This window comes from Bacillus sp. YC2 (genome assembly GCF_019891195.1).
Classification (GTDB): Bacteria; Bacillota; Bacilli; order Bacillales; family Bacillaceae; genus Bacillus.
This window is the reverse complement of the sequence record NZ_JAHXDO010000001.1, coordinates 287,352-402,694: the sequence shown is the minus strand read 5'-3', so window position 1 is coordinate 402,694 and position 115,343 is coordinate 287,352. Positions and strand designations below refer to the sequence as shown.

The window sequence follows — 115,343 nt, the reverse complement described above, 5'->3', positions numbered from 1 at the left end:
CTTCAGCAGACACGCCCGGCACTGGAGAAAGAGGTTTATTTTGCCTTTGATACCCGAAAAACGAATCTCTATTTTCAAAATGCGGTCATGATGGAAAACGAGGTCATTAAAATTTTTGACGATCCGACCCACCGCTACCGAACGTACTCGGTTCTGCTGCCGGAGCGGCTGCTGCAAAAAGGCGGACAGACACCGAGGGTCGCGATCCGTTCAGGGTCAAAGGTGTCCCCTTATGACACGGGGGAAAATCGCGATGATTTTCTGGTGAAAAATGCCCGCCTTGTGCTTTCCGACGGAACCGTCATCAGAGACGGGGAGCAAGCTCCGGGAAAGCAGCTGTTTATCGGAGATAATCAGCGCGCGAATCACAGCATTTCTTTCCGATTCAGCCTTCCGGATCATTTGTTCACATCCCGTCTTTTGGAGTGGAATACGGCGAAGCTTTCTGAAGGCTATCACCATATTTTTGTCAGCGACGGTGAGGAACAGGTCAGTATGTCCGTGCGCGTTGATAACACGGGGCCTGAGATTGATCCCGGAATCACCGAAGGCCAAAAGGTGAAAGGAAATCTGGTGCTGCAAGCGAAAATCCGTGATACATGGAGTAAGGTTGAAGAGGTAAAAGCGTTTTTGGACGGAGAAAGCATTTCACTCCCGTACCATACGTCCTCTGCGGAGCTTGAGCCTGGAAAGCACACTCTTAAAATCAGCGCGGCTGACCTGGCCGGAAACGAGACGACGGCCGTCCGCACCTTCACCACCGTACGGGAGCAGCCGAACCAGCCTGAGCTGATCGGTCAGAAAGTAAGCGGCCATAAAGCAAAACTGTCCGTTCGTGTAAAAGATCCGACGAAGGACGCGATGGATTTATCTTTTTATCGGGGCTTCCGTTATACTGCGCGGAACCCGGGCAGCGTAAAAGTGTATAAACACGCCTCGGTGACTGAGCCGCCGAAAGGGATAAAGGAAAATGAAACGCCTTTTACCTTGCCGGAAATGAATCAGATCTCGGCAAATGACGGAAAGACAGTAACAACCGAAAATATGGAGCGCTTCCCTTATCACCGGTTTGAAGTAACGGTTGATCCGTCTGTTGATGAAACGGATCAGGCTGAAGCGGTTTGGAAAGGAAGTTCTTTGCCCGGCAGAAAGGTAACCATGTATATATGGAATTACCGGACAAGCTGCTGGCAGGAGGCTGACAGTTTTCTCGCTAAAAATAAAAAAACGTTTACCTTAAAGGCTTCCGTTTCGGCAGCTGATTTTGTGAAGCATTCTAAAATGAATGTCATCGTGCAGGACGAGATCCCGGCAAAGGGCGATTATACGTTTGTCTGGATGTCGGACACGCAGTATTATGCGAAAAGCCATCCGCATATTTTTGATAAGATGACCGAGTGGATGAAAGAAAATAAGGAAAAGCACAATATTAAATATGTATTTCACACGGGTGATATTGTCGATGATTCAACGGATATGAAACAGTGGAAAAACGCCGATCATTCGATGCGCATTCTCGATAAAGCGGGGATTCCTTACGGGGTGCTTGCCGGTAATCATGATGTCGGCCATAAGGACGGCACATACCGGACATTCGGGGATTACTTCGGCAGCCAACGTTTTGATCAGAAACTGCATTACGGCGGATCATATAAAAATAACCGCGGCCATTATGATTTAGTGTCAAGCAGCGGGAATGACTTTATTATGATTTATATGGGCTGGGGTATTACCGGCCAAGATATTGACTGGATCAACAAGGTGCTCAAGCAGTATCCTGACCGCACGGCGATTTTATGCTTTCATGAATATTTGCTTGTGAGCGGGAACAGAAGCCCGATCGGAGAGACGATTTACAAAAAAGTCGTCAAGCCGAACCGCAATGTGATGATGGTATTAAGCGGCCACTACCATAATGCAATGAGAAAAACAGACGCGCTTGATGATGACGGGGACGGAAAAGCGGACCGCCTCGTGCATCAAATCCTGACTGATTATCAGGACGGCCCGGAAGGCGGACAAGGCTACATGCGGCTGATGCAATTTGACCAGGCCTCCAATCAAGTGCATATGTTCTCCTACTCGCCGTATACAGATGACATCAATTACTATGATGCAGACCTGTTCGGCGATAAAGATGACTTCTCAGCCGGAATGGATTTAGAACCGAAAATGAAAAAGGTAGCGACCGATTACTTTGAATGCAATATCTATACGAATGAGCTGCTCGGTCATAAAAAGCACGTAAAAAGCGGAAAAACGGCACATTGGGTCTGGAACGATCTTCAGGCAGATTCCGTTTATTATTGGTATACCGTCGTGAAGGACCCGTTCAATGGCAAAACAAAATCGCCGATCTGGATGTTAAAAACGGGGAACCCGCCTTATCACCCTTCTCCAGATCAGCTTGATTTCAGGCATGTCTCCAATCCATAATGGATTGGAGATTTTTTTATTTGAGTCTGTCCATATAATGCACAAATGTGTAGCGATCGCCTCTGTATGCCGATTTGACATGCTCAAAGGCCGTGCCGTCCTGCAGGTAGGTGGTGCGCTTAATATAAAGGACGGGTGCGCCGGGCTGAATGCCGAGAAGCTCTGCTTCCTCCTGTGAGGCTGTTCCCGGTTCAAGCTCCTGCTTTGCGCGTGAAATCGGCATTTGATTGTATTCCTCGATGTGCTCATACATGGATGACCGGAAATGGGAGGCATCCAGCTTACCTGCCATGTCAAACGGGATATACGAAGCCTCGAGCGCCATCGGAATATCATTGGCCAGCCGGACGCGGATGATTTTATGAAGCATTGACGGATATCCGCATCCTAAAATAGAAGCCAATTCTTCAGTAGCCGGAATCAGCTGATATTCTGCCAATCTGCTTCCCGGCTTCATTCCGCGGCTTCTCATGTCCTCCGTAAAGCTTGTCAGACCTTGCAGCGGCTGCTCCATTTTCAGTTTGCTGACGAAAGTTCCCCGGCCTTTTTGTCTGTATAAAAACCCTTCGTTTACCAAGTTGGAAAGAGCCTGCCGCACCGTCATTCTGCTGATGCCGAACTGCTCCGCGTATTCGCGCTCCGATGGAAGCGGCGCGTCCGCTTTCAGCTCGCCGTTTTTGATTTGTGTCTTTAATTGCTCCATAATCTGAAAATAAATCGGAATCGGGGATTGTTTATCAATATGCATAGGTTAAAATCCTTTCAAGCGTCAGCCCGCAGCCTCTTCATCGATCAAGACCGTGACATCCGGGTGTAAATGCAGGGCCGAGGCGGGGAATGATTCGCTGATGTTCCCGTCCAGCAGCTGTTTTACCGCTTGAGCCTTGCTTTTCCCGGATGCCATGATCAATAGCCGCTTGCCGGACAAAATTGTTTCAATGCCCATTGTAACGGCTTTTTTCGGGACTTGATCGATTGATGGGAAGTATCGCGCATTTGCCTGCCTTGTCTCTTCGTCCAGTTCAACGACGTGCGTCCGGGATTGAAATGGCGTGCCCGGTTCATTGAAGCCGATATGGCCGTTATGCCCGATGCCCAGCAGTTGAATATCCGCGCCGCCGAGCGATTCCGCCAATCGGTCATAGCGTTCGCATTCAGCCTCAAGGTCGTTTGCCCGTCCGTCGGGAAGAAAATGGCGGTCCTTACGGCTGTCGATATGTGCAAATAAATGTGTATTCATATAATAATGATAGCTGTTTTTATCCTCAGGAGAAAGTCCCGCGTATTCATCAAGATTGATGGTGCTGACATTTTGAAATGACAGGCCTTCCGTTCGGTGCATCCGCACCAGCTCTTTATATACGCCTTCCGGTGTGCCGCCAGTCGCAAGGCCGAGGACGGCATCAGGTTTTTGCTTCATTGTTTCAGCGATGATAGCTGCGGCTTTTTGGCTTAGTTCTTCATAATTTCTGCATTTGATCACATTCATGACCAGTCAACCTCCTTTGAGATGTATGCGGCGTTTCCGCGGCAAATGGCTGCCAATACGCTGCACTGTCCGTCAGTCAGAATAATATCCGCGTCTTTTCCTTCCGCAATGCTTCCTTTGCGGTCATAGATGCCGAGCCGGCGCGCGGCATTCGCTGACGTCATATTAGCTATATCCAGCCAAGAACAATCTGTAAACCTGCGCATGAGCGCTGCGCCTTCATTCATTTTCAGGATGGAGCCTGCCAGCGTTCCGTCAGAAAGAAGGGCTGTGTTCCCGCGGACCGACACCTTCTGTCCTCCGAATTCATACACTCCGTCCTGAAGCCCTTTTGCCCGCATAGAGTCGGTTATCATGATCAGCTTTTGGCTGCCTTTCGCCAAATAAGCAAGCTTTACGGCTAAGGGATGTGAATGAATACCGTCAGTAATCAGCTCGGCCGTAATGTTCTCACAGGCAAGAGCCGTACCGATGCCCCCCGGCTCGCGATGATGGAAAGAACTCATGGCATTGTAAAGATGGGTCATATGCAGCGCGCCGGCCTCTGCCGCTTCTGTTAAAAGCTCGGAGCCTGCGTTTGTATGCCCCATTGACGGGATAATCGCTTGCCCTTTTAAATAACGGATCAAGCTGAAATCCTCGTCCTCTTCCGGTGCAAGCGTTACAATTTTGATCAGCCCTCCCGCCAGCTGCTCCCATTTTTGAAAAAGGTCCTGATCTGCGGGGGTGATCCACTGCTTTGGCTGTGCCCCGGCCTTTTTTGGCGAGACAAACGGGCCTTCTAAGTGAATGCCGAGCAGCTCTGCGCCTTTATCCGCTTGTGCGGAGGAAGATGTCCATTCTTTTGCGTTAACAAGCGCTTTTTCAATGCTTTCATGATGCTGTGTGATCGTTGTTGCTAAAAAAGATGTCGTTCCTTCTTCAGGCAGACGGGAAGACAAAGTGTCAAGAGCCGAAAAATCGGCATCCATCGTATCTGCGCCATAGCCGCCGTGGATATGAATATCAATCATACCGGGAAGCACATAAGAGTCTTTTGGCGCCTGCCACTCTTTATCGAACGTTTCTTGCGGCTTCTTGTCACCCGCATACGAAATAACCCCGTTTTTCATTCCGAGGAATCCGTTTTGGATGATTCCATTTTCTGTTACAATGCGGGCACCGCTGATTAAAATGCTTTCAGCCACTACAAACACGCCTTTCTGGATGATTTGTTATGTTTATTTTACTCCTTTTCAGACTAGTTATCTAGACCAGTTATGCCTAATTGTATAAATCTGTTTTGGTTCAGTCTCTAAAGTGATAAAATATAACTGTTCAAAGCTCGGAACATCCCAGAACAGGAGGAACATATCTTGGCAAAGGTTCGGACCAAAGACGTAATGGAGCAGTTCAATTTAGAATTGATCAGCGGAGAAGAAGGGGTTAACCGCCCGATTACGATGAGTGATTTATCACGGCCCGGTATTGAAATCGCCGGTTATTTTACATATTACCCGAGGGAACGGGTGCAGCTTCTGGGGAAAACAGAACTGTCATTTTTTGAACAGCTTCCTGACGAAGATAAGAAACAAAGAATGAAATCGCTTTGCACCGATGTCACACCTGCTATCATTCTTTCCAGAGATATGCCGATTCCGCCGGAGCTTATTGAAGCGTCCGAACAAAACGGTGTGCCGGTGCTCAGATCACCTTTAAAAACAACCAGATTGTCAAGCAGACTGACAAACTTTCTTGAAAGCCGTCTTGCGCCGACGACGGCCATTCACGGCGTGCTCGTGGACATATACGGCGTAGGCGTACTCATTACGGGTAAAAGCGGCGTCGGAAAAAGTGAAACCGCGCTGGAGCTTGTCAAACGCGGACACCGTCTTGTCGCAGATGACTGCGTCGAAATCCGTCAGGAGGATCAGGATACGCTTGTCGGCAATGCGCCTGATCTGATTGAGCATCTGCTCGAAATCAGGGGGCTCGGCATTATCAATGTCATGACGCTGTTTGGCGCCGGAGCCGTCAGAAGCAATAAACGAATTACAATCGTCATGGATCTGGAGCTATGGGAGCAAGGGAAACAATACGATCGTCTCGGACTTGAAGAAGAAAAAATAAAAATCATTGATACAGAAATTACAAAGCTTACAATCCCTGTCCGTCCCGGACGAAATCTCGCTGTCATTATCGAAGTTGCGGCGATGAACTTCAGATTAAAACGGATGGGCTTAAATGCTGCCGAGCAATTTACGCATAAGCTGGCGGATGTCATTGAAGACGGCGAACAAGACGAATAGGAGTTGGCAATACAATGAATGAAGCAATAACACCAATCAATCCGATTGCCTTACAGCTGGGACCCCTTTCCGTTCATTGGTACGGGATCATTATCGGCGCGGGCGCTCTGTTAGGGCTGTGGCTGGCGATGAGAGAGAGTGAAAAGCGCGGGCTGAAAAAAGACATTTTTATTGACCTTGTTCTTTTTGCCATTCCCATCGCCATCATTTGCGCACGGGTGTATTATGTTCTTTTTGAGTGGAGCTATTATTCAGAACACCCGGGAGAAATCATAAAAACCTGGAAGGGCGGCATCGCGATCCACGGCGGTTTAATCGGTGCGATTGCGACGGGAATCGTCTTTTCGAAAGTGAGAGGCATCTCTTTCTGGAAGCTTGCGGATATTGCCGCGCCGAGTATTTTACTCGGGCAGGCCATCGGGCGCTGGGGGAACTTTATCAACCAGGAAGCTCACGGGGGGCCTGTCAGCCGGGCATTTTTAGAAAGCCTTCATTTGCCTGATTTCATCGTGAACCAGATGTATATAAACGGGCAATATTATCATCCGACTTTCTTGTACGAATCAGTGTGGAGTTTTATCGGCGTCATTCTTCTCCTGCTGCTCCGGCGCGCGAATCTGCGCAGGGGCAACCTGTTTTTGACCTATATCATCTGGTATTCCATCGGCAGATTCTTTATTGAGCATATGCGGACGGACAGCCTGATGCTGACGAGCAACCTTCGCATCGCTCAAGTGATTTCAATTGTGTTAATTGTTCTTGCTATCATTTTGATGATTTTCAGACGAGTCAAGGGTTATGCCGATAAGCGGTATGCGGACACAGACTGACGTCTGGAAACCGGAAAGGACGTATGATGACTGATAAACGTGTAACCACCATTTTATTTGATCTTGACGGCACGCTGATTAATACGAATGAGCTGATTATCGCTTCATATCTCCATACGCTTGACCATTATTGCCCGGGACGGTATCAGCGGGAGGACGTGCTTCCGTTTATCGGCCCGCCTCTGTACGAAACTTTTTCAGGTATAAACGCCGAAAAATGCGATGAAATGATCAGCATGTACAGGGCATTTAACCATGAAATGCATGATGCGCTCGTGACAGAATATGAAACAGTTTATGAAACGCTTGATGAATTGAAAAAGGCGGGATATAAGCTTGGTATTGTCACCACGAAGCTAAGGGATACCGTAAATATGGGCCTTGCGCTGACGGGAATCGGACCGTTTTTTGAAACGGTCGTCACGCTTGATGATGTCAAAAACCCGAAGCCTGATCCGGAGCCTGTGCGTCTCGCGCTCCGGCAGCTCGGAAGCGAACCTTCTGAAGCCATGATGGTAGGCGACAACTATCACGACGTATTGGCGGGAAAAAACGCCGGCACGCAAACCGCAGGTGTCGCATGGACGATCAAAGGCGCAAAAGAGCTTGCCAAGCACGAACCGGATTACATGCTCGAGAAAATGAGTGATTTATTACAAATCACCGGAGTGAAGTGATCCGTGAGAAAAACAGACCGTCATCCGGTTTCAGGTGCGAATTCACTGTGGCATGTTTACAAAACGGTTCCTTTTTTTAAGGTGATGAAAAATTTCATCGTGATTCAAATCGCGAGGTATACGCCTTTTTTAGGCATAAAAAATTGGCTGTACCGCACTTTTTTGAACATGGACATCGGGAAACAGACATCCTTCGCACTGATGGTGATGCCTGATATCATGTTTCCTGAAAAGATTACTGTCGGAAAAAACAGCATTATCGGCTACAACACGACGATTTTGGCCCATGAATATTTAATTCATGAGTACCGGATCGGCCATGTGAAAATCGGTGACGAGGTGATGATCGGGGCGAATACAACCATTCTCCCCGGCGTGACAATCGGTAATCGGGCCGTTGTTTCCGCCGGTACGCTTGTGCATAAAGATGTGCCGGCAGGGGCATTTGTCGGCGGCAACCCGATGAAGCTGATTTATACCGGCAAAGAAATGAAGGAACGAATGGGAAAACCCGCTGATTAAAGAGTCAGCGGGTTTTTTTGTTATTTCTTTATCACGATGGCTTGGCTGCCCATTTGCTTCCAGGCTTTTTCAAAGCTGGTCCGGTCCGTTTTTCGGTTTTGATAGCCGTAAGGGTCATTGACATACACGTAATTTTGATCATATCCGGTAACGGCTACGCTGTGCATGCTGTATGTAATACTGACCTTTCCGTTTGGCGTATTCCAAGTCTGCATATTATCAACCGGCTTAAAGGCAGTGGTGATAATCACCCAGACCGGCCGCCCTTTTTCAAGCTGGCGGTACACGGAGGAAATATCTTTTCCGGTAAGATCATAAACCCGGTTTCCTGCGTATTTCTTGGCAAGCTTATATATCGGTTCATGGTAGACTCCCAGGCCGGGGCCGTTTGCCATGTCTCCGACAAATCCATCATTCGGATTTCCCTTCAGCCCGCTGCTGTATGTCAGCGGCACTGTATCGATTTTGTCCGCCAGCGTATTTTTTGATGCATCATATCCCGCATAGTTCAGCACCATGGCAAGGCTTGTCACTTCACAGCCATTGTACAGTTTTGGCGCGTCCATTTGTCTGTATAACACAACATTCATCGGTGCCGCGCTCCCTTTCAATGGCGTTTTCTCATCAGAGTCCGGGTCGGACTGATGAAAAAATGGCAGATGAATGTCGTTTGTGTATATGTTGAATCCCAGATAGGCAAGAACGGCTATCAGGATCAGCACACATAATGTTCCGAGCGTCTTCATTATACTCTCCCTTGTTCTTGATGCAGCTGTTATTTGTATTATAGCATTTCTGTTCTTACAAATTAGAGCGATCCAATAGGTTTACAGATTTGTTCATGATTTATTCATGGTTATGGAAAAGAATAGGCGGACAATTGACGTTGCATTTCATTCTTTTATCTGCTAACATATTATCATATTAGCGAACTAAAGGATTCGGAATTTTCCTTCAGTACAAAGCGGGGGTGCAACAGGCAATGTTTATGTTCGAAAAACCGCACGGCATGAGAGATACGCTGCCCGGTTTATATGAAGCAAAGAAGAAGGTCCGTTTCGCGTTAACGGATTTGATTGATAAATGGGGTTATCAATTTATGGAGACTCCGACACTTGAGTTCTATGAGACGGTGGGTGTCCAGTCCGCAATCGAAGAGCAGCAGCTGTTCAAGCTTCTGGATCAGGACGGAAAAACATTGGTGCTGCGTCCCGACATGACCGGGCCGATTGCGAGGGTGGCGGCGTCAAAGCTGCACAAACACGATCATCCGCTCAGGGCCGGATATGCGGCAAACGTGTTTCGCGCCCAAGAGCGTGAAGGCGGCCGTCCGGCTGAATTCGAACAGGTCGGCGCAGAGCTGATCGGTGATGGTTCAACAAGCGCGGACGCCGAGGTCATTGCGCTGGCGGCCGGCGCTCTGAAAAACGCCGGCCTGCAGCAATTTAAAATCGCTATCGGCCATGCCGGGCTTGCGGATGAACTGTTTGTGGAGGTGCTCGGCAATACAGAACGGGCGGATGTCCTGCGGCGCTTTCTATATGAAAAAAACTACGTGGGCTACAAAGAGCACGTCAAATCGCTCCCGCTTTCTTCAATCGATAAAAGCCGGCTGATCGGGCTTCTCGAATTGCGGGGCGGAAAAGAGATTTGCGCCAAAGCGGAAGATGTCATCGGGACTTCCGGCAAAAGCGTAATTCAGGAGCTGAAAGATTTATGGGACATTCTTGAAGATTACGGCTGTACTGAAAACGTCCGCCTCGATCTGAGCATGGTGAGCCATATGAGTTATTACACAGGTATTTTATTCGAAGTGTACGCGGCAAACGTCGGGTTTGTCATCGGGAGCGGGGGCCGTTATAACAACCTGCTCGGCCATTTCGGCAATCCGGCCCCAGCCACAGGTTTCGGCCTTCGGGTTGACAGGCTGATTGAAGCGCTCGGCATTAAAGGCAAAACAAGCGAAGCGGACGCCGTTATTTTCAGCAAGGAACAGCGGGTGCAAGCCATTTTATTCGCTGAGGGAGAAAGGGCGAAAGGCAGAAAAGTCGTCTTGCAGGACTTATCAGGAATTGAAAATATTGATCATATGACAAAATCATTCGCAAACGTCACATACTTTATCGGTGCCAGAAAGGAAGAGCAAAATGGGTAAGGTACTCACAATGGCAATGCCAAAGGGACGGATATTTGAAGAAGCGGCGAGTCTTTTGCGCCAGGCCGGATACAAGCTGCCGGAGGAGTTCGAAGAATCGAGAAAGCTGATCATCGACGTTCCCGAGGAAAATCTCCGTTTTATTTTAGCAAAGCCGATGGACGTCACAACATATGTCGAGCATGGTGTCGCTGATGCCGGTATTGCGGGGAAGGATGTCATGCTTGAAGAAGAACGCGATGTGTATGAGGTGCTCGATCTAAAAATCAGCAAATGCCATCTCGCCGTTGCCGGACTGCCTGACGCTGATTGGAACGGCGTTGCCCCGAGGATTGCGACGAAGTATCCGAATGTTGCGTCAAGTTATTTCAGAGAGCAGGGCGAGCAGGTGGAAATCATCAAACTGAACGGTTCAATCGAATTGGCGCCGTTAATCGGGCTTGCTGACAGAATCGTTGACATTGTGTCAACAGGCCGGACGCTAAAGGAAAACGGACTCGTCGAATCAGAACATATATGTGAGATTACATCCCGTTTTATCGTGAACCCGGTCAGCTATCGAATGAAAGATGAAGTAATTGATGAAATGGCGGCCCGATTGGCGCGGGTTGTGGAAGGAGAAACGGCAAAATGAAAATAACAGCCATTACAAGCAGCGACCGGTTTTCTCTGAAGCGTTCCATCGACAGCGGAACGGAAGAACAGCGGAAAACCGTCAGAGCCATCATTGAAGACGTCAGGCAAAACGGTGACAAAGCCGTCTCCGCCTTCACAGCAAAATTTGACGGCATTGATCTGGCTCAGACTGCCGTCAGCGAAGAAGAAATTGCTGAAGCGTACCGTCTCCTTGATGATCAGCTGCTGCAAGTGATCAGACAGGCGATCGCAAACATTACAGAATATCACGAACGGCAGCTGCAATCCTCTTGGTTCTACCATCGTAAGGACGGCACGATGCTCGGGCAGAAAATAACGGCGCTCGATTCCGCGGGCGTGTATGTGCCTGGCGGGACGGCCGCTTATCCGTCGTCTGTTTTAATGAATGTCATTCCCGCGCAAACGGCGGGAGTGGAACGGATTGTACTCGTCAGTCCTCCGGGAAAGGACGGACGGCTTTCGCCGGGCGTGCTTGCGGCGGCATCCGAGCTCGGCATCCGGGAGATCTACAAAGCAGGCGGCGCTCAGGCCATTGCCGCCCTTGCATATGGCACGGAAACGATAAAACCGGTTGATAAGATCACAGGGCCGGGAAATATATTTGTGGCGCTGGCAAAACGCGAAGTATTCGGTGATGTGGATATCGACATGATTGCCGGGCCGAGTGAGATTGTCGTGCTGGCCGATGATTCGGCCATACCGCAGGAAGTCGCTGCTGACCTGCTTTCACAGGCCGAGCATGACATGCTCAGTTCAAGCGTACTTGTCACAGATTCCCAGACACTTGCCGAAGCCGTGTCCGAGGAGGTCGGCAAACAGCTTCAAACCCTTCCGCGAAAAGCGATTGCGGAAGCATCTATAACAAATTACGGACAGATTTATGTCGCGGAAACGATGAAAGATGCGATTGATACGGTTAACGCGCTCGCACCTGAGCATTTAGAAATCATCACCCGTTCGCCTGAAGCCTTGCTTGGCAGCATCAAACACGCGGGGGCGATTTTCTTAGGCCGCTACAGCGCTGAACCGGTCGGCGATTATTTTGCAGGGCCGAACCACGTGCTCCCGACAAATGGAACGGCACGGTTTTCGAGTCCGCTGAATGTAACTGATTTTCAAAAGAAATCAAGCATCATTTCCTACAGCCAAACCGCTTTTGAAACACACGCGGACAGCATTGCCGCCTTTGCGAGGCTGGAAGGACTTGAAGCACACGCAAGATCCATCGAGGCAAGAAACGGAGGAATAAAAGATGAGAAAAGCGGAACGGGCCAGAAAAACAAATGAGACGGATATTCAGCTGGCTTTCGGAATAGACGGAGAAGGAAAAGCGGACATCAGCACGGACGTGCCGTTTATGACACATATGCTTGATTTGTTTACAAAGCACGGGCAATTCGATTTATCCGTCAATGCAAAAGGCGATACGGAGATTGATGATCATCATACGACTGAGGATATCGGCATTTGCTTGGGGCAGGCTCTCCTTGAAGCACTCGGTGATAAAAAAGGCATCAAACGCTACGGCTCGGCGTTTGTGCCGATGGATGAGGCGCTCGCCCAGGTTGTCGTCGATTTGAGCAACAGGCCGCACTTAGAGATGCGCGCTGAGTTTCCGGCGGCCAAGGTCGGCACATTTGATACCGAGCTTGTCCATGAGTTTTTATGGAAACTTGCGCTGGAAGCACGAATGAATCTGCATGTCATCGTTCATTACGGAACGAATACCCACCACATGATAGAAGCCGTGTTTAAGGCGCTTGGAAGGGCGCTTGATGAAGCGTCGGCCATTGATCCCCGCGTCAAAGGGATACCATCTACGAAAGGGATGCTGTAAATGATCGGTGTGATAGATTACGGAATGGGCAATTTATACAGCGTATCAAAGGCACTGGAACGCGTGGGCGCTCCCTATATGGTATCTGACCGGCCGGAAGAGCTGCAAAAGGCAGATGCCTTCATTCTCCCCGGCGTCGGATCATTCAGCGACGCGATGGACAATTTACGCAGCTCGACGCTTGATCAATTCATTCACCGCATTACAGATGAAGGCAAGCTGCTTCTCGGCATCTGCCTCGGCATGCAGCTCATTTTTGAAGAAAGCGAGGAAAACGGATCTGCAAAAGGACTGGGTTTGTTAACCGGGAAAGCCGTCAAACTGAAAGACCGGGATGCAGAAGGAAACAGGCTGAAGGTGCCGCATATGGGCTGGAACCGCCTGACGTTTCACAATAAGTCTCCGCTGCTTTCGGAAGTTGAGGAAGGATACGCTTACTTCGTTCATTCCTATTATATAGACGGGATGGAAGACAGCGCGCTTTTGGCAAGCGCCGATTACGGCGTCCGTGTTCCCGCGGTCGTCGGCAAACATCATGTTTTCGGAGCGCAGTTCCACCCAGAAAAAAGCAGCACCGTCGGAATGGCAATCTTAACCCGATTTACAAAAATGGCAGAGGAACAGAAGGTGAAGAAATGAGCGCTTTTACATTATATCCGGCAATAGATATGAGAAACGGCAAATGCGTCCGCCTTATCCAAGGTGATTATGATAAGGAAACAATTTACGGAGACTCGCCGTTAGACATGGCAGCATTGTTTGTACAAGAAGGAGCCGAATGGATTCATCTCGTTGACCTCGACGGGGCGAAAGAAGGGCAGAAAGTGAATGACCGCCATGTGCTCAACATCGCGCAGCAGCTTAATGTGAAAGTCGAAGTCGGCGGCGGCATACGCTCCGAGGCAGATGTGTACGGCTACTTATCTCAAGGCGTTGATCGTGTCATTCTCGGCAGTTCAGCCGTCTCTAACCCGTCGTTTGTGAAAAACATGCTGAAACAATACGGAGAGAAAATCGCGATCGGCCTTGATGCGAGAAACGGCTTTGTCTCAACGGAAGGCTGGCTTGAGACCTCTGCGGTAAAGGCAGAAGAGCTTGGCCGTGAATTGGCGAATGAAGGAGCTGAAACCTTCATCTTTACTGATATTGCAACCGACGGAATGCTCTCCGGACCGAACATCGAAAGCACCGTTCGGCTGGCGAAGGAGACGGGCAAAACAGTCATCGCCTCCGGCGGAGTAAGCTCGGTCGCTGATCTCAAGGCGCTCGCCCGCTTCAAGGAAGACGGCGTATCAGGAGCGATTATCGGAAAAGCGCTGTATACGAGACAGTTTACATTGGCGGAAGCGCTCAGCGGGGTGAAGAGCACATGATAACGAAACGGGTGATTCCGTGTCTTGACGTCAAAGAGGGCCGCGTTGTCAAAGGCATTCAATTTCTCGGGCTGAAAGATGCAGGCGATCCTGTCGAACTGGCTGAGGCATATGACAGGGAGGGTGCTGACGAGCTCGTCTTTCTCGATATTTCCGCTTCGCATGAAGGACGGAAGACGATGACAGACGTCGTTGAACAAGTGGCGGCAAAGCTGGCTATTCCGTTTACGGTCGGCGGCGGTATCAATCAATTGAGCGATATGAAAAGAATTCTTCGCGCCGGCGCGGATAAGGTGTCGGTCAATACTGCGGCCGTCTTCCGTCCCGAGCTGATTACGGAAGGAGCGGAATTCTTCGGCTCGCAATGCATCGTGCTGGCGATTGACGCCAAATACGACAAGGATTGTGACTCCTTCAAGGTTTACACACACGGCGGCAGAAAGAAAACCGATTGGGAGGTTACAGCCTGGGCAAAAGAAGCCGTCAAACGCGGAGCCGGCGAAATCCTTTTGACAAGTATGGATTCAGACGGGGAGAAAACAGGCTTTAACCATACGCTTACAAAGCTCGTGTCAAGAGCCGTACCCGTGCCGGTGATCGCTTCAGGCGGCGCAGGCAGCGCCCGCCACATGCTTGAAGCCTTTACAAAGGGGGAAGCGGATGCCGCGCTTGCGGCATCAATATTCCATTACAAAGAAACATCGATTAAAGAAGTGAAAGACTATATGAAGAAACACGGGGTGAATGTAAGATGAAGCGGGCAGATGAACTGAGGTTTAACGAGGACGGGCTGATCCCCGCCATTGTACAGGATGCGGCAAGCAAGGAAGTTCTGACGCTGGCTTATATGAACCGGGAATCCTATGAAAAAACGCTGGAAACGAACGAAACATGGTTTTACAGCCGTTCACGTCAGGAGCTATGGCATAAAGGGGGCACATCGGGGAATACCCAAGCCGTCAAAGGCATTCGTTACGATTGCGACCAAGATGCGCTGATCTTGCTTGTGGAGCCGTCCGGGCCCGCTTGCCATACAGGCAGCTACAGCTGTTTTTCACCGGAAAAAGCGGAAGGGACGGATCGCTTCAGTATTTTAAATGAGCTGGAAAGTGTGATCGCCAAACGGCAGGCAGAGATGCCGGAAGGAGCCTATACGACGTACCTATTCCGAGAAGGCGTCGATAAAATCCTCAAAAAAGTGGGTGAAGAAGCCGCTGAAGTAATCATTGCCGCGAAAAACCGCGACCATGAAGAATTAAAATGGGAATCAGCCGATTTATTGTATCATTTGCTCGTTCTGTTACGCGAGCAGGCACTTCCGCTTGATGATGTGCTTGAGGTGCTCAAAAAACGCCATTCTGAGTCTGACTGAAGAAACCTCACGGGGATGATCCGTGAGGTTTCTTATATTTTAATGAAATATTCCTAATATTGCAATCTAGCGGAAGTGAATTTGGTAATATTGACTAGTAGAAGCAGAACGAATATTTTTCGTGTATAATCAGACCGGTTTTTATAAAAAATGTTCGTTTTGTTCATATTCCGTTCATGCTCAGCCGTTATAGTATAGACAGTGATATAGGAGGAAAACATATGCCGAATAAACAACCAAAACCAAAAGGGAAATTCAGTTCATTTTTTTCGTTAGTCAAAAAAACAAAACCATCATACGGAATGCTGGCCTTTGCCTTGTCCCTCAGTATCGTGACGACGCTCGTCAGCCTGCTGATTCCATTATTGACAAAGCAGCTCGTTGACGGCTTTTCCATGTCTTCATTGTCAGGCGGACAAATCGGTCTGATCATAGCCGTATTTGTCGTTCAGGCAGCTTTAAGCGCATACGCGACATACGCGCTTAATTACAGCGGCCAGAAAATCATCTCGGGGCTGCGTGATCTATTATGGAAGAAATTAATTAAACTGCCCGTCTCTTATTTTGATAAAAATGCCTCAGGGGAAACGATCAGCCGCGTCACTAATGACACGATGGTTGTGAAAGAGCTGATTACAAATAATATCAGCGGGTTTATCACCGGAGTGATTTCTGTTATCGGATCACTTACGATTTTATTTATTATGAACTGGAAGCTGACATTGCTTGTCGTGGTCGTCGTGCCGCTGGCTGCTTTCATTTTAGTGCCGATCGGCCGGAAAATGTTTAAGATTTCACGGGAAACGCAAGATGAAACAGCAAAATTCACGGGATTATTGAACCACATTCTTCCGGAAATCAGACTTGTCAAAGCATCTAACGCCGAAGACGCCGAATACAGCCGCGGAAAAGAAGGCATTACGGCGCTGTTCAAGCTCGGTCTGCGTGAAGCGAAGATGCAGTCGCTCGTCGGTCCGCTCATTACGCTTGTGTTAATGGCCGCGCTGGTCGCTGTCATCGGCTACGGCGGAATGCAGGTATCGTCAGGCGAACTGAGCGCAGGCGCACTCGTCGCATTTATTTTGTATTTGTTCCAAATCATTATGCCGATGGGCCAGATCACTTCATTTTTTACACAGCTGCAAAAATCCGTCGGCGCAACGGAGCGTATGATTGAAATTCTTGCTGAAAAAGAAGAAGACATCCAATCGGGAAAAGACATTCAAAACGCTGATCAGCCGATTAAGCTGGAACAAGTATCATTCGGCTATAAGCAGGATCAAATCATCTTAAAAAACATTACGGCCACGATTGAAGCCGGCAAGGTCACTGCGATTGTCGGGCCGAGCGGCGGCGGAAAAACAACATTATTTAAGCTGCTTGAACGCTTCTACAATCCGACAGCCGGCACGATTAAGCTCGGAGATGAACCGATTGACGGCTATTCGCTTGAATCATGGCGGGAACACATCGGCTACGTGTCTCAGGAAAGCCCGTTAATGTCCGGCACGATCCGCGAAAACATTTGCTATGGATTAAAACGCGATGTGACCGATGAAGAACTCAGAAAAGCGGCCGATATGGCATATGCCCTTCAGTTTATTGAAGATTTACCGAAGCAATTTGACACCGAAGTCGGAGAACGGGGCATAATGCTGTCAGGCGGACAGCGCCAGCGTATCGCCATTGCCAGAGCGCTTTTGCGCAATCCGAGCATTCTCATGCTTGATGAAGCGACATCAAGCCTTGACAGCCAGTCCGAGAAATGGGTGCAGCAGGCGCTTGAGGTCTTGATGAAGGGACGCACAACCATCGTGATTGCCCACCGTTTATCCACGGTTGTCGATGCGGATCAGCTTCTGTTTGTTGAGCAGGGAGAAATTACAGGGCGGGGAACACACCACGAACTGATGGCTGCCCACTCTCTGTACCGCGATTTTGCTGAGCAGCAGCTTAAGCTGAACGCCGATTTAGAAAACAAAGCTGTGTAGAGGAGTGATTTTGATGGCTGTCATAATGGTTGCGGATGATGACCGCCATATCCGTGAGCTTGTCCGTCTCATGATGCAGCAAAGTGGTTTTGACGTCATAGAGGCGGAAGACGGCGAAGCGGCGGTTCAATTGATAGAATCAACACACACGGATCTCATTATATTGGATGTGATGATGCCGAAAATGGACGGCTTTGAAGTCAGTGAAGCTGTCCGGAGCTTTACGGATATTCCGATTTTAATGCTGACTGCAAAAGGCGAAACCTTGGACAAAGTCCAAGGTTTTACTGCCGGGGCGGACGATTATCTCGTTAAACCGTTTGAGCCGCTTGAGCTTGAAGCAAGGGTTAAGGCCTTGCTGAAGCGCTATCGGATCACTGCGGAAAAGCTGCTTACAATCGGCACGGTGGCATTAGATAAACAATCACGCACCGTAACACAGAGCGGCGGGACGGGAATGACTCTCCCCCGGCGTGAATTCGAGCTGTTGTTTAAGCTTGCAGAGTATCCGAATAAGACGTTTTCAAGAGAGCAATTAATAGAAGATATTTGGGGTTTTGATTACGAAGGCGACGAGCGCACGGTTGATGTCCATATTAAAAGGCTGAGAGAACGGTTTCCGGAAAGTGACTACCCGTTTGCCATTCATACGGTGCGGGGGCTCGGATATCGGTTTGTGGTGACAGAATGAAACGGGTCATCAGAACCTCAGGGAAAATCATCATCCTTTTAGCGTTTACCGCTTTCTTATGGCTGATCGCCCACCTGATCATTCAGGGATGCGGGCTGCTGTGGCCGTTTTTATTAACGCCGTATGCAGAACAGATCATCACGCTCTGGCTCGTTTTCGGATTGCTGATCTTATCGATGGTTGCCTTCTCAAGATCAGCGCGTGAAAGACATCATGCGATTTGGGATTCGTTAACCGCCATAATAAAGCAAATGTCGAGCGGCAACTTCACTGAAGCTGCCGCCCGGAAGATGGAGAAAATTGAAAGGGACCACCCGGTAACGAAGCTTGCGGATGAACTGACAACCCTCGCCCTTGAATTGAATGAAATGGAAAAGCTGAAACAAGAGTTTATTTCTAACGTCTCTCATGAAATCCAGACCCCGCTTACTTCTTTAAAAGGCTATGCCCACTTGTTAAAAAAACCGGACTTATCCTATGAGGAGCGGGGACGCTACTTACACATCATTGAAACAGAAACGGAACGATTATCAAAAATCAGTGAAAATCTGCTGAAGCTCACTGCGCTGGAACGCCAAAAGGAACCCATTCAAAAAAAGCCGTTCCGCATTGACAAACAGCTGCGGCGTGTCGTGCTGACCTGCGAGCCGGAGTGGTCTGCCAAACAGATTGAGTTTCTCATTGATTTAAAAGAGTCGTTTGTTTATGGAGATGAAGCGCTGCTCAGCCAAGTGTGGATGAATCTCATTCATAATGCGGTGAAATTTACCGGTGAAGGCGGCCGCATCTCAATTAACATTACAGACATGCCGGAAGCAACGGCTGTAGAAATCGCCGACAACGGAATCGGAATGGAGCCTGAACAGGCGGAGCGGGTGTTTGAACGTTTTTACAAAGCGGACAAAGCGAGAAATGCCGGAGGAAGCGGACTCGGCCTGTCCATCGCCCATAAACTGGTTGAGCTTCACGGAGGTACGATAGAGGTAGAAAGCAAGCCCGGTGAAGGAACCCGCTTTCGGGTGATGCTTCCTGCTGAGCCTCGTGAAAAAAACATCTAAAATCTGGTCGATCCAGCCAGTAAAAAAGGCAGTGAATCCTATCTTTTGAACTATTGAGGCAATGCCGTTTTATGGTATACTACTGACGGTAATACGTATAAAACGGAGGGTATTTGTGGGAAAACACACTTCTGAACATAAAAAACACGCACAAATTGTCCAGCTGCTTCAAGATGGACAATATTTTTTTCATAAAGGCTTAAAAGCATATAAAGAGCGGAACTTAAAACGGGCAAGCAAGCTCATCCAGCGCGCCGTCAGCCTGGAGCCGAACGATTCTGAAATGCTCTCGCGGCTGGCTGTCATCTATTCAGAGATGGGCCACTACCAGCAATCAAACGAGCTGTTTGACTTCATTTTGGTGAACCTGAAGGAAGAAATGCCGGAGTGCCACTATTTTAAAGCAAATAATTATGCGCATTTGGGGCTCTTTCAGGAAGCGTACAAGGAAGCGGCTGCTTATTCCAACGCAGAGCCGAACGGAGAATTCAGCGAAGAGATTGAAGATCTGATGGAACTGCTTGATTTCGGAGAAGGCGGAGAAAACGAGTCATTGTATGATCAGGATGACCTGCTTGTCAAACAAGACCGGGCTAAAGCGCTTCTTGAAGGCGGGCGGCTTGATGAGGCGGTTGTCATGCTCGAGGAGATTACAGCCGATTATCCTGAACTTTGGTCCGCTTACAATAATTTAGCGCTCGCTTATTTTTACTCAGGCAATGTCTCAAAGGCGAAACAGACAGTATATGAAGTGCTTGAAAAAAACGAAGGCAACCTTCACGCCTTATGCAACCTCCTTGTTTTCTGCTATTACGAGCGGGAGGATGAGAAAGTCGGTGAATTAAGCGGCAGGCTCGCCAACGTATATCCGATCTTATTCGAACAGCGCTATAAACTGGGGGCCACCCTGGCGCTTGTCGGCAGGCACGACCTCGGCTACAAATGGCTCCGTTCTCTGTATAAAAGCGGGTTTGAAGGCGATGACACGTTTTATTACTGGCTTGCCGGTTCGGCGTATTGGACAGGCCGCCGGGCGTTCGCTGAAACCATCTGGAAAAAGCTGAAGGACGAGTTTCCGGAATCAGACCGGCCGGCGCCTTGGGCGGAACGGCAGGAGCCGCTGCCTGTATCTCTTGAACAGCGGCTTGCCGCGTATTATATCAGCAGCGCCAAAGGAGAGACTGACCAGCTTGAAAAGGTGCTGACGTCTAAACGGATCACATCCCCGTTCGAACAAGATTTCGTCCGCCTGCTTCTTGCAGGAGAAAAAGACGCAACCCGCGTCTCTCCCGATGCCCTGTTCACATATCGTACGGTCAAGCTTTTGGAGAAGGCGGAAGGAGCCAGCTTAAAGACAGACGTCATGAGCTGCTGGGTCTTCCACGTCATCCAGCACATCCGCGCCGCAGCTGCGGTAAAAAATGAACGGGCTTGGGCCGCCGCCATTGCATACGTCTGGAAAGAAGCTAACGGCGAAAAGACGACGAAAAAAGAAACAGCCGCCGGTTACGGAGTATCACCGGCGACCTTGACGAAATATATTAAACTAATCGATGACATATTAGAATAGGAAAAAAACCGATTCTTTCTATATAAAGAATCGGTTCTTTTTTTGGCTGAAAAGCAAAATTCATGTAACATCCGGCTCCATGCTAAGAAGATCGGAACTGAATATCGCAAAACAGAACTTTACAGATATAAAAGGTGATTTTTATACGTATTCCGACCTTTTATGCTTAAAACGAAGACCATTATTGCAGTTAATTTTGCAAAATATGAAACTTGACATCACATTGAAACATAACTGTAATAAAAATTGTCGAAACATGATGGTATAATGAGTCTCGTACATAAGAGATTAGTTTTTTTTACATATGTTGTGAAATGTATGCCAGTTAAACAGATTCAGAGATTTATACCATAAATATCATCAGCCTCACTGTGTGTGGGGAAGCGTAACTTTGATGTTCATAATAGAAATTCCAAATGAGAACAGGTTTAAAGTAAAAGGGAGGAAAGAAAAAGTGAAAAAGAGTTTATTAACACTTGGTTTGGCTTCCGTCATCGGGACAAGCAGTTTTTTGATCCCGTTTACAAAAACTGCATCGGCGGAAACATTAGACAGCAAAAAAGCGAAAATTGAAAGCAAGCAATCTGACGTGGCTTCAAGCATTGAAAAGAAGGAAAAGGAATTGTCCGACCTTCAGAACAAGCAGGCGAAGATTGAAAAAGAACTGAAAGACATTAACGCGAAGGCGTTGGATACAAGTAATAAAATTGAAGATAAAAAAGCAGAAAACGATAAAACGAAAAAACAAATCGCTGATTTGAAAAAAGAAATCAAAGAAACAGAAGCACGCATTGAAAAGCGCAATGAAATCCTGAAAAAACGCGTTCGTTCTTTACAGGAAAACGGCGGTTCTCAAGGATACATAGATGTTCTTTTAGGAGCAACAAGCTTCGGAGACTTCATTTCCCGTGCGACTGCGGTATCTTCTATCGTTGACGCAGATAAAGACCTGATCAAACAGCAGGAACAGGATAAAGCGAAATTAGAAGATTCAGAAGCGGAACTTAACGTGAAGCTGAAAAAGGTTCAAGACGATTTAGCGAAGCTTGAATCAATGCAAAAAGACTTGAACAAACAGCTCGATCAAAAGGACAAGCTTTTTGACGAAGCGAAAAACAGCCAGAATAAAGCGGCTTCCGCTATTTCTGAACTGAAAAAAGAAGCGTCACAGCTTGCAAATGAAAAAGCAAACACTGAAAAAGAGCAGGCGCGCATTAAACGAGAGCAAGCGGCAGCAGCTGCATTGATCAAAAAACAAGAAGAAGCGAAAAAAGCTTCTGAAGACCAAAACCAAACAGATGACAGCCAGCCTGCAGCGACAGCAAAAACTGTCCAAAAAGCAGCTTCAGCTGATACATCAAGCTCATCTGACAGCTCAAGCACGCCAAAAAGCACATCCGGCGGCTCGTCTCATAACAGCGGCGGTTCAGATGACTCTGACGGCGGATCCGTTATTTCTAATTCAGGCGGCATTGAAGGTGCAATCAGCGTAGGATCAAGCCTTGTCGGACAATCTCCGTACAAATTCGGCGGCGGACGCACTCAGTCTGATATTAATAACCGTATTTTTGACTGCTCATCATTTGTACGCTGGGCTTTCGCTAACGCAGGAGTTAACCTTGGACCTGCCAGCGGAACAAACACTGATACATTAATCGGAAGAGGAAAAGCAGTCAGCGCGTCTGATATGAAACGCGGCGACTTAGTATTCTTCAATACGTATAAAACAAACGGCCACGTCGGCATTTACTTAGGTAACGGAACGTTCCTGAATGACAATACATCCCATGGTGTATCTGTTGATTCTATGAGCAATCCTTACTGGAAAAAAGCATTCAACGGCAACGTAAGACGTGTCGTACAATAATTGATACAAACAAGGGCCTTCTATCCCGGAAGGCTCTTTCTTTATTTGTATACCCGATTAAGGCTTGCCTAATCATGGTTTTTAGAAAATATGAGCAAAAAATTAGCGAATTGCCCTAAGATTTTATAGGATATGGGTAAGGAATACGATTGATGGGGATTCTTATCATATAGGTTACGCCCCATTTCGAAAAGGAGTGAATCATGGTGTCTGAAGAAAAGATTTATGATGTGATCATTATCGGCGCGGGTCCCGCGGGGATGACGGCAGCCGTATACACATCACGAGCGAATTTATCCACATTAATGATCGAAAGAGGAATTCCGGGCGGCCAAATGGCCAACACAGAGGATGTTGAAAACTATCCGGGTTTTGAAAGCATTCTCGGCCCTGAACTTTCTAATAAAATGTTTGAGCACGCAAAAAAATTCGGTGCGGAATATGCGTACGGCGACATTAAAGAAATCGTTGACGGAAAAGAGTACAAAACGGTTAAAGCCGGTTCAAAAGAATATAAAGCCCGCGCCATCGTCATTTCTGCCGGTGCGGAATACAAAAAGATCGGCGTTCCCGGTGAAAAAGAACTGGGCGGCCGCGGCGTATCGTACTGTGCGGTATGTGACGGCGCTTTCTTTAAAGGCAAAGAGCTTGTCGTTGTCGGCGGCGGAGACTCCGCGGTTGAAGAAGGCGTCTATTTAACACGATTCGCTTCAAAGGTCACAATTGTCCACAGACGTGACAAACTGCGCGCGCAAAGCATTCTTCAGGCACGTGCCTTTGATAACGACAAAGTGGACTTCAAATGGAATAAAACCGTAAAAGAAATTCATGAGGAAAACGGAAAAGTCGGCAAGCTCACTCTTGTGGATACAGTCAGCGGAGAAGAGGAAGAATTCAAAGCAGACGGCGTCTTTATCTACGTCGGCATGCTTCCGCTTTCTAAACCGTTTGAAAATCTGGGCATTACAAATGAAGAAGGCTACATCGAAACAAATGACCGAATGGAAACAAAAGTGCCCGGTATTTTCGCTGCCGGAGACATCCGTGAAAAATCGCTTCGTCAAATCGTAACAGCCACCGGCGACGGCAGTGTTGCCGCGCAGAGCGTTCAGCATTATGTAGAAGAGCTTCAAGAGACGCTGAAAACCGTCAAATAATCGGCTGTAATGTTTGGTTTTCTAATCGTTACTGGGTTTTAATTCCTCTGTAACACGGGTGAAATACTGATGTTTTAAGATAAAACTAGTAATTGACCCCCTTTTTATATGAACACACTTTGGCACGGATCTTTCAGTATCCGTGCCCTTTTTTTGCGAAATTTTGTTTTCTGTCAAATAAAAGAAAAGGTTGTCGGTGTCTCTGCATTGTGAGAGGCATGCCGAAACGGTATAATGAAGAGACGATGATTTGTTGAGAAAGTTAGGTGACGTACTTGTGCAAAGAGTGACAAATTGTGTGCTTCAGACTGATGATCAAGTTCTCCTTCTCCAAAAGCCGAGACGCGGCTGGTGGGTCGCGCCCGGCGGGAAAATGGAGAGCGGCGAATCAGTCAGAGATTCCGTCATCAGAGAGTATAGAGAAGAGACGGGTATTTATATATTGAATCCGCAGTTAAAAGGCGTGTTCACCTTTATTATGAAGGAACAGGAACAAATCGTGTCAGAGTGGATGATGTTTACATTTGTCGCAGATTCCTACACAGGCCGAAATGTCTCTGAATCTGAAGAAGGCATTTTGCAGTGGCACGATGTAAAAGATATCCACAGCCTTCCGATGGCTCCCGGAGACGGGCATATCCTTGATTTTATGATCAAGGGGCAAGGGCTTTTACACGGTACCTTTACGTATACGCCGGATTTTAAGCTGCTCAGCTATCGTTTAGATCCGCAGCATATTAAATAAATGAAAGACCTCAGGGGGGAGAAAGATGAGTGTGAATGAAAATCATGATATTCAGCTCGTCATTATAACGGGAATGTCTGGAGCGGGGAAAACCGTCGCAATTCAAAGCTTTGAGGACCTCGGCTATTTTTGCGTCGATAACCTGCCGCCTTCCTTGCTGCCGAAATTTTTGGAGCTGATGAAAGAATCAAGTTCAAAAATGAGCAAGGTCGCACTTGTCATGGATTTGCGAGGCCGCGAATTTTTTGACAGGCTGATTGAGGCGCTGGATGAAATGGCAGAAAGCCCGTGGATTACACCGCGCATTCTCTTTTTAGATGCAAAGGATTCAATCCTTGTGACGAGATACAAAGAAACGAGACGTTCCCATCCGCTGGCCGCCACAGGGCTGCCTCTTGAAGGAATCGCCCTTGAGCGCCAGCTGTTAGATGAGCTGAAAGGACGTTCCCAGCTGATCTATGACACGTCAGACATGAAGCCCCGCGATTTGCGTGAAAAAATCGTCGCGCACTTTGCTACGAATCAGGGGGAAACCTTTACCGTTAATGTCATGTCATTCGGTTTTAAATACGGGCTGCCGATTGATGCCGACCTTGTGTTTGATGTAAGGTTTCTGCCGAATCCGTTTTACATTGAAAGCATGCGTCCGCTCACGGGGAAAGATGAAGAAGTTTCATCGTATGTCATGAAGTGGAATGAAACACAGAAGTTTATTGAAAAGCTTGTTGATTTGCTCGGGTTTATGCTTCCGTCTTATAAACGGGAAGGAAAAAGCCAGCTCGTCATCGCGATCGGATGTACGGGAGGCCAGCACCGTTCCGTCACACTCGCTGAGTATTTGGCTGACTATTTTAAAAAGGATTTTTATACTCATGTCACTCACCGGGACATTGAAAAGAGAAGCAGGAAATAAAATGAATAAAAAACCGAAAATCGCAATCTTTGGCGGCGGAACGGGACTGTCCGTGCTGCTTCGCGGATTAAAGCATAAGCCCGTTGATATTACGGCGATTGTCACGGTCGCTGACGACGGCGGAAGTTCGGGGCGTCTGAGGGACGAACTGCAAATTCCGCCGCCGGGTGACATCCGCAACGTATTAGCCGCCTTATCAGATGTAGAGCCGCTCGTTGAAAATCTGTTTCAGCATCGCTTCAATAAAGGAGGCGACTTAACCGGCCACTCACTGGGCAATTTAATTTTGGCAGCGATGACAAATATAACCGGTGATTTCTTTCACGCTGTCACCGAAATGAGCAAGGTGCTGAACGTCCGCGGCAGGGTGCTGCCCGCTGCCAACACCAGTGTCGTTCTTCATGCTGAAATGGAGGACGGGCAGGTCGTCTCGGGAGAATCAACGATCCCTTCTTACGGCCAGCGCATTAAACGGGTGTTTTTGACCCCGGAAAAAATTGATCCGCTGCCGGAAACGATCGAAGTGATCCGTCAAGCCGATCTAATAATTATCGGTCCGGGAAGCCTGTACACAAGCATCCTTCCCAACCTGCTCGTGCCGAAAATCGGCGAGGAAGTCGTCAAGGCCAGTGCCAAAAAGGTCTATATCTGCAACGTTATGACACAGCCAGGCGAAACGCTCAATTACAGCGCGGCTGATCATGTCAAAGCGCTGAATGACCATATGGAACAGCCGTTTATTGATACGATTTTAATCAACAATGAGGACATTCCTGACGAAATAAAGAGTAAGTATGCGAAGGAACTGGCACGCCCGGTCGATTTTAATGTCGAGAAACTGAAAGCCATGGGGCTTGAGGTGATCAGGGATCAAATCATAACGTATAAAAATGGCGTAATCCGTCACGATACACATAAAGCGGCTTCTCTTCTCGTGGATTTATTAAGAGACTAGAAGCCTTGAAATGAGGTGGCTCATATGTCATTTGCATCAGAAACAAAAAAAGAACTGACGAATCTGGAAGTGAAGGGCTGCTGTGCCAAGGCGGAGCTGTCTTCACTGATTCGGATGAACGGTTCACTATCATTTTCAAACCGCCATCTCGTGCTTGACGTTCAAACCGAAAATGCGGCGATTGCCCGCCGCATTTATACATTGCTGAAGAAACAATATGATGTATCGGTCGAACTGTTAGTCAGAAAGAAAATGCGGCTGAAAAAGAATAATGTCTATATTGTACGCTTTTCTGAAAACGCAAAGCTGATCTTAGAGGAATTAAAAATACTCGGAGAGAACTTTGTATTTGAACGGAATATTTCTGAAGAATTGGTTGCAAAACGATGCTGCAAGCGCTCTTATATGAGAGGGGCGTTTTTGGCCGGAGGTTCTGTCAATAATCCGGAAACCTCGTCGTACCACTTGGAAATCTTTTCGCTCTACAAGGAACATAACGATTCATTATGCGAGCTGCTGAATGAGTTTCAGCTAAACAGCAAAACGCTTGAGCGCAAAAAAGGCTATATTACTTACTTAAAAGAGGCGGAAAAAATCACTGAATTTCTGAATGTCATCGGCGCCCACAATTCGCTTCTGCGTTTTGAAGATGTGCGGATTGTCAGAGATATGAGAAACTCAGTGAATCGGCTCGTTAATTGTGAAACAGCTAACTTAAACAAAACCATCGGGGCTTCACTCAGACAAGTGGAGAATATTAAATACATTGATGAACGAATCGGGCTTGAGGCGCTGCCCGACAAGCTGCGTGAAATTGCGCAGCTGCGGATTGATTACCAAGAAGTCACGCTGAAAGAACTAGGGGAAATGGTAACAAGCGGGAAAATCAGCAAATCCGGCATCAATCACAGGCTGAGAAAGCTCGATGAAATCGCAGAACAGCTGCGGACAGGGCAAAGCATCACTTTGAAATAACCGTACAGAAAAGGGGAGATCTTATGGTTCAAGAGAAAGTGGAAGTGCGATTAAAGACGGGATTGCAGGCGCGTCCTGCTGCATTATTTGTACAAGAAGCAAATCGTTATGTGTCAGATGTGTTTCTTGAGAAGAACGGAAAGAAAGTAAATGCCAAAAGCATTATGGGATTAATGAGCCTGGCGGTCAGCACGGGGGCGGAAGTCACCTTGATCGCAGACGGCGAAGATGAAAAGGAAGCGCTTGAAAAGCTGACGGCTTACGTTCAGGAAGAAGTGTAAGCGCTCTGTGAGGAGGCCGGGACTATGAATGAGTTCCTGAAAGACTGTTTTCAAACGATAGGCTGGGAAAAGGAATCACTCGATTTTGACGACCTTCCCGATTTTTTAGAGGCGCTTGCGTACCGGTTTCCATTTGAAAATCGCTCAGTTTTAAAAAGAAAAGAGTATGACGTCACGAAAGAAGGGCTTTGGCGGCATATGGTCAAGGAGCTTTATGGCGGCTTGTGTTATGACCTGAACGGCTTGCTTTATTTCATCCTGAAAGAAGCCGGATTTGACGTCAAATTGATTCGCGGGACGGTCTGGAATAACGGCTGGGCGCTGCCCGACACGCATGCGGCTGTCTTGCTTTCTGCCGGAGGGGATCAATTCATCGCCGATACAGGCTTTGGCCTCAATCTCGCCATGCAGCCCGTTCCGCTGTCCGGCGCCGAGACGGTATCTGCCGCCGGAGCGTTTCGTGTGAGAAAAGAACAAACGGAACTCGGGACACATCTGCTTGAAATCAACAAAGGAGATGGCTGGCAGACCGGTTACGCATTTTCTCTTGAAGAAATCGGCGAAGAGGATCTGGGGGTCATGAAACAGATCATCTGCGAGCATGACCAATCCCCGTTCAACAAAAGCCCGCTCGCTTCTAAGCGGACGCCGGAGGGGCACTTGGTTTTATCTGACCGTCATTTTACGGTCTGCAAAAAAGGCGAAACGAGCAAAGAAGAAATTAAGCCTCATGACTTTGACCGAAAGCTTGATGAATTCTTTTGTCATTCATAAAAAAACGGTTTCCCTCGGGGAAGCCGTTTTTTTTCGTTATCTGATTCTTGTAAAGGTCTGATAATGGTCTGTTGTTTTGTAAATCAGCCAGTCGCTTGAGTAAAGAATCCGGTCTGAATTTCTGAAGCCTGATGTATAGTTAATGTCTGCTTCACGCCATGTTCGTCCGCTTTTGGCCGGGAGCTTGCCTTCCCTGTTTGTAAATATATCTCCGCCGATGCTTTTCCCCGGGGCGACGTCAGCCAAATTGCCTTTCGATGCCACCCAGCCGAGGGCCTGGGCTTCTGCCTTCGTAATGTAATTATCAGGAAGCTTGTGATAGGTCTGAAGATAATCTGCCACTCCGTCAAAGGTGTTTATAACCTGCGCTTGAGCTTGCGTGTGTGCCGTGTGGGCAGATGTTTCCGTCTTGGCAGCCGTTGAAAACAGCATACCAGCCGCGGAGAAAAGCAGAAGCAAACAAACGGAAATCCACGATAATCGTTTTTTCAATGTAATCCCTCCCGTTTTTAAAAAATATGAAGCTAATTCCTTTTAATTGTATCAGCAATAGAAGAAAGGAATAGACGAAATTTGAAAATAGTCCTTTTCGGCTAGTGAGGAAATAGGCCCCGGCTTAGGCAAACCGGGGCTGGAGTTTTATTGAAATTCCTTTGTCAGGTTTTTCGGTGTTCTTCCGTATACGGCATCAATCATGTTTTGCGCGGCTTGCTTGAACATATTAAGACGGATTTTAGCCGTTGCTGAGCCGATATGCGGAAGCAATGTAACGTTATCAAGCTGTAAAAGCGGATTGTCTTCAGCTGCCGGTTCTTCTTCGAATACATCTAGACCGGCTCCTTTTATCCAGCCTTCCTGCAAAGCGCGGATGAGCGCTTTTTCATCGACCGTCTTTCCCCGGGAAATATTGACGAAAAATGCCGTATCCTTCATCAGTTTAAATTCCCGTTCTCCCATCATATGATAGGTTTCGTCAGTAAGCGGCGTAATCAGCAGCACAAAATCTGACGTTTTAAGCAGCGTATCTAAATCCGCATATGTAACGCCGAGCTGCTGTTCAGCTTCTTGTTTTCTGTGGCGGTTATAGTACAGCACGTCCATATCGAAGCCGAATTTCGCGCGTTTTGCAGCCTGTTCGCCAATCCTGCCCATACCGATAATGCCCAGTGTCTGATGGTGAACATCCATTCCGAAAAGAGATTCTTCTTCAACGGTGCCCCATTTGCCGGCGCGGACGAAGCGGTCTAATTCGGCAACCCGTCTGGCGGATGAAAGAATTAATGAAAAAGCCAAATCAGCAACGGTATCATCAAGGGTGTACGGAGTATGCGTGCCGACGACACCCCTTTTCTTCATTTCTTCTGTATCAAAGTTGTCATAACCGACTGAATTATTGCTGACGACCTTGAGATTCGGCGCGTGATCCAATAAATCACTGTCAATGGTTGTCCCGGATGTCAGCAGGCCTTCAGCATCCTTCATTTTTTCGTATAGCTCTTCTTTTGTAATGGTATCCTCTTTCCAAATATCATAGCGGCAATGTTCGCCTATCATTTGTTCGACTTCGGGCGGTATCGGTTTTGCGATGAATACATATGGTTTCAACGGCTTCTCCTCCTTTGTCTTTATCTATTTTATTATATAGGACAAGCTGGAAAGTGAGAAATGTTCCTGCGGTTTTAATAAATTTCTGGTTCTTTTGAACTTAAAATGATCGAGAAAGATGTTTAAATGCTTTTTTTCTCCATTCAATATCAAGATTCACCTATATTTCCTCCTTGAAATTGAGTTTTCCGCTGTTTTTCGGAGCTTTATAGGATGGTGTAAATATAAATTTTATTATTTTTGAAAGATATAAATAAACATAATCTGAATTTACAGTCAATTTATCGTGTCTTTTTTTGAAAGCCTTTTCGCCGCCTTGTTCTGTGCTATAATTCCTTACTGTAAGCTGGGTAAGAAGGCTTGCAATATAATTTGGATGGGAGATGAATAGAAAATGGTTTCTTTATCAAGCATTTTGGAGCACAATCAGCAGTTTGTCCAAGAGAGGAAGTATGAACCTTACCAAACGACAAAATTCCCGAAAAAAAAGCTTGTCATCGTATCCTGTATGGACACAAGGCTGACGGAGCTTCTGCCGCAGGCAATGGGACTCAGAAATGGCGATGCCAAAATCATAAAAAACGCAGGAGCCATTGTTTCTCACCCATTTGGAAGTGTCATGCGCAGTATTTTGGTTGCCATTTATGAACTGCAAGCTGAGGAAGTCTGCATCGTAGGGCACCGCGAGTGCGGAATGTCGGGATTAAATGCGGCTTCTATTTTGGATAAAGCGAAAGAGCGCGGCGTGGAGGAAAAATGCCTCAGCCTTTTACATCATGCAGGAGTCGATTTAGAAGCGTGGCTGACCGGTTTTCACAGCGTCGAAGAAAGCGTGGCCCACAGTGTGAACATGGTCAAGCATCACCCGCTCTTGCCGAATGAGGTTCCGGTACACGGATTGGTGATCGACCCGGGGACGGGAACGTTAGAGGTTGTTGCGGACGGTTATGAAAAAGTCAAAGGAGGATGCAGCTGACCATGCAATTCTCAGGCAGATATCAGGGTTACAATTTGCAGAAGTTTCAGAAAGATATTATTGCAGGAACTGTCGTAGGAATTGTAGCGATACCGCTTGGAATGGCCTTTGCCATCGCCTCTGGGGTGGGGCCGGAATATGGACTCTATACCGTGATTGTGGCGGGCATCCTCATTTCAATGTTTGGCGGATCTAAATATCAGATCGGAGGACCCACGGGCGCGTTTGTTCCTATTTTATTTGCCATCGTGATGCAGTATGGTTTTGATAATTTGCTTGTCGCCGGTTTTATGGCTGGCGTGATGCTTGTGCTGTTCGGCGTTTTTAAGCTCGGGAAGATTATGAAATTTGTGCCGAAGCCGGTGATTGTCGGATTTACCGCAGGTATCGCCGTGCTGATATTTTCGGAACAAATCGCTCATTTTCTCGGTCTGCGCGATGTCAAAAAGCATGAAAGCTTTGTGCTTAACATTGCGGAAATCGGCAAGAAGATCGGCACCTTAAATTTGTACAGCATTTTAATCGCGGGGATCGCCTTGGCTATTTTACTGTTATCAGCCAAGCTGATGCCGAAAATTCCCGGAGCGCTTGTGGCGCTGCTGGTTTCAACATTAGCAGCCGTCGTGTTTTTCCCTGATAAAATGGCGACGATTGGTTCGGCTTACGGGGAAATTCCGCGCCACCTGCCGGATTTCCGGCTTCCTGATTTCTCGATTGATAACATGATCATGATGTTTCCGTCCGCTCTGATCATTGCGCTTCTCGGCGGTCTTGAATCGATATTATCAGCAATGGTCGCAGATAATATGAAGGGGTCAAGGCATGACAGCAATAAAGAGCTGGTCGGGCAGGGCATTGCCAACATGGCCGCGCCGCTGTTTGGCGGCATACCGGCAACGGGAGCGATTGCGCGGACCGCAACAAACATTAAAAACGGCGCTGTTTCTCCGATTTCCGGTATTGTGCATGGGGGGGGCGTCCTCCTCGTCCTGCTCGTCTTCGCTCCGTTTGCCGTTCACGTGCCGCTGGCAAGTATGGCGCCGGTCTTAATGGTTGTGGCGTGGAATATGAGTGAGCGGAAGGAAGTCGCCAATATGATGCGGCTGAAAAACACGGATTCATTCGTATTGGCGGTGACCTTTTTACTGACGGTGGTCTTTGATTTAATCATCGGCGTTTCTGCCGGACTCGTGCTCGCTTTTGTTTTCTTCATCAGAAAAATGAGTGAAACGACAAGCATCAAAGCTCCGCAAGCTGCAGTCAAAAACGATTCGTCTGTCAGCACGTATTCGATCGAAGGTCCGCTGTTTTTCGGTTCGATTGATTCATTGGAAACGTCGTTATTAGAACGGCTTCAGGAAAAGCCGAAGACGCTGATTCTTCTCATGAATAATGTGCATTACATGGATACCTCCGCGGAGGCAGTGCTGGGGAACGTTATGAACCGGATCAAGCGCCATAACGGCAGGTTGATGATCGTCGGGCTTCAATCCCAGCCGCGGGAATTGATCCGAAAGACAGGGCTGTTTCATAAAATCGGAAAGCAGCATTTCTTTGAACATCAGGACGAAATAACGGGTTAAACGGTACGGCTTGTCCATCATTTTTCAAGGACAAGCCGTTTTTTTTATTCGTTTTCAAACCGCTTGATCAATTTTTGCTGATGGGCCTTCATCGCATCCTCTAAAGTTACGCCGTATATGTCAGCGAGAATGGCCAGATTTCCGATGACATCTCCCATCTCTTCGATCAGCTCCTGCTTGCGCTCAGCCTGTGTGGCGTTTTTTTCATCCGGCCGGTCCCGCCCGATTTCATACGCTCTGACAGCCCGCGCGAGTTCGCCTGCCTCCTCCATTAAAAAGCCGATCCGTATGAACGGTCCATACTCTGTCCAGCCTCTCTTTTCATAAAAATCTTTCATCCATTTTTCTGCTTCGGCCGTCTGCATGTGAAACACTCCTTATCTCTGTATGATTCCTATTGATATTATCACATGGAGATGGGACAATATATAGTGTATTTTAAATTCTTGATGTACATATATAGATGCGGAGATGACAAGATGAAAACGATTTGTGTATTTGCGGGATCAAACCCGGGGGGAAATGAAGAGTACAAACGGAAAGCGACAGAACTTGGCGCTTATATGGCGGAGCAGGGCATCGGCCTCGTTTACGGCGGTTCACGGGTCGGTCTGATGGGAGCTGTCGCTGATGCGCTGATGGCTGGCGGCGGAAAAGCGGTCGGCGTGATGCCGAGCGGACTGTTCAGCGGTGAAATTGTTCATCAAAATCTGACAGAGCTGATTGAAGTGAGCAGCATGCATGAACGAAAGGCGAAAATGAGTGAGCTGGCGGACGGCTATATCGCCATGCCGGGCGGATTTGGCACATATGAAGAGCTGTTTGAAGTGCTGTGCTGGGCGCAGATCGGCATCCATCAAAAGCCGATCGGCCTTTACAATGTCAACGGATATTTCGAGCCGATGATGAAAATGATTAAATACAGCATTCAAGAAGGTTTTTCGAATGATTCGCATTTGAAGCTGATTCACAGCTCATCCCGGCCGAATGAACTGGTTGAACAGATGGAGAACTATTCATACCCGATTTTAGAAAAGAAGTGGACAGAAATCTAATCAAAAAAGCCATCCGTAAGGGATGGCTTTTTGCGTGTCTTCGTATTCGATGACAGCGCATCCGGCTGAAATGATGTATTAACCAGTTTTCAGCGGCATGATGTTTCCTAAAGGAAATCTCCTTTATTATTCTTTCTCTTAGATTACATAATATAATGAATTTGTTATCAAATCCCAAAAACGGACTTGTTAATAATTTGAATATTCACTGGTGAGGCGGGGATGAAAAATGGCAACATTGTCAGATGTGGCGAAAAAAGCGAATGTTTCTAAAATGACGGTATCGCGGGTGATCAATCATCCTGAGACGGTGACAGATGAATTGAAGAAACTGGTTCTTTCTGCGATGAAAGAGCTGAATTATATTCCGAACTATGCGGCAAGAGCTCTCGTTCAAAATAGAACACAGGTTGTCAAACTGCTGATACTTGAGGAAATGGATACGACAGAACCTTATTATATGAACCTGTTAACCGGAATAAGCCGGGAACTGGATCGCCATCATTATGCTTTGCAGCTTGTGACAAGGAAATCTCTCAATATCGGCAAATGTGACGGCATTATTGCGACGGGCTTGAGAAAAGCCGATTTTGAAGGGGTGATCAAAGCTTTTGAAAAGCCGGTTGTCGTATTTGGACAAAATGAAACAGGCTATGATTTTATCGATGTGGATAATCAAAAAGGCGCTTTTATGGCAACCCGCCATGTCATGGGGCTGGGAGAGCGGGAGGTTGTCTTTTTTGGCATTGATTTAGATGAGCCTTTCGAACGATCAAGGGAAAAGGGATATACACAGGCAATGAATGAAGGTTTGAGACAAACGAATATTTTTCGGATGGAAAACAGTTCAAAAAAAGGTGAATGCCTGGCCAGAGAAATACTGCAATCATTGTGTTATCCGGCTGCATTTGTGTGTGCGTCCGATCGAATCGCGCTCGGCGTGATCCGTGCGGTACAGTCGCTTGGAAAGAGAATTCCTGAAGATGCAGCAGTAACCGGATTTGATGGTGTTTTTCTTGACCGCATTTCATCGCCCCGCTTGACAACGGTGCGCCAGCCTGTAGTTGAAATGGGTGAAGCTTGTGCGAGAACCCTGTTGAAAAAAATTAATGAAGACGGTGCCGCTCAAGGAAACCAATTTTTTGAGCCTGAGTTAATCGTACGCGGGTCGACTCTGTAAGAGTATGATTCTGTTACCGTTATCATAATGAAAACGATTGCTCCTCTGATTTCAGCATGATAATTTCAACGTATGTGCCGGTCGCAATGAACCGGAAATGAAAAGGAGGAGATAGGAAATGGAACATGCAGCAATACATCATCAGCCTTTCAGCTCTTATGCTTATTCTTATGACGGAAGGAGACTGCATATCAAGATCCGCACCAAAAAAGACGATGTTAATCAAATTCGATTGATTTGGGGAGATCCTTATGAGACTCAAACCGGCAGATGGGCGGCAAACGAGCGGCAGATGAAGAAAGCTTCCGCCACAGAAACGCATGATTATTGGTTTGCCGAAGTAGCGCCGCCATTTAGACGTTTGCAATATGCTTTTGTCTTACAAAGCCCTGATCAGGAAGAAATATTTTACGGAAGCTCGGGTGTCTGTCCTTATAACGAAAAAATGCTGGAGACGATTCAATCCTATTTTAAATTTCCATTTGTTCATGAGGCTGATACATTTCAAGCACCAGAATGGGTCAAATCAACAATTTGGTATCAAATTTTCCCCGAGCGTTTTGCAAACGGCAGAGAAGATTTATCGCCGGAAGCTGTTTTACCTTGGGGAAGCAAGGACCCGGATGTACATGATTTTTTTGGAGGGGATTTACAGGGAATCATTGATAAGCTTGACTATTTAGAGGCATTAGGAGTTAACGGGATTTATTTGACGCCGATCTTTTCCGCGCCTTCCAACCATAAATACGATACATTGGATTACTGCTCCATTGATCCGCATTTTGGAGATCCGGAGCTTTTTCGCGCATTGGTCGATCAACTTCATCGGAGGGGAATGAAAATCATGCTTGACGCTGTTTTTAATCATATAGGCAGCGCTTCACCCCAATGGCAGGATGTCGTGGAAAACGGCGAACGATCGCGCTATAAAGACTGGTTTCATATTCATGCTTTTCCTGTCGAAGAAGGCCGTTATGATACGTTTGCATTTACACCGACTATGCCGAAATTAAATACCGCTCATCCGGAAGTGCAGTCCTATTTGCTTGATATTGCGTTGTACTGGATTCGGGAATTTGACATTGACGGCTGGCGCCTGGATGTGGCCAATGAAGTGGATCACGCTTTTTGGAAGAAATTCCGGCAAGTCGTATCAGCAGAAAAGCCGGACGTTTATATTTTGGGGGAGATCTGGCATTCAGCCGAGCCTTGGCTCAGGGGAGATGAATTCCATGCTGTGATGAATTATCCTTTCACAGAACCTATGATTGAATATTTTGCGGACAGAACCATTTCCCTCTCGCAAATGGTCTCCCGCTTAAACGCGCATTTGATGAACGGGATGCAGCAGGTCAATGAGTCGATGTTTAATTTACTTGACAGTCATGATACAAAGCGGCTTTTGACGAGATGCCGTCATGATGAGAAAAAAGCACAGTCTTTGCTGGCGTTTATGTTTGCCCAGACAGGTTCCCCATGCATCTATTACGGGACGGAAATCGGGCTTGACGGCGGAACTGATCCATTATGCCGGAAATGTATGGTGTGGGAAGAAGAGAAGCAAAATCAAGGGATGCTCAAATTTATGAAGCGGTTGATAGCTTTACGGAAACAGGAGAATGCCTTATTGACTTATGGGGATCTCGAGTGGAATCTGCCGGATGATCAAACCGATTTTATCAGCTTTTCGCGGGTTTCTGATGAAAAAAAACTGATTTACTTCTTTAATCAGGGGAACGAGGTCCGCCGTATCAGTCTGCAAGATGCAGGTATTGAGAAAAATAAAAGAATTTACGATGCATGGGCGGAAGAGACTCTTCATCATACAGATGCGATTGACATTCAGCCTGGTGAATTTTTTATTTTAGGTGTTGAGGATGCTGTGTAAAATCTGTTATCGGTAACATGTTGAAAGTTATTGTAACCGCTTTCTATCGAGGATTACAATGAGGTCAGATTCGATAGAAGGAGGAAAAAAGATGGAGCATTTAAAAAAGGGCTTAGCATTATTGCTGGCTGCAGTCCTTATATTCGGTCTTACGGCCTGTTCAGGCGCGAAGGATACCGCAGGTTCTGATGGGAAAAAGGTACTGACTGTGTCTGTAGAAGAAACCTATAAACATTACGTTGAAAGCATTAAAACGGATTTTGAAAAAGAGAATAACGTAACAGTGAAAATTGTTGAAAAGCCAATGTTCGATCAGTTGGAAGCGCTTCCTCTGGATGGGCCGGCAGGTAATGCGCCTGATGTCATGCTTGCTGCATACGATCGTATCGGCAGTTTGGGACAGCAAGGGCATTTACTTGACTTCAAACCGTCTGATACAAAAAGCTTTGGCGGCAAAGAAATGCAGCAGGTGACGGTTGACGGCAAGGTGTATGGGATGCCGTTAGTCATTGAAACACTTGTTTTATATTACAACAAAGATCTTTTAAAAACAGCACCAAAAACATTTAAAGACCTTGAAGAATTAACGAAGGATTCGCGGTTTGCCTTTGCTTCAGAAAAAGGAAAATCGACCGCTTTTCTGGCGAAGTGGACTGATTTTTACATGTCATACGGCTTGCTGGCCGGCTTTGGAGGATATGTATTTGGCAAAAACGGCACAGACGCCAAAGACGTCGGTCTTAACAACAAAGGATCTGTTCAAGCGGTTGAATATGCAGGAAAATGGTTCAAAGAATATTGGCCAAAAGGCATGCAGGACAACTCGAGCGCTGATGATTTCATACAGCAGACCTTTATAGAAGGAAAAGCTGCGGCTGTCATCGGCGGACCTTGGTCAGCTTCCAATTATAAAGATGCCAAGCTGAACTACGGCGCTGCAAAAATACCGACATTGCCGAATGGAAAAGAATATGCTCCTTTCGCCGGCGGCAAGGGCTGGGTTGCTTCAAAGTATACAAAAGAACCGCAGCTGGCAGAGAAATGGCTTGAGTATGCTGCAAATGATCACAATGCTTACGTTTTTTATGATCAAACAAACGAAGTTCCGGCCAACTTGGCAGCAAGAAAGAAAGCAGGTAAGCAACAGAACGGGCTGACGTCGGCAGTCATTAAGCAATATGAAACAGCGACGCCGACTCCGATTATTCCGGAAATGGCTGAAGTCTGGACTGGGGCGGAAAGTTTGATTTTTGACGCAGCTTCAGGAAAAAAATCAGCACAGCAATCAGCGAATGATGCCGTAAGCGTAATCAAAGAAAATATTAAAGAAAAATATGTGAAATAAGACGGCGGATTAGCGTCCGGAAGAATAGAGGGCGAAAAAATGGACAAAGAACAAACACTTGCAAAGCAGAAACGGACAGCAGCAGGTCTTTTCATTTTATCTATCATTCCAGGAGCTGGACAGATGGCAAATCGGCAGTTTTCAAAGGGGATCTTTTTTCTCCTTATAACTGGGCTGTTTGCTTGTGAATTAAAGGTTTTCGGTATTCAGGCGCTAACCGGATTGATTACTTTGGGACGTGTTCCCGGAGCAGACCACTCACTGTTTCTGCTGATAGAAGGCACGCTGCAATTGATTGTGACGCTGATTTTTCTGATGTTCTGCACCTTTAATATTTATGATGCCCGCAAGATCGCCGCGATGAAAGCGGCGGGCTCAAAGATCAACACGACAGCCAAGGATATGATCTGGAACGCGGGGGATAAAGGGTTTCCGTATTTATTTACACTGCCGGCATACATCATGATGGTGTTTGTCATTATTTTCCCTGTGCTGGTGACTCTGTTTATCGCATTTACAAACTATGATTTTTACCATATCCCCCCTAACAGCCTCATTGACTGGGTCGGTTTTAAAAATTTCATGAATATTTTTTTCCTCGGCTCCTATCGGGAGACATTTGCCGAAGTACTGGGCTGGACACTCATATGGACGATCTGTGCGACAACATTGCAAATTGTTCTCGGTATAGCAGCTGCGCTTATTGTCAATCAGGATTTTATTAAAGGCAGGCGGCTGTTTCGAATGATCTTTTTGCTTCCTTGGGCTGTCCCTGCTTTTATTACGATTATGAGCTTTTCTAATATTTTTAATGACAGTATCGGTGCCATGAACGCACAGGTGATTCCATTACTGAATCACCTGCCGTTTATAGAGGTGCCGGCGGTCGCATGGAAGACTGATCCCTTCTGGACGAAGACAGCCCTGATTATGATACAGACCTGGCTCGGATTTCCGTACATTTATGTCATGGTAACGGGGGTGCTTCAGGCGATTCCAAATGAATTGTATGAAGCGGCGAAGATTGACGGGGCCTCTTTCATTCAGCGTTTTAAACATATTACATTGCCGATGATTTTATTTGCGACCGCCCCTGTGATGATTACCCAGTATACGTTTAATTTCAATAATTTCTCGATCATCTACTTATTCAATGAGGGCGGACCGGGCAGTGCGGGAGCCGGCGCGGGGTCAACCGATATTTTAATATCTTGGATCTATAAGCTGACGACAGGCACATCACCGCAATACTCCATTGCTGCCGCTGTTACGTTGTTAATTTCATTCATTGTCATCGGAGTGTCCCTGATTGCATTTAAAAAATCGAATGCATTTGGCAATGAGGAGGTCATGTAGATGAATGCGAGAACCGCCAGGATGCTTAAGAAAATCTGCACCTATTTATTTTTGGCGCTTTTAAGCATTGTCATTATATATCCGTTGCTGATTACGGCATCATCCGCATTTCGTGTAGGAAATGTGGCGGCTTTTCAGCTCGACTTTTCCGGCCCGTGGACATTGAATCATTTCAGGCGGCTGTTTGAAGAGACGCTTTATCTTAGTTGGTACGGCAATACACTTATAATCGCTCTGTCGGTCATGGTATTGCAGGTTGTGATCGTGACGCTTGCCGGTTATACGTACAGCCGCTATCGATTTGCAGGCAGAAAAAAGAGTTTGGTATTCTTTTTAATCATTCAAATGGTGCCGACGATGGCGGCACTGACCGCTTTTTACGTTTTGGCCATGCTGATAGGCGCCCTCGATCAGTACTGGTTTTTAACAGCGATCTATATCGGCGGCGGAATTCCAATGAACACATGGCTTATGAAAGGCTATTTTGATACCGTGCCGAGAGAAATTGACGAAGCTGCGCGAATTGACGGGGCGGGACATCTGCGGATCTTCGCCTCGATTGTACTGCCCCTTGTTAAACCGATGCTCGCGGTGCAGGCGCTTTGGGCGTTTATGGGTCCGTTCGGTGACTATCTGCTCGCTAAATTTTTGCTGCGCTCGCCTGAAAGATTGACCATTGCCGTGGGACTGCAATCCTTCATATCGAACCCGCAGCAGCAAAAAGTCGCGCTGTTTGCTGCTGGGGCAATACTTGCGGCCCTGCCGATATGCATCCTGTTCTTTTTTCTCCAAAAGAACTTTGTGTCCGGGCTGACAACAGGCGGAACGAAAGGATAATGCCATGAAAAAAATGCGAAATGAACCTTTTATTATTCGTTTCCTGAAAGCGTCCGTGAATCCCGCAGGTGTTTGCCGTTACAGAAACACATTCAGCTGGCCGCATATCTCCTTTCTATTTATTTTCTTGACGGCATGCCTGCTGGCGCCGCTTTCCATTTCGTTCATGAAAACGGATCATTTCAATGTGAGGGCTTTTATGCCGTCAGCGATTCAAGAGGTTGATGAAACATTTGCCGATCAAATAGACGGCTATCAATTTACGAATGGAAAACTGACGGGAGGGAAGGGTTTTTATCAAGTTGAAAAAGGCCGGACTTTGCTGGCGGTTGATATGAAGCAGCAATTTAAAACAAGCGGTGATAATGGAAATCTTAAGGTGAAAGGTTATCATAACGCAATTATATTTCAGCCTGATCATCTCATTATCAGCGATCAAAACGGAACGGGGTTTTCTGTTCGCTATGCGAACACGGATGCCGGGCTTAAGGGTTTGGACGCCCACGATTTGGAGGTTTTTATCGGTACATTGTGGTTTGCCCAGTATAAGCCGATGATGATGGTGCTGGCCTATGCAGGGATTTTCATTATCCAGCTTTTTTTGACGGCTGCTTTTGCGGGAGGTATTTGGATCACAAAAATATCAAAAATGACCCGCTTTGCGTCATTTAAGGAAGCAGCATCCATGGCGATTTGCGGATCAGCACTTCCGGTATTTGCCGCAGCTATTGCCGGTATGGTTCATTTTGACTTCATCACAGTATTGTTGATCTATTCGTGCGGCGTCGCCTTGATGATTTCTTTTACATTCAGATATGTGACCCAAACCCGCCATTACAACGGAAATTTACAATTTGGAGGAAACCATGATAAATCAGCGGCTTTTTGAGATTGATGAATGGAAAATCAAAACAAATAAATTTCTAAAGGAACACAAGCGTCTGCAAGAAAGCCTGACTTCCCTTGCCAATGGCTATATGGGAATCAGGGGGAATTTTGAAGAACGATATTCAGGCGACAGCCATCAAGGCACATATTTCGCGGGAGTTTGGTTTCCTGACAAAACCCGTGTCGGCTGGTGGAAAAACGGCTATCCGGAATATTTCGGAAAAGTGATCAATGCAATGAACTTTATCGGCATTGATGTATATGTAGACGGAGAAAAAGTCGATCTCTATCAACATTCAATCGAATCGTTTGATTTAGAACTGGATATGAAAGAAGGGATTCTGCGGCGAAGCGCTGTCATCCGCATTCAGGACAAAACTGTAAGAATCAGATCAGAACGATTTCTCAGCCTTGCCGTTGAGCAGCTTTGTGCCATTCATTACGAAGCAGAGTGCCTGACGGATGAAGCTGTCATCACGCTTGTTCCTTATCTGGACGGAAATGTCGCAAATGAAGACGCCAACTTTCAGGAACGGTTTTGGGAGGAAAAAGCGGCGGGAGCCGATTCTCACCGCGGCCATTTAGTGGAAAAAACGGCTGAAAATCCGTTTGGAACGCCGTGTTTTACCGTTTCTGCAGCAATGGCAAACGTTACAGAAGGTTTTGTCAGCGAAAGCTTTAACACATCTGGCATGTATGCGGAAAATCGCTACGTTTATCAAATGAAGCCCGGAGCAACGGCTTCTTTGAAAAAATTTATCATCGTGACAACTTCCCGTGACTTTCAAGAAACAGAGCTTTTATCGAAGGGCAGGGAGCTTTTGGCGGATGTTCTCGAGCAAGGTTATGAAGAAGCAAGACGGAGGCATACGGACAAATGGATGGAAAGATGGGCAAAAGCAGACATAGAAATTAAAGGGGATGATGAACTTCAGCAAGGAATCCGCTACAGCATCTTTCAATTATTCTCGACATACTATGGAGCCGATTCACGCTTGAATATCGGTCCGAAAGGATTTACAGGAGAAAAATACGGAGGGGCAGCATATTGGGATACTGAGGCATACGCCGTTCCGATGTATTTGGCCGCCGCCGATCCGGAAGTGACAAAAAACCTGCTTTTGTACCGCTATCACCATTTGGAGGCTGCCAAACGAAACGCCGCCAAATTGGGTCTGAAAGGCGCTCTTTACCCGATGGTGACGTTCACAGGCGATGAATGCCACAACGAATGGGAGATCACCTTTGAAGAAATTCATCGGAACGGTGCGATTTGCTACGCGATCTGCAATTATGTCAATTATACAGGCGATCAGGGCTATATCGAAGAATACGGGATAGACGTTCTCGTGGAAATCAGCAGGTTTTGGGCAGACCGCGTTCACTTTTCAAAACGGAATAACAAGTATATGATCCACGGCGTCACAGGGCCGAATGAATATGAAAACAATGTCAACAACAACTGGTATACAAATTTGATTGCAGCCTGGACGTTAGAGTATACACTTGAAAACCTCGAGAATATTCCGGCGGCAAAACGAAGTCAGCTGAATGTAAGGGAAGAAGAAACGGCGGCATGGAAAGATATCATTCAGAAGATGTACTTTCCGTACAGTGAGGAATTAAACATTTTCATCCAGCACGATACCTTTTTAGACAAAGAGCTGCTAACGGCGGATCAATTAAATCCAAATGAGCGGCCGCTTTATCAGAATTGGTCATGGGACAAAATTCTCCGCTCAGGCTTTATTAAGCAGGCGGACGTTCTTCAAGGAATTTATCTTTTTAATGATCGTTTTACATTAGAAGAAAAACGGAGAAACTTTGAATTTTACGAACCGATGACCGTCCATGAATCAAGCCTTTCTCCTTCCGTACACGCCGTGCTTGCAGCCGAACTTCATATGGAGAAGAAAGCGCTCGAGCTCTATAAAAGGACGGTCCGTCTCGACCTCGACAATTACAATCATGATACAGAAGAAGGGCTTCATATTACATCAATGACGGGAAGCTGGCTTGTGATCGTGCAGGGTTTTGCAGGAATGCGTGTCGCGAATGAGACGCTGTCATTTGCCCCGTTTCTGCCGAAAGAATGGGACAGTTATTCGTTTAACATCAATTACCGGGGCCGGTTAATCAACATTATGGCGGCAGAAAACCGCGTCGTGTTTGAATTGTTAAAAGGGGAGCCGCTGTACGTAACGGTCTATCAGGACCGTATTCTCTTGAACGGACGATATGAAGGGAGGATGACTGATGAGTGAGTGGTGGAAAGAAGCAGTCGTTTATCAAATTTACCCGCGCAGTTTCTATGACTCAAATGGAGACGGGTTCGGAGATCTGCAGGGAATCATTCAAAAGCTGGATTATATCAAAAACCTGGGGGCCGATGTGATCTGGCTGTGTCCGGTGTTTGATTCTCCGCAGGATGACAACGGCTATGACATTTCTGATTATCGGAATATGTACGGAAAATTCGGGACAAATGAAGATATGTTTCAGTTAATTGAAGAGGTTCATAGACGGGGAATGAAAATCATCATGGATTTGGTCGTGAACCACACGTCAGATGAACACACTTGGTTTGTCGAGAGCCGCAAATCGAAAGACAACCCTTACCGGGATTATTACTTTTGGAGAGACCCTGCCCCGGATGGTTCAGAGCCGAATAATTGGGGATCAATCTTCTCGGGTTCGGCGTGGACATTCAATGAGAAGACAGGTCAATATTATTTGCACTACTTTTCGAAAAAGCAGCCGGATTTAAATTGGGAGAATGAAGCCGTCCGCCGGGAAGTATATGATTTGATGAGATTTTGGATGGATAAAGGGATTGACGGCTGGCGGATGGATGTGATCGGCTCCATATCCAAATACGTCGATTTTCCGAGCTATGAAACTAAAGACAGCCGCCGGTATATCGTTGGCAAGTATCACTCAAACGGTCCCCGCCTTCATGAATTTATTCAAGAGATGAACCGTGAAGTCTTGTCACGTTACGACTGTATGACGGTTGGGGAAGCAAACGGCTCAGATATTGAAGAGGCAAAAAAGTATACGGATGCGAGCAGGCGAGAACTGAATATGATCTTTACCTTTGAACATATGGATATTGATACAGACCAGCATTCGCCTAATGGGAAATGGCAGCTTAAGCCGTTTGATCCAATCGCTTTAAAAAAGACGCTGACCCGCTGGCAGACTGCTTTAATGAATGTCGGCTGGAACAGTCTGTATTTTGAAAATCATGATCAGCCAAGGGTGATTTCCCGCTGGGGCAATGATCGTAATTTGCGAAAACAGTGTGCCAAGGCATTTGCAACGGTTCTTCACGGTATGAAGGGAACGCCGTTTATTTATCAAGGAGAAGAAATCGGCATGGTCAACAGCGATTTTCCGTTAGAAATGTATGATGATCTCGAAATAAAAAATGCATATCGGGACTTGGTGATCAAAAACAAGACGATGTCAGAGGAGGATTTTTTAAAAGCCGCTGCGAAAAAAGGACGGGATCATGCAAGAACACCGATGCAATGGGATGCCGGCAAACATGCAGGATTCACAGCCGGAGAGCCTTGGCTGGCAGTAAATCCCCGCTATAAAGAAATCAATGTGAAAGAGTCCATGAACGATCAAGATTCTGTTTTCTATTACTATCAAAAGCTCATTCAATTACGCAAACAATACAAGATCCTCGTCTACGGAGATTATCGGCTGCTGCTGAAGGAGAATCCGCAAATCTTTGCTTATCTCCGCACGTATCAAGGCGAAACGCTTTTAGTCGCCGTGAATTTGTCGGAGGAAACGGCTTTGTTTGAAGCTCCGCCGGAATTGCTTGATGAGCAGTGGAATGTACTCCTTTCCAATTATTCGCGGCAAGAGAGTGACATGAAAAGCATTTATTTACAGCCCTATGAGGCTGTGATGTGTATAAGCTCATCAAAGGAAACATTAACATGAAAGCAGTCATATTTGATTTAGACGGAGTGATAACAGATACGGCAGAATATCATTTTCTTGCTTGGAAGCACATAGCCGATCAAATCCATATTCCATTTGACCGAACCTTTAATGAAAGCCTAAAGGGAATCAGCAGGGAAAAGTCGCTTGAAGCCATTCTTGTCCATGGCGGTGCGGCGGCAAAGTATTCAAAAGCAGAGAAACAAGCCCTCATGTTTCAAAAAAACCAATATTATCAAACGTTAATCAGCGAATTGACACCGAAAGATCTTTTGCCGGGGATCAGCAGGTTTCTTTGTGAACTGAAAAACGAACATATAAAAATTGCTTTAGCATCTTCAAGCCGCAACGCCCCTAAAATTCTAGAACGTTTGGAGATCATTGATGATTTTCATGCCATTGTTGATCCGGCAGCTCTGGCTAAGGGGAAACCAGCTCCCGACATATTTTTAACCGCTGCATTGCTTCTCGGCGTATCTCTGGCTGAATGCGCAGCCATAGAGGACGCTGAAGCAGGGATAGCCGCAATCAAATCCGCCGGGATGTTTGCGGTTGGCGTCGGCCATGAACGATCAATGCATGACGCTGATCTGATGGTCAGACAAACGTGCGATTTGTCGCTTGATCTGCTGAATGAAGAGTGGAAGCAGCATAGAATAAAAAGTTTTTAAAATATGAAAAAAATAGAAGGAGAAACAGGGAGGGGCTCAGCTAAAAGTGATTCAGCTTTTCTTATATATGTTTAAGCTTTAGAGAATGAAGAAGCCAATTATTTGTCTTTGTTTTCAACGGGAAATGATGGGGAAATCTCCTTAGAATAAAAAAACCTGCAAGAGATTATTTCTCTTGCAGGCAGTGTATTACTTCTGATCTTCTGTATTGCGTGTCAGCACTTTGTCGATCAAGCCGTATTCTAAGGCTTCATCAGCTGATTTGAAGTTGTCGCGGTCTGTGTCGCGCTCAATGACTTCAAGCGGCTGGCCTGTGCGTTCAGCAAGCACTTTGTTTAGTTTATCGCGAAGCAAGAGAATGCGTTTTGCGGCGATTTCGATTTCAGTCGCCTGCCCTTGCGCTCCGCCAAGCGGCTGGTGAATCATGACTTCACTGTTAGGAAGTGCGTACCGTTTGCCTTTTTCACCGGCGGCGAGTAAGAATGCTCCCATTGATGCGGCCATTCCGATGCAGATCGTTGACACTTTCGGTTTGATGAACTGCATTGTATCGTAGATCGCCATACCGGCAGTGATTGATCCGCCCGGGCTGTTGATGTAAATTGAAATATCTTTTTCAGGGTCTTCCGCTTCAAGGAATAAAAGCTGTGACACGATGGAGTTCGCAACGTTGTCATCAATCGCAGATCCAAGCATAATAATACGGTCCTTCAAAAGACGGGAGTAAATGTCATAAGCTCTTTCTCCGCGGTTCGTTTGTTCAATGACTGTAGGTATTAAATTCATAATGCTCCTCCTTCACCTTTTAGGTAAGTATGTATTTACATGATACATTTTTGGTCAATAAAGGTCAAACAAAACGCTGACCAAAATGCCAACCTTTTCTTCTAACACCATTTTTCCCAGAAAATAAAAAGTTCAAACAGCAAAAGAAAATCGATGTTACAAGGTGTTTCATAAATGGTCAATGATCATTAGAACTGCCGAACTGCATCATGGCTTCTTTATCGCCGGAGCTTTTAGAAAGTAAATTCAGATTCTTTCAGTATATGGCCGCAGAAATCGAAATAGACCGCAGGCACACCAGCACCGTACGGTCGAGCTGTCTAAGAACGGCCATCCTGCCATATTAAGTTGTCCTGCCTTCCATAAGCTGTACCGGCAAATACGTTTCCAGCGGAACATCATCAAATTCGCCTTCAATTTCTTTTGCTAAAATCTCGATGGCTGTTTTGGAAATGAGTTCGATCGGCTGCTGGATGGTTGTCAATTCCGGCAGAATCGATTGAACGGTTTCAGTGCCGTCATAACCGATCACTTTTAATTGATCCGGGATGTTTTTTCCTCGTTTTTTGGCCTCAGTCATCACTGCCGCTGCCATGATATCATCGCTGGCAAAAATTCCGTCGGCTTCAGGCTGTTCATCGAATAGCTTTGAGATGATGTCCTGGTAATTTTGATAAAAGGGCACTTCGTATGTAATGGGCTGCCGTCCGTGTTCATGCATGACATCTTCGTATGCTTTTCTTCTGAGGTTTGCCGGTGTTTTGAGTTCAATCGGGCCGTTGATGTGGACGATGTGCCGGCACCCCTTTTCGATCAGCAGTTCTGCCGCCTTTTTTCCGCCGTCATAGTTGTCTGAGCCGACGACGGGAATCGTGTCCGATAAGTAATGGTCAATCGCGACAATCGGCAGATTTTGCTGGTGGTAATTGAGGATTCCACGGTTGTAAGTCACGGCGATGACGCCGTCTACTTGGTTTCTAATCAGCATTTCCAAATATTTTTCTTCTTTGTCTTTTCGATTTAAACTGTTGCAAAGCAGCAGTTTGTAGCCCATGGACGTACAGATGCTTTCAATGTGAAAGGCGAGTTCGCCGAAAAACGGGTTGCTGGAGTTTGGGATGATAAGCCCTATTAAATTGGTTCGTTTTCGAAATAAAGAGCGGGCCAAATCGTTTGGAAAGTAATTGATTTCTTCCATCGCCTTGTAAACTTTTTCTTTTGTTTTTTCGCTGATATAGCCGCGGTTATTTAATACCCGCGAAACGGTTGTAGATGAAACTCCCGCTATTTTTGCAACATCGTGAATGTTAGGCTTCATTCCCTTGCCCTCCTGCTATACTGAAATGGCTTACAATTCTCGTCACGCACTTATTTTAGAGAATAGGGCTGACATGTGCAAGGAAATTCCATGTTCCTGTTTTCACATTTCAAGGTGTGTTTTGGTTAATTTGAATAATCAGAAAAATTTATGTCAACCGATTGACATATGAAACCGGTTGACATACAATTCTTTTTGAAAGCGCTTTTATATTTTATACGGAAAATGAGGGGAAGTGACGAATATGAAGAGATGGCTGGCGGGAAGTTTATTGTTGCTGCTGATGCTTGCGATGTGGGGATGCAGCAAAAGCGAAAGTGCGAACAGCGGCGGTAAGAAAGCGCTTACGATATGGGCGCATGTATCTGATGATAACGAAGAAGGAAAGGTATATCAGAAGCGGGTGGATGCTTTTAATAAAAAGTATGCTTCAGATCATGTCGAGGCCAAAATTGAATTCATTCCCAGAAGCGGGAACGGAGGCGGTTATGAAGATAAAGTAAATGCGGCGCTGACCACGAATACGCTGCCGGATGTCATCACTCTGGACGGACCAAATACGGCGGCTTATGCAAAATCGGGCGTTATTGCACCATTAGATGAGTACATCAATGACCAGGATGATTTATTGCCGAGTATTAAGCAGCAGGGGACCTACCAAGGTAAACTGTATGCGATCGGTATCAGCGAGTCGTCGGCAGGGATTTACTATAACAAAAAAATGCTCAAAAATGCCGGTATTGATTTGAAAACGCTGCCAACGGTTGATAATCCTTGGACATGGGATGAATTTCTTGAGCTTTGCCAAAAGCTGAAAAATAAATACGGCAAACCAGCCATCGATATGCAATTACAGTCAAAAGACGAAATGCTGACGTACGCGCTCTTACCGTTTGTTTGGTCTGCTGACGGCGATATTCTTTCAAAAGACGGCAAGAAAGCGGATGGCGTTTTTAACGACAAACCAACCGTTGAAGCGATGACATTTATTCAAACGATGCTGAAAGAGGGCTATACGACGCGAACCCCTGTCAAACAGGCGTTTGAAACGGAAAAATATCCGATGAAAATGAGCGGCGTGTGGACGGTAACCGACTTGAAAACAAACTTTTCAAACGTTGATTACGGGGTGATGCCGTATCCTGTGTCGCCAAAAACCAAAAAGCTTGTTTCTCCTTCAGGAAGCTGGCAGTTCGCCATGACACAGACGTCCGAAAACAAAGAATGGGCGGCAAAATTGGTCGGCTGGATGACAAATAAGGATTCCAATCTTGAATTGAGCCGTTCGATCGCCGCGCTGCCCGTGCGCTATTCATCAGAGAAAGTGCTGGCAAAAGAATTCCCGGATGAAATGAATGTCTTCATGCAGCAGCTGAAAGAAACAGGGCGTGCACGGCCGGTGACACCGGCATATCCGCAGGTGACCCGGGCATTTCAGCAAGCGGTCGATGACATCAGCTTCTATGACCAAAATCAGGACATTCAAAAAGTGCTGGATACGCATGCGACAGAAATACAAGCAGCCGTCGATAAGGCGGACTAGAGGGTGGAGCCATGAATAAAATTCCGTTGAAAGAAACCGGGCCTGCCTTTCATGTAAGGAGAGGTGCGGCGAATAAAGTACGCTGGCGGGAGAATGCGGCTGCATATATGTTTTTAGGGCCGGCGCTGCTGATTTTGTCAGTGTTTCTCGTGATTCCTGCAATCATGGCTGTGTACTACGCGTTTACAGATTATTATTTGCTGACGCCTGATCTGCGCAAGTTTACCGGTTTAGATAACTTTATCAAACTTTTCAACGACCCTATTTTCTTGAAAAGTTTGGGCAACACTCTTAAATTTGTCGTCTTTTTGATTCCGTTACAGGTCGGGACAGCTCTCGGGCTTGCCCTTCTGCTGAATAAAAAGCGCAAGGCCAACACGTTTTTCAAAGTCGCATACTTTAGCCCCGTCGTTATGTCGCTTGTTGTCATCTCTGTTTTGTGGCTCTACTTGCTGAATCCGAATGAAGGGATGATGAATAATGTACTCACGCACCTCGGCTTATCGCCGCAGCCGTTTTTGACAAGCCCTGATCAGGCGATCTTTACGATTGTTGCCGTTTCAGCTTGGCAGGGAGCAGGCTTTCAGATGCTGATTTTTTTAGCGGGTTTGCAAAACATTCCCGCTGACGTGTACGAGGCGGCGCAATTGGATGGCATGAATAAATGGCAGCGTTTTATTTACATTACTTTGCCTTTGTTAAAACCGACGTCGGTTTTTATCTTTATCACGACGCTGATCAGCGCATTTAAGCTCCTCGTTCAGCCGATGGTGATGACCCAAGGCGGGCCGGTCAATTCAACGATGACGGTTGTCTATTATATTTATCAAACGGGATTTACCGATCGGATGGTCGGCTATGCAAGCTCGATCGCGCTCTTGTTTGGAACGATTATTGGATTAGTGACGCTTGCACAGCGCAAGCTGGTGAAAGGGGATGAAGGTGAATGAGACGGAAATTCGGGCCTTTGACGATTCTGGAATATATGTGCCTCGTGTTGCTGGCCATTCTGTTTATGTTTCCTCTGATTTGGATGGTCGCATCCTCGATGAAACCCGAAGCGGAAATTTACAACAACCTGAGCAGCATGAAAGCGTTTCTGCCGTCTCTTCACCCTGAGGAATGGTTTTCCTCCTATAAAAAAGTGCTGTCACGCTTTGATTTGCTTATGTATATCGGCAACAGTCTGTTTTACGGGCTGTGCGTGGCAGCCGGTTCCGTCGTGATCAACGGAATGGCGGGCTTCGCCTTCGCTAAGCTGCCGTTCACGGGGAAAAAGGTGCTCTTTGGCATATTGCTGGCGCTTTTAATCGTGCCGTTTGAAACGATATTAATCTCACAGTTTACGATCATTCATAAGATCGGTCTGCTCGATACACGCCTCGCCGTTATTTTGCCGGCGTTAGCCGGAGCTTTCAATATTTATTTGTTCCGAAACTTTTTCATGGCAATTCCGGAAGAGATGATTGAATCAGCAAAGCTTGACGGGGCGAATACATGGCAGATTTTCTGGCGGATTATGATACCGATGTCTAAACCGGCTGTCGCAACCGTTGGAACATTAGCCTTTATCGGCAGCTGGAATGATTATATTTGGCCGCTGATGGTGTTGACGGATAAGTCGAAATTCCCAATCCAAGTGGCGATTACTGCCATCAACAGCACAGAGCCGGTTTATACGAATCAGGTAATGGCTGTATTGACGATTTCCACCATTCCGCTGATTCTGATCTACATTGTGGCTCAGCGCTATATTTTGGAGGGGCTTGGCGGCTCGGGAACGGGGATTAAATAAATATCCATGTCCGATTAAAGGAGCGGTGAAAATGAAAAGCTCAAAAAGTCTGTATTGGAAACTGAGTGCTTATTTTTTCTTTTTCTTTTTTACTTGGTCTTCCAGCTATTCTTTATTTGCGATTTGGTTAGGGCAAGAAATCAATTTAAACGGATCGGCGACAGGCATTATCTTTTCTGTAAACGCCGTATGCGCCTTGTGCATGCAGCCTCTTTACGGTTTTATCTCTGACAAATTGGGGCTGAAGAAAAAGATATTGTTTATGATCAGCTTTCTTCTCATATTTACAGGTCCGTTTTATATCTTCATCTATGGACCGCTCCTGCAATACAATGTCTTCCTTGGCGCCGTTGTCGGAGGTTTCTATTTAGGAGCCGCTTTTCTGGCGGGGATAGGTGCGATTGAAACCTACGTTGAAAAAGTCAGCCGGAAATATAATTTCGAGTATGGAAAATCAAGAATGTGGGGTTCGCTGGGCTGGGCGGCAGCTGCATTTTTTGCAGGGCAGCTTTTCAATATCGACCCGAATATCAACTTCTGGGTTGCGTCTGTTTCAGCCGTTATATTAATGGCCATTATCATGTCTGTGAAAATCGAAATGACCGACTATGAGAGGAACAGAGCGGATTCGGTCCGGTTAAAAGATGTGGGTCAGCTCTTTTTATTAAAAGATTTCTGGTTTTTTATGATGTACATTATCGGGGTGACTTGCGTTTACAGCGTCTATGATCAGCAGTTCCCGATCTACTATGCTTCTTTATTTCCTGCGGCGTCGATGGGCAACCAAGTATTTGGCTATCTGAATTCATTCCAGGTATTTTTAGAGGCTGGCATGATGTTTCTTGCGCCTTTTATCGTCAATAAGTTTGGGGCGAAAAACAGTTTGATTATAGCGGGGTTTTTAATGGCTTTCCGCATCGTCGGATCCGGAATTGCAGTCGGGCCTTTCGGGATTTCATCAATGAAACTCATTCACGCACTGGAATTGCCGATTATGCTGATCGCGATTTTTAAATATTTGGCGGCCAATTTCGATACGCGTCTTTCGTCCGTCCTTTATCTGGTCGGCTTTCAATTTGCATCCCAAGCAGGCGCGTCAATTCTATCGCCGCTTGCGGGAGGATTATATGACAGCGTAGGGTTCCGTCAAACCTATCTCATCATGGGAATCTTGGTCTTTTGTTTTACTATGATCTCCATTTTTACTTTAGCAGACTCGAAAAAAAACAGCGGACGTGTGCAGCGTTTACAAAAAATCGGATAGAGAGGATGTCACAAATGGAAAGAATTCAGCAGGCGGAAAAAGCACTGAAGAAAGCGGAGGAAAAAATGAATAAACGATATCGGTTAGGATATCACATCATGCCGCGGGCCAACTGGATGAATGATCCGAACGGTCTGATCCAGTATAAAGGAGAATACCATGTCTTTTATCAGCATCATCCTTATGATGAGAATTGGGGGCCGATGCATTGGGGGCATGTGAAAAGCAAAGATCTCGTTCATTGGGAGCACCAGCCGGTCGCTTTAGCTCCGGGCGACGCATTCGATGAAAGCGGCTGCTTTTCGGGAAGTGCGGTCGATGATAATGGCAGACTTGCATTAATCTATACAGGGCATAATATGATAGATCAAGAGAAAGACCTTTTCTATCAAACTCAAAATATCGCTGTCAGCCAAGATGGGGCCGTGTTTGAAAAGCTTCAAGAAAACCCTGTTATTGCGGAACCGCCGGAAGACAGCGCCCGCCATTTCCGCGATCCGAAAGTATGGAAGCATCGTGGCAGCTGGTATATGGTGGTCGGAAATTCCTCAAAAGAAAACGTCGGACGGGTCATTTTATACCGCTCACCTAATTTGCGGGATTGGGAATACGCAGGCGTTCTCGCCCAAAGTGACGGACACCTCGGCTATATGTGGGAATGTCCCGATTTCTTTGAATTAGGCGGCAAACATGTCTTGCTGATCTCTCCGCAAGGCATAGAGGCGGACGGTGATTTATATAAAAACCTGTTTCAAACCGGCTATTTGATCGGCGATTTTGATGACGAAACGAACGACTTTGCGCACGGCGCTTTTACAGAACTGGATCACGGCCATGACTTTTACGCCGTGCAAACATTATTAGATGATAAAGGACGCAGAATTGCCATCGGGTGGATGGAAATGTGGGAATCTGAAATGCCGACAAAAGCAGACGGCTGGTGCGGTGCATTGACTTTGCCGCGAGAACTGACATTGCGTGATGATCATAAAATTTTGATGAATCCTGTGGAAGAAACCAAGTTATTGCGGAAATTGGAACACCGGGAATGTGCCAATCAGTCGATCTCAGGGAGTTACTTGGCAAAAACAGCCGAAGATCTTCTTGAAGTTCAAGTCGTGTATGATTTAAACGATTGCAGTGCCGAAACAGTAGGTTTTAAGATTCGCGGCCTTGAGGAAGAAGAAACAGTTATCAAGTACGGCTTAACGGATAAAAAGCTGACAATCGATTGCACCAAAATGGGTAAAGCGCAGGATGGTGTGAGAAAGGCGCGGCTGGAAGCGAAGGGAAAGCTGACACTGCGTATATTTATTGACAGATCCTCGATTGAAGTATTCGCCAACCATGGGGAAACAACGATGACAAGCCGTATCTATCCGAAAGAAGGCAGATTGGGGATTGAGCTGTTTTCTGAGAAAGGCGCTGTAAGGGTTGAAGAATTCACCCATTGGACGCTAAAAGACATTTGGGAAGGAAGATGAATCGCTTGAAAAAAATATTTTGCATCGGTGAAACACTGATTGATTTTATTCCCGACCAAAAAGAAAAGGCTTTACAAGAGGTCACGGGTTTTGAGCGGGTTGCCGGCGGTGCGCCGATGAACGCGGCGATCGCTGCTGCAAAATACGGCGCGAATGCCGTCATGCTGACGAAAATCGCCAATGATCATTTCGGGGATTATATTGTTGGCGTCCTTGAGGAAAATGGCGTAGATGTTTCTTATATCATTCGGAGCGATGAAGGCGAAACCGGATTGGCTTTTGTCTCCGTAGATAAGTCCGGGGAAAGAAGCTTTCATTTTTATCGGAAGAATGCCGCTGATTTGCTGCTTTCACCGGAAGAGGTAAAGCAGGAATGGTTTCATCAAGGAGATCTGCTTCACTTTTGTTCGATAGACTTGGTTGAAAGTCCGATGAAGCAAGCGCATATCAAAGTGATCGAAGACTTTCAAAAAATCGGCGGGATGATCAGTTTTGACCCCAATATCAGGCTCCCTTTATGGCCTGATGAATCAAGCTGCCGAGAGACGATTCTGACGTTTTTGCCTCTTGCGGATATCGTGAAAGTCTCTGATGAGGAGCTGCGGTTTATCACCAGCATCGATGATGAGCAAGAAGCCGTTGCTTCGCTTTTTACCGGCCGTGTCAACGTCGTTGTCCTGACAAAAGGAGGCGAAGGTGCGGCGGTTTATTTGAAAAATGGCGAGTCATATGAAGATAAAGGCTTTAAAGTCGCTGTTTCCGACACAACCGGTGCGGGAGATGCCTTTATCGGCGGTTTTTTATCTGAATTGATGTCGATCGACATATCAAAGGAGACGCTGTGCGAACAGATAAGTAAACATCACCGCCGCTTGCTGACGTTTGCAAATGCAAGCGGAGCCCTCACCGCTTCTGTAAAAGGAGCAATTCACGCGGCACCGGGCAAACAGCATGTGCTGAACTTTATTTCGTCCAGGCCGGGAATCAATGAAAAATAAAGTCTTTGATAAACGGGTGACACCCCTGCATAACTGCCTGTAATCACACATAAGAGGAGAAAATAGTAATGATAAAAGAAAAAGAGAAGATGTTAGCCGGGGAATTATATAACCCGGCTGACTCCGAATTAGCAAAAGACAGAGAAAACGCAAGACGGCTGGTTAGAATGTATAATCAGACTTTAGAAACTGAAGCAGATAAACGGACTGATTTATTGCGGGAGTTACTTGGTTCAACAGGAGAAAACGTATATATGGAACCAAATATCAGGTTTGATTATGGATATAACACTTTTGTGGGCGAAAACTTTTTCGCAAATTTTGATTGTACCATATTAGATATATGTGAAGTGCGGTTCGGAGATAGTTGTATGCTTGGACCTGGTGTGCAAATCTATACAGCTGCACACCCGCTTCTTCCGACTGACCGAAATACAGGATTAGAATATGGAAAGCCCATTACTTTCGGGAATAATGTATGGGTTGGAGGAAGTTCAGTCATATACCCCGGAGTAACGATAGGTAATAATGCAGTGATTGCTGCAGGTTCTGCAGTTACTAAAAATGTACCGGATAATGTTGTAGTTGGGGGCAATCCTGCTAAATTGATTAAGCATCTTGAAATATAAATCGTTTCATAGAGTGCCTGCCCGTGAATTCCTTGTGAAACCCACTAGTCATTGAACCAACAGCGGCAGGATTATGCTGCTTTAGGGCGCTGCATAATCCTGCCGCTCCATACTTCAACACAGCCAGCTGTAAAGAACATGTATTCATTGAAAAAGAGTTGCTTTCTGTGCGTTTCTTTATTATAATATAAAGGTATCTGATTGAAAAAACGTGCGCTCGTAGCTCAGTTGGATAGAGCGGTGGTTTCCGGTACCACGTCTGCCGGGGGTTCGAATCCCTCCGAGCGCGTCATATAAAGTCAGGAAAGACAAGGGTTTTGGCAAATTGCCGCCCTTGTCTTTTTTTGTTTTCATTCATTACTTATTATCAGCAGGTTGTGTCGAGATTTGCCAGGTGATACCGAATTGGTCTGTTACTTGTCCATATGATGGACTCCAAAACGTTTCTTGAAGCGGCATTTCTACCTTCCCGCCTTCTTTTAGTTTTTCGAACACTTCTTTCGATTTTTCTGCATTGTCTATCGTGACGGCGACGGTCACTTGTGATCCAATTTGATATGGCTGGCCCGGGAATGTATCAGAAATCATAAGGTCCGTATGACCAACTTTTAAATGTGCATTCAATACACGATCTTTTGCTTCAGCGGGAGTAGGGAATTCCGGATTTTCAGGCATTTCTCCGAAAGTTTGTACCCTGACAACTTTTGCATCCAATGCATTCTCATAAAATGTAACCGCTTCTTGCCCATTCCCGTTCATTACTAAATAAGGATAAATCCCTATAACCATTGAAAAAACACCTCTTTTAACGTTTTCTGATCGCATGAATGTTTTATCATGTGATAACAGTACTATTAAACTATACAACAGCTTTATTAGAATATCCTGCATCGTTAGTTTAATAAAAAAAATCAGCGTTTTAGCTCTTTTGCGTACACCTTCATATAAACATTCGGTTCTCCGGTAATTATATTGTTGACAATACATAGTTTATAGGGGTAAACTTATTTTCACAGAAGGTTTAGAGGTATCAACTAAATGAGGAGTGAAAGGCATTGGAACAAAAGCTATCTCAAGCGATCGCTCTGTTTTGTGAAGTCCTTTTTGAAGGGTCGGAGTTTGTGCATCGTGAAATTAATCAAGATGTTATGAAACATATTTCAAGGGAACAGCTTGATTTGTTAACGATTTTAACAATTAAAGGCCCCTCTTCTCCGAGCAGTTTGGCTCTTATACAAAATGTACATAAGAGCGCGATTTCAAACAGGGTGAAGAAGCTGATAGAAAAAGGGTTAGTTGAATGGACTGACTCTCCAAATAATAGCGATAAACGGTCTAAGCTTATTGAAATTACAGAGAAAGGCAAAGCAACAAAAGAGAACTTAGATAAGGCTATTTATAATGCTGTGAAAAAAGTGATGGATGATACAGATGAAGAGCATTTGGATTCCTTTATTGAAATATTCACTATGCTAAAAGACAAATTCAAAGGAGGGACTGGAGAATGAGGGTTGTTGCCAAATTCAAATGGATCATTGCGGCAGCTATTTTAGGATTCACCGTGATATTGAGTATATTTTCTCCTAATTTAACGAAGCTGGCTAGTCAAGAAGGGCAATTTCAGCTTCCGGCTGATGCTGTATCACAAAAAGCAAGCACGCTTTTAAAACAGGGCGGGGAAAATGATCGTTCGATAAGCGTTGTCATTACACTTGACCATGCTTTACAAAAAGACGATCAAAAGAAGATACGCGAATTAGCAGATAACATAAAAAAAATCAATGGGGTCGAAGGTGTCACATCTCCGCTTTCAAGTGACAAGGACATCCGCGATCAGCTTATATCTAAGGATCAAAAGACGGTGCTTATTCCTGTTAATGTAACGGGATCGGATAAACAGGCGGAAAACATCGCGGATCACATTTATCAGATCATGCCTGACCGCATGAAGGCGAACATTACAGGAGCATCTCTTATCAATCAAGACTTTGCGCACAGTTCAGAGGCCGGCTTAAAGAAAACGGAATTGATTACGGTGTTTTTGATTCTTGGGCTGCTGCTGCTTGTTTTCAGATCAATCGTCACTCCGTTTATACCGATTATTGCTGTTGGGTTTTCCTATTTAATCAGTCAATCCTTATTGGCGATTTTAGTAAAATATGCTGATTTTCCTATTTCTTCATTCACCCAATCGTTTTTAGTGGCCATCCTGTTTGGAATCGGGACGGATTATTGTATACTTCTCCTCAATCGTTTCCGTGAAGAATTAGCAAATGGACATGACAAGATTGAATCAACCTTTACAGCATACCGAACAGCGGGGAAAACAATCCTTATCAGCGGTTTTGCTGTACTGATCGGGTTCTCTTCCTTAGGCTTTGCGAAATTTGCGATCTTTCAATCTGCCGTGGGAGTGGCAGTCGGAGTTGCGGTATTATTGATTATTCTTTATACCTTGCTGCCAATCTTTATGATGACGATGGGGGAGAAAATATTTTGGCCGTCTAAGAAAGCTTTATCTCATCGTGATAATAAGCTGTGGGCCTTTCTCGGCAAGCATTCTGTTGCCCGCCCATTTCTATTTCTCGTCATCACAGCGATCATTACCTTGCCTTTTATTTTGACATATGATAAACAAATTTCCTTCGATTCTACAGCAGAAATAAGCAGTGATTATCAATCAATAAAGGGACTTGAGGCCATAAAGAAAGGCTTCAGCGAAGGAAAAGCTTTCCCAGTGAATGTCGTGATCAAGGGAGATAAAAAGCTGACAACAGCCGACATCATTCCTTATCTCGGAAACGTGAGTAAAGCCATCGAAAAAGTGGATCATGTTGAATCCGTGATGACAATAACCCAGCCAACCGGAAAGGAAATAACGGATATAACGGTTCAGCATCAGCTGGGAGCAGTGTCAGACGGGCTGGATAAAACAACGAAAGGAATTGGCGATGTTCAAAACGGTTTATCCAAGGTAGAAGGCGGTTTAAGACAAATAGCCGGACAAACCGCTGGTTCAGCTGAAAACGGAGAATCTGGAGGCTCACTGACAGATGCAGCGAATGCGTTAGGAAAAGTAAACGGGCAGCTGCAGCTCGTCGTAAAGCAGATCGGTCAAACGGGTAATGCCAATCAGGCGGAATCTCAGCTGACAGCCATCAGCGGACAGCTGGGGCAAATTCAGAGCGGGCTTGAGCAGGCAAATCAGCAGCTTGCAGAACAAGGGAAGCAAGCCGGCATCTTAAAGAAAAGTCTCGGTCAGCTCGCGGACGGCGTACAGAGCGCAAAAGACGGCCTGGCAAAAATTTCTGACGGAATATCGGCATCAAGTGATATGCTGAAGAAAATGAGTAAAAGCTCAACCGTTCAGGACACCGGGATTTTCATTCCAGATCGCGTGATGAAAAACAAAGATTTTAAGAAGTCCATAGACACTTACACATTTGCGGATGGCAAGGGCGTTCAATTAAGCGTAGTATTGGACATCAATCCTTACTCGGAACAAGCCATTACCACAGTCGATCAAATAAAAAAAGCCGCAGCTGATGAAGTGATCAATACGCCTCTGGAAGGTTCCGCTATTGTTTACGGCGGAGTGACCAGCCAGAATGCAGACTTACAAGATGTCTCAACAACAGATTTATCACGAACAATGGTGATTATGCTTGTTAGTTTGTTTATCGTATTAACCATTCTGTTCCGTTCGATGATCATGCCGCTCTATATGATGGCATCGTTGTTAATCACGTATTACACGTCGATCTCTATCACGAAATTAATTTATGTAAATATCCTTGGCAATGATGGAGTAAGCTGGGCTGTCCCATTCTTTAGTTTTGTCATCTTAATTGCATTAGGAATAGATTATTCAATCTTCCTGCTTGATCGCTTTAAAGAAGAAGTCCATCTCGGCATCAAGCAAGGCATCGTAAAATCAATGAGCAAAATGGGTTCCGTTATCATGACGGCTGCTATCATTTTGGCGGGTACATTTGCAGCCATGATGCCCTCAGGAGTCACTACGCTGATGGAAGTGGCAACTGTTGTCATTATTGGCCTGCTGCTTTATGGAATCATCATCCTTCCTCTGCTGATTCCGGCAATTATCGTAACGTTTAGAGAAGGGAACTGGTGGCCTTTCAGAAGGAAGGATATATAGGAAGAAAAAGGGAGTGGTGAACGGATATGCGTTCATCACTCTTTTTAGTGGGTGACATTGAATCTTCTGTGCAGGCTCAGTTATAAAACGCTAAGTGCGTAAAAAGGCAAGGAGATCCCTTGTCTTTTTTTGTTATTTGTTTTCCAAAGAAAGCGGGCGGCACATTTGACGGCTTATGATAACGGAGTTACAATTAATCATGTAAATAGTTACATGTATATATAGACATAGTATCAATGGAAGTGATACGGCTTGAATGAATCTTCTTTGGAAAAAGCGCTGTCTGTGCAAATCGAAGTGGATGAACCGATGGTTGCTGGGCAGACTGAATGGGGGAAGAGGCAGCTGTTTCCGATTCGGGGCGAAATCGGAAGCGGTGCTATAAAAGGCCGTGTTCTTTCGGGCGGCGCTGATGCACAGATCATTCGTCAGAATGCCGGATCACATTCTATTAGATATTTATGAAGTCAATAATGAAAATGGAGAGTGAATCAGAATGGAGAACTTTATCGGAAGCCACATGATCTATACGTATGAAAACGGCTGGGAGTATGAAATTTATATTAAAAATGACCATACGATTGACTATCGGATTCATAGCGGCATGGTAGGCGGACGCTGGGTGCGCGACCAGGAAGTGAATATCGTGAAGCTGACAGAAGGCGTATTTAAAGTATCCTGGACTGAACCGACAGGCACTGACGTTTCATTAAACTTTATGCCGAATGAAAAACGGATGCACGGTATCATTTTCTTCCCGAAATGGGTTCATGAGCATCCTGAAATCACGGTTTGCTATCAAAATGATTTCATTGACGTCATGAAAGAATCCCGTGAGAAATATGATACGTATCCTAAATACGTCGTTCCTGAATTTGCGGATATTACGTATCTCAACAATGCGGGGATCAATAACGAAACATTAATTTCTCAAGCTCCGTATGAAGGGATGACCGATGAGATTCGCGCGGGGAAATTGAAATAATAAGGAAAGAAACCCGGTACGGCTACCGGGTTTCTTTTTTATTGCTGTTTTCTGTTTCTTTGGCTTTGTAAGTCGGAACGAATATGATTCCCCCGAACATGAGAACTGCTCCTATCCACCGAACAGCATAATAATCGGTCTGGCGTAAATATATGATTGAAAGTATAAAAATGATCGCTCCAATCACCACTGCAGTTCCCCCGATATACCCTGATTTCTTCATGTAAAAGCTCCTTTTATAACCGAATGTTCAGTTTAGAGTTTTGTTGCGAGTAAAATATAACATACTGTAAACAAAGTGGAAAATCCTAAAGGTAATGATCTGAATAGCACATTGTAGTGAAATCCAGTTACACAGAAATAGGTTTTGAATGAAAAAGGTTCTTAATGCCTATTTGTCTTTAAAAACATCCTTTAAGGGTGACAGAAAGTATGAAAATATTCTGCTCAATACCCTTAATTAGCATGTCAATAGAAAAATAATTTTAAAATAAGGTACATTAAACCTAATATGTAAATTATTTATATTATATTCAATTATTTTACATGTGTTAATTTTGTTAATATATTGAAAATGTATTCTATAAAAGGAGGCTTTTTTATGAAGTTTAAAAGATTTGTTATTGCTGTCACTATAGGAACTGGGATTCTGGGGTCTGTTATCTATTCATCAGCTTCAGCCGCAACATTGGAGACAAAAAAAGTTGAACTGGAAAACGTTTCGCAAGACGGCAAAGACGTTCATGCAGCAGGCATAGGGAATGTAGCTCAAAAAGCGTGGGTGTATGGAACAGAAGCAGCCAAGCACTATGGAGGAAAAGCATTGAACATGTTTTTCGACAATGGAGGATTTAGTATTAATCATGAGCCCGATAAAGATATAAATAATGTGGATGTTATTTTTGATAAAAAATAACTTATATGAAAGAGGGGGATGAATTATTGTCCCTCTTTTTTATTATAGGAGGTTTTTTTATGGATAAGAACAAAACTTTTTTTGTCAGCTTGTTGTTTATTTTAATGTTGATCTTTGTTGGGCATTTCTCTTTGATTATAGCAAAGGTGTTACCGCCTAATCCATTAGCACTCGCAGTCAAACCTATTTCTGACCGCTATACGAACACGTTATTTCAACAAAATTGGCATTTGTTTGCGCCGGATCCTATCACCACCAATACACACATATATATGAAAATTGATACTGGAAGACCGAAAACAACGGATCAGTGGATTGATATTTCTACACCGTTAAAAGAACAAAATCACACTAAAATTATCACCCCTTACAATCGAATTGTAAGAATAATAGATGGCCTTTCCTCTGAGATTTTTGGAAATAATCAAGATGATGTCATCTTTCAATATGTAAAAAAAGCAGATGAAAAGAATGATAAGCAAATGAAGACGATTACAGAAGAAATAGGGAAGAGCCAAAAAATCGGCGAGGAAAATGTATATCGATATGCAAGTTCATATGCTAAATCCATATATAATCCTGGCACAATAAAAAGAATAAAAGTGAGAATAGATATAGTGAAGCCGATTGCGTTTTCTGACCGAAATGACAAGGAAAAGAAAGAGAAATTAGAACAGAGCACTACTTTTAAATGGAAAGAGTTCAATAATCAAGTGGTTTCATTTTTTAAATGAGGAGAGAGAACAATGACCGTGAATAACAGGGTTGCAGATAGAGTAATCAACTATTTTGCAAAAGAACGCTTTTATATTGGGGTAAGCTTGCTGCGCATCGTATTTGGCTTGCTCATTTTATATTTTTATTTGATCCATTACAGCCAAAGGTATTTCTTGTTCTCCGATTATGGCATCAATGCATTTCAAAGTGCTTGGAAACAGACTACATTTTCATTGTATAATATAACGTCGTCTTTAAAGTATTTTGATGCAGTTTATCATGTGGGGATTGTGGCGGCTATTCTATTCACTCTTGGTTTTAAAGGCCGTTTGATGGGTGTCTTGAATTATGTCTTGTTCTATTCATTATATGCTCGTTTCTCCTACATCGGGGATGGCGGTGATAATTTAATGGCGATTACACTCTTTTATCTTTTATTTGCAAATACGACAAGGTATTTCTCTTTAGATGCATTATTACGCAAAAAAACAGCTTTGTTATCTGATTTTAGGAAGACCCTTTCTAATATTACTCAATACTTTGCCGTTCTTTTTTGTGTTATGCAGGTTTGTATTGTATATGTCACATCCGCTATTTATCAAATTATGGGCGAGACTTGGAATAATGGAACGGCCTTGTATTACATTTCACAAGTCAAAACGGTTACTATGCCTTTTCTTGAAGAAATGGTCAGCAGCCATATCTATCTATCCGTCGTTATATGTTATGCCAGTGTTTTATTGAAAATCGCTTTTCCTTTTCTTATTATAAACAAAAAAACAAAATGGCTCGCTGTGTTGCTGGTTTGTTTATTACATATTGGTATTGCATTTGGAATGGGATTATATTCATTCTCTCTTGTCATGATGGCAATTGAATTAGTGATTTTTACTGATAAGGAATACAAATATTTATTCTTTACCTATAATCGACTGAAACATTATCTTAATATTACAGTTAAGAAAAAAGTGTTGCAGAGAACCCGGACACAATGGAAAATGATCGTCTATTACGATTCATGGTGCCCGTTATGTATTAAAACGAAAAAGAGAATCAAGAGGCTTGACTGGCTGAATTTAATTGTGTTTGAATCCTTTCGAGATGAGCAGCTCACTGTAAAGGAATGGGTTGATATTAAGGAATTAGAGAAGCGAATGCATGGGCTGACGTTGAAGAAAGGTTTAGTTTCTGGTGCAGATACCTTTACCGAGATGAGCAAACGGATCATTGCGCTATGGGGATTGTACGTGATACTTCTTTTGGCTAAGCCGTTTCGTGTCAGTGATATGTTATATGATTTTATTTCATCGAAAAGAAACATCATTTTTGAGGGACAATGTAATGAAAAAACATGCCGGATTAATCAGCAAGAGAGGAAGGGATAGTTATGGTAGTTCTTATGGTTTTACTGCTTATTGCAGCTGTTTTTATATGCGGATTCTTTGGCTTAGCGGCTTTTATGAAAAGAAGGGATCGAAATAGGACTGTTGAAGATTTGCTCCGCTTCATAGCATCCCACCCTGAGCGTGTTTGTCTGACTGTTATTAATAATGATCAAACACTTATTAATCATAATGGAAGTAAGCTGTTCCCCTTAGCAAGCACAGTAAAAATTCTATTTTTGCTGGCGTGCGTGCATGAAGTCAGAAAGAAGAATATAAGCTTTAGTGAAACAATCAATGTTGAAGAGATTGATAAATTTTACATCCCTCATACTGATGGAGGAGCACATAACAATTGGAAAAGTAAAGAGAATATCGGGCAAATAGTGACCATAAAAGAAGTTCTTATCGGTATGATGAGATACAGTTCAAATGCGTGTACAGATTATATTTACTCGCTTATCGGACCAGAAAACATACAAAAGACAGTCGATCTCTATTTGCCCGTTAATCACACACCTGTTTTTTCTATAAACTCGTCTATGTTAGTGGCTCCTTATCTGAAAAAACATGAACAGAAAAAAACAAAAGATATTCCTGAATACATGAAAGACATGAAACAAAAGAAATTCATGGAAATTTCTGAAAAGGTTTTTGATGCCCTATCACAGGGCAAAGCTGATACACTGAGAGCAGCACTCTCTTCTGCTAATCATATTAATATACAACGGGAATTTACAAAAAAACTTCCTGCTTCCTCTAGTGAAAATTATGCAAGATTAATGTACCGTTTAGGAACAGGAGACCTATTAAGTGAATCGGAGAAGGATATATTAGATGAGATTACCGGACCTCTGAATCCTCAGGATAAAACCCGAATATGGTATAAAGGAGGTTCTACTTTATTTGTTATGACTTCTGCTGTGTTTAAAGAGACTGATTCAGATTCACTATCGTTGGCTTTCTTTATTGAGGATATGACACGGTTAGATATGTTATGGATTGATCATGTGTATCAGGCCTTTCTGCAAAAACTGATTAATGACACTTCTTTTCGTCATCAATTAATAGAAAATTTAAAGAAGAATCAAAGTGGTAATACAAAACAAGAGCGGAACTGAGTTTTTGAAACATCCAGCTGTTGTCATAAGTGACTGGATGTTTCATTTAGCTGAGAAAATCCTCTTTACAATTCTGTTTATTCCAGTTGGCTATGAAAAGTTTTTCTTGTAAACTCCTGCCGCGGCGATGTCCGCGATTTTTTTGTTAGTCTCTGAATCACATAAACCGCCGTGATAGCAGATAATCTTTTCGATATCACAGGCGGCCAGTTTTTCCACGGATCGATAGGCTTCTTCTATGTCCGGGATTTGCTTGAGGTTCGGACCTTGAAGTTTGCCTTCTCTAACGATCATGGCATCGCCGGCGATAGCGTCTTGGAGGCCGGATGATACTGACGGACTGATATGTCCCGATGTATGTCCGGGCGTATGGATGACAGTGAAACCGCCGATCAATTGATCTCCGTCCGTGATTGTATGAGTGACGAACTGGCCGGAAGCTTGTGCGCCGTCACCGCCGATTTGGTCAGCGGGCGGCTTCGGGAGGGTTTTAACGAGAAGAAGCTCTCAGTTAATATAAGGCTTGTCAGCTTCATGGGCATATACGTCAATGTCAGGAAGCTCTTTTTTTAGTTGAGGAAGGCTTCCGATATGATCAATGTCTAGATGCGTGAGCACGCCGACGGTTAATTCCCGGAGTGAAAATCCAGCTGCTTTAATCTGTGATGAGAAGTCTTTTATCATACCGGGCATACCCGTATCAACGAGCATCAGAGCATCTTCTGTATGGAGCAGTGTCGGTGTCATTGAGAAATTCCCGTTCGGCATCTGGATGTGTAAATGGATGGGGATACATTTCGCTTTTTCTGTCATTTGTTTTGCCGAAAGCTCTCTGCATACGGCTTTCGGCCTCCTCCAATTCATCTGTTATGATCTTTTTTCTAACGTATTCATCATGCTGCCTACCTTCTGTGTGTCGTTGTTCGAAAAGAACGTTTTCATGTTTGAGTCGGTCTCGGTTGCCGCATCTTGGGCATATGCAAACATCTTTTCCTCGTAATCCCGTACGGCCTTGTCTATATCAGCATTGTGTAAGATCGACAGCTCGAATTCCGCCGCATCCAGCATGGCGAGGTTGGCGCCTGCGGCCGGCGAATGGCGGCATCGCCGATAAACGTTATGCCTGGTTTGTGCTGCTACTTATGATGCACGGGCAGACGTGCGGTCTTCTCGGAAGAATGTCTCCGCCGGCGTATCGAATGTGATTTTTCAGGTCATCGCTCCATTCTTCAAAAAGCTGCAGAAGTTTCTGTTTCGCTTCCTCTGGCTGGCGTAACGTATGCCGCTTTCATCAATCCATTCCCGGCTGGCGGCAAAACTTAAGCAGACGCGGATTCTGCCGTCCCCATTGAGCTGGGCCATAATAGCTTTATGATCATCAAGGGCGAACATGTTGCCGGTGCCGAATATTCAACAGGGGCATCGCTGAGAAGCGGACGGATTCGTGAAAAGGATAAGATCAAAGACGGCCGTGGGTCCGTTTTCAAGCGATAGGGCATGCGAGCTTATGTCCCCATTTAACCGTATCGGGCACTTTGCAGTATAATGGGTCTGTGTGAATTCATTATAAACAGAGGCACAGAACGAGAGGGGACTGAAGATGGACGGTCAAAGAAATCTGGTATTTTACGGAGCGGTAAGCGCAGATGGTTATCTTGCCCGGGAAAATCATTCTTTGGATTGGTTAATCGGAACTGAAGGTGAAGAAGATACCGATTATGCAGACTTCTATGAAACTGTCGATACGATCATCATGGGCAGAAAAACGTACGAGGAAATATTAACTTTATTGCCTGAGGAATTTCCGTATAAGGGTAAAGAGTGCTTTGTGTTTTCCCGGACATCGACCGGTTCTAATGAATATGTGCAATTTATTCATGAAGATCCTGCCGATTTTATCAAAGCGTTGAAACGTCAAGAGGGCAAGCGAATTTGGATTGTCGGCGGAGGTGAGCTGCTGCATCCGGTTCTGGAGGAAAAACTCGTGGATGAGTTTATCATTCAGATTGCTCCCGTTCTGCTCGGCCGGGGAATTCCGTTATTTAAACCGAGAGACCGGGAGACCAGGCTGAAGCTGACTGATGTCAGGCGTTATAAGCAATTTGCTGAATTGCATTATGAAGTAAAATGAAACCCCAAGGGAGCCGGCTCCCTTGGGGTTTTTTATGCTTGAAAGAGGATGCGGCGTTTTTCTGATTCAGGATCGCTTTCAACAGCAGCAGCCGTGTTAAGAATGAAAGTGTCGCGTGAATCGGTTTGATACTCAGGCCAATTCACGTGAGGAGTGTTCGGGTTTCCGGTTTTTGCAAAAGCCAGCCATGCGGATTGTATTCGTTTGGAAAGCTGTTTTGTGTCCTCACCAAGCGGTTCTTGCAGTGTCTTTTTCAAAGAATCAAAGTTTCCGAACACAAACGGCAATTCTAAAGCGTGCACAGCTTTATGAAACGGCGGTGTTTCGCCGTGCCAATCAAAGCGGTACATCCAGACCGGCGCGTGCTGCGACTGTCCTTGGGCGAAAGCGACGGCCGGCCGCCAGAAAATCAAATCCGTCATCATATCGATTTGTCCCGTTAAGGAATGCGGGTACAAATCAGCCGCTTGCTTGGAGTAATTTTCTTGGAGGTGGTAAAGCAAATAATCCTGCTGCTTTTCTTCAGAGTGAATTTCTGTATCAGGGGTGAAAAACAAATATGCTTCATCACGATTGGTTCCGATAATCATCGGTATGTCCGCTGCGGCTCCGTCTGCTATGGCTTTTGCCGGCTTCGCAGGCAATGTGGCCGGATCGATGGCGGGCTGAAACAAAAGCTGAAAAATGTTTTGTTCAAATGTGCTCCGCACTTTATCCGCAGTCTCGAGAATGTCATTAACGGAAAGCGCCTGCAATTGATCAGTGCCGGCTTCATTAATAAATGCCGCTGTGATCTCTTTGGCCATGTCCGCCGGCATCGTTTGAGAGGCGCCGCTTTCTAAAATCGCTTTATGAAACAGACCTTTTGCATCAGGCATTGCCATGAGGGATGCGATGCTCATGCCGCCTGCAGATTCTCCGAACACCGTGACGTTATCAGGGTCGCCGCCGAAAGCGGAGATATTGTCTTTCACCCATTGCAGCGCGGCGATTTGGTCGAGCAGGCCGATGTTGTTGGCATAGGATTCATCAACTGAACCCATATGTAAAAAACCGAACGGGCCCAGCCGGTAGTTGAGTGTCACCACAATGACGTCACCCTGTCCGGCAAGCACAGACCCGTCGTACATCGGCTCGCTGCCTGCTCCTAAATAAAACGCGCCGCCGTGAATCCATACCATGACAGGCCGGTTCGTTCCGGGGGAGCCGGGAGCGAAGACGTTTAAATAAAGGCAGTCTTCAGATTGGGGCGGCACGTCTCCTGAAAATGACATGGACAGCAAATCAGTCGGCTGCGGACAAATCGGACCGAATGAATCGGCATTTTTTACTCCTTCCCAAGATGAGGGCGGCTCAGGCGCTTTGAATCTCAATGTTCCGACCGGAGGCTGTGCATACGGAACGCCTTTCCATGAATAGACGCCGTGTTCGGCCGTTCCTTTTAAGGCTCCGTAACGAGTTTGAACGGTAAGTGCAGTCATAACATCATCCCCTTTTTTCTTTTCATTATAAACAGAGATGATGAAAGGAAGCGAATAAAAGCCCTTTCATAAGCATGTCATGAGTATCGCTTCCGTTCTAAAAATGATCTGACCTCCTGAACGGACAGGCCCAGGTCTTTTGCTTCCTGCATGAGCGCTTTCCATTCCTTGATATTGGACTCAGTCAGTTTTCTGTTTCTGTAGCGGGCAGGCTCCTGCCGCTTTTCGGTCAGTTTGTTCGTAAAGGTGAACAGCTCTTCCTTCGGCAGTCCCGACTGCACGGCTTGCACAAGATGAATCCGCCATTCGTCTTCTGTCTCCCCCATATGATGCAGCATCGTCTCTGCATCAAAAAGTTCTGTCAGATCTATTTGCAGGGTGGATGATACTTTTTTCAGAAACTGTATAGACGGATTTGAGTGAACGCCTCTTTCTATCTTGCTTAAATAAGATTTAGAGACACCTGCTTCAACTGCTAGCTGATTAATAGAGTAGCCTTTTCTTCTGCGGTATAAACGAATTATTCTTCCAATCATTGTGCTGGATTCTCCCCTGTGTACTGGCATTATTTCGTTCATTATAAGAAATTTTTTGTTCTTTATAAAATTTAAAATTATAAGGTAAGTGCAGTAAATAAGAGGAAAATCATGAAAATGTTCTCTAAAGAGAACTTAATGGCTTAATTTGAAATTTTCAAATTTCAAGGTTTTCTTTTATAATCCAATCATTAACAGAAGGGGGCGTAAAAGCCTGCTGCAATAAGGCTGAGGGCTATATATTACATGAATGAGAATATGAGTTTTAAAGAGTTATTCGGAATTATCAAGCACAGATTTTTACTGATCTTCATCATGACTGCAGTTGTGACGCTCATAACGGGATACATTCAGTTTCGGGTGATCTCTCCCGTTTATCAGTCGTCGACCCAAGTGCTCATTCATGAAACAGGCGGTGAAAAAAACTCGAGTCTCAGCGACATCCAGCTGAATCTTCACTACAACAACACATTTCAAACCATAATGAAAAGCCCGGTTGTACTGGACAAGGTGAAACACTCCTTACACCTTTCTGAAACGGCGTCTGCCTTAAAAGGAAAGATTGTGACTAGCAGCGAAACCGAATCTGAAATCATTACGGTTGCAGTGCAGGATAAAAACCCGGCCCGGTCGGCCGCTATTGCGAACACGCTGATCAAGACATTTAAACAAGAGGTCCGCGACAGGATGAATATGAAAGGTGTGGTCGTTCTGTCTGAGGCAAAGGCTTCGGAAAGTCCGATGGTCAAGCCTTCGCGCATCCGAAACATCATCATGGCATTCGGTGCGGCTCTTATGGCAGGCGTTACGCTGGCGTTTTTTCTGCATTTTCTTGATGAAACCATTAAAAGTGAGCGGCAGCTTAGCGAAAAAACAAACTTGCCTGTATTAGGGGTTGTGTATGACATCAAAAATCAGCAGACACAATCTGATGAAAAATATTTCGGGGAGTGAGGCGTTTGGGCTTTAGAAAAAAGAAAACAAGACGAGGGCTGGCTCAAATATCCGTGTTACATCATAAATCATTGGTGGCCGAACAATACCGCACCATTCGGACAAACATTGAGTTTTCCTCTGTCCAGACCCATTTACGCTCCATTCTCGTCACGTCTTCCGTTCCGGGAGAAGGAAAGTCATTCAGCGCCGCTAATCTTGCGGCGGTATTCGCGCAGCAGGAGAAAAAGGTGCTGCTTGTGGATGCGGATTTAAGAAAACCGACGATTCACGAGACTTACCAGCTTGAAAATGTACAGGGCCTGACGAATGTGTTGGTTGGAAACGCTTCACTCGGCGAAACGGTTCAAAAAACGCTGATTGATAATCTCTACGTATTAACGAGCGGGCCGACGCCGCCGAATCCGGCTGAACTTCTTTCTTCAAAAGCGATGGGAGAGCTGATCCAGGAGATCTATAACCAGTACAGCCTGGTGATTTTTGATTCCCCGCCGCTTTTGGCAGTGGCGGACGGCCAGATTTTGGCGAATCAGACAGATGGAAGCGTGCTCGTCGTATTAAGCGGAAAAACCAAAATGGATACCGTCCAAAAAGCGAGGGACGCGCTCCAGCAGTCAAAAGCGAAGCTCTTGGGTGCGCTGCTCAATAAAAAGAAAATCAAAAAAACAGAGCATTACTCGTATTGAGCGATGCAGGTGATGTCTCCTTACCTTTATCAACGGAGGCACTCGGCTCTGCTGTGGGCAGCGGTTGAAGCTGCCTTAGATGCTGGTCGTCGGTGGCGGGGTGTGAGGACGGGTTAAATGCCCATTTTATCTTCAAGATGATGCAGGTTATCGGTTTAGCTGTTACGCCTGTTTTTTAAAAAGAAAACCGTATCAGCTAAACCGATAAATGAGGAGGGGAAAGATTGAGTTACCGGAGAAGACTTTCAATGATTTTCGCATTGGATACTTATCTCGTTTTACTTTCCGTTATTATAGGATATCAATTTTTTGAGGATTCTTATCATTTTCACGACTCCGGAGCATTGCTGCTGACTGCCGTCAGCATGCTTATCAGCCACCATGTATGCGCTTTTTTGTTTCATCAATATAAGCAGGTGTGGACGTATACGGGGATCGGTGAACTGCTCGCCCTGATCAAGGGGATTACGCTGTCTGCCGCCATGACGGCAGCCATCCAGTATGCGGTGTTCCATACGGTCTTGTTCCGTCTTTTGGCCGTCAGCTGGATGGTCCAGCTTTTGTTTATCGGCGGCAGCCGCATGGTCTCGCGAGTGCTGAAAGAAACGATCGGGAAGAAACAAAGCTCCTCTTCCCGCGCGCTTATTATCGGGGCTGGCTCGGGCGGCACGCTGCTGGTTCGGCAGCTTTTGCAGAAAAATGACCTTGGGATGACGCCTGTTGCATTTATTGATGACGACCAGACGAAGCATAAACTTGAAATTATGGGGCTGCCCGTGATCGGCGGAAAAGAAAGCATTATGCCGGCGGTGCAAAAGCTGAGAATTCACCATATCATTATTGCAATTCCGTCGCTTCGCACCCATGAGCTCCAGACGTTATATAAAGAATGTGTGCAGACAGGCGCGCATATTAAAATCATGCCTCAATTTGACGAAATTCTGCTCGGGTCACAGACGGCGGGCCACATCAGAGATGTAAAAGCTGAGGATTTGCTTGGGAGAAAGCCGGTGACCCTTGATACAAGCAAGATTTCAAACAGCATAAAGGGAAAAATTATTTTAGTCACGGGCGCAGGCGGCTCGATCGGTTCGGAAATATGCCGGCAGATCTGCGGATTTCAGCCGAAAGAGATCGTCTTGCTCGGACATGGGGAAAACAGTATTCACTCCGTCCATGCCGAACTGGCCGGTCGCTTCGGCAGGCATGTGGCCTTTCATACGGAGATCGCTGATATTCAGGATAGAGATAAAATCTTCACGCTGATGAAAAAATATGAGCCGCACGTCGTCTACCATGCGGCTGCCCATAAGCACGTGCCGTTAATGGAACGTAACCCTGAAGAAGCTGTCAAAAACAACATCATCGGCACAAAAAATGTGGCGGAAGCTGCCGATATGTGCGGAACGGAGACGTTCGTGCTGATTTCTTCTGACAAAGCAGTCAATCCCGCAAATGTCATGGGGGCGACGAAACGTTTCGCGGAAATGGTCATTATGAATCTCGGCAAGGTCAGCCGCACCAAATTTGCGGCCGTCCGCTTCGGAAACGTGCTCGGCAGCCGCGGCAGTGTCATTCCGATTTTTAAGAAGCAGATTGAAAAAGGCGGCCCCGTTACAGTGACGCACCCGGCGATGACGCGTTACTTCATGACGATTCCGGAAGCGTCACGGCTTGTCATTCAGGCCGGCGCGCTTGCAAAAGGCCGGCAGATTTTTGTGCTGGATATGGGGGAGCCAGTGAAAATCGTCGATTTGGCTAAAAACCTGATTCATTTATCAGGATATACGACAGAACAGATTCCCATCGAATTTTCCGGCATTCGTCCCGGAGAAAAAATGTATGAGGAATTACTGAATCATAACGAAGTACATACGGAACAGATTTTTCCGAAAATCCATATCGGGAAAGCGGTAGACGGCGATTGGCCCGTGCTCATCCGCTTTATGGAAGAATACAGCCGGCTTTCGGAAGCCGAGCTGAGAAAAAGGCTGTTTGAGGCGATTGAGTCAGCACACGAACAAGCGGCGGCAGGCGTTTAATAGGAGGACTGAATCATGACAAAAAAAGTGTTATTTTGCGCCACTGTCGATTATCACTTTAAAGCCTTTCATCTTCCGTATTTTAAATGGTTTCAAGAGATGGGCTGGCAGGTGCACGTTGCAGCTCACGGCGAAATGAGCCTTCCGTTTGTGAATGAGAAGTTTTCTGTCCCGATCCGGCGCTCTCCGTTTCATCCCGATAACCTTTCCGTTTACAGGCGGCTGAAACAGCTGATTGAGGAGAACGAGTATGACATGATCCATTGCCATACACCGGTCGGCGGCGTGCTTGCCCGCCTTGCGGCGAGACAAGCGCGGCGGAAGGGGACAAAGGTGCTGTACACCGCGCACGGCTTTCATTTCTGCAGCGGGGCGCCGCTGAAAAATTGGCTGCTCTATTATCCGATCGAAAAATTGCTTTCTTCCTATACAGACTGTCTGATTACGATTAATGAAGAGGATTACAAACGGGCGAAAAACATGAGAAAAACGGAATGCAGCGCGAAAAAGATACACGGCATCGGCGTTGATACGGACAGATTCCGGCCTGTCAGCCAAACAGAGATTGAGCAGCTGCGGGAAAAATACAATTTCGGCGCAGGCGAGTTTATCCTCGTGTATCCCGCTGAATTAAATGTGAACAAAAATCAAGGTCTTCTCATCGAGGCGGCTGCATTGCTGAAAAACCGCATTCCCGGGCTGCGCCTCGTGTTTGCGGGAGAAGGAGCAATGGAAGATTCGTACAGGAGAATGGCTGAGACACTCGGAGTGTCAGAGCAAGTGCGGTTTTACGGTTTCTGCCGCGACATTCATGAGCTGATTCAGCTTGCGGATCTGTCTGTCGCTTCCAGTGTGAGAGAAGGGCTCGGCATGAACGTCCTTGAGGGAATGGCGGCTGAAAAGCCCGCCGTTGCCACAGATAACCGGGGGCACCGAGAGATCATCCAAGACGGAGTGAATGGGTTTCTCGTTTCACTGGGAGACAGCGAGTCATTTGCAGACCGCATTGAACAGCTGTACCGCTCGCCTGATTTGAGAAAAGCATTCGGGCAGAAAGGGCGGAAAACGGCTGAAACATTTTCAGAAACACGTACGGTAGAGGAAATGGCGCGTATTTACGCCGTTTACATGGATAAAAAGGAGAAAAGCGTATGAATTCAGGAGCACAACCGAAAATTTCTGTCATCATGGGCATTTATAATTGTGAGCAGACACTGGCAGAAAGCATCGAATCCATTTTGAGCCAATCCTATAAGAATTGGGAACTGATCATGTGTGATGACGCATCAACTGACGGCACGCTTCAGATTGCGCAACGGTATGCGGAACATTACAGCGACCGGATCACACTGATTCAAAATAAAACGAACAAACGGCTTGCCGCTTCACTGAACCGCTGCCTTTCATACGCAACTGGCGCCTATATTGCCCGGCAGGACGGGGATGATATTTCCGCCCCGCGCCGGCTGGAAAAACAGGCTGCCTTCTTAAACAAGCATTCCCACTATCAAGTCGTGGGAACGGGGATGCTCGTTTTTGACGAATACGGTGTAAGAGGCGCGAGGCTTTTGCCGGCAGTTCCCAAACCGAGAATTATGGCGAAAGGAACGCCGTTTTGCCACGGCACCATTATGATGCGGGCCGAGACTTACCGCGCGCTTAACGGCTACCGTTCTGTAAAGCGGACCCGGCGGATGGAGGATATTGATCTGTGGCTGCGTTTTTTTGAAGCGGGTTTCAGAGGCTGCAATCTCCAAGAGACGCTCTATAAAGTAAGGGAGGACAGCGAAGCGTTTAAACGGAGATCGTTTACGTACTCGATTGACAACGCGGTGCTTGTCTTTCAGGCATGCAGACGGCTGAAGCTTCCGCTTTCTGATTACATATATGTCGCAAAGCCGCTTATTCGCGCCATTACGCCGCCTGCTGTGATGAACCGCTATCACAAAAACAGGGGCCTCCGCCAAAAAGAAGGGCTTGCCGAACATGAATAACGGAACACAGCGGGTGCTGCACATTTTCAGCGGGATGAACAGAGGCGGCGCCGAAACGATGCTGATGAATTTATATCGGAAGATGGACAGGACGCAGGTGCAGTTTGATTTTTTAACCCATCGGAATGATCCGTGCGCTTATGATGAGGAGATCCTCTCCCTCGGCGGACGGCTTTTTTATGTGCCGAGCATAGGACGGACAAATCCGATTGCGTTTGTGAAAAAAGTGAAACAGATCATTCAGGAAAAAGGGCCGTTTGCCGCCGTCCACGCCCATACTGATTTCCAAACAGGATTTATCGCACTTGCGGCGCGTTTAGCGGGCGTTCCGGTGCGGATCTGCCATTCTCACAGCACATCGTGGCGGGCGCGGTCATCCCTGCTCGGCCGGATGCAGCTGTTTGCATTCAGATGGCTGATTTCATCCTGCGCCACGACACTGTGTGCCTGCGGGGAAGACGCGGGCCGCTTTTTATTCGGAGAAGCAAAACTGAATCAAAAAGCCGTGCACCTGCTGCCGAACGGAATTGATCTAGACTTGTTTTCCGGCGGTAAAGCGGGCGCTGAACACGAAAAACGGAAGCGGGGCATTGCACCCGATCGGCTGATTATCGGGCATATCGGACGCTTCACAGAAGAAAAAAACCACGTGTTTCTGCTGCAGCTTGCCGCTTATATGAAGGAGCGGGGAACTGATTTTCAGCTTGTTCTTGCCGGAGACGGACCGCTTCGCACCCAAACCGAAGAGATGGCAAAGAAGCTGGGGCTTAGCGATGATGTGCTTTTTGCGGGCATTGAGGAACGGGTTCATGAGCTGATGAAGACGATTGATGTGTTTGTCATGCCGTCGCTTTATGAGGGCCTGCCGGTCGTACTCGTCGAAGCGCAGGCATCCGGTGTTCCGTGTGTGATTTCAGAAGGCATCACGGAAGAAGCCGATGCAGGGCTTGGACTCGTCAAAAGACTCAGCATTGACGAGCCGCCGGAAGAGTGGACAGCCGCCATTTTGCAGGCAGCCGCCGTGCCAAGGCCCGACGAGGGGCATATCAGACGGACTCTCGGGCGGCTCGGATATGATGCGAAGGAAAATGTGGGGGTTGTCATGAAGCTTTACAATATGAACTGTGAAAAAGGACAGTAATCGATGATTGTATATGTAGTCAATATGGGGATTGTTTATATTTGGTCATGGTTCGCCAAAATGTGCGGCGGCCGTGATGAATCACTTTCGACCGGGTATCGGCCGAATCAGCTTGTCATGCTCATTCCGCTGGCATCGCTGATTTTTGTCTCCGGTTTACGCTACAGAGTCGGGACGGATTTTCAGACGTACGCGCTGATGTACAGGCTGGCGGGAAACTACAGGAACATATGGGAGATCTTTGGAATCGGCGCAAAAAAAGCCGCTGTTGATCCCGGTTTTACCGCTCTCATCTGGCTCATGAATTTCATAACGAAAGATCCGCAAATCATGTATTTTACCGTTGCCGTTGTGACGTGCACCTTTATTGTAAAGGCGCTCGCCGAGTTCGGAAGGCCGTTTGAGCTGAGTGTGTTTTTGTTTTTAGGCACTTATCATTATTATGCTTCCTTCAACGGCATCAGACAGTATATGGTGGCGGCTGCGCTCTTTTGGGCTGTCCGCTATGTGATCAGCGGGAGCTGGAAACGCTATTTTTTGCTCGTGCTGTTGTGCTCGCTCTTTCATTCCTCGGCACTGGTCATGATTCCGGTTTATTTTATCGTCAGAAGAAGGGCATGGTCGCCGGCGATTTTCGGGCTGTCGGCTTTGTTTCTCCTCATGACGTTTTTGTATCAGAAATTCATTTCCGTGTTTGTCGTCGTGCTTGAAAACAGCTCATACGGCCATTATGAAAAATGGCTGATGACCAATACGAACGGAATGAATGTGGTAAAAATCGCGGTGCTGCTGCTGCCGCTGTTTTTGGCATTTTGCTATCGTGAAAGGCTGAGAAAGCTATGGCCGGACATTGATGTGATCGTTAATTTCTGTCTGCTCGGTTTGTTATTCGGCCTGCTGGCGACAAAGGATGTCATCTTTGCCCGGTTTAATATTTATTTCGGTCTGTACCAGATGATCCTGATTCCTTATTTCGTCAGGATTTTTGATGAAAAATCGAATGCGCTGATTTATATCGCCATTATCGTTTGTTATTTTCTCTACAGTTATTTGCTTATGCCGGTAGATTCATCTGTGCTCCCGTACAGAACGATTTTTTCCCGGTAATTTATACTGGAGGTTCATATGGAAACACCCGCGGTCAGTTTGTTAGTTGCTGTGTATAATACGGAAGCATATATAGAGCGCTGCTTGGAATCACTGCTCAATCAGTCGCTTGGCCATATCGAAATCATTCTCGTCAATGACGGGTCAACGGACAAAAGCCCTGAGATAATTGAAGTCTTTCAAAAAATGGATGAGAGAATCCGCATCATTCATCAAAATAATCAAGGGCTCGGCGCGGTCCGCAACAGGGGCATTGAGGCGGCGCGGGGCGAGTTTATCGCTTTTATCGACGCGGATGACTGGATTGAGCCTGATTATTGCCTGCGTATGTATGAAAAGGCGAAGGCTGATGAAGCCGAGCTTGTCATTTGTGAATATAAGGCCGAGTTTGCCGATACGGGAAAAACCGCCGTTTCAACGATCGCTTCGGCGTATCAGGACCGGCCGAAACAAACGTATGTGAAAGATTTATTCGAGGGGAAAGTAAGCGGGTTTTCGTGGAATAAGCTGTACAGCAGAGCCATGATTGAAAAACATCACCTGCGCTTTCCGCTTCGGGATGAGCTGGAACATGTGGAGGATCAATATTTCAGCCTGCGGGCGCATTTTTTCGCACGGAAGGTATCGTATGTGGAGGAGCCGCTCTATCACTATAGAATTCATCTGGCCTCTATTGTGCAAAGCTATCAGAAAAAGCTGTTTGACTCAGGTCTCGTTCTTTATCGGCTGAACGAGGCTTTTTTGCGCGAAAACGGCAGTTTGCAAGAGTATCAGCAGGAGCTGGATTTCTTTATCGTGCAGCACGGCACAGTCTGCCTGCTTAATGAATGGAAACGGAATAACGGCGGCCTGCTTGCCGAGAAATGGAGCAATATCAGCCGGATTTGCGCTGACCCGGTGTTCCGGTTAAGTCTGTCAAAAACTGGAACGTCGCCGTTTGATGCCAAACGTTCATGCCTCTTGCTTTTGGCTAAGCTGAGGCTTGTTCCGTTCGTCTCGCTGGCGTCGGCGGTGTATCAAAGAGCAATTGAGTACAAAATGAAAATCAGAGGGTGAAGACATGTCGATACAATCATGGAAAATCAATCTCGCAGAGTGGCTTCTGCTCAAGGTCAAATACCCGTCCGAGTTTCACTTCGGAGCGGCAAAAGAGAAGCAGGAACTAACAGCCGCAGCCGCACGAAAAAAAATCATACTTACCCTGCTCCCGTCCCACGATAATCTCGGCGATCACGCCATCGCTTACGCGAGCAAAACGTTCCTTGAACGGGAGTATCCCGACTTTGACATCGTTGAGGTGGATATGAAGGATATATACAGGTCCGCAAAGGCGCTGATCAAAAAACGTCACCCCGAGGACATGGTGTTCATCATCGGCGGCGGGAATATGGGTGATTTGTACCGTTATGAAGAATGGACGCGCCGCTTTATCATTAAAACCTTTCATCAGTATAAAATCGTCCAGCTTCCGGCGACGGCTCACTTTTCTGACACGAAAAAGGGGCGGAAGGAACTGGAGCGCGCCAAAAAAGTGTACAATGCGCATCCGGAACTTTTGTTAATGGCGAGAGACGAGACGACGTATCAATGGATGAAGCGGCATTTTCCCGGAAAAACCGTTCTCAAACAGCCTGACATGGTTTTATATTTAGACAAAAGCGAACAGCACGTTCCGCGTGAAGGAATTTTTCATTGTTTACGGGAAGACCGCGAAAGCGCACTCACAGATGATGAGAGAAATAGGGTAAAAGCCGCTTTGGCCGAGGAATACGGAGAGCTGCACTCATTTACCACGACGGTCGGCCGAAGGGTCAGCCGCCGTACACGCGAAAAGGAGCTGGAAGCGCTGTGGGATACGCTCAGGGGAGCGGAAGCCGTAGTGACTGACAGGCTGCACGGGATGATTTTTTGCGCGCTGACCAAAACGCCTTGTGTCGTCATTCGTTCCTTTGACCATAAAGTGATGGAAGGCTATCAATGGCTGAAAAACATTCCGCACATGACATTCATTGAGCGGCCCGAGCCTGAAACGGTGACAGCTGAGGTAAACAGGCTGCTTGCTTATGAGGCAGGGGAAGGCGGTTTTTCGTGCAGCGTCTATTTTGAAGGGCTGAGGGAAAAGATCAGCGGTGATGCCAAATGACCGCCCCGCTTGTGAGCATTATCGTCCCGATGTACAGGACAGAGCCTTTTATCAAAGAATGTGCAGCCTCTCTTATGAAACAGACGCTTACATCCGTCGAGATCATTTTCGTCAATGACGGGTCACCGGATCAGTCCGGCCGGATAGCTGAAGAGCTGGCGGCTCAAGATGCAAGAGTTCAAGTCATTCATAAAGAAAACGGAGGACTCAGCTCGGCCCGCAATGCCGGAATCAAAGCCGCGCGCGGCCGGTATATCGGTTTTGTGGATGGTGATGACTATGTGTCGGACACGATGTTCGAACGGCTTTATGAAGAAGCGGAAAAGGAACGGCTCGATATTGCCGGCTGCGGATTTTACAAGGAAACGCCGTTAAAGGAAAGGACGTATGTGCGGCCGCCGCTTCCCGCAGGCCGCGTCTTCACAAAAGCCGATATGACTGATCAGCTGACACGCGCCCACGAATTAAGATTTATTTGGTATGTTTGGCGCTATATTTACCGGCGTGACGCATTAAACGGACTTTTATTTGATGAAGAAATCCGGTTTGCCGAGGATTCTCCGTTTAATCTGGCTGCGTTTCGCAAAGCCGCCCGTGTCAAAGTCATTGACGAGGGTCTGTATATCTATCGGGAAAACCCGCAAAGCCTTACAGAAATACCTTTTAAGCCCCATTTAGATGAGCAGCTTCAAAAGCAATACGAAGCTAAAATGGCTTTTTACGAGGTGAACGGGCTGACTGAAGCTTGCCGGACAGATATCGATACATATTTGTGCAAGCATCAAATCCCGATGCTTCTGGCCAATGCCTGTGCATCCCCGCAGCCGTCACATGAAATCACAGATCACATCCGGCGGATCTTATCTTATGACATGGTGAAAGCCGCTGTCCGAAACACGCCGTGCAGGCATAAGCAGCTCCTGACGGGGGAGCGGGTTGTACTCGGCTTATGCAAAATGCGCCTGCCTATTCTCCTGCAAGCGTTCTTTGAACGGAAGACGAAAGAGAAAGGCAGTGCGGAAGGAGCATGAAATTCGCCATCAATTTCGGCGCCAATGTGACGGCGTTTTTACTATCGGTCTTTTTATCAGTCTGGATGACCCCTTTTATTGTGAAAACATTGGGCGTGGAGGCTTTTGGATTTGTCCATCTGACGCAAAATATCATTAATTATTTCTCCATTATCACCGTTGCGCTCAGCTCGGTCGTTGTGAGGTTTTTTACTGTCGCCGCCCACAGGGGGAACAAGGAAGAGGCCAATGCGTATGTAAGCAACTATTTAGCCGCGTCTGTCGTGATATCGTTATTGCTCGCTGTGCCGCTCGCCGGGACGGCTTTTTTTATTGACCGGGTGATGAATGTGCCGGAAGAGCTTCTGTCAGATGTGCGGCTGTCCATTTTGATCGGCAGCGTGCTGTTTATGCTGACGTTTTTTATGGCGGGATTTGCGACAGGTCCGTTTTTTGCCAACCGTCTTTATATCACAAGCTCGATTCAGGCCGTGCAAATGCTCGTCAGGGTGCTGAGTGTGCTTTTTCTGTTTACTTGTTTTACGCCGAAGATTTGGCAGATTCAGCTTTCGGCCTTAGCGGGAGCTGCTTGTGCCGCGATACTGTCTTTTTTCTTTTTTAAAAAGCTGATTCCGTGGTTTTCATTTACACGTAAAAATTTGTCGTTTCAAACGAGCAAGGTGCTGTTTCAGGCGGGGGCGTGGAGCTCCGTCAATCAGATCGGCGTGCTGCTGTTTTTGCAGATTGACTTAATGACCGCGAATCTTGTGCTGGGGCCGTCTGAGGCCGGAATATATGCGGCGGTTATTCAGTTTCCGCTCCTGCTCAGAAGCTTGGCGGGGACGCTTGCTTCCTTGTTTGCGCCGATTTTGACATCGTACTATTCAAAAGGCGATATGGACGGTCTGATGACATACGCCAATCAGGCCGTGCGGATGAACGGGCTTCTCCTCGCGCTTCCTGCCGCTCTGTTAGGCGGGCTTGCTGAACCGTTTCTTGCGATTTGGCTCGGCCCGTCGTTTGTGCAGACCGCGCCGCTCTTATATATTCACGCCGCGTATTTGGCGGTCAGCCTGTCAGTCATGCCGCTTTTTTACGTATGGACGGCTTTTAATAAACAAAAAACGCCTGCGATCGTCACGTTATGTTTAGGCGGGCTGAACGTCATCTTGGCTGTTGTCCTCAGCGGGCCGGCCCATCTTGGCTTATACGGCATCACCATTGCCGGGGCAATCGCCCTCGTCCTTAAAAATGTCGTCTTTACGCCGCTTTACGTATCGCATATTACCGGCTTTAAAAAACATGTGTTTTATAAAGGAATGTTCGGCCCGATTGCGGCCGCTGTGTTTGCCTGGGCAGTCTGCCGGGCGATTCGGCTGTTTTATCCGGTTGACAGCTGGGCCGGACTCATTGCCGCGGCGCTTGCCGTATGTATAGGCTATGCCGTATTTGCCTTTTTCTTTGTTTGTACGAAAGAAGAAAGGCGGCTTGCCTTGAAGAAATGCAGAAAAGTGAAAGGAGCTGTTCAGATTTGATGGCGAAACGCTTATTTGATATGGCTGCGGCCATTCTTTTGTTGTGCGGCGCAAGTGTCATTCTCCTCTTCGCCATGGCTGCCGTCAGATGCAATATCGGTTCACCGGTGTTTTTTAAACAGACGAGGCCCGGGCTTCACGGGCGCCCGTTTACCTTATATAAGCTCAGAACGATGACGGATGAGCGTGATGAAAACGGCGAGCTGCTGCCGGATCATCTTCGGCTGACCAAAACGGGGCAGCTGATCAGAAAGCTGAGCATTGATGAGCTTCCGCAGCTCTTTAATGTTTTGAAAGGAGATCTCAGCCTTGTCGGTCCTCGTCCTTTGCTGATGGAATATTTGCCGCTTTACACAAAAACGCAGGCGAGGCGCCACGACGTGAAGCCGGGCATTACAGGATGGGCGCAGATCAACGGAAGAAACGCCATCTCATGGGAAGAAAAATTTAAGCTGGATGTTTGGTATGTCGACAACCGCTCTTTCTTTCTCGATCTGAAAATTCTGCTGTTAACGGTGCGAAAAGTTCTTATTTCAGAGGGCATCCATGAGGCCAACCATGTGACGGCGAAGCGTTTTACGGGCAGCGGGGATATCTCCTCATGAAAATGGTGGCGCTGATCGGAAACGGCGGACACGGCAAAGTAGTGAAAGAGATTGTAAATACCCGCTCTGATATGCAGCTTGCGGGCATTTTTGACGACAGATTCAGCAGCTTTGCGGTCCGGGAAGGCTTGTATACAGGCCGCCCGGACGACATACATCTCCTGCGGAAACTTGTTCCGGATGTCGCCTTTGCCATTTGTGTCGGAGATAACGGCTTAAGAAAAAAGCTCGCTGAACGGCTTGAGCTGGAGCATGGGGATTGCACCGCCCTCATTCACCCGGCAGCAATCGTCAGCGAAGCGGCCGCCATCGGAAGCGGAACGGTCGTCATGGCGGGAGCCGTCATTCAGGCTGGGGCTAATATCGGCACTCATTGCATCATCAATACAGGCGCAATCGCGGAGCACGACAATTCAATCGGAGATTACGTCCACCTTTCACCGCGTGCCGCACTTGCGGGAGGCGTGAAGGTTCGGGAAGGGGCGCATATCGGAATAGGCGCGTCAGTCATTCCGCAAATAGAAATCGGACGCTGGAGCGTCATCGGCGCAGGGGCGGCCGTTATCAGTACGATTCCCGATGGTGTGACGGCCGTCGGTGTTCCGGCCCGCGTCATCTCCTCTATTCACACATAAAAAGGATGATTCCATGCAAACAAACAACCGAATTTATTTATCTCCGCCCCATATGAGCGGAAAAGAACAGGAGTACATCGCAGAAGCCTTCCGCTCCAATTGGATTGCGCCGCTCGGTCCGCTCGTCAACTCATTCGAAAAACGGCTGGCCGATTATGCGGGCGTTAAAGGCGCGGCAGCTGTCAGCTCGGGAACGGCGGCAATCCACCTAGCCCTGCGGCTGGCGGGCGTTACAAAAGGAGACACTGTGTTTTGCTCCTCCTTTACCTTTGTCGCCACCGCGAATCCGATTTTATATGAGCAGGCGGAGCCCGTTTTTATTGACTCGGAATGGGAGACATGGAATATGTCGCCGGACGCGCTGGAACGGGCGCTGCAAGATGCGAAACGGCGCGGCAGACTGCCGAAAGCGGTCATTGCCGTCAACCTTTACGGGCAAAGTGCGAAAATGGATGAATTGAAGGGCCTTTGCGATGCATACGGCGTTTGTCTCATCGAAGATGCAGCTGAATCGTTAGGATCGACATACAAAGGCATACAAAGCGGAACGTTCGGCCATTTCGGCATTTATTCATTTAACGGCAACAAAATCATTACGACATCAGGGGGCGGCATGCTCGTTTCAAATGATGAAGCTTCCATTGAAAAAGCGAGGTTTCTCGCCTCACAGGCGCGTGACCCGGCTGTTCATTATCAGCACAGTCAGATCGGGTATAACTACAGGCTCAGCAATATTCTCGCAGGTGTAGGGATTTCTCAGCTGGAAGTGCTGGAGGATCGCGTTCAGGCGAGGAGAAAGGTGTTTGACCGATATAGGGAAGCATTAGAGAGGTTTCCGGGCATCCGCATGATGCCGGAGCTTGAAGGAACGGTATCCAACCGCTGGCTGACCGCCCTGACACTGGACAACGGCGTGACGCCGAATGATGCCGTCGCCTGTCTTGCTGAACAACATATAGAAGCCAGGCCGCTTTGGAAGCCTCTGCATACGCAGCCGTTATTCTCATCATCTTTGTTTTATCCTCACAGCGATCATGAACGTGTCTGTGAAAATCTTTTCAGCCGCGGCATCTGTCTGCCGTCCGGCTCAAATCTGTCTGAAGCGGATCAAACCCGCGTGATTGATGCACTTGTGCAGTTATTTGAATCGAAGGGGGCGACATCATGGACAGCCAGCATGTCATGAACCGTTTAAAGGAAACATTGACGGGTCTCCTCAGCGTCATACCGCCGCAATCCGAGATCATTTACGCCGACTATCCCCTATACGGAAATGTTGGGGATTTATTTATTATGAAAGGGACGGAGGCTTTTTTCAAAGCGCACGGCATCCGCGCGAAAAAGCGCTGGAATCCGGACAATTTTCCATTCGGCCGGCGGGTTGGGCGGAACGCTGTCATTGTCTGTCAGGGAGGCGGGAATTTCGGGGATCTCTATCCGTATTATCAGGCCTTCAGAGAAAAAATCGTCAAAGCTTTTCCTGAAAACAGGATCGTCATTCTGCCGCAATCCATTTATTTTCGGGATGAAAAAAAGCTGCGGCGGACAGCGGAGCTTTTTTCCGGACACAGGGATCTGCACCTTTTCACAAGGGATAACGTGTCTTATGAAACGGCGAAGCGCTATTTTTCAGCTAACCATATCGGGCTTTTGCCGGACATGGCCCATCAGCTGTTTCCGATGATCCCGAAAGCCGCTCCTTCTTGCGGCAAGCTGCATTTTATCCGCACGGACGGTGAGGCTCATCCGGATCTGCAAAAAGAGGATCCCGTCCAAAGCTATGACTGGAAGCATGTACTGTCATCCGCAGACCGCCGGGGAATCGCATTACTCCAAACGATGAATGTCCTGAATAAAAAAGCGGGAAACCCGCTGCCGATAGCGATGATTTGGGAAAAATATTCAGATTATCTGGTGAAAAAGGCGGTTCGATTTTTCAGCCGATATGAATTTGTGGAAACGTCAAGGCTTCACGGCCACATCCTTTCCTCGCTGCTCGGAAAGAAAAATACCGTCATTGACAATTCGTACGGGAAAAACGCCAACTATTATCACACCTGGATGAAAGAAGCGCCGAACACCCGGCTCATCCGGGAAACCCCCGAAACGAAGGAAAACCTTCCTGCTCTGACATGAGCGGAAGGTTTTATTTTGTTTCTCCCCGTTTAACTTTGTTATAAGCCTCGTCCAAATGCTGAATTCTCTTGAGCACTATCGCGTTTTTCGTCAGCTGATCCTGTACAAGGGTTGAAACGACTGAGCGGTAATAGCTGTTCATCGCATGAATTCGGTCTTCATTCGGATTCATTTCAATATGCTGAGTAAAGTTCTCGATAAAATAAGGAACGGAAAAAAGTTCTGACATCTATAAAGCAACTCCTTTTAATAAGTATATACGGTATGAAACCAATCATGTACAATGAAAAAAGGGGAGTGAGCATGATGGATATCAAACTTCAGCAAACACAAATACTAAAGCCTCAATTAACTCAAGAGCTTAAACAGGCCATCGCATTACTCGGATATAACTCCGCGGAACTGGCCGAATATATTGATGAGCTCTCACTGGAAAACCCTCTGATTGAACGAAAGGAAATAGACACGCCGCCACTATCTTACCACAAAACAAATAAAAACAGGTTGAAAGCGCAGGACGGAAGCCAGCAGATAAGCCTCACCCGGAAAACCCTGCAGGATGCACTGAAACAGCAATCATTAGATATTAAGCTGTCAAAGAATGAGGAGAAAATTTTTAATTATCTGATACATTCACTCGATTCAAACGGCTATTTAGAAGAGGAGATACAAGCTGCTGCCGACCATGTATCAGCTTCGGCAGAGGAGACGGAGGCGGTTCTCGGAAAACTTCAGTCGCTTGAACCGGCCGGAATCGGCGCACGTTCTCTGCAAGAGTGCATCCTTCTTCAGCTGCGCCGTCTTCCTGAGCGGAACGAACAGGCGGAACAGATTGTCGGTGACTACTTCGAGCTATTTGCAAGAAAAAACTGGAAAGCGCTTACAATGAAAACAGGCATATCGCTCACGGACATTCAGGACATATTTGATATGATTGCGGCGCTCGATCCGAGACCCGGGCTTCGCTACGCACATGAGGAGCCTGGCTTTTATGTCGAGCCTGATATTTTCATCACGGTGAAAAACGGCAGCATTAAAGCGCAGCTGAACAGCCGTTCTTTCCCGGATATTCAGCTCCATAACAATTATCAGCCGCTGTTATCATCAGGATGCCGGGATACGGAAGCTTACCTGTCGGCAAAATACCAAGAATGGCGCTGGCTGCGCAGGGCTTTAACGCAAAGAAAACAAACCATCACCAGAATCATCAGCGTACTGACCGAACGGCAAAAATCTTTTTTTCTGACAGGAAGAAGCGGGATGAAGCCGCTGACGTTAAGAGAGGTCGCTGAAACGCTGGAGCTTCACGAATCAACGATCAGCCGGGCCATTAAAGGAAAATACGTGCAAACACCATACGGGCTGTACGATATGAAAACTTTTTTCTCGGCAAAAGCAGAATCATCTGGGGACGGGGATGCCTCCAATTATGCCGTCAAAGCCCATCTGGAATCATTCATCAGCGCAGAAGATAAAAGGAAACCGCTTTCGGACCAAAAACTGGCTGATATGTTATTCGACCAATATGACATTCGGGTATCAAGACGCACCGTCGCCAAATACCGTGATCAAATGAATATTCCGCCGTCCTCGGCGAGAAAACGATACAGCTGAACCTCCCCGCGGCAAGTACGGGGAGGTTCTCCGCATTACGGGATCATCCATGAAAAAACATGGTGCTGCAAAAAGGTAATGATACAGACGAGCAGCAGCAAGAAGAGGCTGTGCTTAATGGTGAACCGAAAAAGATCTGCCTCCTTGCCCGCAAGGCCGACAGCAGCGCATGCAACCGCAATGGATTGCGGAGAAATCATTTTTCCGGTGACGCCTCCTGATGAGTTGGCGGCGACAGAAAGTACCGGGTCCATGCCGACAGAAAGCGCCGTCACCTTTTGCAAGCCGCCGAACAAGAGGTTGGCCGAGGTATCAGAGCCTGTAATAAACACGCCGAGCCAGCCGAGAACGGGCGAAAAGAAGGTGAACATCGCACCCGTCATCGCAAGCGCCAAACCTAACGTCGTGCTCATGCCAGAAGCGTTTGTCACATAGGCAAAACCGACGACAGAACTGATGGTTAAAATCGGCAGCGTTAATTCCTTTAATGTCTCCGCAAACGCTTCGCCCCACGCTTTCCATGGCATGCCCAAAACGAACTTGGCCATAATAGCGGCAATTAAAATCGCCGTACCCGCCGAACCGAAAAGCTCCAGCTTATACACCGCTTCGATCGGTGTGCCGTCGGCATGCAGAATCTGGTTGTTTACAAATGGAACGGGAGGAGAAAAGGTCAATGCTTTTCCGGCGGCATTCAGCCAGGAAAGCCACATCGAACTCCCGTCGTAGTGTCCTGTCAGAGCGGCCTTCACCTGCGGAATACTCCAAATGGAGATCATGGCCGTCAAAAGAAGGAACGGCGACCACGCTTTAAAAATGGCGGCGCCTCCGTACACCGTTTTCGCATCGTGATCAGAGGCGGCGGCTGATTCCCGTTCCGCCGCAAAGCGGAACGCTGTTTTCGGCTTCCAAAATTTCAGAAACACCGCAAGCGCACCCATAGAAACAAGCGCCGACAGCACATCCGGCAGCTCAGGCCCTAAAAAATTCGAGCTGACATACTGCACGGCCGCAAAGGAAACGCCGGATACAAGAATCGCAGGCCATACTTCAAAGGCTTTCTTAAACCCGCTCATCAGAATGATTAAATACAGCGGAATAAAGACGGATAAAAACGGCAGCTGGCGGCCGACCATTTGGGAAATCTCCATTGCCGGTATACCTGTCGGGCCTTCGACTGCGGTAATCGGGATGCCGATCGCGCCAAAAGCAACGGGCGCCGTATTGGCGATCAAGCAAATACCCGCGGCGTAAAGCGGATGAAAGCCGAGTCCGACGAGCAAAGCGGCTGATATCGCTACAGGCGCGCCGAAGCCCGCGGCGCCTTCTAAAAAAGCCCCGAACGAGAAGGCGATGAGCAGCGCCTGCAAGCGGCGGTCATCGGTAATTGACAGCACTGAGCTGCGAATGATGTCAAATTGTCCCGTTTTGACGGTGATTTTATACAAAAAGACGGATGTGACAATGATCCAGCCGATTGGAAGCAGACCGTACACCGCTCCCTGCGAAGCAGACAGCACCGCTTTCTCCGCCGGCATTCCATAAACCAATACAGCAATCAAAAGCGAAACCCCTAAAGTCAAAAGCCCCGCTCTGTACCCCTTCATTCGTTTCACAGCAAGCGCCCAAAAAAAGAAAACAATCGGCACGAGCGCACAAGCGGCCGACCAAAGCAAGTTTCCCCCTACAGGCGCATACTCCTGTGTCCATTGCATCCCAAAAACCCCTCCCCGTATTATGTAAGCGATTTCGATTTATGATAAGGTCATCAGATGACCGGGTTAACTAGCATTATATTTTGAAAAATTTGAAAGTTCAATACCTTTCTTAAATAAATTGTCTGAACCTGTTGGCAGAACGAAAAAAGAAGTATAATAGACGATAAACATCAAGACTCACAAGTAACGAGGTGATACGCGTTGAAATATAAACAGATCAAAACGAAAAAAATATACGAGGAAATCGCAGACGCGCTGCTGGACAAAATTAAAGCAGGCGAGCTTAAGCCCGGCGAAAAGCTTGACTCCGTTCAGTCGCTTTCTGAGAGCTTTCAAGTGAGCCGCTCTGCGGTCAGGGAGGCGCTGTCAGCCCTGAAAGCGATGGGGCTTGTCGATATGAAGCAGGGGGAAGGCACGTACATTAAAGAATTTGAGCCGTCCCATATCTCCCAGCAGCTCTCATCGGCGCTCTTAATGAAAAAAGAGGATGTCAAACAGCTGCTTGAAGTCAGAAAACTGCTCGAACTCGGAGTCGCCGCCATGGCCGCCGAAAAACGCACCGAGGAAGACCTGAACAAAATCCATCAGGCGCTCATGGAGATGAAAGACATTGACGGAGACGAAGAACTGGGAGAAAAAGCAGACTTCTCCTTTCATATGGCGCTGGCGGAAGCTTCACAAAACGAGCTGCTCAAGCATCTCATGAACCATGTCTCCGCTCTGCTTTTGGAAACGATGAGAGAAACGAGAAAGATATGGCTGTTCTCTAAAAAAACGAGCGTACAGCGGCTGTATGAAGAGCATGAACGCATCTACAACGCCGTCGCCTCCAAAGACGCGGCTAAGGCTGAAGGAGCGATGAAGGCGCATTTGACGAATGTTGAAGGGGTGCTTGGGACTTACTTTGAAGAAAATGTGTGAAACAGCTGATTGGTGAAAGGGGATATGATCAAATGCGGGCTGAATCCTTTTTTTCTGAAAACATCAGGAAAGCTCTTAACAATGATCCTCCGGGTGAATGGATGCCGGCCGTTCCGGATGAGTGCATCCGTCTGCATTCCGGCTATCCCGATCCAGCTCTCGTACCCTATGAGCAGCTGAAAAAAGCCGCTTCCGATCTTCTTGAAGAGGAACGTGATTTACCGCTTCACTACCTTGGGAGCCCGAGAATAACCGCATTAAAAAAGCAAATTCAAGATAGGCTGTCTGCCCGCGGTATTCATTCTTCATATGACGAACTGTTGATTTCATCAGGTGCTTGCCAGGCAATTGATCTGATTGCCCGGATACTCATTGACGATAAAACGGCCGTTGCCATAGAGTCTCCATCATATATGGAGGCGCTGGAGATTTTTAAGAACTATACGCCGCATATCTTGAGCATTCCGTCAGATGAGGACGGCCTTCAGACAGATCAATTGGAAAACATGCTGGAGGAAAGAAAGCGCAAAGGGCTCGTCCTTCCGCGCCTTCTCTATACCATTCCGGCCTTTCAAAACCCCGCGGGAACCGCCATGTCAGCGAAGCGGAGAGCCCGCGTATTGCAGCTTGCCGAAACGTATGATTTTCTCATTTTGGAGGATGATGCATACGGAGAGCTCGGATTTACCGAAATTCCCCCGCCGCTGAAAGCCATGGATCAAGATCACAGGGTGCTGCACGTCGGTTCATTATCAAAGATCGCGGCACCGGGAATGCGGATCGGATGGATAACGGGGGCAAGTGAATTCATTACCGCGCTGTCATGGTTTAAAAAAGACTTAGACCACCCCTTTTCCCAGGCTGTGACCGCTGTATATTTAGAACAAACAGATTTCAATGAAAGGCTTGTCGTCATACGTGACACGTACCGAACCAAATGTGCCGCCTTAATATCAGCATTAACGCAATATGTCCCGGAATCCGTATCCTGGCATGTTCCGAAGGGCGGTTACTTTGTCTGGATAAAAGTTCCGGGGGCGGATACTTCAGCATTGCTGACTCAAGCCCTTTCTCAAGGCGTTTCGTTTGTACCCGGCAAATACTTTTTCTTAGACCCGAAAGACGGAGCCGAATATCTCCGCTTATCCTTCAGTTATGCTGATAAAAACAGCATCGTCAAGGGCGTTCAAAAGCTGGGAAGTATTTTAAAACAGAATGTAGGAAGCTGAAAGAGGAGCCGTCAGAGCTTCTCTTTTTTATAGAAAGAACATCCGCAAAAAGGAATTTTCCAGAAAACCCTTCCAATTTATCTTCAGAATAGTGTACGATATTCAAAGAGGTTTTCCTAAAAACAGGTCGTCAGATGACCTGATCAATATTGAAGATGAAAGAGGGGTTCATCATGAAAGTCTCATTATTTGTCACGTGCCTTGTGGATATGTTCCAGACCGATGTCGGGAAGGCGACGGTTGAGGTGCTGGAGCGGCTCGGGTGTGAAGTTGATTTTCCCGAGGGGCAGATTTGCTGCGGGCAGCCTGCATATAACAGCGGGTATGTGACCGATGCGAAAAAAGCGATGAAGCGGATGATTGCCGCGTTTGAGGGGGCAGAGTACGTTGTCAGCCCGTCGGGTTCCTGCACGACGATGTTCCGTGAATATCCGCAGCTGTTTCAGGACGATCCGAAGTGGGCTGAAAAAGCGCAGCGGCTTGCGGACAAAACGTATGAGTTAACAGACTTTATCGTCAACGTCCTCGGGGTTGAGGATGTCGGGGCGGAGCTGCATAAAAAAGCGACATTACATACATCGTGCCACATGACAAGGCTGCTCGGCGTGTCAGAGGAGCCGATGAAGCTCTTAAGCCATGTAAAGGGGCTTGAGTTTACGCCGCTTCCCGGGAAGCATCAATGCTGCGGCTTCGGCGGTACGTTTTCGGTGAAAATGGCGCAAATCTCCGAACAGATGGTAGATGAAAAGGTTGCCTGTGTGGAAGACACGGAAGCCGAGGTGCTGATCGGAGCGGATTGCGGCTGTTTGATGAATATCGGAGGAAGGCTCGGCCGGAAAGATAAACATGTCAGAGTGATGCACATCGCCGAAGTGCTGAACAGCAGATAATAGGCAGAAACAACAGAGGGGGTAAAATCATGGCGATGAAAATCGGTACAGCCGCTTTTAAAGAGCGGGTGTCAGAGGGAATAGATAATGAGTTTATGAGAGGAGCCGTTTCCGGGGCGCAGGAACGGCTGCGGACAAGGAGGCTCCAAGCGGCCGAAGAATTGGGAAACTGGGAGGAATGGCGTTCACATGCGGAAGAAATCAGGCAGCATGTGCTGAATAATCTTGATTTCTATTTGGAACAGCTGGCCAAAAACGTCGCTGAAAGAGGCGGACACGTTTTCTTCGCTGAAACGGCGGAAGAAGCATCCTCGTATATTCGCGATGTGATTCAAACGAAAAACGGTAAAAAAGTCGTCAAATCAAAATCCATGGTGACTGAGGAAATCAATTTAAACGAAGTGCTTGAAAAGGAAGGCTGTGAAGTGGTCGAAACGGATCTGGGCGAATATATCCTCCAGATTGACGACCATGACCCGCCGTCACACATCGTCGCGCCGGCCCTTCACAAAAACAAAGAGCAAATCCGGGACGTGTTTAAAGACAGGCTCGGCTACGAACAGACGGAAAAACCGGAGGAGCTTGTCATGCACGCGCGCGGTGTCCTGCGGAAAAAATTTCTCGAAGCGGATATCGGCATTACCGGCTGCAACTTTGCGATCGCCGATACAGGCTCGGTCAGCCTCGTCACAAATGAAGGAAACGGCCGTCTTGTGTCCGCCTTGCCAAAAACGCAGATTACTGTGATGGGAATGGAGCGGATCGTTCCGTCATTTTCTGAATTTGAAGTGCTCGTCAGTATGCTGACGAGAAGCGCGGTCGGTCAGCGGCTGACAAGTTATATCACGGCGCTGACGGGGCCTCGGCAAGAGGGAGAAGCTGACGGTCCGGAGGAATTTCATCTTGTGATCGTGGATAACGGCCGCTCCCGAATTCTCGGAACGGAATTCCAATCCGTTCTGCAATGTATCCGCTGTGCCGCCTGTATCAATGTCTGCCCCGTTTATCGGCACGTCGGCGGCCATTCGTACGGTTCAATCTATTCCGGCCCGATCGGCGCCGTCTTATCACCGCTTCTCGGCGGATATGACGATTTTAAGGAGCTTCCGTACGCATCGACCTTGTGCGCGGCTTGCACAGAAGCGTGTCCGGTAAAAATTCCGCTGCACGAGCTGCTGCTCAAGCATCGGCAAAACATCGTCGAAAAAGAAGGCAAAGCCCCGATCAGCGAAAAATTGGCAATGAAAGCGTTCGGACTCGGTTCGTCGTCGCCGTCCCTTTATAAAATGGGATCGAAATGGGCGCCGGCCGCCATGACGCCGTTTACGGAAGATGACAAAATTTCTAAAGGGCCGGGACCGTTAAAAAGCTGGACGTCAATCCGGGATTTTCCGGCGCCGCATAAGTCAAGATTCAGAGACTGGTTTGCAGATCGGGAACACAAAAAGGGGGATAAGTGATGGCGAAGGGAACCATTAAACAGCAAGAATCATTTTTAAACCGAATCGCCGAAAGCCTTGGCAGGGAGCGCCGAACAGAAGGCGTATCCGTCCCTGAGTGGAACTATCAGCCTCAATATAAAACACATGAAGGCTGCACGGCCGATGATCTTGTCGCGATGCTGAAAGACCACTGCGTTAACATCCATACCGAGCTGATCGAAACGGATGCCGCCGGTCTTTATGACGCTTTACGCAGGCAGGTAAGCCGCTTTGAAGGAGGCCCTGTCATCATACCGAAAGACAGGCGGTTTGAAGCTTACGGTTTACAAGGGCTGCTTACAGAAGACTGGCCCGCTGAAGGGATTCCTGTTTGGGAATGGGATGCAGAACAAGGAGAGAAAAATATACAAAAGGCGGAACAAGCGAATGTGGGCATTACATTCAGCGAGATCGCGCTTGCGGAATCAGCTACTGTCGTTTTGTACGCTTCAGAAAATGCCGGGCGTTCCGTCAGTCTGCTTCCGACAACGTATATCGCGATTATCCCGAAATCTGTCCTTGTCCCGAGAATGACGCAGGCGAGTGATATCATCAAACAAAATATCGCAGACGGCGTCACCGTTCCTTCCTGCATTAACTACATTACAGGTCCGAGCAACTCAGCCGACATCGAAATGGATTTGGTCGTCGGCGTCCACGGTCCTGTAAAAGCAGCCTATATTCTCGTGACCGACCGATAGAATCAAAATACCCCGGCTTATGAAGACCGGGGTTTCTTACTTTAAATAAATGCGTTGATGATCATGATAAAACAGATGGCGCTGACAGAAATAATCGTCTCCATCGCCGTCCACGTCAGGAATGTCTCTTTTACCGTCATTCCGAAATACTCTTTAATGAGCCAGAAACCGGAATCATTGACATGAGACAGAATCAGAGAACCCGCTCCTGTAGCTAAAACGAGCAATTCACTGCTGACGCCGGGCATCACAGAAGCGATCGGCGCAACAATGCCGGCCGCCGTCATCATGGATACAGTCGCTGAGCCTGTGGCGATGCGAATGACCGCAGCAATCGTCCAGCTTAAAAGCACGGGGGAGAAGCTAGAGTGCTTCGCCATATCCGCAATATAAGTGCCGACGCCTGAATCGATCAGCACATTGTTAAAGGCGCCGCCGGCTCCGATCACTAGCAGAATGGAAGCAATCGGTCCCAAGCAGTCATTGCTGAATTTTAAAATGGTGTCTCTGTTAAAGCCTTGATAAAATCCGAGGCTGAAAAAGGAGTAAACCGTTGCGACCAAAAGTGCCGTAATAGGGTCACCGATAAATTTAAAAGCTTGATAGAGTGTGCTTTTTTCCGGCAGCACAATGTCTGCGAGCGTCGCCAGAAGCATCAGGATAACCGGTACCAGTATCGTAAACAATGTATTTGCGAATCCCGGAAGCTTGCGATTTTCATTCCGTTCGATAAATTGTTTTTTCAAAAGTTCAGGAACGGGTTTATGAATGCGCTTACCAATCCATTTGCCGTAAAGCGGCCCCGCGATAATGGCCGTCGGAATGCCGACGATTAATGAATACAAAATCGTCTTTCCGACATTTGCGTGATAAATGCCGACTGCCGCCATCGCTGCAGGGTGGGGAGGAACCAATCCGTGAACGACGGAAAGCCCCGCAAGCAGCGGAATCCCGATCGTCACTAAAGAAACGCCGGTTTCAATGGCAATCGTAAACAACAGCGGCACGAGCAATACAAAGCCGACCTGGAAAAAGACAGGAATCCCGACGATGAAAGCGACGGCCATCATTGCCCAATGGACGTTCTTTTTGCCGAAGCGGCCGATCAGGGTATGGGCGATCTGCTCCGCCCCGCCTGATTCAGCCATCATTTTTCCAAGCATCGTACCGAGGGCAAGCACAATCGCAAGAAGAGAAAGCGTATTGCCGAGCCCGGTTTTCATGGATGTGATAATATCCTGCATATTCATTCCGGTTGCGAAACCGACAAGAATGGATGTGATGAGCAAACTGATAAACGGATTTAACTTAGCGACCGTAATCAATAAGAGTAAAACGATAATAGCGGCAATGACAATAAACAGTAACATGGCCTTTTCACCCTTTCAAAGAAGAATTAACGGTTTTGTTTGAGCTGAAATTCACTGATGACGTCAAATTCATCCTTGAGCTTGTCATACAGCCGCTCGTATAAGTAAAACAGTTCAATATATGTTTCGCTGTTTTTAACATCCGGTTCATGGCGATGAGAAATTCTGATCCAGTCCTGCACATCCTCAATCCGTTCCATTTCGCCGAGGCTGTGTAAAGCGAGAACCGCAGCTCCGAGTGCCGATGCTTCATAACTTTCAGGTACGAGAACTTCCCGCCCCATTGTATCGGCCAAAATCTGCCTCCACAGCGGCGATCTCGCGAATCCTCCCGAAGCCCGCACGTCTTTTGCAGGGCCTGCCAAATCTCTCAAGGCGACACCGATGGAAAAGACGCTCATGATGACACCTTCCAGCACCGCTCTGATAAAATGCTCCCGTTTATGGCGCAGGCTGATGCCGAAAAACGTTCCACGGGCATTCGGATTCCAAAACGGCGCGCGTTCCCCTGATAGAAACGGGAGAAATAACAATCCTTCAGAGCCCGCAGGCACTTTGTTCGCGATGTCAATCATTAAATCGTACGGGTCAACGCCCAGCCGCTTCGCCGTTTCGACTTCAGAGGAAGCGAATTCATCACGAAGCCAGCGCAGCATAATGCCCCCGTTATTCGTCGGACCGCCGATGACCCAATGCTTGTCCGTCAGCGCATAGCAGAACGTCCGCGATTTTTCATCTGTCACCGGGGTATCCGTCACAGAACGCACCGCTCCGCTTGTGCCGATCGTAACGGCAACCTCGCCTTTACCGATCGCTCCTACGCCTAAGTTGGCAAGCACTCCGTCATTTGCGCCGACGATAAACGGTGTTTTTACATGAATGCCCATCCGCGCCGCGATCTCTGGCGCAAGCCCGCTCAGCTGATGAGTGGTCGGCACGATGTCCGACAGCTGGTCTTTACGGATGCCGGCAATCCGCAGTGCTTCTTCATCCCAGGAAAGCGTGTCTAAGCGGAATAAACCCGTTGCTGAAGCGATGGAATAATCCACGACATACGCCCCGAAAAATTGGTGCAGAATATATTCTTTAATACTGATGAATTTGGCGGCTTTCGCAAACGTTTCCGGGTCCTGCTCCTTCATCCATACAATCTTGGATAGGGGGGACATCGGGTGAATCGGCGTGCCGGTTCTTTTATAAATATCAAACCCGTTCATATCTTTCAGAATTCGTTTCGATTGCTCCGTACTGCGGTTGTCAGCCCAAATGATGCTTTTTGTCAGCAAGCCGCCGTTTTGATCGACAGCAATCAAAGAGTGCATGGCGGTGCTGATACCGATCGCAAGCAGATTGTCAGGGCTGCATCCGGATTTTGTGACGGCGCCCCTGATGCTTGCGATGACTGCTTCTAAGATGTGCTCAGGGTCCTGCTCGGCCCATGCCGGCTTTGGCTGTATTAAATCATAATGAACCGAATGCTTGGATAACACCTTGCCTTTTGGTCCAAACAGAACGGCTTTCGTGCTGGTTGTACCGATATCCAGACCGATAACAGCTTGGGTTTCTTTCATATAATATCCCGCCTAATCTAATGAATAATATGATAGATTCATAATGTATGCCCTTACAAAGTCAATTATAGGAATAATTTTTTTATAAATCAACGATAAGGAAGAAAAATTTTTTCACAAAATGGCCTTACATCCCGCTGTATCGGCATTTTGGCTTTTAAAAAATAAACTTGAGAAAACGGTTACAAACGTTTGTGCGCGATCATTTTTCTGATTTTCTGCAGGTTGGAAAGCGTTTTTTCCTGCCTCAGGCGTGCCGTCGCGAAATATAACGTATCGATGACCGTCAGCTGGGCGAGCCTTGCGGACATCGCTTCCGTCCTGAAGGCCGTCTCCCTTGTTGATGTATATAACACCACGTCAGAAATCTGGGTGAGCGGCGATTTTTGGTAGCTGGTAATGCCGATCGTGCCGGCGCCGAGCGATTTGGCCGTTTTTACGGCATCGAGCACATCCTTGTTGCTGCCTGAATGGGAAATACCGATGACCACGCTGCCGGGACCGAGAAGCCCCGCTGACATCGCCTGAAAATGGGAATCGGTATGGGCAATGCAATTTAAGCCCGTACGCATAAACTTATGATAGGCATCAGTAGCGATCAGTCCTGAGCCGCCATTTCCGTAAAACTCGATTCTGTCGGCCTGGTGAATCAGCTCTACCGCTTTTTCTACGTCAGCGGGATCTAATAAATGAAAGGTATCCGTGAGGCCGGAAATATTCGTTCGGAAAACCTTCTGAATGATCACCTCAATATCATCATCCGGACTCATATCTTCATGCAGATGCTGCACCGGCTCTTGAACGATTTCCTGGGCAAGCGCGATTTTTAAATCCTGATAGCCGGAAAAACCGAGCCGCTTGCACAGCCTGAAGATCGTCGCTTCAGAGCTTTTTGTTTTTTCTGCCAGCTGAATGATGGACAGGTGAATCACATCTTTCGGTTCCTTCACGATATGGTCTGCAATTGCTCTCAATTTTGGAGACAAGCCTTTGCTGGCTGCTTGGATTTTCCCGATGCTGCTTGTATGGACAGGGGTCATGCTAAAACCTCCCTACTCGAATGTAAACGCATACTTTTATGATATAGCAAGTTCCGTTATAAGGAAAATAGATTTTTCAAATGGCTTCTTTATGCAAGGTATTGAAGAAAAGGGGAAGACCGCCGATGAAAGAGGGTAAGGAGGAATCCGGATGAAAAAAGCATTGATTCTAGCAGTTTCATTGGGGCTTGCGCTTGCCCTGTTTTTTTACTCAAACACAAAAGCAAAGGCGGGAGCAATGACACTCGGTTATACCGCGGGGGACGCGGCTTCGTATCAATCGCTTACCGCGTATCACAGCTATCTCAGCGGTGCCGCCTTCGATACGTTTGCCTTTAATAAAAAAGGCATAATTCTCGGAAAAGCGCCTGAAAAGCAATTATCCTTTGCAAAAAAGAAAAAGATCAAAACGTGAGCCGTTTTTTCCAATTATAATGATAGAGTTCAAGATTTTGACGGTGCCTTAGCCAGACGGATCATGACGGACAAAACAGCCCGGAAAACGTTTCTGAACGGGCTTGTGAAGCTTGCTGAAAAACACGGATTTTACGGGATCAACATTGATTTTGAAGCCGTCAATCCAAGCGATCGCACCCGTTATGCAAGCCTTATCAAGGATATTTCAGCTGCTTTGCATAAAAAGAACATCAAAACAATGGTATCCGTTCCCGCTAAAAGCGCCGATGATCAAAAGGACAGCTGGAGCTGGCCGTATGATTATGCGAAAATCGGAAAAGCCGCGGATGTCGTCCAGATCATGACGTATGACGAACACGGTATATGGAGCGAACCGGGGTCAGTCGCAAGTACAAAGTGGATTAAAAGCTCGCTGCAATTTGCAGTGAAAAACGTCAAGCCGTCAAAAGTCGTAATGGGAATCCCGGCATACGGAAACGATTGGGATACGGCGGATCTGGCAAAAAGCCGGCTCATGCAGTGGAATGCTGTCAAATCTCTTATAAAACAAAAGAAAGCCAAGCCGGTTTACGATCAAAAAACCGGATCTATGACCTTCACCTATAAAGACAGTAAGAACCATAAGCATGCCGTGTGGTTTGAAAATGAAAAAACCATCCAGGCGAAGGCACATTTTACAAAAACGTATCATATCGGCGGAGTCTCCGTTTACGCGCTGGGTCATGAGTCAGAATCCTTTTGGAAAGCCATTCGCGCGGGAACAAAATAAGAATCAAAAATTGTGTATTGACTTTGAAAATAGAAGACTGTATATTATGTTACTATATTCAGAAAATAAAAAATCAGCAGATTCAAACATAAAACACTGTGAACGGGAGCAGTAAAGGAATCCAGTCAGAAACAGAGAGCCGCGGGGTGGTGCAACGCGGACTGATTGTTCTTTGAACTCGCCCGGAAGTGGCAGGATGGAACGGAATTATCAGAATATTCCCTATGTCCTAACGGCTGACCTTCGTTACCAGGTTCATAAGCTGGGTTCCGGATCTTTCGGAATCAACAAGAGTGGTACCGCGGTTGGCCTAAGGCACGCCGTCTCTTTTAACGAAGAGACGGCGTGCCTTTTTTATGTGATGAAAAAAGAAGAGGGCGTGTGATAGATGGATAAGGAAAAACAAACGTTAAAACGGACGATGTCGTCCAGGCACATTATGATGATGGCGCTGGGAGGAGCAATTGGAGCGGGGCTTTTTAAAGGCAGCAGCACGGCGATTGATGAAGCTGGGCCGGCCGTTTTATTGGCGTATCTGCTCGGAGGAATCATTTTGCTGTTTATTATGCAGGGTCTGGCCGAAATGGCCGTGCGAAACCGGAATGCAAGAACGTTCCGGGACTTGGTTCAGCAGTCTCTCGGCCCGTACGCGGCGTACTTTTTAGACTGGATTTACTGGAAAATGTGGGTGCTGAATATTGCCGCGGAGGCGGTAGTTGCCGCGATTTTTATCCAATATTGGCTGCCGGATTGCCCGATTTGGGTGCTTGCTTTGGTCATTTCCGTGGTGGTAACAGTCGTAAATATGCTTTCTGTGAAATTGTTTGCTGAGACAGAATACTGGCTCGCGCTCATTAAAATTACAGTGATTGTCTTGTTTATCTTATTCGGTATCCTGCTGTTATTTTTTTCATTCGGCAATCACACAGCAACGGGCCTGGCGCACTTAACGAGTCACGGCGGATTTTTCCCGCATGGAGCGGGCGGCGTCATTACGGCGATGCTTGTCGTCATCTATTCATATGGCGGTACGGAAATCATCGGCGTCACGCTGGCGGAGACGAAAAATCCCGAACAGGTCATTCCGAAGGCAGTGCGAGGCACATTGACGCGAATCGTTGCTTTTTATTTGCTGCCGTTTTTCATTATCGTCAGCCTGATCCCATGGAATCAAGTGAACAGCGCTTCGGAAAGCCCGTTTGTCATGGTGTTTAAAATGATCGGGATTCCGGGGGCTGACCATATCATGAACGCCGTCATTCTGCTGGCGATCATTTCATCCATGAACTCAGGGCTGTACGGCTCCTCCCGCGTATTATTTACGCAGGCGACGGACGGCCGGGTGCCGAAGATCTTTTCAAAGCTCTCAAAGAAAAAGGTTCCCGTTTACGCGATCTTAACATGTACATCGTTTTTATATGTAGGCGTTCTGATTTCCTTATTTGCGGGCAGCCAAACCTTTAATTATTTAATGGGTTCCCTCGGCTATACCGTACTGTTCATTTGGCTGATCATCGGATTCGCCCATTTGAAATCAAGAAAACATGTAACGGAGCAGCCGGCGTATTATGTAAAATGGTTCCCGTACACGACATGGTTTGCGGTGATTGCATTACTGGCCATTCTTGTCGGCGTCATTTTCACGACATCAATCATCATCACATGTATCACGGCAGCCATCTATCTGCTCATTACGGCTGCGTATGCGGTGAAAGGGAGACATCATCAATAAGCAAAAAACTCTTGCCATGTGGCAAGAGTTTTTTATTGGACGACCTTTTCTTCAGCAGCCAGAGCCGGTGTTTTCAGCTTCTTAGGTGTCATATTGACAAAGCAAATACTTGTGACGATCAAGAGAAGCCCGGCCAGAAGGCTGAAAGTCAGCGGCTCATGTAAAAAAATCGAGCTTACAACAATAGAGATCAGCGGAATGAGGAAGGTGTAAGAGGCAACCTTGCTCGCTTCCCCTGAACCGACAAGCGTAAAAAAGACAAGCCAGCCGAGTGCGATGACAAATACCGAAATAAAAAGAAGGCTGAGGATAAACGGAGCTGTCCATTGAATCGCTGACCAGCTTTCCGTAAATTCCCCGGAGCTGACAAGCAGCACGCCGCCGATGAGGAGCTGAAGAGCGACCATCCAGATGGAATCGACGCGGCTTCCCGTTTTTTTCACAAATACCGTGCCGAGCGCCCAGCTGACCGCTGAACCGAGTGCCAAGAGGATGCCTATAAAGGAAATATGCCCTCCGAAGCCGGCAGCGCTGATGACGGCCACCCCGGCAAATCCGAGCACAAGCCCGGCGATTTTCAGCGCAAACATCGATTCCCCGAGCCACAGCCAAGAAAAAATGCCCATCAAGACAGGCTGAAAGAACACGATAGCAGAAAATAAACCTGCCGGCAGGTAATTCAGGCCGATCGTTTGCAAGCCGTAAAATAATGTAATATTTAAAATGGCAGAAACAATATAGATCGGCCACGTTTCTTTAAACCGCAGCTTGCTGAAACGGGGCAGCGCGACAATCAGCAGCAGCAGCCCGCCGATAAGCGTCCGAATCCCGGCGAACAGCAGGGGCGGGGAATAGGCGAGCGCCGCTTTTGACAGCGGCCAGTTAATCCCCCATACGGTGACTAAAAACGCGAGCAGAAAAGCCGTCTGTATTTTAGTAGGCTGTTTCACTTCAATCACTCCTTGTAGAACAATTCCATCATATGATACGGTAATCAGGAAGATAAATAAAATGAATCTTTTTTATAAGGAGCATAAGTAAAACATTATGACGATCACACAATTACGGGTTTTTGTCAAAATAGCAGAAACGGGAAGCTTCACAAGAGCGGGGCAGGCGCTGAACATGACGCAGCCTGCTGTCAGCCACGCGGTCTCGGCGCTCGAATCCGAGCTCGGCGTCAAGCTGATCATCCGCGACCGCCGAAACGGCTTAATGCTCACAGATACAGGGAAAAAAATCCTCGTTCATATCAGGGAGGTGCTCAAAGGCATCGAAAAAGTCGAACAGCTGGCTTCCGCAGAAAAGGGGCTTGAGCAGGGAACGATTCACATCGGCACATTTCCGGCCGCTTCCGCTTATTTTATGCCCAAGCTCATCAGCGTGTTTAAGCAAAGGTATCCGAAGCTTGAGCTGGTGCTCCATGAAGGAACGGCGGATGACGTGAAGGAGTGGCTTCATTCCCGCGTGATCGATGCCGGTATCCTGCTTTTTCCGACGGAAGACATGGATTATCTGCTGCTGAAAAAGGACAAAATGGCGGCGGTTATGCACAAAGATCATCCGCTGTGCGCCCGTTCATCCGTGACAATAAAGGATTTGGACGGCGAACCGATGATCGTGTGCGACGGCGGTTACACATCCCCGTTTGCAGGACTGTTTAAAAAAGCCGGCGCCGAGCTTTGCGCCGCCTTTACCGTTTTTAATGTCAGCACATCCATTAATATGATCCGGGAAGGCTTAGGTTTGGCGATTTTATCAGAAATGTCGATGGCCGGCACGCCGCTTCCGGATGAAGTGGTAATCAAAGAGTTTACGCCGGACGTGTTCAGGGAGGTGCAGCTGGCCGTTCCTTCTATAAAAGACGCATCCCTTGCCGCCAAGCTTTTTATTGAGATCGCCGAGGAGCTGTTCATCCGTGAGAAAACCGCCGCTGAATGATTGTTCGAATTTCATCGAATCAATTTCTTTAATTCACGGCAAGAGCTGTGGTAAGGTGTGGATATCACACTAAACCATAAAGGAGAAAACGATGGCTGAACATACATTAAAAGATACTGCGTTTTCCGTTTTAAATTTGTCTCCGATCGTGCAGGGAGGAACAGTTGCCGAATCGTTCCGCAACAGCATGGATCTGGCCCGCCGTGCAGAAGAATGGGGCTATAACCGTTATTGGCTGGCGGAGCATCATAATATAGAAGGCGTCGCAAGCTCGGCGACGTCCGTGCTGATCGGGCATATCGCCGGCGGCACGAAAAAAATCCGCGTCGGCTCAGGCGGCATTATGCTGCCGAACCACTCGTCACTTGTCATCGCCGAGCAATTCGGCACCCTTGAAACGTTATACCCGGGGCGGATTGATCTCGGGCTCGGGCGCGCGCCGGGAACGGATCAATTAACGGCAAGAGCGTTAAGACGAAATGTTAACAGCGGGGAGGATTTCCCTGAACAGCTTGAGGAACTGAGAAATTACTTTAAGCCGTCAGGTAATGTGCGCAATCAAGTCCGCGCCATCCCCGGAGAAGGGCTTGACGTGCCGATTTGGCTGCTTGGTTCAAGCGGATTCAGCGCCCGTCTTGCCGGAGAGCTGGGGCTTCCGTTTGCATTTGCGGCCCACTTCTCGCCGAAAAACACGGTGCCTGCATTAGAACTGTACCGCAGCTCCTTCCGCCCGTCAGATGTGCTGGATAAACCGTACGCGATGGTCGGTGTCACCGTCATCGCGGCAGATACGGATGAAAAAGCGAATTATTTGGCGACATCACATTATCAAAGATTTTTAGACCTCGTCCGCGGAACGCCGAACCAGCTCAAGCCGCCTGTAGAAGATATGGATCAAATCTGGTCGCCGTACGAAAAAGCGATGGTCAATGATCAGCTCAGTTCAACGATCGTCGGCGGGCCGGATAAAGTAAAGGAAAAGCTGGAAAGCTTTATTCGGACGACGCAGGCAGACGAAATCATGGTGAATTCAGAAAGCTTTGAGCATGCTGACAGAATGCGTTCGTTTGAAATCATCGCCGAATTAAAAAACAGCTGAGCAAAAAAGCAATGTGCCGCGCACATTGCTTTTTTTATTCGCCGATCCGCTTGACGGAATTCCGGATGACGAGTTCCGGTTCATACACGACGTCATCCCGCTTCGGTTTTTTATGTTCTAAGCAGTCGATGACATATTTTGCCGCCGCTTTCCCCATAACGGATTTCGGATGCTTGACAGAAGTGAGCTTAACCTCGGAAATCTGGGCGAAATGTGAATCGTCATACCCCATGACTGACACGTCATCAGGCACCTTTAACCCGAATTCCCTGAGAAGATTAATCGTCTTCAGCGCAATTTCGTCATTGTAGCAAAGAATGGCAGTCGGGTATGACCCGCTGTTTTGCTCAAGGGTATGCTTAATTTTTTGGAGAAGCACGGTTTCTTTTTCCTCAGTCGTGTAAGTCACGATCATGTCCGGAGATGGAAAAATCCCGCGCTCCCGATGCGCCTGAAGATAGCCGTTCATCCGTTTGACGCCCTGCGTGTCATCCGCTTTAAAGATCCCCATAATGTGCGTGTGGCCGAGGGACATGACGTATTCGCAAGCCATCATGCCGCCTTTGACATCATTGACAGAAAAGCTCGGTGCGGCCAGTTCCGCATAAGAGGCGTTAATCATGGCAAACGGAATGCCGTTTTTCTCAAGATTAAGATAGTAGCCGATATTCGGCGTTTGCAGGGCGCTTTTTGTAGGCTCGACAATCAGTCCGTCGATATTTTTGGACAGCAGGTTTTCGAGGCCTCTTCTTTCGCTTTCTGTATTGTTGTTAGTGCTGGTCAGCAGCATCGAGTAGCCCTGCTCGCTTAAATAAGATTCGATTCCCCTGATGATGCTCGGGAAAATATAGTCTGATATGTACGTTGTAATGACACCGATTGTTTTGTTTGAATGTCTGGCTGATTTTGCCGAGCGTGAAGCGACAAAGGTTCCCCCGCCCTGAACGCTGTAAAGCAGCCCTTGCGAGACCAAATCCCCGATCGCTTTTCTGATCGTATGGCGGCTGACGCCGAACTGCTGCATCAGCTCATTTTCCGTAGGCAGCTTTTGATCAGGCTGTATTTTGCCTTGATTCAGCCAGGAACATATTTCTTCTTTTACTTGAGCATATTTCGGTAGCATATGAATTCCTCCAAAATGTATACGGACAAATTTCAGTATAACATAGTAAGCCCTTTCATAAAATGATAAAAATAATTGACAGAAAGTGAAAAACTGCTTATTCTTTATTTGTACGTACTAATTCTGCTGATTTTTACTTAAAATTCTTTATAAGTACGTACAATTATGACGGTATATGAAAAGGAACACGGCGCCGGCACTGTAATATGTAAGCGTTTTTATTCCATTATTAGCGGGAGGGTAAATGACATGAAAAATCACCCGGCACCAATTGATTCAAATGTACCTGTCACTCGGCAGCATTCCATGGGATTCGTCATTCTCATTTCTTGTGCGGCCGGACTAGGAGGGCTTTTGTACGGTTACGACACAGCAGTGATTTCCGGCGCGATCGGCTTTTTGAAGGAGCTGTACCGCCTGAGTCCTTTCATGGAAGGACTCGTGATTTCAAGCATTATGATCGGCGGCGTTTTTGGCGTCGGTATTTCCGGTTTTCTGAGTGACCGCTTCGGACGGAGAAAAATCCTGATGGCGGCAGCGCTTTTGTTTGCGGTCTCAGCGGTCGTCTCGGCGCTTTCTCAAAATGTTTCTTCCTTAATTAACGCGAGAATCATCGGCGGCTTGGGAATCGGGATGGGCTCCTCGCTTTCTGTCACGTATATCACCGAAGCCGCCCCGCCGGCCATACGGGGCAGCCTGTCCTCGCTGTATCAGCTGTTTACGATATTAGGAATCTCCGGCACTTATTTTATTAACCTTGCCGTCCAGCAATCAGGCTCATATGAATGGGGCGTGCACACCGGCTGGCGGTGGATGCTCGCATACGGAATGGTTCCGTCCGTCATCTTTTTTATCGTCCTGCTTGTGGTCCCGGAAAGCCCGCGCTGGCTGGCGAAAGCGGGGCGGACGAAGGAAGCCCTCTCTGTATTGACGCGTATTAATGGAGAAACAGTTGCGAAAGAAGAAATCAAACAAATAGAAACTTCATTACAATTAGAAAAAATGGGATCGCTGTCCCAGCTGTTTAAGCCGGGTCTGAGAAAAGCGCTGATCATCGGCATCCTGCTGGCTCTGTTCAACCAGGTCATCGGAATGAACGCAATTACGTATTACGGACCGGAAATCTTTAAAATGATGGGCTTCGGCCAGAATGCAGGATTTGTCACGACCTGCATCGTCGGTGTCGTAGAGGTGATCTTCACCGCTATTGCGGTCCTTTTAGTAGATAAAGTCGGCCGGAAAAAACTGATGGGCGTCGGTTCGGCCTTTATGGCGCTGTTTATGATATTGATCGGCGCGTCCTTTTATTTTCAGCTGGCCAGCGGGCCTGTGCTCGTCGTCATTATTTTAGGGTTCGTTGCCGCTTTCTGCGTTTCGGTCGGGCCGATTACATGGATCATGATTTCAGAAATCTTTCCGAATCATCTCCGCGCCCGAGCCGCCGGCATCGCGACGATCTTCTTATGGGGGGCAAACTGGGCGATCGGCCAGTTTGTGCCGATGATGATCAGTGCATTCGGCTTAGCCTATACTTTTTGGATATTCGCCGTCATTAACGTCCTTTGCTTTTTGTTTGTCGTGACGATCTGTCCGGAGACTAAAAATAAATCCTTGGAAGAGATAGAGAAGCTCTGGGTAAAATGAAAGCGTTTTAACGAAGAAAGTCCCCTTAAGCCTGCCGCAGCGGGCTTTTCTCTGTCACCTTTTTATCATATTTGTATATAATAACTTTATAAAGGAGATACTGGTAAAATCTGCGAAGAATGTCGAGGAATTAGCCTTTAACAGTTGAATTAACAATGTCACCCTGTTAAAATAATTAAAGAAAGCAGACATAATTTTTTTTGGCTATGATGGGACGTTTTTTGTCATAGCGGGACATTTTCTGTCCAGTATGAATAGGAAGGAACGTTTGAGTCATGAACCAGTTAATACAAGCTCAAAAAAAATTATTGCCTGATCTTTTGCTTGTGATGCAAAAAAGATTTGAAATCTTGCAGTATATCAGGCTTACTGAACCAATCGGCCGCAGAAGTCTGTCAGCCAGCCTCGGATTGACCGAGCGCGTGCTCAGAAGCGAGGTTCAGTTTCTGAAAGAACAGAATCTCATTGATATTAAAACAAACGGCATGACACTGACGGAAGAGGGCTATTCACTGCTTTCGATTCTGGAAGACACGATGAAGGATGTTTTAGGATTGACGCTTTTGGAAAAGACATTAAAGGAGCGGCTTAATCTGAAAGACGCCATTATCGTTTCCGGAGACAGCGACCAATCTCCTTGGGTCAAAAAAGAATTGGGGAGAGCGGCCGTCGCATGTATGAAAAAGAAATTTTCAGGAAAAAATATCGTCGCTGTAACCGGCGGTACGACAATTGAAGCTGTCGCTGATATGATGACGCCGGATTCAAAAAACCGCGAGCTCCTGTTTGTGCCGGCAAGGGGCGGTTTAGGCGAAAACGTCAAAAATCAGGCGAACACCATATGCGCACATATGGCAGAAAAAGCTTCAGGCACTTATCGGCTTTTGTTTGTTCCGGGACAGCTGTCACAAGGGGCCTATTCATCTATTATTGAAGAGCCTTCCGTAAAAGAGGTGCTCAACACCATTAAATCAGCGAGTATGCTGGTTCACGGAATCGGTGAAGCTAGAACAATGGCGGAGCGCAGAAACACGCCTCTGGAAGATTTGAAGAAAATAGATGACAACCGCGCGGTGACAGAAGCCTTCGGCTACTACTTTAACGCGGATGGCGAAGTCGTCCATAAGGTGCATTCAGTCGGAATGCAGCTCGATGACATCGACGAAATTCCCGACATTATCGCGGTAGCGGGCGGATCATCAAAAGCAGAAGCGATCGAGGCTTATTTCAAAAAGCAGCGAAACACGGTTCTCGTCACGGACGAAGGAGCCGCAAAGAAGTTATTAAGGGATACCAGTCCCTCAATATAAATATCTCTCACTTATTTAAAGGAGGAAACAATCATGGCAGTAAAAGTCGGTATTAACGGTTTTGGTCGTATTGGACGTAACGTATTCCGCGCAGCATTAAATAATCCTGAAGTTGAGGTCGTAGCGGTTAACGATTTAACAGACGCTAACATGCTCGCTCACCTCTTACAATATGATTCTGTACACGGAAAATTAGACGCTGAGGTTTCAGTTGACGGTAACAACCTTGTTGTTAACGGTAAAACAATTGAAGTTTCTGCTGAGCGCGATCCTGCGAAACTCAGCTGGGGCAAACAAGGCGTAGAAATCGTAGTTGAATCAACTGGTTTCTTCACAAAACGCGCAGACGCTGCGAAGCACTTAGAAGCAGGCGCGAAAAAAGTTATCATCTCAGCTCCTGCTAACGAAGAAGATATCACAATCGTTATGGGTGTTAACGAAGATAAATATGATGCGGCTAAGCATGACGTTATCTCTAACGCATCTTGCACAACAAACTGCCTTGCGCCGTTTGCTAAAGTACTTAACGATAAATTCGGCATCAAACGCGGTATGATGACAACTGTTCACTCTTACACGAACGATCAGCAAATCCTTGATCTTCCGCACAAAGACTACCGTCGTGCGCGTGCAGCAGCTGAAAACATCATTCCTACATCAACTGGTGCTGCAAAAGCAGTTTCTCTCGTTCTTCCTGAACTGAAAGGCAAACTGAACGGCGGAGCTATGCGTGTGCCGACTCCAAACGTTTCTCTTGTTGACTTAGTTGCTGAACTGAACCAAGACGTAACGGCTGAAGACGTAAACGCAGCTCTTAAAGAAGCAGCTGAAGGCGATCTTAAAGGAATCCTTGGCTACAGCGAAGAGCCATTAGTATCAGGCGACTACAACGGCAATGCTAACTCTTCTACAATCGATGCTCTTTCTACAATGGTTATGGAAGGCAGCATGGTAAAAGTAATCTCTTGGTACGATAACGAAAGCGGCTACTCTAACCGCGTTGTTGACCTTGCAGCTTACATCGCGAAACAAGGTCTTTAATTCATAGCTCCCGGAAAGGGCCGGACTTGGTTCTTTCGGACAGAAACGCTATAATGAAAGCGGACAAGGGAAGGGGACGGACTCCCTTTCCCTTTTTCCATGAGAACCTGCTTTCAGAAAACGCTGGAATGGTGAAGAACGGCCGCGTTTTGCATCTATGCGGCACTTTCGTTTCCGGGCCGCCTGCCCAGGCTCCGAAAACGATCTGCCCCGTGCCGACAGCTGCAATCTGCCCCGCGGCGGAACGCATCATAAGGCGGTTTCACGTTTTTCGTGCTATGCAAACCATTTTGAAGGAGGATCTCCTAAGGCATGAATAAGAAAACAGTAAAAGACATCGACGTAAAAGGCAAAGTCGTATTCTGCCGCGTTGACTTTAACGTTCCAATGAAAGACGGGGAAGTAACAGACGATACTCGTATCCGCGCTGCGCTTCCAACCATTCAATACCTTGCAGACCAAGGCGCAAAAGTCCTTCTGGCAAGCCATTTAGGCCGTCCGAAAGGCGCAGTTGCAGAGGAGCTTCGTTTAACTCCTGTCGCTGCACGCTTAGGCGAACTGCTCGGAAAAGAAGTGAAAAAAGCGGATGAAGCTTATGGCGATGCTGTAAAAGCAAAGATTTCTGACATGAAAGACGGAGACATTCTCGTATTAGAAAACGTACGCTTCTACCCTGGCGAAGAGAAAAACGATCCTGAGCTTGCAAAAGCATTCGCTGATCTTGCAGATGTATATGTCAATGACGCTTTCGGTGCTGCCCACCGTGCGCATGCATCTACAGCAGGAATCGCTGAACATCTGCCGGCCGTTGCAGGATTCTTAATGGAAAAAGAGCTTGATGTTCTCGGCAAAGCCGTTACAAATCCTGAGCGCCCGTTTACGGCGATCATCGGCGGAGCGAAAGTAAAAGACAAAATCGGCGTGATCGAAAGCCTGCTTGATAAAGTGGACAACCTGATCATCGGCGGAGGTCTTGCTTACACATTCGTCAAAGCCCTCGGATATGAAGTCGGTAAATCTTTGCTTGAAGAAGATAAAATCGAGCTCGCGAAATCATTTATGGACCGCGCGAAAGAAAAAGGCGTGAAATTCTACATGCCTGAAGATGTATTGGTTGCGGATGATTTCTCTAACGACGCAAACGTAAAAATGGTGCCGGTTTCTGAAATTCCAAGTGATTTAGAAGCGATTGACATCGGAACGAAAACACGCGAAACGTATGCTGATGTTATCAAAAACAGTAAACTTGTCGTGTGGAACGGACCGATGGGCGTATTCGAAATCGACTTGTTCGCTCAAGGCACAAAAGCTGTGGCTGAAGCGTTGGCAGAGGCAAAAGATACATACTCTGTCATCGGCGGAGGAGACTCTGCGGCAGCCGTTGAAAAATTCGGCCTTGCTGACAAAATGAGCCACATCTCAACAGGCGGCGGCGCTTCCCTTGAATTTATGGAAGGCAAAGAGCTTCCAGGGGTAGCTGCGCTGAACGATAAATAAAAACTGCTATAAGGAAGTGGAACAGATGAGAAAACCAATTATAGCCGGTAACTGGAAAATGAACAAAACACTCGGCGAGGCTGTCAGCTTCGTTGAAGAAGTGAAATCTTCCATTCCAGCAGCAGACAAAGCGGAAGCCGTTGTTTGCGCGCCAGCGCTTTTCTTAGAAAAGCTGACTTCTGCTGTTAAAGGAACTGACTTAAAAGTCGGCGCCCAAAACATGCACTTTGAAGAAAACGGTGCGTTCACAGGTGAAATCAGCCCGGTCGCTCTGAAAGACCTTGGCGTGGATTACTGCGTCATCGGCCACTCTGAGCGCCGTGAAATGTTCGCTGAAACTGACGAAACTGTCAACAAAAAAGCGCATGCCGCGTTCAAACACGGTATCGTGCCGATCATCTGTGTAGGTGAAACGCTTGAAGAGCGCGAAGCCGGAAAAACAAATGATCTTGTTGCCGATCAAGTGAAAAAAGGTCTTGCGGGTCTTTCTGAAGAACAAGTTGCAGCTTCTGTTATTGCTTACGAGCCAATCTGGGCAATCGGAACAGGCAAATCTTCAACTTCTAAAGATGCAAACGACGTGTGCGCGCATATCCGTCAAACCGTCGCTGAAAGCGTCAGCCAGGAAGCAGCTGACAAGCTCCGCATTCAATACGGCGGCAGCGTAAAGCCTGCAAACATTAAAGAGTATATGGCAGAGTCCGATATTGACGGTGCTTTGGTCGGCGGCGCAAGCCTTGAACCGCAGTCATTCGTTCAATTATTGGAGGAAGGTCAATATGAGTAAAAAACCAGCTGCACTCATCATTCTTGATGGGTTCGGATTACGCAATGAAACAGTCGGAAACGCAGTCGCACAAGCGAAAAAACCGAATTTCGACCGTTATTGGAACCAATACCCTCATCAGACGCTGACCGCTTCAGGCGAGGCTGTCGGACTGCCGGAAGGACAGATGGGGAACTCCGAAGTCGGTCACTTAAATATCGGCGCCGGACGTATTGTGTACCAAAGCTTAACACGCGTGAACGTTGCCATCCGTGAAGGGGAATTTGAACGCAATCAAACGTTCCTTGACGCGATCAGCCACGCGAAAGAAAACAACAAAGCGCTGCACCTGTTCGGCCTTCTGTCTGACGGAGGCGTACACAGCCATATCAATCATTTGTTCGCGCTGTTAAAGCTTGCGAAAAATGAAGGGCTGACGAAGGTGTATATTCACGGTTTCCTTGACGGCCGCGATGTAGGCCCGCAAACAGCGAAAACCTACATTCAGCAGCTGAATGAGCAAATCAAAGAGATCGGTGTCGGCGAAATCGCCAGCATTTCCGGACGCTACTATTCCATGGACCGCGACAAACGCTGGGACCGTGTGGAAAAAGCGTACCGCGCAATGGCGTATGGCGAAGGCCCGTCTTACAAGAGCGCGATGGATGTAGTAGACGATTCTTATGCGAACGGCATTCATGATGAATTCGTCATTCCGTCCGTCATTACAAAAGAAAACGGTGAACCTGTTGCGACGATTCATGACGGCGATTCTGTGATTTTCTATAATTTCAGACCGGACCGCGCCATCCAGATCTCCAACACGTTTACCAATAAAGATTTCCGCGACTTTGACCGCGGAGAAAACCATCCGAAAAACCTGCATTTCGTCTGCCTGACTCATTTCAGTGAATCAGTTGACGGATATGTAGCTTTTAAACCGGTAAACCTTGATAATACGATCGGTGAAGTATTATCACAGCACGGATTAAAACAGCTTCGCATCGCGGAAACTGAAAAGTATCCGCACGTCACGTTCTTTATGAGCGGCGGCCGCGAAGAAGAATTCCCGGGTGAAGAGCGCATCCTCATTAACTCGCCGAAGGTTGCAACATATGACCTGAAGCCTGAAATGAGCGCGTATGAAGTGAAGGATGCCCTTGTAAAAGAAATCGCGGCTGACAAGCATGACGCGATCATCCTGAACTTTGCAAATCCTGACATGGTCGGCCACTCCGGAATGGTCGAACCGACGATTAAAGCGATTGAAGCAGTGGATGAATGCTTAGGCGAAGTGGTTGACGCCATTATCGCTAAGGGCGGACACGCCATCATTACCGCTGATCACGGTAATGCAGACGTTCTGATTACAGAATCCGGCGAGCCGCACACTGCTCATACGACAAACCCAGTCCCTGTCATTGTGACAAAAGAAGGCGTGACTCTGCGTGAAGGCGGAATCCTAGGCGACCTTGCACCAACGTTATTAGACCTTCTCGGTGTTGAAAAACCGAAAGAAATGACTGGAACATCTTTGATTCAAAAATAATTGTGAAAATCAAAAGGAGAGACAAACTCATGCCATACATTGTTGATGTTTATGCACGCGAAGTATTAGACTCCCGCGGCAATCCAACAGTTGAAGTTGAAGTATATACAGAAACAGGAGCATTCGGCCGCGCTTTAGTTCCAAGCGGTGCTTCTACAGGTGAATACGAAGCAGTTGAGCTTCGTGACGGCGACAAAGACCGTTACCTTGGAAAAGGCGTGTTAACTGCGGTTAACAACGTAAATGAAATCATTTCTCCAGAGCTTCTCGGCTTTGACGTAACAGAACAAAATGCAATCGACCAGCTTTTAATCGAGCTTGACGGTACTGAAAACAAAGGCAAGCTTGGCGCTAACGCAATCCTTGGCGTATCTATGGCTGTTGCCCGCGCTGCTGCTGATTTCTTACAGATTCCTCTTTATCAGTATCTTGGAGGATTCAACTCAAAAACACTTCCTGTACCGATGATGAACATCGTAAACGGCGGAGAGCATGCTGACAACAACGTAGACATTCAAGAATTCATGATTATGCCTGTAGGCGCGCCTAACTTCCGTGAAGCGCTTCGCATGGGCGCTCAAATCTTCCACAGCCTGAAATCAGTTCTTTCTGCTAAAGGAATGAACACAGCTGTAGGTGATGAAGGCGGATTCGCTCCAAACCTTGGTTCTAACGAAGAAGCTCTTCAAACAATTGTTGAAGCAATCGAAAAAGCCGGCTTCAAACCTGGCGAAGAAGTCAAACTTGCAATGGATGCTGCATCTTCTGAGTTCTACAACAAAGAAGACGGCAAATACCATCTGTCTGGCGAAGGCGTTGTGAAAACATCTGCTGAAATGGTTGACTGGTACGAAGAAATGGTTTCTAAATACCCAATCATCTCTATCGAAGACGGACTTGACGAAAACGACTGGGAAGGCCATAAGCTTCTTACTGAGCGTCTTGGCAAAAAAGTTCAGCTTGTCGGTGACGATCTCTTCGTTACAAACACGAAAAAGCTTGCTGAAGGTATCAAAAACGGCGTAGGCAACTCTATCCTGATCAAAGTAAACCAAATCGGTACATTGACTGAAACATTCGATGCAATCGAAATGGCGAAACGCGCAGGCTATACTGCCGTTATCTCTCACCGTTCAGGTGAAACAGAAGACAGCACAATCGCTGACATCGCTGTGGCAACAAACGCAGGCCAAATCAAAACAGGTGCTCCGTCCCGTACGGACCGTGTTGCGAAATACAACCAGCTTCTTCGCATCGAAGACCAGCTGGCTGAAACTGCTCAGTTCCACGGTATCAACTCTTTCTATAACTTGAATAAATAATAAGTAAAAACCTCCCCGGCAAGGGGAGGTTTTTCTTTATATATCTGCATACAGCCTCACCATATCACGGCACTGAATTCCGTTTTCAAAAATCTCCTCCTCGTAATGCCTGACGAAAAAATCATGGTCGATCGCTTGGAGCCTAAATCCGCATTTTTGATAAAGGGCGAGCTGGCCGATGCTGGAGTTGCCTGTTCCGATTTCAATAGTTGCTGCTCCCATTTGTTTCGCCTTTTTCATAGCTTCTCGAACGAGCTGTCTCCCGATTCCTTTGTTTTGCATGGATTCTTTGACTGCGATGTTGACGATCTCCACCGTTTTCGGTCTTGTTTGTAAAAGGATGAAGACACCTGCAAGCTCACCAGAGGCCCAAGCTGTATAGCATTCGCCTCTTACAAGATATTCATCTACAATTTCTTTCGACGGATCGGCGAGAAGCAGCAGATCATATAATGCCTCATTTGTCTCTGTCGTTTTTTGAATGTTGAGCTCTTGCATGTTCATTCCCCCTTTTTTGATGATAGACATCTATTTTTTCTAATACGCTCCAATTTCATTCTATTTTATTATAAAATAAGTAAGACAGGAAATGTTATACAATTTAGTAGAATTGAATAGGAGGAAAGTCATGTTTTTTTGTAAGCATTGCGGCCAGCAGAATACGGAAAAGGCGCGTTTTTGTAAAGAATGCGGAAAACCGATCGGGGGAGGAAGCAGGCCGGAACAGCAGGAGACAGCAAGTGCCGCTGAAACTGCACCTCATCCGAGAAAACCGATCCCTAAAAAAACGATCTTAATATGGAGCAGCATCGCCGCGGCTCTTATCATATTATTTGCCGCATATAAAACAGGAGCCTACTTGACCTCAAAGAAAAGGCTTGTTGATCAATTCGAGCAGGCGGTTCATGACGGAGACGCCAAAAAGCTGTCAGCGCTTCTGACTCCTTCAGACAGCAAGCTGACGTTAAATGAGAGCAATGTAAAACCGCTTCTCACATATGTAAAGAAACATGATGAACTGGTTTCCTCCCTGCGCGGAGCTTCGTCAGAAAAAGATGCCGTCTACGTGGAAAAAGAAGGTAAAACACTGCTGTTTTTTGATCATTATGAGCTGAAAATCGACCCGGTCTATTTCCGTGTGACGAGCAATTATAAAGGCGCCGATCTGTACATAAATAAGGAAAAAACAGGATCGGTTAAAAAAGCCGGCGAAACCCAAACCTTCGGGCCGTACACACCTGGTGATTATACAACGGAAGCCAAGCTTAAAAATAATGTTGTTGACGTGGTGAAAAAAGAAGATATACAAGCTGTGGGCAGAAGGAATTTCGATCTTGACCTGCCGTTAGACGCCGAGGATGTGACGTTCACGTTAGCTGACCGCTTTAAAAACGCCAAAGGTGATCTG

107 protein-coding genes, 1 tRNA gene, 2 pseudogenes and 1 other annotated feature (2 of these 111 cut by a window edge) are annotated in these 115,343 nt (G+C 46.8%); of the genes and pseudogenes, 87 read left to right on the top strand and 23 right to left on the bottom strand.

The window, feature by feature from the left end:
- Nucleotides 1-2,436, top strand: the 3' portion of a protein-coding gene (locus KY305_RS02010; protein ID WP_223061131.1) for a lamin tail domain-containing metallophosphoesterase family protein. Its footprint begins 1,434 nt before the window's first position; only the last 2,436 of its 3,870 coding nucleotides appear in the window; its start codon lies off the left edge, out of view; the stop codon is at nt 2,434-2,436.
- 16 nt (nt 2,437-2,452) lie between these two features.
- Here KY305_RS02010 and KY305_RS02005 read toward each other — a convergent pair whose 3' ends face one another.
- Genes KY305_RS02005 through nagA form a run of 3 tightly spaced genes read right to left on the bottom strand, consistent with a single transcriptional unit; the run spans nt 2,453 to nt 5,112 of the window.
- Nucleotides 2,453-3,184: a GntR family transcriptional regulator gene (locus tag KY305_RS02005; protein WP_214802615.1), complete on the bottom strand. Its 732-nt coding sequence runs from the start codon at nt 3,182-3,184 to the stop codon at nt 2,453-2,455.
- A gap of 21 nt (nt 3,185-3,205) precedes the next feature.
- Nucleotides 3,206-3,925: a glucosamine-6-phosphate deaminase gene (gene nagB / locus KY305_RS02000; RefSeq protein ID WP_223061130.1), complete on the bottom strand. Its 720-nt coding sequence runs from the start codon at nt 3,923-3,925 to the stop codon at nt 3,206-3,208.
- The gene (gene nagA / locus KY305_RS01995; protein ID WP_223061129.1) at nt 3,922-5,112 is read right to left on the bottom strand and encodes an N-acetylglucosamine-6-phosphate deacetylase; all 1,191 of its coding nucleotides are present in this window, start codon (nt 5,110-5,112) and stop codon (nt 3,922-3,924) included. Before nagA ends, nagB begins: the two co-directional genes overlap by 4 nt.
- A 168-nt stretch (nt 5,113-5,280) precedes the next feature.
- On the opposite strand from nagA, the gene hprK reads away from it, so the two are divergent.
- Genes hprK through KY305_RS01975 form a run of 4 tightly spaced genes read left to right on the top strand, consistent with a single transcriptional unit; the run spans nt 5,281 to nt 8,242 of the window.
- Entirely contained in the window at nt 5,281-6,213 is a 933-nt protein-coding gene (gene hprK, locus KY305_RS01990; protein ID WP_223061128.1) for an HPr(Ser) kinase/phosphatase, read from the top strand.
- Between the two features lie 14 nt (nt 6,214-6,227).
- Complete coding sequence (lgt, locus tag KY305_RS01985) at nt 6,228-7,043, top strand: prolipoprotein diacylglyceryl transferase (RefSeq protein ID WP_223061127.1); 816 nt, start codon at nt 6,228-6,230, stop codon at nt 7,041-7,043.
- A 26-nt stretch (nt 7,044-7,069) separates the two neighbouring features.
- Nucleotides 7,070-7,720, top strand: a complete 651-nt coding sequence (ppaX, locus tag KY305_RS01980) for a pyrophosphatase PpaX (RefSeq protein WP_223061613.1) — start codon at nt 7,070-7,072, stop codon at nt 7,718-7,720.
- Nucleotides 7,721-7,723: 3 nt separating this feature from the next.
- The gene (locus tag KY305_RS01975; RefSeq protein ID WP_223061126.1) at nt 7,724-8,242 is read left to right on the top strand and encodes an acyltransferase; all 519 of its coding nucleotides are present in this window, start codon (nt 7,724-7,726) and stop codon (nt 8,240-8,242) included.
- Between the two features lie 20 nt (nt 8,243-8,262).
- Here the strand turns inward: KY305_RS01975 and KY305_RS01970 are convergent, their stop codons facing one another.
- Complete coding sequence (locus KY305_RS01970) at nt 8,263-8,988, bottom strand: C39 family peptidase (protein WP_223061125.1); 726 nt, start codon at nt 8,986-8,988, stop codon at nt 8,263-8,265.
- A 236-nt stretch (nt 8,989-9,224) separates the two neighbouring features.
- On the opposite strand from KY305_RS01970, the gene KY305_RS01965 reads away from it, so the two are divergent.
- The 20 genes from KY305_RS01965 to KY305_RS01870 all read left to right on the top strand — a co-directional run bounded on the left by KY305_RS01965 (nt 9,225) and on the right by KY305_RS01870 (nt 28,613).
- The gene (locus KY305_RS01965; RefSeq protein ID WP_223061124.1) at nt 9,225-10,397 is read left to right on the top strand and encodes an ATP phosphoribosyltransferase regulatory subunit; all 1,173 of its coding nucleotides are present in this window, start codon (nt 9,225-9,227) and stop codon (nt 10,395-10,397) included.
- On the top strand, nt 10,390-11,031 hold the full coding sequence (gene hisG / locus KY305_RS01960; RefSeq protein ID WP_223061123.1) for an ATP phosphoribosyltransferase: 642 nt from the start codon (nt 10,390-10,392) through the stop codon (nt 11,029-11,031). The genes KY305_RS01965 and hisG overlap by 8 nt, the downstream gene beginning before the upstream one ends.
- Nucleotides 11,028-12,341: a histidinol dehydrogenase gene (hisD, locus tag KY305_RS01955; protein ID WP_223061122.1), complete on the top strand. Its 1,314-nt coding sequence runs from the start codon at nt 11,028-11,030 to the stop codon at nt 12,339-12,341. Before hisG ends, hisD begins: the two co-directional genes overlap by 4 nt.
- The gene (gene hisB / locus KY305_RS01950; RefSeq protein ID WP_223061121.1) at nt 12,307-12,891 is read left to right on the top strand and encodes an imidazoleglycerol-phosphate dehydratase HisB; all 585 of its coding nucleotides are present in this window, start codon (nt 12,307-12,309) and stop codon (nt 12,889-12,891) included. Before hisD ends, hisB begins: the two co-directional genes overlap by 35 nt.
- Nucleotides 12,892-13,530 (top strand): imidazole glycerol phosphate synthase subunit HisH, encoded by a 639-nt coding sequence (hisH, locus tag KY305_RS01945; RefSeq protein ID WP_223061120.1) that lies wholly within the window; start codon nt 12,892-12,894, stop codon nt 13,528-13,530.
- Nucleotides 13,527-14,264 carry a 1-(5-phosphoribosyl)-5-[(5-phosphoribosylamino)methylideneamino]imidazole-4-carboxamide isomerase gene (gene hisA, locus KY305_RS01940; protein WP_223061119.1) on the top strand — a complete coding sequence of 246 codons (738 nt, stop codon included), beginning with the start codon at nt 13,527-13,529 and terminating at the stop codon, nt 14,262-14,264. Before hisH ends, hisA begins: the two co-directional genes overlap by 4 nt.
- Nucleotides 14,261-15,019, top strand: coding sequence for an imidazole glycerol phosphate synthase subunit HisF (hisF, locus tag KY305_RS01935; RefSeq protein ID WP_223061118.1), 759 nt, complete (start codon nt 14,261-14,263; stop codon nt 15,017-15,019). The genes hisA and hisF overlap by 4 nt, the downstream gene beginning before the upstream one ends.
- On the top strand, nt 15,016-15,636 hold the full coding sequence (gene hisIE / locus KY305_RS01930) for a bifunctional phosphoribosyl-AMP cyclohydrolase/phosphoribosyl-ATP diphosphatase HisIE (RefSeq protein ID WP_223061117.1): 621 nt from the start codon (nt 15,016-15,018) through the stop codon (nt 15,634-15,636). The genes hisF and hisIE overlap by 4 nt, the downstream gene beginning before the upstream one ends.
- 221 nt (nt 15,637-15,857) lie before the next feature.
- On the top strand, nt 15,858-17,627 hold the full coding sequence (locus KY305_RS01925) for an ABC transporter ATP-binding protein (RefSeq protein ID WP_223061116.1): 1,770 nt from the start codon (nt 15,858-15,860) through the stop codon (nt 17,625-17,627).
- Between the two features lie 13 nt (nt 17,628-17,640).
- Nucleotides 17,641-18,318: a response regulator transcription factor gene (locus tag KY305_RS01920; RefSeq protein WP_223061115.1), complete on the top strand. Its 678-nt coding sequence runs from the start codon at nt 17,641-17,643 to the stop codon at nt 18,316-18,318.
- Nucleotides 18,315-19,376 carry a sensor histidine kinase gene (locus KY305_RS01915; protein ID WP_223061114.1) on the top strand — a complete coding sequence of 354 codons (1,062 nt, stop codon included), beginning with the start codon at nt 18,315-18,317 and terminating at the stop codon, nt 19,374-19,376. The genes KY305_RS01920 and KY305_RS01915 overlap by 4 nt, the downstream gene beginning before the upstream one ends.
- 115 nt (nt 19,377-19,491) lie before the next feature.
- Nucleotides 19,492-20,946 (top strand): tetratricopeptide repeat protein, encoded by a 1,455-nt coding sequence (locus tag KY305_RS01910; protein WP_223061113.1) that lies wholly within the window; start codon nt 19,492-19,494, stop codon nt 20,944-20,946.
- A 454-nt stretch (nt 20,947-21,400) separates the two neighbouring features.
- Entirely contained in the window at nt 21,401-22,813 is a 1,413-nt protein-coding gene (gene cwlO / locus KY305_RS01905; protein ID WP_223061112.1) for a peptidoglycan DL-endopeptidase CwlO, read from the top strand.
- A gap of 206 nt (nt 22,814-23,019) precedes the next feature.
- A complete protein-coding gene (gene trxB / locus KY305_RS01900) occupies nt 23,020-23,970 on the top strand; it encodes a thioredoxin-disulfide reductase (RefSeq protein ID WP_223061612.1) in 951 nt (316 codons plus the stop codon).
- Between the two features lie 277 nt (nt 23,971-24,247).
- Nucleotides 24,248-24,715, top strand: coding sequence for an 8-oxo-dGTP diphosphatase (locus tag KY305_RS01895; RefSeq protein WP_223061611.1), 468 nt, complete (start codon nt 24,248-24,250; stop codon nt 24,713-24,715).
- Nucleotides 24,716-24,740: 25 nt separating this feature from the next.
- Nucleotides 24,741-25,628 (top strand): RNase adapter RapZ, encoded by an 888-nt coding sequence (gene rapZ, locus KY305_RS01890; protein WP_223061111.1) that lies wholly within the window; start codon nt 24,741-24,743, stop codon nt 25,626-25,628.
- Nucleotide 25,629: 1 nt separating this feature from the next.
- Entirely contained in the window at nt 25,630-26,583 is a 954-nt protein-coding gene (locus KY305_RS01885; protein WP_223061110.1) for a gluconeogenesis factor YvcK family protein, read from the top strand.
- A 24-nt stretch (nt 26,584-26,607) separates the two neighbouring features.
- Nucleotides 26,608-27,558 (top strand): DNA-binding protein WhiA, encoded by a 951-nt coding sequence (gene whiA / locus KY305_RS01880; protein WP_223061109.1) that lies wholly within the window; start codon nt 26,608-26,610, stop codon nt 27,556-27,558.
- A 23-nt stretch (nt 27,559-27,581) separates the two neighbouring features.
- Nucleotides 27,582-27,839, top strand: coding sequence for an HPr family phosphocarrier protein (locus tag KY305_RS01875; RefSeq protein WP_223061108.1), 258 nt, complete (start codon nt 27,582-27,584; stop codon nt 27,837-27,839).
- A gap of 24 nt (nt 27,840-27,863) precedes the next feature.
- On the top strand, nt 27,864-28,613 hold the full coding sequence (locus tag KY305_RS01870; protein ID WP_223061107.1) for an arylamine N-acetyltransferase family protein: 750 nt from the start codon (nt 27,864-27,866) through the stop codon (nt 28,611-28,613).
- Nucleotides 28,614-28,649: 36 nt separating this feature from the next.
- Here the strand turns inward: KY305_RS01870 and KY305_RS01865 are convergent, their stop codons facing one another.
- On the bottom strand, nt 28,650-29,045 hold the full coding sequence (locus tag KY305_RS01865; protein ID WP_396021505.1) for a ribonuclease: 396 nt from the start codon (nt 29,043-29,045) through the stop codon (nt 28,650-28,652).
- Between the two features lie 207 nt (nt 29,046-29,252).
- Nucleotides 29,253-30,218 carry a 2-hydroxyacid dehydrogenase gene (locus KY305_RS01860; RefSeq protein ID WP_223061105.1) on the bottom strand — a complete coding sequence of 322 codons (966 nt, stop codon included), beginning with the start codon at nt 30,216-30,218 and terminating at the stop codon, nt 29,253-29,255.
- Between the two features lie 394 nt (nt 30,219-30,612).
- Here KY305_RS01860 and KY305_RS01855 point away from each other — a divergent pair, with 394 nt between their 5' ends.
- Together KY305_RS01855 and KY305_RS01850 are read left to right on the top strand one after the other, a co-directional pair.
- Nucleotides 30,613-31,194, top strand: a complete 582-nt coding sequence (locus KY305_RS01855) for a beta-class carbonic anhydrase (RefSeq protein WP_223061104.1) — start codon at nt 30,613-30,615, stop codon at nt 31,192-31,194.
- A 2-nt stretch (nt 31,195-31,196) separates the two neighbouring features.
- Nucleotides 31,197-32,777, top strand: coding sequence for a SulP family inorganic anion transporter (locus KY305_RS01850; protein WP_223061610.1), 1,581 nt, complete (start codon nt 31,197-31,199; stop codon nt 32,775-32,777).
- 44 nt (nt 32,778-32,821) lie between these two features.
- On the opposite strand, the gene KY305_RS01845 is transcribed toward KY305_RS01850, so the two are convergent.
- Nucleotides 32,822-33,142, bottom strand: coding sequence for a MazG nucleotide pyrophosphohydrolase domain-containing protein (locus KY305_RS01845; RefSeq protein WP_214802706.1), 321 nt, complete (start codon nt 33,140-33,142; stop codon nt 32,822-32,824).
- A 114-nt stretch (nt 33,143-33,256) separates the two neighbouring features.
- Here KY305_RS01845 and KY305_RS01840 point away from each other — a divergent pair, with 114 nt between their 5' ends.
- From KY305_RS01840 to pgmB, 10 genes are all read left to right on the top strand, one after another.
- Nucleotides 33,257-33,832 (top strand): LOG family protein, encoded by a 576-nt coding sequence (locus KY305_RS01840; RefSeq protein WP_223061103.1) that lies wholly within the window; start codon nt 33,257-33,259, stop codon nt 33,830-33,832.
- Between the two features lie 229 nt (nt 33,833-34,061).
- On the top strand, nt 34,062-35,012 hold the full coding sequence (locus tag KY305_RS01835; protein ID WP_223061102.1) for a LacI family DNA-binding transcriptional regulator: 951 nt from the start codon (nt 34,062-34,064) through the stop codon (nt 35,010-35,012).
- A gap of 118 nt (nt 35,013-35,130) precedes the next feature.
- Complete coding sequence (locus KY305_RS01830; protein ID WP_223061101.1) at nt 35,131-36,900, top strand: glycoside hydrolase family 13 protein; 1,770 nt, start codon at nt 35,131-35,133, stop codon at nt 36,898-36,900.
- A gap of 91 nt (nt 36,901-36,991) precedes the next feature.
- The gene (locus tag KY305_RS01825; RefSeq protein WP_223061100.1) at nt 36,992-38,245 is read left to right on the top strand and encodes an extracellular solute-binding protein; all 1,254 of its coding nucleotides are present in this window, start codon (nt 36,992-36,994) and stop codon (nt 38,243-38,245) included.
- Nucleotides 38,246-38,284: 39 nt separating this feature from the next.
- Nucleotides 38,285-39,601, top strand: a complete 1,317-nt coding sequence (locus KY305_RS01820) for a carbohydrate ABC transporter permease (protein ID WP_223061099.1) — start codon at nt 38,285-38,287, stop codon at nt 39,599-39,601.
- Entirely contained in the window at nt 39,602-40,438 is an 837-nt protein-coding gene (locus KY305_RS01815; RefSeq protein WP_223061098.1) for a sugar ABC transporter permease, read from the top strand.
- 4 nt (nt 40,439-40,442) lie between these two features.
- The gene (locus tag KY305_RS01810; RefSeq protein WP_223061097.1) at nt 40,443-41,327 is read left to right on the top strand and encodes a DUF1189 domain-containing protein; all 885 of its coding nucleotides are present in this window, start codon (nt 40,443-40,445) and stop codon (nt 41,325-41,327) included.
- Entirely contained in the window at nt 41,305-43,590 is a 2,286-nt protein-coding gene (locus KY305_RS01805) for a glycoside hydrolase family 65 protein (protein ID WP_223061096.1), read from the top strand. The genes KY305_RS01810 and KY305_RS01805 overlap by 23 nt, the downstream gene beginning before the upstream one ends.
- Complete coding sequence (locus KY305_RS01800) at nt 43,583-45,286, top strand: glycoside hydrolase family 13 protein (protein WP_223061095.1); 1,704 nt, start codon at nt 43,583-43,585, stop codon at nt 45,284-45,286. The genes KY305_RS01805 and KY305_RS01800 overlap by 8 nt, the downstream gene beginning before the upstream one ends.
- Nucleotides 45,283-45,957, top strand: a complete 675-nt coding sequence (gene pgmB / locus KY305_RS01795; protein ID WP_223061094.1) for a beta-phosphoglucomutase — start codon at nt 45,283-45,285, stop codon at nt 45,955-45,957. Before KY305_RS01800 ends, pgmB begins: the two co-directional genes overlap by 4 nt.
- 189 nt (nt 45,958-46,146) lie before the next feature.
- Here pgmB and clpP read toward each other — a convergent pair whose 3' ends face one another.
- Both clpP and KY305_RS01785 read right to left on the bottom strand, forming a co-directional pair.
- On the bottom strand, nt 46,147-46,743 hold the full coding sequence (gene clpP, locus KY305_RS01790) for an ATP-dependent Clp endopeptidase proteolytic subunit ClpP (protein ID WP_003151513.1): 597 nt from the start codon (nt 46,741-46,743) through the stop codon (nt 46,147-46,149).
- A 343-nt stretch (nt 46,744-47,086) separates the two neighbouring features.
- Nucleotides 47,087-48,061, bottom strand: a complete 975-nt coding sequence (locus KY305_RS01785; RefSeq protein ID WP_223061093.1) for a LacI family DNA-binding transcriptional regulator — start codon at nt 48,059-48,061, stop codon at nt 47,087-47,089.
- A gap of 244 nt (nt 48,062-48,305) precedes the next feature.
- Here KY305_RS01785 and KY305_RS01780 point away from each other — a divergent pair, with 244 nt between their 5' ends.
- From KY305_RS01780 to KY305_RS01745, 8 genes are all read left to right on the top strand, one after another.
- On the top strand, nt 48,306-49,604 hold the full coding sequence (locus tag KY305_RS01780; RefSeq protein ID WP_223061092.1) for an ABC transporter substrate-binding protein: 1,299 nt from the start codon (nt 48,306-48,308) through the stop codon (nt 49,602-49,604).
- Nucleotides 49,605-49,615: 11 nt separating this feature from the next.
- Nucleotides 49,616-50,554 carry a carbohydrate ABC transporter permease gene (locus tag KY305_RS01775; protein ID WP_223061091.1) on the top strand — a complete coding sequence of 313 codons (939 nt, stop codon included), beginning with the start codon at nt 49,616-49,618 and terminating at the stop codon, nt 50,552-50,554.
- Complete coding sequence (locus KY305_RS01770) at nt 50,551-51,399, top strand: carbohydrate ABC transporter permease (RefSeq protein WP_223061090.1); 849 nt, start codon at nt 50,551-50,553, stop codon at nt 51,397-51,399. The genes KY305_RS01775 and KY305_RS01770 overlap by 4 nt, the downstream gene beginning before the upstream one ends.
- A gap of 31 nt (nt 51,400-51,430) precedes the next feature.
- Nucleotides 51,431-52,663 (top strand): MFS transporter, encoded by a 1,233-nt coding sequence (locus KY305_RS01765; RefSeq protein WP_223061089.1) that lies wholly within the window; start codon nt 51,431-51,433, stop codon nt 52,661-52,663.
- A 14-nt stretch (nt 52,664-52,677) separates the two neighbouring features.
- Nucleotides 52,678-54,147, top strand: coding sequence for a glycoside hydrolase family 32 protein (locus KY305_RS01760; protein ID WP_223061088.1), 1,470 nt, complete (start codon nt 52,678-52,680; stop codon nt 54,145-54,147).
- Nucleotides 54,144-55,145 carry a carbohydrate kinase family protein gene (locus KY305_RS01755; RefSeq protein ID WP_396021500.1) on the top strand — a complete coding sequence of 334 codons (1,002 nt, stop codon included), beginning with the start codon at nt 54,144-54,146 and terminating at the stop codon, nt 55,143-55,145. The genes KY305_RS01760 and KY305_RS01755 overlap by 4 nt, the downstream gene beginning before the upstream one ends.
- A gap of 68 nt (nt 55,146-55,213) precedes the next feature.
- The gene (locus tag KY305_RS01750; RefSeq protein ID WP_223061086.1) at nt 55,214-55,774 is read left to right on the top strand and encodes a sugar O-acetyltransferase; all 561 of its coding nucleotides are present in this window, start codon (nt 55,214-55,216) and stop codon (nt 55,772-55,774) included.
- A gap of 213 nt (nt 55,775-55,987) precedes the next feature.
- Nucleotides 55,988-56,063, top strand: a tRNA-Arg gene (locus KY305_RS01745).
- A gap of 68 nt (nt 56,064-56,131) precedes the next feature.
- Here the strand turns inward: KY305_RS01745 and KY305_RS01740 are convergent.
- A complete protein-coding gene (locus tag KY305_RS01740; RefSeq protein ID WP_223061085.1) occupies nt 56,132-56,563 on the bottom strand; it encodes a VOC family protein in 432 nt (143 codons plus the stop codon).
- Nucleotides 56,564-56,829: 266 nt separating this feature from the next.
- On the opposite strand from KY305_RS01740, the gene KY305_RS01735 reads away from it, so the two are divergent.
- The 4 genes from KY305_RS01735 (at nt 56,830) to KY305_RS01720 (ending at nt 60,918) form a co-directional block, all read left to right on the top strand.
- Entirely contained in the window at nt 56,830-57,282 is a 453-nt protein-coding gene (locus KY305_RS01735; RefSeq protein WP_262417524.1) for a MarR family winged helix-turn-helix transcriptional regulator, read from the top strand.
- Nucleotides 57,279-59,933: an MMPL family transporter gene (locus tag KY305_RS01730; protein ID WP_223061084.1), complete on the top strand. Its 2,655-nt coding sequence runs from the start codon at nt 57,279-57,281 to the stop codon at nt 59,931-59,933. The genes KY305_RS01735 and KY305_RS01730 overlap by 4 nt, the downstream gene beginning before the upstream one ends.
- A 252-nt stretch (nt 59,934-60,185) precedes the next feature.
- Nucleotides 60,186-60,398, top strand: coding sequence for a DUF3237 family protein (locus tag KY305_RS01725; protein ID WP_262417523.1), 213 nt, complete (start codon nt 60,186-60,188; stop codon nt 60,396-60,398).
- 31 nt (nt 60,399-60,429) lie between these two features.
- Entirely contained in the window at nt 60,430-60,918 is a 489-nt protein-coding gene (locus tag KY305_RS01720) for a phenolic acid decarboxylase (protein ID WP_223061083.1), read from the top strand.
- 22 nt (nt 60,919-60,940) lie between these two features.
- Here KY305_RS01720 and KY305_RS01715 read toward each other — a convergent pair whose 3' ends face one another.
- On the bottom strand, nt 60,941-61,141 hold the full coding sequence (locus KY305_RS01715) for a hypothetical protein (RefSeq protein WP_223061082.1): 201 nt from the start codon (nt 61,139-61,141) through the stop codon (nt 60,941-60,943).
- Nucleotides 61,142-61,519: 378 nt separating this feature from the next.
- Here KY305_RS01715 and KY305_RS01710 point away from each other — a divergent pair, with 378 nt between their 5' ends.
- Genes KY305_RS01710 through KY305_RS01695 form a run of 4 tightly spaced genes read left to right on the top strand, consistent with a single transcriptional unit; the run spans nt 61,520 to nt 65,054 of the window.
- On the top strand, nt 61,520-61,834 hold the full coding sequence (locus tag KY305_RS01710; RefSeq protein WP_223061081.1) for a hypothetical protein: 315 nt from the start codon (nt 61,520-61,522) through the stop codon (nt 61,832-61,834).
- A gap of 59 nt (nt 61,835-61,893) precedes the next feature.
- On the top strand, nt 61,894-62,568 hold the full coding sequence (locus tag KY305_RS01705; protein ID WP_223061080.1) for a DUF5819 family protein: 675 nt from the start codon (nt 61,894-61,896) through the stop codon (nt 62,566-62,568).
- Nucleotides 62,569-62,580: 12 nt separating this feature from the next.
- Complete coding sequence (locus tag KY305_RS01700; RefSeq protein WP_223061079.1) at nt 62,581-63,936, top strand: DCC1-like thiol-disulfide oxidoreductase family protein; 1,356 nt, start codon at nt 62,581-62,583, stop codon at nt 63,934-63,936.
- A gap of 2 nt (nt 63,937-63,938) precedes the next feature.
- On the top strand, nt 63,939-65,054 hold the full coding sequence (locus KY305_RS01695) for a serine hydrolase (protein ID WP_223061078.1): 1,116 nt from the start codon (nt 63,939-63,941) through the stop codon (nt 65,052-65,054).
- 90 nt (nt 65,055-65,144) lie between these two features.
- Here KY305_RS01695 and KY305_RS20295 read toward each other — a convergent pair.
- A pseudogene (locus KY305_RS20295) lies at nt 65,145-65,801 on the bottom strand (MBL fold metallo-hydrolase).
- A gap of 120 nt (nt 65,802-65,921) precedes the next feature.
- Nucleotides 65,922-66,122, bottom strand: a complete 201-nt coding sequence (locus tag KY305_RS19840) for a hypothetical protein (RefSeq protein WP_262417520.1) — start codon at nt 66,120-66,122, stop codon at nt 65,922-65,924.
- A 532-nt stretch (nt 66,123-66,654) separates the two neighbouring features.
- Here KY305_RS19840 and KY305_RS01680 point away from each other — a divergent pair.
- Nucleotides 66,655-67,185, top strand: coding sequence for a dihydrofolate reductase family protein (locus tag KY305_RS01680; protein WP_223061077.1), 531 nt, complete (start codon nt 66,655-66,657; stop codon nt 67,183-67,185).
- A 32-nt stretch (nt 67,186-67,217) separates the two neighbouring features.
- On the opposite strand, the gene KY305_RS01675 is transcribed toward KY305_RS01680, so the two are convergent.
- Both KY305_RS01675 and slrR read right to left on the bottom strand, forming a co-directional pair.
- On the bottom strand, nt 67,218-68,666 hold the full coding sequence (locus KY305_RS01675) for a carboxylesterase/lipase family protein (protein ID WP_223061076.1): 1,449 nt from the start codon (nt 68,664-68,666) through the stop codon (nt 67,218-67,220).
- 77 nt (nt 68,667-68,743) lie between these two features.
- Nucleotides 68,744-69,202, bottom strand: a complete 459-nt coding sequence (gene slrR, locus KY305_RS01670) for an HTH-type transcriptional regulator SlrR (RefSeq protein ID WP_223061075.1) — start codon at nt 69,200-69,202, stop codon at nt 68,744-68,746.
- A gap of 246 nt (nt 69,203-69,448) precedes the next feature.
- Between slrR and KY305_RS01665 the strand changes: the two genes are divergently transcribed.
- The 15 genes from KY305_RS01665 to KY305_RS01595 all read left to right on the top strand — a co-directional run bounded on the left by KY305_RS01665 (nt 69,449) and on the right by KY305_RS01595 (nt 85,190).
- Complete coding sequence (locus KY305_RS01665; RefSeq protein ID WP_223061074.1) at nt 69,449-70,156, top strand: YveK family protein; 708 nt, start codon at nt 69,449-69,451, stop codon at nt 70,154-70,156.
- Between the two features lie 5 nt (nt 70,157-70,161).
- The gene (epsB, locus tag KY305_RS01660) at nt 70,162-70,842 is read left to right on the top strand and encodes a protein tyrosine kinase EpsB (RefSeq protein WP_223061073.1); all 681 of its coding nucleotides are present in this window, start codon (nt 70,162-70,164) and stop codon (nt 70,840-70,842) included.
- A 224-nt stretch (nt 70,843-71,066) separates the two neighbouring features.
- Entirely contained in the window at nt 71,067-72,884 is a 1,818-nt protein-coding gene (locus KY305_RS01655; protein WP_223061072.1) for a polysaccharide biosynthesis protein, read from the top strand.
- A gap of 15 nt (nt 72,885-72,899) precedes the next feature.
- Complete coding sequence (locus KY305_RS01650) at nt 72,900-74,039, top strand: glycosyltransferase family 4 protein (RefSeq protein WP_223061071.1); 1,140 nt, start codon at nt 72,900-72,902, stop codon at nt 74,037-74,039.
- Nucleotides 74,036-74,878, top strand: coding sequence for a glycosyltransferase EpsE (gene epsE, locus KY305_RS01645; protein WP_223061070.1), 843 nt, complete (start codon nt 74,036-74,038; stop codon nt 74,876-74,878). Before KY305_RS01650 ends, epsE begins: the two co-directional genes overlap by 4 nt.
- Nucleotides 74,871-76,019 (top strand): glycosyltransferase family 1 protein, encoded by a 1,149-nt coding sequence (locus KY305_RS01640; RefSeq protein WP_223061069.1) that lies wholly within the window; start codon nt 74,871-74,873, stop codon nt 76,017-76,019. The genes epsE and KY305_RS01640 overlap by 8 nt, the downstream gene beginning before the upstream one ends.
- A 3-nt stretch (nt 76,020-76,022) precedes the next feature.
- A complete protein-coding gene (epsG, locus tag KY305_RS01635) occupies nt 76,023-77,126 on the top strand; it encodes a biofilm exopolysaccharide biosynthesis protein EpsG (RefSeq protein WP_223061068.1) in 1,104 nt (367 codons plus the stop codon).
- Between the two features lie 18 nt (nt 77,127-77,144).
- Nucleotides 77,145-78,182 (top strand): glycosyltransferase family 2 protein, encoded by a 1,038-nt coding sequence (locus tag KY305_RS01630; protein WP_223061067.1) that lies wholly within the window; start codon nt 77,145-77,147, stop codon nt 78,180-78,182.
- A 4-nt stretch (nt 78,183-78,186) separates the two neighbouring features.
- Entirely contained in the window at nt 78,187-79,269 is a 1,083-nt protein-coding gene (locus KY305_RS01625; protein WP_223061066.1) for a polysaccharide pyruvyl transferase family protein, read from the top strand.
- Nucleotides 79,266-80,300, top strand: a complete 1,035-nt coding sequence (locus tag KY305_RS01620; protein ID WP_223061065.1) for a glycosyltransferase — start codon at nt 79,266-79,268, stop codon at nt 80,298-80,300. The genes KY305_RS01625 and KY305_RS01620 overlap by 4 nt, the downstream gene beginning before the upstream one ends.
- Nucleotides 80,297-81,814, top strand: a complete 1,518-nt coding sequence (locus KY305_RS01615; protein WP_223061064.1) for an MATE family efflux transporter — start codon at nt 80,297-80,299, stop codon at nt 81,812-81,814. The genes KY305_RS01620 and KY305_RS01615 overlap by 4 nt, the downstream gene beginning before the upstream one ends.
- Nucleotides 81,811-82,419 carry a sugar transferase gene (locus KY305_RS01610; protein ID WP_223061063.1) on the top strand — a complete coding sequence of 203 codons (609 nt, stop codon included), beginning with the start codon at nt 81,811-81,813 and terminating at the stop codon, nt 82,417-82,419. The genes KY305_RS01615 and KY305_RS01610 overlap by 4 nt, the downstream gene beginning before the upstream one ends.
- Nucleotides 82,416-83,054 carry an acetyltransferase gene (locus KY305_RS01605; protein WP_223061062.1) on the top strand — a complete coding sequence of 213 codons (639 nt, stop codon included), beginning with the start codon at nt 82,416-82,418 and terminating at the stop codon, nt 83,052-83,054. Before KY305_RS01610 ends, KY305_RS01605 begins: the two co-directional genes overlap by 4 nt.
- Before the next feature lie 13 nt (nt 83,055-83,067).
- The gene (locus tag KY305_RS01600; RefSeq protein WP_223061061.1) at nt 83,068-84,240 is read left to right on the top strand and encodes a DegT/DnrJ/EryC1/StrS family aminotransferase; all 1,173 of its coding nucleotides are present in this window, start codon (nt 83,068-83,070) and stop codon (nt 84,238-84,240) included.
- Nucleotides 84,219-85,190 carry a polysaccharide pyruvyl transferase family protein gene (locus KY305_RS01595; RefSeq protein ID WP_223061060.1) on the top strand — a complete coding sequence of 324 codons (972 nt, stop codon included), beginning with the start codon at nt 84,219-84,221 and terminating at the stop codon, nt 85,188-85,190. The genes KY305_RS01600 and KY305_RS01595 overlap by 22 nt, the downstream gene beginning before the upstream one ends.
- A gap of 10 nt (nt 85,191-85,200) precedes the next feature.
- On the opposite strand, the gene yvfG is transcribed toward KY305_RS01595, so the two are convergent.
- A complete protein-coding gene (gene yvfG / locus KY305_RS01590) occupies nt 85,201-85,419 on the bottom strand; it encodes a protein YvfG (RefSeq protein ID WP_223061059.1) in 219 nt (72 codons plus the stop codon).
- Nucleotides 85,420-85,496: 77 nt separating this feature from the next.
- On the opposite strand from yvfG, the gene rpoN reads away from it, so the two are divergent.
- Nucleotides 85,497-86,804, top strand: coding sequence for an RNA polymerase factor sigma-54 (gene rpoN, locus KY305_RS01585; RefSeq protein WP_262417573.1), 1,308 nt, complete (start codon nt 85,497-85,499; stop codon nt 86,802-86,804).
- A 35-nt stretch (nt 86,805-86,839) separates the two neighbouring features.
- Here the strand turns inward: rpoN and lutP are convergent, their stop codons facing one another.
- On the bottom strand, nt 86,840-88,519 hold the full coding sequence (gene lutP / locus KY305_RS01580; protein WP_223061057.1) for an L-lactate permease LutP: 1,680 nt from the start codon (nt 88,517-88,519) through the stop codon (nt 86,840-86,842).
- Between the two features lie 204 nt (nt 88,520-88,723).
- Here lutP and lutR point away from each other — a divergent pair, with 204 nt between their 5' ends.
- The 5 genes from lutR (at nt 88,724) to KY305_RS01555 (ending at nt 93,744) form a co-directional block, all read left to right on the top strand.
- Nucleotides 88,724-89,443, top strand: a complete 720-nt coding sequence (gene lutR, locus KY305_RS01575; RefSeq protein ID WP_262417519.1) for an L-lactate utilization/bacilysin biosynthesis transcriptional regulator LutR — start codon at nt 88,724-88,726, stop codon at nt 89,441-89,443.
- A 32-nt stretch (nt 89,444-89,475) separates the two neighbouring features.
- Nucleotides 89,476-90,672 (top strand): aminotransferase-like domain-containing protein, encoded by a 1,197-nt coding sequence (locus tag KY305_RS01570; protein ID WP_223061606.1) that lies wholly within the window; start codon nt 89,476-89,478, stop codon nt 90,670-90,672.
- A 173-nt stretch (nt 90,673-90,845) separates the two neighbouring features.
- The gene (locus tag KY305_RS01565; RefSeq protein ID WP_223061056.1) at nt 90,846-91,562 is read left to right on the top strand and encodes a (Fe-S)-binding protein; all 717 of its coding nucleotides are present in this window, start codon (nt 90,846-90,848) and stop codon (nt 91,560-91,562) included.
- Nucleotides 91,563-91,591: 29 nt separating this feature from the next.
- Entirely contained in the window at nt 91,592-93,022 is a 1,431-nt protein-coding gene (locus tag KY305_RS01560) for a LutB/LldF family L-lactate oxidation iron-sulfur protein (protein ID WP_223061055.1), read from the top strand.
- The gene (locus KY305_RS01555; protein WP_223061054.1) at nt 93,022-93,744 is read left to right on the top strand and encodes a LutC/YkgG family protein; all 723 of its coding nucleotides are present in this window, start codon (nt 93,022-93,024) and stop codon (nt 93,742-93,744) included. Before KY305_RS01560 ends, KY305_RS01555 begins: the two co-directional genes overlap by 1 nt.
- Before the next feature lie 41 nt (nt 93,745-93,785).
- On the opposite strand, the gene KY305_RS01550 is transcribed toward KY305_RS01555, so the two are convergent.
- The 3 genes from KY305_RS01550 to KY305_RS01540 all read right to left on the bottom strand — a co-directional run bounded on the left by KY305_RS01550 (nt 93,786) and on the right by KY305_RS01540 (nt 97,725).
- Nucleotides 93,786-95,114, bottom strand: coding sequence for a GntP family permease (locus KY305_RS01550; RefSeq protein ID WP_223061053.1), 1,329 nt, complete (start codon nt 95,112-95,114; stop codon nt 93,786-93,788).
- A gap of 26 nt (nt 95,115-95,140) precedes the next feature.
- Nucleotides 95,141-96,685: a gluconokinase gene (gene gntK, locus KY305_RS01545; RefSeq protein WP_223061052.1), complete on the bottom strand. Its 1,545-nt coding sequence runs from the start codon at nt 96,683-96,685 to the stop codon at nt 95,141-95,143.
- A gap of 182 nt (nt 96,686-96,867) precedes the next feature.
- Complete coding sequence (locus KY305_RS01540) at nt 96,868-97,725, bottom strand: MurR/RpiR family transcriptional regulator (protein ID WP_223061051.1); 858 nt, start codon at nt 97,723-97,725, stop codon at nt 96,868-96,870.
- Between the two features lie 151 nt (nt 97,726-97,876).
- Between KY305_RS01540 and KY305_RS01535 the strand changes: the two are divergent.
- Together KY305_RS01535 and KY305_RS01530 are read left to right on the top strand one after the other, a co-directional pair.
- Nucleotides 97,877-98,911 (top strand): annotated as a pseudogene (locus tag KY305_RS01535) (glycosyl hydrolase family 18 protein).
- Nucleotides 98,912-99,000: 89 nt separating this feature from the next.
- Nucleotides 99,001-99,242, top strand: a binding site (T-box leader).
- A 57-nt stretch (nt 99,243-99,299) separates the two neighbouring features.
- The gene (locus KY305_RS01530; protein ID WP_223061050.1) at nt 99,300-100,643 is read left to right on the top strand and encodes an amino acid permease; all 1,344 of its coding nucleotides are present in this window, start codon (nt 99,300-99,302) and stop codon (nt 100,641-100,643) included.
- Nucleotides 100,644-100,675: 32 nt separating this feature from the next.
- Here KY305_RS01530 and KY305_RS01525 read toward each other — a convergent pair whose 3' ends face one another.
- Nucleotides 100,676-101,593, bottom strand: a complete 918-nt coding sequence (locus KY305_RS01525) for a DMT family transporter (RefSeq protein ID WP_223061049.1) — start codon at nt 101,591-101,593, stop codon at nt 100,676-100,678.
- A 97-nt stretch (nt 101,594-101,690) separates the two neighbouring features.
- On the opposite strand from KY305_RS01525, the gene KY305_RS01520 reads away from it, so the two are divergent.
- The gene (locus tag KY305_RS01520) at nt 101,691-102,584 is read left to right on the top strand and encodes a LysR family transcriptional regulator (protein ID WP_223061048.1); all 894 of its coding nucleotides are present in this window, start codon (nt 101,691-101,693) and stop codon (nt 102,582-102,584) included.
- A 91-nt stretch (nt 102,585-102,675) separates the two neighbouring features.
- On the top strand, nt 102,676-103,683 hold the full coding sequence (locus KY305_RS01515) for an LLM class flavin-dependent oxidoreductase (RefSeq protein WP_223061047.1): 1,008 nt from the start codon (nt 102,676-102,678) through the stop codon (nt 103,681-103,683).
- Between the two features lie 34 nt (nt 103,684-103,717).
- Here the strand turns inward: KY305_RS01515 and araR are convergent, their stop codons facing one another.
- On the bottom strand, nt 103,718-104,806 hold the full coding sequence (gene araR / locus KY305_RS01510) for an arabinose utilization transcriptional regulator AraR (protein WP_223061046.1): 1,089 nt from the start codon (nt 104,804-104,806) through the stop codon (nt 103,718-103,720).
- Between the two features lie 249 nt (nt 104,807-105,055).
- Here araR and araE point away from each other — a divergent pair, with 249 nt between their 5' ends.
- The 7 genes from araE (at nt 105,056) to eno (ending at nt 113,935) form a co-directional block, all read left to right on the top strand.
- Nucleotides 105,056-106,450: an arabinose-proton symporter AraE gene (araE, locus tag KY305_RS01505; RefSeq protein WP_223061045.1), complete on the top strand. Its 1,395-nt coding sequence runs from the start codon at nt 105,056-105,058 to the stop codon at nt 106,448-106,450.
- Nucleotides 106,451-106,725: 275 nt separating this feature from the next.
- On the top strand, nt 106,726-107,760 hold the full coding sequence (gene cggR / locus KY305_RS01500) for a sugar-binding transcriptional regulator (RefSeq protein WP_214802854.1): 1,035 nt from the start codon (nt 106,726-106,728) through the stop codon (nt 107,758-107,760).
- A 33-nt stretch (nt 107,761-107,793) separates the two neighbouring features.
- Entirely contained in the window at nt 107,794-108,801 is a 1,008-nt protein-coding gene (gene gap, locus KY305_RS01495) for a type I glyceraldehyde-3-phosphate dehydrogenase (protein ID WP_061521632.1), read from the top strand.
- Nucleotides 108,802-109,113: 312 nt separating this feature from the next.
- Nucleotides 109,114-110,298 carry a phosphoglycerate kinase gene (locus KY305_RS01490; protein ID WP_223061044.1) on the top strand — a complete coding sequence of 395 codons (1,185 nt, stop codon included), beginning with the start codon at nt 109,114-109,116 and terminating at the stop codon, nt 110,296-110,298.
- Nucleotides 110,299-110,323: 25 nt separating this feature from the next.
- Entirely contained in the window at nt 110,324-111,085 is a 762-nt protein-coding gene (gene tpiA, locus KY305_RS01485; protein WP_214802866.1) for a triose-phosphate isomerase, read from the top strand.
- Nucleotides 111,078-112,613 carry a 2,3-bisphosphoglycerate-independent phosphoglycerate mutase gene (gene gpmI, locus KY305_RS01480; protein WP_223061043.1) on the top strand — a complete coding sequence of 512 codons (1,536 nt, stop codon included), beginning with the start codon at nt 111,078-111,080 and terminating at the stop codon, nt 112,611-112,613. The genes tpiA and gpmI overlap by 8 nt, the downstream gene beginning before the upstream one ends.
- A 29-nt stretch (nt 112,614-112,642) precedes the next feature.
- Nucleotides 112,643-113,935 carry a phosphopyruvate hydratase gene (gene eno / locus KY305_RS01475; protein ID WP_061521628.1) on the top strand — a complete coding sequence of 431 codons (1,293 nt, stop codon included), beginning with the start codon at nt 112,643-112,645 and terminating at the stop codon, nt 113,933-113,935.
- A 36-nt stretch (nt 113,936-113,971) separates the two neighbouring features.
- Here eno and KY305_RS01470 read toward each other — a convergent pair whose 3' ends face one another.
- Nucleotides 113,972-114,439, bottom strand: coding sequence for a GNAT family N-acetyltransferase (locus KY305_RS01470; RefSeq protein WP_223061042.1), 468 nt, complete (start codon nt 114,437-114,439; stop codon nt 113,972-113,974).
- A gap of 124 nt (nt 114,440-114,563) precedes the next feature.
- Between KY305_RS01470 and KY305_RS01465 the strand changes: the two genes are divergently transcribed.
- A protein-coding gene (locus KY305_RS01465) for a zinc ribbon domain-containing protein (protein WP_223061041.1) crosses the window boundary here: on the top strand, nt 114,564-115,343 show its start. 1,011 nt of this gene lie beyond the right edge of the window; the window shows 780 of its 1,791 coding nt (coding positions 1-780); it begins with the start codon at nt 114,564-114,566; the stop codon falls past the right edge of the window.

What these genes read in the sequence shown, in the direction of transcription:
- hisH (WP_223061120.1), top strand. Translation starts at nt 12,892, where the DNA reads ATGATCGGTGTGATAGATTACGGAATGGGCAATTTATACAGCGTATCA.
- KY305_RS01870 (WP_223061107.1), top strand. Translation starts at nt 27,864, where the DNA reads ATGAATGAGTTCCTGAAAGACTGTTTTCAAACGATAGGCTGGGAAAAG.
- hisD (WP_223061122.1), top strand. Translation starts at nt 11,028, where the DNA reads ATGAAAATAACAGCCATTACAAGCAGCGACCGGTTTTCTCTGAAGCGT.
- KY305_RS01785 (WP_223061093.1), bottom strand. Translation starts at nt 48,061, where the DNA reads ATGAAGCCTAACATTCACGATGTTGCAAAAATAGCGGGAGTTTCATCT.
- clpP (WP_003151513.1), bottom strand. Translation starts at nt 46,743, where the DNA reads ATGAATTTAATACCTACAGTCATTGAACAAACGAACCGCGGAGAAAGA.
- hisG (WP_223061123.1), top strand. Translation starts at nt 10,390, where the DNA reads ATGGGTAAGGTACTCACAATGGCAATGCCAAAGGGACGGATATTTGAA.
- cggR (WP_214802854.1), top strand. Translation starts at nt 106,726, where the DNA reads ATGAACCAGTTAATACAAGCTCAAAAAAAATTATTGCCTGATCTTTTG.
- KY305_RS01835 (WP_223061102.1), top strand. Translation starts at nt 34,062, where the DNA reads ATGGCAACATTGTCAGATGTGGCGAAAAAAGCGAATGTTTCTAAAATG.
- KY305_RS01515 (WP_223061047.1), top strand. Translation starts at nt 102,676, where the DNA reads ATGGCTGAACATACATTAAAAGATACTGCGTTTTCCGTTTTAAATTTG.
- KY305_RS01615 (WP_223061064.1), top strand. Translation starts at nt 80,297, where the DNA reads ATGAAATTCGCCATCAATTTCGGCGCCAATGTGACGGCGTTTTTACTA.
- KY305_RS01650 (WP_223061071.1), top strand. Translation starts at nt 72,900, where the DNA reads ATGACAAAAAAAGTGTTATTTTGCGCCACTGTCGATTATCACTTTAAA.
- KY305_RS01840 (WP_223061103.1), top strand. Translation starts at nt 33,257, where the DNA reads ATGAAAACGATTTGTGTATTTGCGGGATCAAACCCGGGGGGAAATGAA.
- gpmI (WP_223061043.1), top strand. Translation starts at nt 111,078, where the DNA reads ATGAGTAAAAAACCAGCTGCACTCATCATTCTTGATGGGTTCGGATTA.
- KY305_RS01595 (WP_223061060.1), top strand. Translation starts at nt 84,219, where the DNA reads ATGGACAGCCAGCATGTCATGAACCGTTTAAAGGAAACATTGACGGGT.
- KY305_RS01820 (WP_223061099.1), top strand. Translation starts at nt 38,285, where the DNA reads ATGGACAAAGAACAAACACTTGCAAAGCAGAAACGGACAGCAGCAGGT.
- KY305_RS01970 (WP_223061125.1), bottom strand. Translation starts at nt 8,988, where the DNA reads ATGAAGACGCTCGGAACATTATGTGTGCTGATCCTGATAGCCGTTCTT.
- KY305_RS01640 (WP_223061069.1), top strand. Translation starts at nt 74,871, where the DNA reads ATGAATAACGGAACACAGCGGGTGCTGCACATTTTCAGCGGGATGAAC.
- KY305_RS01675 (WP_223061076.1), bottom strand. Translation starts at nt 68,666, where the DNA reads ATGACTGCACTTACCGTTCAAACTCGTTACGGAGCCTTAAAAGGAACG.
- KY305_RS01710 (WP_223061081.1), top strand. Translation starts at nt 61,520, where the DNA reads ATGAAGTTTAAAAGATTTGTTATTGCTGTCACTATAGGAACTGGGATT.
- KY305_RS01605 (WP_223061062.1), top strand. Translation starts at nt 82,416, where the DNA reads ATGAAAATGGTGGCGCTGATCGGAAACGGCGGACACGGCAAAGTAGTG.
- KY305_RS01865 (WP_396021505.1), bottom strand. Translation starts at nt 29,045, where the DNA reads ATGCTGTTTTCAACGGCTGCCAAGACGGAAACATCTGCCCACACGGCA.
- araR (WP_223061046.1), bottom strand. Translation starts at nt 104,806, where the DNA reads ATGCTACCGAAATATGCTCAAGTAAAAGAAGAAATATGTTCCTGGCTG.
- KY305_RS01965 (WP_223061124.1), top strand. Translation starts at nt 9,225, where the DNA reads ATGTTTATGTTCGAAAAACCGCACGGCATGAGAGATACGCTGCCCGGT.
- KY305_RS01720 (WP_223061083.1), top strand. Translation starts at nt 60,430, where the DNA reads ATGGAGAACTTTATCGGAAGCCACATGATCTATACGTATGAAAACGGC.
- KY305_RS01825 (WP_223061100.1), top strand. Translation starts at nt 36,992, where the DNA reads ATGGAGCATTTAAAAAAGGGCTTAGCATTATTGCTGGCTGCAGTCCTT.
- KY305_RS01550 (WP_223061053.1), bottom strand. Translation starts at nt 95,114, where the DNA reads ATGTTACTGTTTATTGTCATTGCCGCTATTATCGTTTTACTCTTATTG.
- KY305_RS01925 (WP_223061116.1), top strand. Translation starts at nt 15,858, where the DNA reads ATGCCGAATAAACAACCAAAACCAAAAGGGAAATTCAGTTCATTTTTT.
- KY305_RS01765 (WP_223061089.1), top strand. Translation starts at nt 51,431, where the DNA reads ATGAAAAGCTCAAAAAGTCTGTATTGGAAACTGAGTGCTTATTTTTTC.
- slrR (WP_223061075.1), bottom strand. Translation starts at nt 69,202, where the DNA reads ATGATTGGAAGAATAATTCGTTTATACCGCAGAAGAAAAGGCTACTCT.
- KY305_RS01760 (WP_223061088.1), top strand. Translation starts at nt 52,678, where the DNA reads ATGGAAAGAATTCAGCAGGCGGAAAAAGCACTGAAGAAAGCGGAGGAA.
- KY305_RS01705 (WP_223061080.1), top strand. Translation starts at nt 61,894, where the DNA reads ATGGATAAGAACAAAACTTTTTTTGTCAGCTTGTTGTTTATTTTAATG.
- KY305_RS01740 (WP_223061085.1), bottom strand. Translation starts at nt 56,563, where the DNA reads ATGGTTATAGGGATTTATCCTTATTTAGTAATGAACGGGAATGGGCAA.
- rapZ (WP_223061111.1), top strand. Translation starts at nt 24,741, where the DNA reads ATGAGTGTGAATGAAAATCATGATATTCAGCTCGTCATTATAACGGGA.
- hisIE (WP_223061117.1), top strand. Translation starts at nt 15,016, where the DNA reads ATGAAGCGGGCAGATGAACTGAGGTTTAACGAGGACGGGCTGATCCCC.
- KY305_RS01695 (WP_223061078.1), top strand. Translation starts at nt 63,939, where the DNA reads ATGGTAGTTCTTATGGTTTTACTGCTTATTGCAGCTGTTTTTATATGC.
- KY305_RS01830 (WP_223061101.1), top strand. Translation starts at nt 35,131, where the DNA reads ATGGAACATGCAGCAATACATCATCAGCCTTTCAGCTCTTATGCTTAT.
- yvfG (WP_223061059.1), bottom strand. Translation starts at nt 85,419, where the DNA reads ATGTCAGAACTTTTTTCCGTTCCTTATTTTATCGAGAACTTTACTCAG.
- KY305_RS01560 (WP_223061055.1), top strand. Translation starts at nt 91,592, where the DNA reads ATGGCGATGAAAATCGGTACAGCCGCTTTTAAAGAGCGGGTGTCAGAG.
- KY305_RS19840 (WP_262417520.1), bottom strand. Translation starts at nt 66,122, where the DNA reads ATGCTGGATGCGGCGGAATTCGAGCTGTCGATCTTACACAATGCTGAT.
- KY305_RS01875 (WP_223061108.1), top strand. Translation starts at nt 27,582, where the DNA reads ATGGTTCAAGAGAAAGTGGAAGTGCGATTAAAGACGGGATTGCAGGCG.
- KY305_RS01470 (WP_223061042.1), bottom strand. Translation starts at nt 114,439, where the DNA reads ATGAACATGCAAGAGCTCAACATTCAAAAAACGACAGAGACAAATGAG.
- rpoN (WP_262417573.1), top strand. Translation starts at nt 85,497, where the DNA reads ATGGATATCAAACTTCAGCAAACACAAATACTAAAGCCTCAATTAACT.
- hisB (WP_223061121.1), top strand. Translation starts at nt 12,307, where the DNA reads ATGAGAAAAGCGGAACGGGCCAGAAAAACAAATGAGACGGATATTCAG.
- gntK (WP_223061052.1), bottom strand. Translation starts at nt 96,685, where the DNA reads ATGAAAGAAACCCAAGCTGTTATCGGTCTGGATATCGGTACAACCAGC.
- KY305_RS01555 (WP_223061054.1), top strand. Translation starts at nt 93,022, where the DNA reads ATGGCGAAGGGAACCATTAAACAGCAAGAATCATTTTTAAACCGAATC.
- KY305_RS01540 (WP_223061051.1), bottom strand. Translation starts at nt 97,725, where the DNA reads ATGACCCCTGTCCATACAAGCAGCATCGGGAAAATCCAAGCAGCCAGC.
- KY305_RS01620 (WP_223061065.1), top strand. Translation starts at nt 79,266, where the DNA reads ATGACCGCCCCGCTTGTGAGCATTATCGTCCCGATGTACAGGACAGAG.
- KY305_RS01630 (WP_223061067.1), top strand. Translation starts at nt 77,145, where the DNA reads ATGGAAACACCCGCGGTCAGTTTGTTAGTTGCTGTGTATAATACGGAA.
- KY305_RS02005 (WP_214802615.1), bottom strand. Translation starts at nt 3,184, where the DNA reads ATGCATATTGATAAACAATCCCCGATTCCGATTTATTTTCAGATTATG.
- KY305_RS01665 (WP_223061074.1), top strand. Translation starts at nt 69,449, where the DNA reads ATGAATGAGAATATGAGTTTTAAAGAGTTATTCGGAATTATCAAGCAC.
- KY305_RS01920 (WP_223061115.1), top strand. Translation starts at nt 17,641, where the DNA reads ATGGCTGTCATAATGGTTGCGGATGATGACCGCCATATCCGTGAGCTT.
- KY305_RS01850 (WP_223061610.1), top strand. Translation starts at nt 31,197, where the DNA reads ATGCAATTCTCAGGCAGATATCAGGGTTACAATTTGCAGAAGTTTCAG.
- KY305_RS01530 (WP_223061050.1), top strand. Translation starts at nt 99,300, where the DNA reads ATGGATAAGGAAAAACAAACGTTAAAACGGACGATGTCGTCCAGGCAC.
- eno (WP_061521628.1), top strand. Translation starts at nt 112,643, where the DNA reads ATGCCATACATTGTTGATGTTTATGCACGCGAAGTATTAGACTCCCGC.
- pgmB (WP_223061094.1), top strand. Translation starts at nt 45,283, where the DNA reads ATGAAAGCAGTCATATTTGATTTAGACGGAGTGATAACAGATACGGCA.
- KY305_RS01855 (WP_223061104.1), top strand. Translation starts at nt 30,613, where the DNA reads ATGGTTTCTTTATCAAGCATTTTGGAGCACAATCAGCAGTTTGTCCAA.
- KY305_RS01700 (WP_223061079.1), top strand. Translation starts at nt 62,581, where the DNA reads ATGACCGTGAATAACAGGGTTGCAGATAGAGTAATCAACTATTTTGCA.
- nagB (WP_223061130.1), bottom strand. Translation starts at nt 3,925, where the DNA reads ATGAATGTGATCAAATGCAGAAATTATGAAGAACTAAGCCAAAAAGCC.
- KY305_RS01680 (WP_223061077.1), top strand. Translation starts at nt 66,655, where the DNA reads ATGGACGGTCAAAGAAATCTGGTATTTTACGGAGCGGTAAGCGCAGAT.
- KY305_RS01715 (WP_223061082.1), bottom strand. Translation starts at nt 61,141, where the DNA reads ATGAAGAAATCAGGGTATATCGGGGGAACTGCAGTGGTGATTGGAGCG.
- KY305_RS01770 (WP_223061090.1), top strand. Translation starts at nt 50,551, where the DNA reads ATGAGACGGAAATTCGGGCCTTTGACGATTCTGGAATATATGTGCCTC.
- ppaX (WP_223061613.1), top strand. Translation starts at nt 7,070, where the DNA reads ATGACTGATAAACGTGTAACCACCATTTTATTTGATCTTGACGGCACG.
- KY305_RS01815 (WP_223061098.1), top strand. Translation starts at nt 39,602, where the DNA reads ATGAATGCGAGAACCGCCAGGATGCTTAAGAAAATCTGCACCTATTTA.
- araE (WP_223061045.1), top strand. Translation starts at nt 105,056, where the DNA reads ATGAAAAATCACCCGGCACCAATTGATTCAAATGTACCTGTCACTCGG.
- tpiA (WP_214802866.1), top strand. Translation starts at nt 110,324, where the DNA reads ATGAGAAAACCAATTATAGCCGGTAACTGGAAAATGAACAAAACACTC.
- KY305_RS01490 (WP_223061044.1), top strand. Translation starts at nt 109,114, where the DNA reads ATGAATAAGAAAACAGTAAAAGACATCGACGTAAAAGGCAAAGTCGTA.
- lgt (WP_223061127.1), top strand. Translation starts at nt 6,228, where the DNA reads ATGAATGAAGCAATAACACCAATCAATCCGATTGCCTTACAGCTGGGA.
- KY305_RS01810 (WP_223061097.1), top strand. Translation starts at nt 40,443, where the DNA reads ATGAAAAAAATGCGAAATGAACCTTTTATTATTCGTTTCCTGAAAGCG.
- gap (WP_061521632.1), top strand. Translation starts at nt 107,794, where the DNA reads ATGGCAGTAAAAGTCGGTATTAACGGTTTTGGTCGTATTGGACGTAAC.
- hisF (WP_223061118.1), top strand. Translation starts at nt 14,261, where the DNA reads ATGATAACGAAACGGGTGATTCCGTGTCTTGACGTCAAAGAGGGCCGC.
- whiA (WP_223061109.1), top strand. Translation starts at nt 26,608, where the DNA reads ATGTCATTTGCATCAGAAACAAAAAAAGAACTGACGAATCTGGAAGTG.
- KY305_RS01600 (WP_223061061.1), top strand. Translation starts at nt 83,068, where the DNA reads ATGCAAACAAACAACCGAATTTATTTATCTCCGCCCCATATGAGCGGA.
- hisA (WP_223061119.1), top strand. Translation starts at nt 13,527, where the DNA reads ATGAGCGCTTTTACATTATATCCGGCAATAGATATGAGAAACGGCAAA.
- epsE (WP_223061070.1), top strand. Translation starts at nt 74,036, where the DNA reads ATGAATTCAGGAGCACAACCGAAAATTTCTGTCATCATGGGCATTTAT.
- KY305_RS01750 (WP_223061086.1), top strand. Translation starts at nt 55,214, where the DNA reads ATGATAAAAGAAAAAGAGAAGATGTTAGCCGGGGAATTATATAACCCG.
- KY305_RS01800 (WP_223061095.1), top strand. Translation starts at nt 43,583, where the DNA reads ATGAGTGAGTGGTGGAAAGAAGCAGTCGTTTATCAAATTTACCCGCGC.
- KY305_RS01570 (WP_223061606.1), top strand. Translation starts at nt 89,476, where the DNA reads ATGCGGGCTGAATCCTTTTTTTCTGAAAACATCAGGAAAGCTCTTAAC.
- KY305_RS01730 (WP_223061084.1), top strand. Translation starts at nt 57,279, where the DNA reads ATGAGGGTTGTTGCCAAATTCAAATGGATCATTGCGGCAGCTATTTTA.
- KY305_RS01805 (WP_223061096.1), top strand. Translation starts at nt 41,305, where the DNA reads ATGATAAATCAGCGGCTTTTTGAGATTGATGAATGGAAAATCAAAACA.
- KY305_RS01780 (WP_223061092.1), top strand. Translation starts at nt 48,306, where the DNA reads ATGAAGAGATGGCTGGCGGGAAGTTTATTGTTGCTGCTGATGCTTGCG.
- KY305_RS01775 (WP_223061091.1), top strand. Translation starts at nt 49,616, where the DNA reads ATGAATAAAATTCCGTTGAAAGAAACCGGGCCTGCCTTTCATGTAAGG.
- KY305_RS01755 (WP_396021500.1), top strand. Translation starts at nt 54,144, where the DNA reads ATGAATCGCTTGAAAAAAATATTTTGCATCGGTGAAACACTGATTGAT.
- KY305_RS01845 (WP_214802706.1), bottom strand. Translation starts at nt 33,142, where the DNA reads ATGCAGACGGCCGAAGCAGAAAAATGGATGAAAGATTTTTATGAAAAG.
- KY305_RS01520 (WP_223061048.1), top strand. Translation starts at nt 101,691, where the DNA reads ATGACGATCACACAATTACGGGTTTTTGTCAAAATAGCAGAAACGGGA.
- KY305_RS01885 (WP_223061110.1), top strand. Translation starts at nt 25,630, where the DNA reads ATGAATAAAAAACCGAAAATCGCAATCTTTGGCGGCGGAACGGGACTG.
- KY305_RS01565 (WP_223061056.1), top strand. Translation starts at nt 90,846, where the DNA reads ATGAAAGTCTCATTATTTGTCACGTGCCTTGTGGATATGTTCCAGACC.
- KY305_RS01915 (WP_223061114.1), top strand. Translation starts at nt 18,315, where the DNA reads ATGAAACGGGTCATCAGAACCTCAGGGAAAATCATCATCCTTTTAGCG.
- KY305_RS01625 (WP_223061066.1), top strand. Translation starts at nt 78,187, where the DNA reads ATGTCGATACAATCATGGAAAATCAATCTCGCAGAGTGGCTTCTGCTC.
- lutP (WP_223061057.1), bottom strand. Translation starts at nt 88,519, where the DNA reads ATGCAATGGACACAGGAGTATGCGCCTGTAGGGGGAAACTTGCTTTGG.
- epsG (WP_223061068.1), top strand. Translation starts at nt 76,023, where the DNA reads ATGATTGTATATGTAGTCAATATGGGGATTGTTTATATTTGGTCATGG.